Raw genomic sequence first — 115343 nt, 5'->3', positions numbered from 1 at the left:
AGAGCATTTAATGCATTTAATAGGGGCCCGTCTTCATGAAGGAGCAGAATTACAAAGAATAATACCTTCTCAAAATTATGATGGCTTGATTTATATTGAAAACACAACAGCTGCTCAAGGTTTTTTTAGTAAATATTCAAAAGTGAACCCTCTACCCATAGACGAAGATGGTATAAAACATTTAAATCGAACTCAATTTATTATCCCATCTATAAAGGTATTATTTATTTTGGGCATAATTATATATGCGTTTAAAAAAAGAAGGTCCCTAAAAAATCTAGAATAATTATTACTGTAAATACATTAAAATATCCTATAAGTAACTACTTATAGGATATTTATATTACATAAACACCTTCCTCAAATATTGACTTAGGCTGTCTATTATAATTATCATAATGGAAACCCCCAGAAGTAAAAGTCCAGCCTTTTCCCAATTTCTCCATGTTATATTCATAGCTAAAATAGTACCAATGCCTCCTGCACCGATTACTCCTAATATAGCAGAATTTCTGATATTTGATTCCAGTCTATATAGTACAAGACTTATAAATGTGGGCAAAGTATGTGGTAAAATTCCATGCCTATAGGACTGAAAATTGGTCGCCCCTGTTACAAGTATACTATCCTTTATATTTTCCTTAGTATTTTCTAATACCTCACTATACATCTTTGTTAAAACACCCGTTGTATAAATACTCAATGCCATAGCTCCAGCCAATGGTCCCGGTCCTATGCCACGAAAAAATATTATTGCCATTATTAGAGGAGGAAATGTCCTTAATATATTTATAATCCCTTTAAAACATAGGGATATTGCTTTATTCGGTGAAGTATTATATGCAGTCAAATATGAAAATACTAGAGAAAATAATGCCCCAACTATAGTTGCAAAAATGGCTATGAAAAAGCTTTCTCTTACTCCTTCAATAAGCTTAGAAAAATAGCTAATGTCTATTTTAACCATTCTTCCTACAATATCCCTTCCTTGATTTAATCCTAGTGTCAATCTATTGTAGTCTATATCTAGAGATTTAAAAGCCAAATATAACAGCCCTATTAATAGTATGGGCATATAAATTACCTTTCCTATTTGAAAGCTCTTATAGCTTCTCATTGACTTAAATTTAATAGAAGAATTCTTCAAATATTTTCTAATAGATAGACTTAAAAAATCTATTAATAGAATTGTTAAAAACAAAACCGCTATTATAGTAGCCAAATTATCATATCTTAAATGATTTAAATCTCGCCACATAATCTGACCTATCCCCCCAGCACCTACTAAACCTAAAATAGTTGCAGACCTAATATTGGTTTCTAATACAATAAAAAATATGGAAATAGATAATTCCAATATATATGGTAAAACACAATATCTTAATACCTGTATAGAATTTCCTCCTACAGCCTTAATAGAATTTAATTGATTTTCTTTAATAGCCTCTATATATTCCCTAAATAATCTTATGGACATTAAAAATCCAATAATCGTAAGAGCTATAATTCCTGAAAATCTCCCTATGCTAAATACACTGACTAATAAAGCTGCCCATATTAAGCTTGGAATAGTCCTAAAAAAAGAAAATATTCCATTAAATATACTTGCTAGAAATTTATTTGGCGTTATATTATTTGAAATAAAAAGAGAAAATGGCAATGCTAGTACAACTCCCAATATAGATGAAACTATGGCTATTTCAATGGTTTCAATTAACTTCTCAAAGACTTCCATACTATAAGATAGATTTGGTCTTAAAATCCTTCCAACAAGATCTAGCATACTAGGTATACCTTTATATAATCTAATAAAACTAAAGTCCACATTGAACCCTAAAAAAACCAAAAGAATGATAAATCCTAATATGTATAAAATTTTATATTTTATTTTATTATTCATATATTTCTTTGAGGAGTCCATCATCTAAATCACCTGCTCTTCCATCAAATAAAATCTTTCCCTTCTTAAGAGCTATGATTCTATTACAATATCTTTTTGCCAAATTTACATCATGTAAATTAATGAGTATGGTAATATTTTTCTTTTCATTAATAATTTTAAAATAATTCATTATAGTTTGAGAAGTGGATATATCTAAGCTTGCCACAGGTTCATCAGCCAATATTATCTTTGGTCTTTGACAAAGGATTTTAGCAATAGCTACTCTTTGTTTTTGTCCCCCACTTAATTTATCTGCCCTCTCAAATATTTTTTCACTTAATCCAACCTGCTCTAATGCCTTAGTGGCTCTATTATAATCTTCATCACTAAATATGCCGAGAATTGATTTAAAGGAAGACTTATATCCAAGCCTTCCCATCAATACATTGTCTAAAACTGAAGCTCTTTCAATTAGATTATAGTCTTGAAAAACAAAACCTATTTCCCTTCTCATAGCCCTAAGCTTAAGGTTATTAAGTCCTGTCATATCTATATTATCTATATATATCTTTCCCTTTGTAGGTCTAACTAATAGATTTATAGTCTTTAGCATAGTAGATTTACCGCCACCAGATGAACCTATTACCCCTATAAATTCTCCTTGCTCTACTTCTAAGTTTATATTATCTACTGCCAATACCTTTCTATCATATGAAACCGTAATATTCTCCAATTTTAGCATCAGACCAACTCCTAATTGCCTTCTTTTAAATCAACATTCATAGATTCTGCCGTAGTCCTTATAATATCATAATCTGAATCTGTTGCTTCCTCAAATCCATACATATTAAATAGTTCCTTTAAAAGAGCCAATCCTTCATCGGATTTTGTAATATTTAATAAGGCATTTTTAATTTTATCTTGCATTTCCTTATCCATATCCCCTCTTACAGTCACTGATATATTTGGAATATATTCTGTATATCCTAGAACTTCTGTCTCTTCCATAGCATCTGGGAAGTCTTCCTTATATCTATCTCTTGCATCTACAAAAGTAGTAGCCATATCTACATCACCATTTAGAAGTAATTGTAATGCCTTATCATGTCCTCCAGCATATACATATTCTATATCCTTCTCGATATCTATTCCTTCCTTAATTAGATGCGATCCAGGGAATAAATAACCTGATGTAGAAGATGGGTCTACAAATGCTACTTTCTTACCTTTAATATCTAGAAAATCTTTAATTCCACTATCCTTTCTTACTAAGAATTGAGAACGATATTTTGATTCTCCTGATTTATTTAATGCTGTTAATATAACACCTGCTTTACTCTCCTTATTAGCTAGAACATATGCAAATGGAGGAATGAATCCAAAGTCAACTTGACCTGAGCCTAATCCCTCTACTACTCCAACATAATTAGTAGCGGTAAATCCTTCTACTTTAACCCCCAGTTCCTTAGATAGCATTTCCGTTAAAGGCTCTACAGATTCAATTAATTTATCTCCATCTTTCATAGGAACAAAGCCCATTCTAATAACTTCTTCTTTATTTTGCGTACATCCAATTATAGAAGCAGTTAAAGTTAGAATTAATAATAAAACAATTACTCTTTTCATTGTACCCCTCCTAGACTTAATGTATTGATTATAGAATACTACAGTTTTGTAATAATGACAATACACTTTTCAATAATCCTAAATTTCTTCCAATTGTATCAGTACGGTTTTAGGTATAATAATACTCCCTAGAATATTAGATTTTTATTTTTAATCTATATTAAGGGAGCATATAACTGTCTTTTCTAACTCATTTTATTAATTTTAATAAAATCTCAATCTTTAGTCTATTCATAGGATTTTCCAAATCAAAATTTATCAACTCATTGATTTCTTCTATTCTTTTCCTAACTGTATTTATGTGTACAAATAGGCGCCTTGCTGTAAGACTATAATTCATCCTACATTCTAAATAAACCTTTAAGGTTTCTATAAGGTCTTCATGCTCAGGATTTTCAAATAAGATATTTATATCCTTAGTCATTATTTTTAATTCATCTTCCTTTATATCCATCCAAGCAAAGACTCCTAGATCAGAGTATTTTAGATAATCTCTATGAGGATACAATATCTGCCCTATTTTTACAGTCTGTTGGCATCTTAAATAATTTCTCTTTATTTCATATATTGTACTTTCATTATCTGAAATACCAAAAACCATCTTTATATTTTCAAATTTTAATTCTATTCTTCTTTTAAAAGTTCTAGCTGATTTTTCCATTAGTTCTAAATTTTCTTTTTCTGAAATTCTATTATCTACTGGAAGTAAGAAAATACAACTATTATCATCTATCATAGCCATTCTAGCTTCTGTATGGGATATACTACTATTCACAGCTTCCTTAAGCTCATCTTTATAACTAGATAAATGGGCTTCTTTCTTTTCTTGTTCCATTAAAATTAGATAATAAGTTAAGTTTGTATCTAATCCTAAATCACTGGCCTTCTTAGAGATAATTTCATTATCCAATAAACTTTCAGATATAATCTCTGTAATAAACTTTTCAAAACCTATATCCCCAATACTTTGAGCTACTAATATTTGCTCATATAAAGATTGCAGAAGTAAAAATCCTATTCTTAAGGCAAATTGGTCAAAATAATCTATTAGCCCAGTAGCTTCAACTACTACAAAATATGCCTTTATCTTATCTCCAACTGTAATAGGTACAGTAATCCAGCTATAGGGTTTCTCATATTTATCATCATAAAATCTATATCTTATCATTTTAAGATTATCACATAATACTTCCTTTGTAACTTCAAGTTTTGGGTCCCAAAAGTCACCTATATTAATATCCTCAAGAAGCTCTATAAATGTAGGCGAACTATAATATGCCTTTTCACTTGATAAATCATAGAGCATTGAAGGAAATTTCATTTCACCTTCCATTTGTGATAATATTTTATTTATCTTCCTTGATTGATAGCTTAAATTAGAAAAACTAGTTGGATTAATATTTCCTATTCTAAATTGTCTAATATTTTTATTCATTACAAGAACATTAAGCTGATTCATAATGTCCATCCATGAAGGAGCAATTGGAATATTTATTAGAGGTATATTATACTCGTTAAATGCAGCTATTATGTTGTCCGGAATAGTTTTTAGATATCTATTCATCTTAATTCCCATACCTGATATTTCCCTAAATATATCAGTTTTTATATAAGTTTCAAATAATTCTGGATATTGTTTAAATACATGTCCTGAGGATATAACAAACTCCCTGCCCTTTGTCCATTTATATCCATCTGGCGCATCTAATATCGCTATTCCTTGGATCTGATTATCTAATCCTTTATTCCCAGCCAGTATTTGAAAATCTTTAAAAAATTCTGCGTCGAGCATTTCTCTAACTGTCAAACCCATGTCTCCATTACCTCCGTAACTAATATTATATCACAAGAATTTCTTAATATTATAAAAAAGGGATTCATTACAGAGAATCCCTTTTCTTATTTTAATCATTACTTTACTCATTACTATTTAAGCGGACATATATACTTTCTATTCTTTGTCCTTTTATTAAATTCATTCTTTGCTTCCTCTACTAGATTAGGATCATTTAATAAATCATACATTATACCCGAGAAAATTTCTGCCGCATATAACATACCCTTCATGCCCATAGATGAAGCTGATGAGGAAGTTGCTTGCCATGAGTGAGCTGGTACACCTAATGGCCAAGTAGCAGTGAAAAATAAGTTCATAGGCATTAGCCAGGAAACATCTCCACTATCTGAGGAACCAGCTACCACTACATTACCTACTTTATCTTTATCTAGTACTGATTGATGTATATATTCTTTTTCATCACTATCTAATGATATAAATTTCTTAATCTCAGTTTCTACCATATTTGGATCTAGAGTTTCTTGTATTGTTTTTGCAAATTGAATTTCTTCTTCCGTATAAGATGGTGCCCCAATTTCTACCATATTTTTATGAGTTAAATCATATAATACATTATTTAGTAATTTCTCATAGCATCCACCTAATACTTCACACTCAACTGTTGTTTCTGTCATCATTGCTGCACCTTTTGCAATCTTAATAAGTCTTTCTGTTATTTCTTCAACATCTTTCCTATAAGGTGCTCTAACAAAATACCAAGATTCTGCTTCCTTTGGAACAATATTTGGTGCTCCTCCTGCATTTGTTATTGTATAATGAATTCTAGCTGAATCTATAACATGCTCTCTTAAATAGTTCGCACCTACATTCATTAATTCCACAGCATCTAAAGCAGATCTTCCCGCATCTGGAGATTGAGCTGCATGGGCTGATATTCCATGAAATTTAAACTTAATAGAATTATTAGCCAAATATGCCTTATCTATTGCTACATTAGCATTCATTGGATGCCAGCTAAGGGCAATATCACATCCCTCAAAAGCTTCTACTTTAGCCATCTTTACCTTACCAATCAGAGTTTCCTCTTCAGGGCAGCCATAAAACCTAACAGTTCCACTTGTTTTAGTTTCATCTAAATATTTCTTAATTGCAAGTACAGACCCTAAAGCTGCGCTACCTAATAGATTGTGTCCACAGCCATGTCCTGGACCACCTGTTTCTATTGGATTAAACTTTATATCTAAAGACTGGGATAATCCTGGTAATGCATCATATTCTCCTAATACTGCTATTACAGGAGCTCCACTACCATATTCACCGATAAAGGCATTTTCCATTCCTTCTACTTCTTTTATTTCAAACCCATAAGATTTTAATGTACTTCTAAATAAATTTGATGACTCTTTTTCTTTTCCAGAAATCTCAGGATTATTCCATACCTTTAGGCTTAATTCTTTTACTTCTTCACTTACATCCTTTAAATATTTTAACACATCTAATTTATTCAATTTAGACCCTCCCTATAGTTATTTCTATATAAGCTTTTTCTTATACAATGTTGTACCTATAGCCATAGTTCCAAATACTGAACCTAATGTAACTATATAGCTGGGGTTACCTGGTAAAAAGCTAAATACTCCTATTTTTAAAGCAAAAGTTAATCCCAATGCTATCCCTAATGCTATTGGGGCTAATTTTAACTTTTTGAGAGCAAACTGTACAAAGATTGCTCCAAATAATGCTGGTAATAAAAAATTAAATGAATCAACTACATTCTTAGGTAATGATTCTAGAATTGCTGCACCAGCAAATACTCCCAAAGCCAATATTACGATGTTTACAATAACTGATGTAGCCATACCTAATGTGGCTATTATGGTTCCTTCCTTTGTTCCAGGTTCTACACCTGCCACATTCTGTGATACTGCTGCAGATGGAATTCTAAGATTTGAAATATTTCCAGTTACAAATGCCATATATGTTCCCGGCACACCAACTATTGGAAAATATGATATTGGTTCAACTATCCAGTTTATACCTGCCGCAGATGCTATAGCTATGAATGCTGTAATTATTGCACTTATCGGCGGGACAAGCCCATATACTACTGCAAGTACTAATGCTGGCCCAAATGATAATAATACACCTAACCAGCCAGTTATTTTTCCCCATTTGATGATATATGGTAAATATACTCCATCGAATTGATCGCTTTTTTCCATTCTCAAATCCTCCTCTAGACTAGATTAATGCAGCTACTATCATTCCACCAAATAATGCTATGGTTAAAGCCCATTCCTTAAGCCATTTAATATTCTTTTTTTCTGATATTGGGGATAATATTAACATTATGATTCCACCTACTATTGCCGCAACTGTATTTTTATTCATTGCTACTAAATGTCCTGATGCCAATGAACCAAATGAACCTAACATTGCAGCTATGGATATAATGCCTAGCATCCCCTTGTCTCCTTTGGAAAATTTAGTCTGTACTTTTTCCATTTTATCTGCTGTCAATGTAGAAAATATTATCCAACCTATGGAGCCAAGTATCATGGTCCAAACTGCATTTGTGAAAGCTATATTTGTCATTGGATCTATTCCCATCTTAACTCCTACAGCCTCTGTTCCAAAGCCTGCTGCCATCATTTCAAACATTACAGAACCTATAAAAGATAATCTCATCCATGCCATAGGTCCTCCTACTGTTACTAATAGTGATAAAAGTCCTGTTAGAATTACTACAGAAGGTCCTAGTGATGTAATAAAGCTGCTCTTCATTGCACTTTTCATCTGTTCTTCTGTAAGCCCTATTTCCTTTCCTGTACTGTAAGATTTTTTGGCAAATATAATTGCCTGAAATAATGCCAAGGTTATTGCAAGTCCTGCTGCTAACCACATTGGGAAACTGTTTGCAATTTGTAAATAATCCATGCTTACTCCTCCTTAGTTTATTATTTATCTAACTATCTACCTAAATATTATCACTCCAATATATATCAACCAATGCAAAAACTTTTCTTATTTAACGTGGTTTATGAAAATATTTTCATAAATAAAAAATAGTCCATGGAAAGGGGGACTATCCATAGACTATTTTTTATTTAATTCACATCAGTAAATTCTATATCAATTTTTTGTTCAGTATTATTCCTTATAACTGTTAGTTTTGCCTTATCTCCTTGTTTATATTTATAAAGAGCCTTCTTTAATTCATTCATATTTGATGTTTCTACATCATCTATTTTAACTATTATATCTCCATTTATTAAACCAGCCTTAGCAGCAGGAGTATTTGACCCTACTTCTATTAAGATTATACCTTTTTCTGTTCCTAGATTTATTCCTAGTCTATATTGATACTCTTCTACTGAGACTCCTTTTATTCCCATATATATAGTTTTGTACGTTCCATTTTTAACTACTTCTTCAACTATTACCTTTGCTTTATTTATAGGTATGGAGAATCCTAACCCTTCGGCTGATTTTATCTTAGCTGTATTGATACCTATTACTTCACCCTTACTATTTAGAAGAGGTCCTCCACTATTACCTGGATTAATAGATGCATCTGTTTGTATTAAATCCTCTATTACATTGTTTGACTCTACCTGAATAGTTCTACTAAGTCCAGATATTATACCTGATGTTACAGATCTTTGGAATTCCAATCCCAAAGGATTACCTATGGCTACTGCTATTTCACCAACTTCTAGCTTATCAGAATCTCCTAATGTCGCTACTGGAAGTCCTGTTGCTTCTACTTTAACTACAGCAAGGTCTAATGTACTATCATTCCATAACACTTTACCTTCTTTTTTGTCTCCATTTTCAAATAATACATTTATAGATTTTGCATTTCCATCTCCTACAACATGGGAGTTTGTAAGTATATATCCATTACTATCTATTATAACTCCTGACCCTACGCCTTCTACTTCTTGTTGAGAAAAGAAAAATTGCTGTATCTCTACAGAAGTTATACCTACTACTGAACTCATGGCTTTTTTTGCAACAGCAGATACTGCATTTATATCATCGTTAGTCGTAATATTTACTGGAGTTGCAGCATATTGAGTATTTTTTGGACTAGGTAATACCCTTCCATATAAATTTGGCCCTATATAAGAGGAGGATATTCCCCCTACAAGTGAAGCAACTAATGCCAATGCTATATAAGATACTACACTGCCTCTAAAGGATTTCTTTTTTGGCTCCTTTTTTTCTTCAGAGCTTCTATACATATAGATGTCCTCTGGTATTTTATACTTTTCCTCTTCTTCATTTCTTTCAGGTTCTTCCATTCTGAAATCTTTATTTTCATCCATGATATCTACCTCCGTTTTATCAATTAACAATTTTTAAATAACTCTAAGATTGATCTCTTGTTATTTAATCTGCTGATTGCTCTTTGTTAATATTGATTGTCTTTTTTTATTATCTTAATTTTAATCTTATATTATGAAAATAATATGGTAGAATTATGTTTTTGTTGTGGGATTTAGTTTTTATTTCATATATTTGATATAATATCATTGAATAAATGGAATTCTATAATGAGGTGATTTTAATGTCTTATAAAATATATTTAGTAGAAGATGATGAAAATTTAAACTTAGTTCTTACATCTTATTTAAAAAAGGAAGGTTGGGACGTATCCTCATTTTTAAATGGCCTTGATGCAGAAAAAGCCATCTTAACTCCACCTGATTTGTGGATACTTGATATCATGTTACCTGATATTGACGGATATCAATTGATTAAAGAAATAAAATCATCTACACCTAATATTCCTGTTATATTTATATCTGCAAGGGATGCCGATATTGATAGAGTTGTTGGCCTTGAATTAGGCAGTGATGATTATTTAGCCAAACCGTTTTTGCCAAGGGAGCTGGTAATTCGTGTTAGAAACCTTTTAGATAGGTTTAACAACAGCACTTCCACTGTAAATAATCTGCCTCCTTATACTATTAATCATAACAGCAGAACAGTGAAACTCGGAGAGAATATAATTGATCTTACTTCCAAAGAATATGAATTGTTAATATACTTTGCCAAAAATCCTGGTATAGCACTATCTAGAGAACAGATATTAGACCATATATGGGGCAATGATTATTTTGGCTCCGATAGAGTTGTAGATGATTTAGTCAGAAGGCTTAGAAAGAAAATGGAATATTTAGATGTGGAAACTGTCTATGGCTATGGATACAGGGTGAATAAATCATGAAAAACTACCCATTAGCCGTTCAGATTTGGATTGTTATTGCCATTATTACTTTATCTATTTCCATATTAATGGCATTTATGTTACCTTCTAATTTAAGAGATTTCTTTACAAGAGAAATTTATGCCTCTATTCATGCCGCTCAAGATTTAGTATTTAATCAATTTGACAGTAATATATATAGGGATTATATTGGACCAGATTTCTTTGGGAAAAATGAACAGGTACTGGAAAATATACGAACTGTAAAGCATTTTATAATATATGATAATAATAAACCCATTGTAAACTTCTCAGTTCCTGAAGAATTTCTAATAAAAGTTCAAAAACAGGCTTTGCTGCAAAAGGAAATTAGCCAAGAATATAGTGGAAATATAAATAAAGAGAAGGTATTTTATATTATTTCAAAATGTAAAGTATTAGGTCATGATGCCTTTTTAATTTCCTATATGGGTGATTCATATAGAGAAGACTTAGTTAAAACTCTATTTAAAAAGCTTTCAAATATTATGGGTTTAGTATTGTTATTTAGCTGGATTCCAGCCATTTTATTGTCTAGATATTTATCTAAACCATTAGTTAATTTAGAAAAAAAGGTAGGAAAATTGGCAAACAATGAATGGAACGAACCTATAGAATTAAACCGCAAAGATGAAATAGGCAAGCTTGGTTTTTCCATTGAATACCTTAGGAAACAACTTATACGTCAAGATGAAGCAGAACAATCTTTTTTGCAGCATGTATCTCATGAATTGAAAACTCCAGTAATGGTTATCCAATCTTTTACCCAAGCTATTAAAGATGGAATATATCCTAAAGGTACATTGGAAGATTCCATAGATGTAATAGATGATGAAGCTAAGAGACTTGAAAAAAAGATAAAGAATCTATTATACCTAACTAAATTAGATTATTTATCTAATCACGAAATAGAGAAAATTGCATTTTCCCTTGATACATTAATTAAAGATATAGTCGATAAGTTTTCTTGGCATAGATCAGCTATCGATTGGAATCTAGAACTTATTCCCACATCTATAGAAGGAGATTTAGATCAATGGAAAATTGTAATTGAAAACCTATTGGATAATCAAATGCGATATGCAAATAGGGAAATTCTTATTTCCTTAAAGAAAATGGACAATAAAACCATACTTAGAATATGGAATGACGGACCAGCTATTGAAGATAAACTCTTAGATACATTATTTAATAAGTTTAATAAAGGATATAAAGGTGAATTTGGGCTAGGTCTAGCCATAGCATATAAAATCATTGAAGCACATAAATCTAATATATTTGCTGTAAATGAAAAAAAAGGGGTATCTTTTTATATAGAGATTTCTACTTAGGGGGTTTAATAATATGAATAAATTAAATGTAAAGATAGAACATATTTTTCATAGCGGATTTACTGTGGAAACAGAGAATTACCTTTTAGTATTTGATTATTATAAAGGCAATATTTATCTGAAAAATAAAAATACCATAGTCTTCGCTACCCATTGTCATGAAGACCATTTTAATTCAACTATATTAGAATGGAAAAATCTAGACAAGAACATAAACTATGTATTTAGTTCCGATATAGATATTAAAGGCGAAAAAATATATAATATAAAGCCTTATGAGGAACTAGAATTAGAAGGTATTAAAATAAAGACATTTAGCTCTACAGATGCAGGGGTATCATTTCTCATCAATATAGATAATATAAATATATTCCATGCTGGAGACTTAAACTGGTGGTGTTGGGATGATGACACAGAAGAAGAAAAAACATCTATGGAAAAAGCCTTTAAAGAGGAAATATCTAAAATTAAAGATTATTCCATTGATATTGCCTTTTTTCCTGTAGACCCTAGATTGGAAACCGCCTTTAGCTTAGGCGGAGAGTATTTCATTGAAGAAGTTAAACCAAAATATTTTATCCCTATGCACTTTGAGGATAAGTTTAGTACAACAACAGACTTTATCCACAAAATAGGCGATGTAAGTACTAATATTGTGGAAATTACCCATAGGAATCAAATAATATGTATTTAATAAACAAAAACTAAGAAAGAACTTTAAAGTTTTTTCTTAGTTTTTTTAGTTTCTATAATGATTTTACGGTTTCAAGAGGGCTAAGCCTCATCTTTTTTCATCCATTTTTCTTTTATAAACTTTATATCATCAGATATATATCTATGCTCTACATCAGCTACATTAAAATTAACTGTCTTGAAAGCAAATTGAAAAAAATATCCTCCAGCTATGGACATTATGGCAGTTCCTATACCTACTGAACCACCTAAGAAATATCCTACTATTATAGCTAAAATTTCTACCGAATTTTTTACAAACCTTACAGATTTCTTTGTCTTCTTAGTCAATACAACCATAAGTCCATCTCTAGGTCCTGCACCAAATCCTGCGCTAATATAAATATAACAACCATATCCTAATACTAGCATACCTAAAAGCATCATTAATAAACTTAGAAGAAAATTATCAAAAATAGGGATTAATTTATTAAACATTAGAAAATCAACAAAAATGCCAATAGCTATCATATTAAATATAGTGCCCCATCCTATATTTTCTCCTAGAAATATATCTATTATAATTATTATAAGTCCAGCAATTATACTTGCTCTTCCTATTGGCAGATTAAATACATTTCCCAATCCCTGATGAAATACATCCCAAGGAGCAACACCTATATTTGCATTAATAGTCATTACCATCCCTGCCGCACATACAAAATACCCTATAAAAAGTCTGATAAATCCTAAAACTGTTTTTTTCATATAACTAACTCTATTGGACAATGGTCAGAGCCCATTACTTCACAATGAATATATGCCGATTTTATCCTTTCTACAAGAATGTCAGATACAATAAAATAATCGATTCTCCACCCTACATTTCTAGATCTAGCCTGTCTCATATAGGACCACCAAGTATATGAGTCTTCTTTATCTGGATAGAAATGTCTAAATGTATCAACAAATCCAGATTCTAATAATACTGTCATTTTATTTCTTTCCTCATCAGTAAATCCTGCATTTTTTCTATTTGTACTCGGATTTTTCAAATCTATTTCTTTATGGGCAACATTTAAATCACCACATAATATTACAGGTTTTTTAACCTCTAACCCCTTTAAATAAGATTTAAAATCATCTTCCCATTTCATCCTATAATCTAATCTTGCTAACTCTCTTTGGGAATTTGGAGTATAGACGTTTACTAAGTAAAAATCTTCATACTCTAAAGTAATTACTCTACCTTCATTATCATGTTCCTCTATATCTATACCATAGAATACATTTTTGGGCATTATCTTTGTAAATACTGCAGTTCCTGAATATCCTTTCTTCACCGCATAATTCCAATATTGATGATATCCTTCTAAATCTAAGTCAATTTGTCCCTCTTGTAACTTAGTTTCCTGTACGCAAAATATATCTGCATCAACTTCATTGAAAAAGTCTAAAAATCCTTTCCCTACACAGGCACGAAGCCCATTTACATTCCAAGAAATTAACTTCATTACCATTCCCCCTAATAGTTGTTTTAATATTCGTCTAAAAAGGAATATTTATCTCCATCTTCTTGCCATCCTAATATTCCATTCATATTAACATTTTCAGCCGCCCTAAAAATATTAATATCTACATTTGCAAAATTCTTCTTTAATTCTTCAATTAAATCCTTTATCTCATATCTTTTATTACCAATTTTTTTAGCTGCGACCATGCAGGCACAATTTAAAGGCCATATTCCTGAATTTTGAATAAATCTTTGAATATAGATTTCTTCTATTAAATATAAGGGTCTTATTAACTCAAGGCCTTCAAAGTTTTGAGCCTTTAGTTTAGGAAGCATTGTCTTAAAATTACCTGCACATAATATATTTAGCATTGTAGTTTCTATAACATCATTAAAATGATGACCTAAGGCTAGTTTATTGCAGCCTAATTCCTTTGCCTTGCCATATAAGGAACCCCTTCTCATTCTAGCACACATATAACATGGATAATCACCAGCTATTTTATCTGCAACTTGAAATATATCTGCATCATATATATGAACTGGTATATCTAAATATTTACAATTATCCTCTAAAAGTTCCCTTATCTCTGAATGATACCCTGGATCCATGGCTATAAACTCTAATTCAAAATTTCTATTTCCATTTTTATATAATTCTTGAAAGAGCTTTGCCATGAGAAGACTATCTTTGCCTCCTGATATGGCTACTGCTATTTTATCTCCATCTTGTATTAATTCATATTCTTTGATTGCCTTAATGAACTTTGCCCATATATGTTTTCTATATGTTTTTATAATACTTCTTTCTATATCAGCTAATGGTTTTCTCTCATTAAAAGGTACCAGTATTTCACAACCTGTTCCTTTTATACCATTATCCTTTTCATCCATTATTATCACTCCATTAATTTAATTGATTACTCTACTTATATTAAAATCTATTCTTCCAATAATTCATTTTGAATTAAAACCTGATTTTCATCACTTTTCCCTCCAAAATATACGGTTCCCCATACTCCTATTAATATCATCAAAGCACCAATAAAATCATACCAGAAAAAGTCTTCTTTCAATATAAATACTCCAGCTAAAATTGATACTATAGTACTTAGATTGGCAAATACTGCAGATTGGGATACTGGTATCTTAGATATGGTATAATTAACCATGAAAAATGCAATTATTGACGATAATATACCTAAATATAAAATTGGGATTATAGCCTGACTATTTATCAAAGGTGTAAAATAACTTCCTATAGTACCCTTTATCAAATTAATAGTAATTAATATTCCATTAAATGTAATTGCTGCTACCCACATCATTATATATGTTATTTCAATAGGAGTAAAATACATAGATGACTTTTTTGAACCGATATTATAAAAGGATGATGCAATTACTGCAAAAAGTAAAAATATAACACCTAGAAAGTTGCCAGATAAACTTAGACTATCCTTCATCACATTTATAAAAACAACTCCAGCTACAGATAAAATTATAAATCCTAACTGTATAGGTTTAAGTTTTTCATGCAGAAAAAACATACTAAACATAGCAACAAATACGGGTATCAATGATATCATAAGACCAGCTTCTGAGGAAGAAGTCATTTTCATTCCCATGGATTCAAAGAAAAAATATAATACAGGCTCACAAAGAGATGTTAGTAAAACAATCATAATGTTCTTTCCCTTTAAATCTACCCTAATGACTTTAAGCTTCTTTAATAAGGTCATTATCAAAGCTGCTAATAAAAACCTAAAAGCAATAAGTTCAACTGGAGTCATAACCTCTAGCCCTATCTTTGAAAACATAAAAGAAAATCCAAATATAGTAGAATATATAATTGCCGAAATTATAGGCAGGTGTTTTTTATTATTCATAAGCAGCATCCTTTCTTTTAAAAAGTACTATATTACTTCTATTTCTTCCAATAATATAACATATTTTCATATTTATCTGCAACTATAGAAAAACCTAGGATTTCATCAATCCTAGGCCTTATATAAACTATTATTTTAGTTCTTTATTTAACTTGTCCAACAGAACCTTATTTGGGTCACTACTTAAATCCCAAATCATAGCTCCACCTAATCCAGTCGATTTAATATATTGTGCTTTATGATAAATAGACTCCTCATCCTCATATGATATGAAAGTTACCCCGTCATAAAGCCATGGAACCATTGATTCTTCACTATAATATCTTATAACTCCTGGTTTATTTAAGTATTTTGAAACTATATTAGCATAACTAATAGATGAACCTCCTTGATACATCTGATGTAGTCCATTATATGATGAAGTCACCATATTATATTGCTTACCAAAGAAAGGAACTCCCATAACAATTTTTTCTTTAGGAAATCCTCCATTTATCCAAGCTCTAACTGCTGAATCTACACTTGATTTAACATAATTTGGAGAGTTAGCATTCCCATATAAAGGTGAATTAAAATCCGTATATTTATCCCAAACTCCATGCATATCATAGGTCATAATATTTGCAAAATCTATATAATTATGGATATTCCATAATTCAACACTATTAATATATTCTTTTCCTGCTCCACCAGCAATAGATAGTTCATAATATTTTCCATCTTTTCTGCCTTGTATATCTAATTTTTCTCGTATTGCCTTAAGCAAAAGAGTAAAGTTCTGTTTATCTTCTTGTCTACTCTTATTTGTTGAAAGCCCTCCGCCTACTGGATATTCCCAGTCCAAATCTACTCCATCAAATCCATATGTTTTAATAAATTCTACACAATTATTGGCAAACCTAGTTCTAGAATCCTCTGTTAAAGCAGCATCAGAAAATTTACCAGACCATGTCCATCCACCAACAGATATTAATATTTTAAGTTCTGGATTAATCCATTTAAGTTCCTTTAATTTTTGTATATTATAAGGGTCAACATTTAAATCCCTTAAAATTACTTTTAAATCATCACTGATATCTGCAAAACCATAATTAATATGAGTCAACTTAGTAGCATCAATTTTATCAGGTGTAAATCCTGAATATGCTGACCAAGATGTATAATAACCTACAACTTTCTTATCTTTATTCCCTATTGAATTAGCCATTACCTGAGGGGTTAATATACTAAATATCAAAAGACAGATAAGAACTGAAAATATCACCTTTTTTCTACCCATAGAGCCCTTACTCACTAAAAATCCTCTCCTTTTGCATAATAAACCTACTCTGATATATTATAGAGTTTTATTTATTATGTCAACCTGCAGATAATGGTAATCCTAGTGTAGTTTTATTAATTAATTTCATTCTATTAAATAGTTAAATACATCTCATATTGTGATATATTGTCTTTTTGGAAGTTCATACGCTTTACAAAGCCTTCTATATTAGCATTGTTAGGAAAGCTTATAGTTATATTCTTTAAGTTTAAATCTTTAACTGCTTTTAAAATGAAGCTTCTTCCAATTCCTCTTTGACGATACTGTGGACTAACCCAAATAAAGAGGATTTTTCCATTTTTACTTATACTCATAGCCCCTATTAGTTTATTTTCCTCATAAACTCCATAATAGATTAATCCTTCAAGCTTTTTCATATAGTCAAAATCATTTTGCCAGTTAATATGTATATCTCTTATTGCTTCTGATAAATTCAAAATAGTATCGAAGGTTATTTCTTCTATATCTATAGATTCATCTGCTCCCTCATGTAGTTCATCAATGTTTTTATTAGAATAGTACTTTATATCATAGACCTTTTCATAGCCTAATTTACTATAAAATTTAATAGCCCTATCATTACCTACTATAACTTCTAAAAACATCTGTTTACATTTATTACTTACTGCAGCCTTTCTATGTAACTGAAATAGACTTTTACTAATTCCTTTTCCACGATAATCTGGATGAACACAGAGGGACCCACAGCGCATAGTTCTCATTCCTTCATACTCTTTAATACCTCCTAGGATTAATCCTATTGGACTGCCTTCATCTAAAGCTATAAATGAATTCTCCAATTGATTCCCTTCTGGTCCAAAGAAACGTTTTATAAAATCCTCTTTAGAAATCTGAAATTTTACTATATAATCGGAAAAGCCCATTTGAAAAGCATCATATACTTTTTCAAGTTCAACATTGTTACAATACTCATATATAATCATTTTTAATCTCCTTTTTCGATTTTTTTCAATATCATATCTAAGTAATTTTCAACTATACGATGATTCATTCCAACACCCATTACAGAATTTACAAATCCTATACCGTCTATTGAAGATAAAATAATATAGACCATAGATTCAATATCTAAATCCTTTTTAAACTCTCCATTATCAACTCCCTCTTGTAGAATATCGACTAAATCATCATAGAATATCTTATATCTTTCCTTAGGTTTATCTGCCATACTAGGATTCCTAGAAAGTACAGACCAAAATTCAAAGGTAAATCTGGACATTTTTTGAATATCTTCATGAAGAAATCCTGTTAAAGTCCAGTTTATGTAATTGATTATTTTTTCTTTACTTGAATTAATATTTCTCACCTTATTTATTATATTTTTTCTTTGTTGCAATCGCTCTTCAGCAATTTCTAAAAATATATCTTCTTTACTCTTAAAATAATAATATATCCCTCCTTTACTTATACCTGACACTTTCACTATATCATCCATAGATGTTTCTGAATAACCTTTTTCCGCAAATAAATTGAATGAATGTTTAATTATTCTTTTTCTTTTAGTTTCTTTTTTCTTATCTTCAATCTTTGACATATATCCCCCATACAAACCAACTAGTCGGTTTTTTATTTTATTATATGTTATATAATGGTAATATGCAATATTAATCTTTATATAAATGAAGCCACTCAGTGCTTTAATAACAGTCCGTCAATAATGTTATCATTGCACTTATGACCTAGATACTGTATAATTTCTTTTTGTAAAGTATTTTTTTATTTATGGAAAAATTAATATAATATTTTTATTATAGAAAGGAAATATAAAATGAAACTTGGAATAGTAGGCCTACCAAATGTAGGAAAAAGTACGCTTTTTAATGCAATAACCCAAGCTGGTGCAGAATCTGCCAACTATCCTTTTTGTACTATAGAGCCAAATGTAGGAGTAGTGGCAGTACCAGATGATAGACTTGAAAAACTAGCAAAAATATATGAGTCAAAGAAAATTGTACCAACTGCTATTGAATTTTATGATATAGCAGGGCTTGTAAAGGGAGCTAGTAATGGAGAAGGACTGGGAAACAAATTCTTATCCCATATTCGTGAAGTAGAGGCTATAGTTCACGTAGTTAGATGTTTTGAAGATGTAGACGTAGTCCATGTAGATGGAAGTATAGACCCTATTAGAGATATAGAAACTATAAATCTAGAGTTAATGTTCTCCGATATGGAACAATTAGAAAGAAGGCTGGAAAGGTCTAAAAAAGCAGCTAAAGGAGATAAAAGTCTTTCTACAGAAATTGAACTTATTCAAAGAACAATTCAATCCTTGGAAGAAGGAAAATCTGTAAGAACATTAGACTTATCACCTGAAGAAAATGAAATCGTGAAATCTTTCAATCTTCTAAGCTCAAAACCTGTTATCTATGCAGCAAATGTTTCAGAAAATGACTTAGCTGATGGTGGAAATTCAAATCCTTATGTAACTAAAGTAAAAGAATTTGCTTCTACAGAAAATGCAGAAGTAGTCGTAGTTAGTGCACAAATTGAAGCAGAAATTTCATTATTAGATGATGATGAAAAACTAGAATTCTTAAGGGATTTAGGTGTTGATAAATCTGGTCTTGATAAATTAATACAGGCATCCTATAGTTTACTAGGACTTATAAGCTTTTTAACAGCAGGTCCTATGGAGTCTAGAGCTTGGACTATAAAGAAGGGAATTTTAGCTCCTCAAGCAGCAGGTAAAATCCACTCCGATATAGAAAGAGGATTTATAAGAGCAGAGATAATAGCATTTGATGATTTAATGGCTCATGGAGGTAATATGACTTCTGCAAAGGAAAAGGGACTTGTTAGAATTGAAGGAAAAGAATATGTAATGAAAGATGGAGATGTTGTATTATTTAGATTTAATGTATAGAAAAATCCCAAGGTTAATGATCTTGGGATTTATTCAATTACTCCATATAAATAGGCATTAAGTATGTTTTGGGGTGCATCATAATAAAAGCTACTGTTAAAATCTTGAATTTTTTCGCTTATAAAAGAATTGTAAGCTGCAAATAATGCATCAATAACACTTATGTCCTTTTCTTTTGCAATACCAAGTATGAGACGTTTATATACTTTACCTATATCCCAATGACTTGGAATAGAATATTTAGTAGAAGTAATATTATCAAAATCTCCTACTGTAATATTTGATTCTCGGATAAAGTCATCGCTTACACGGTCGATATTATCACTGTGATAAATATCTGCTAATTCATAGATTTTGAAAATAGTAGATTTTCCTAATCTGTTTACAACATCAGCTCTTTTATTTTTGGTCTTTCTACCAATATATTCGATTAAACTACAAGTGAAAAAAAGATCATTTTCTTTTGGATTTTCTCTTCCCATCATTCTGGTAACTCCTCTCCTGATAAAAACTCTAAACATTTTAGTGCATTATCTGTACAGAAATTAATTTGATGTGTTGGATATTTGAATTTAGCCATTACCCAAAATTGTTCTCTTGTAATAATTCCATCAATATAATCAGCTATAAAATTGTATATTTGATCATTGGCCATAGCTCCAATTACAATATCATAATCATGAGGCTTTCCATATCGACAGTCAATAATAAAATCAAGCCATTCTTCTGTCATATCTTTGAATTCCAATATTTTAAGATTTGTGTTCATTCGTACGGTATAAGTGTTTACCAATGGTATATCATATCTTTTAGCCCATCTTTCTGCTTGCTCACGAATAATAGTACAATAAAATCCCTCTCCAAAATCCTTTGTATTTCTTCCTTTGATTATCTTTGGTTTCTTTATAGCAATATAGCTACCATGATAAACTGTCATCTTTCCCATTTTATAAATCTCCTTTATTAGATAAAACTTCCTTTAGTAATTCAATAGCTGATTCTTCAGTATTGTCATTGGTGCCTAATTCACCTCTAAAGGCTTTTGCTAGTATGGATTTTTTAAGTAGTTCTATTTGTTCTTCTAGTTCAGTTAATTCTCCTATTTTTGATTCGAAGGATAGAAGATTGTCTAGGATACGAACCATTTCTTTTTGTTCTTCTAGAGGCGGGAGGGGGATTAGTTGTTCAGGAAACTCACTAATCCTAACAGAAGGTGAATTATCTCCTCTCATCAAACTCGTTAATAAATTTGTAAAAGCATCTGATTTCAAATAGTAGTATAATAATTTAGACTCATATATTGATTTTGTTTTACACACATAAAATCCAGTTGAAGCTATCATATCGTCTTGGTCGTATTCTACTAAAGCAATATTCTTCAAATAAGGTCTAACTAATGAAATTACTACATCGCCCTTTTCTACATGTCTACTCGCTCTACTTGGTGCTTTATTAACTTCTACTATCTTCATTTCTCTAATTTGCTGATTCTTATTATCAATTGAGTCTATATCAATATAGTGAAAGAAATCTTTATCTATAGAGAATGGTTTCTTTGTTTGCATTTCTCGTATTATCTCTTTTATTTGAACCCATCTCCAAGTCTTAGGTAATCTATAGGATTTCTCTGAACATTCATTATCTATTTTTTCTATCAATGTTTCTTTAAACTCTATATCAGAATTCTCTTCTCTCCACTTATCCGTCACTTCCCCCCTAAAGGCCTTTGCAAGAATAGCTGCTTTTCTATTTTCAAATCCTTCTCTTACCCCCTCTATAAGTTCTTTTGCTTTATCTATTTTTGAGAATAAGAATTCTATTTTAGTTACTATTCGTTGTTGTTCAGATAAAGGCGACAGTGGTATAGGGTAATTTTTAACTTCTTTTGGTCTAGCACGAGTTAGCGAACCACCAACACCTGATACATTTGATTGAATAATTTCTCTAAAATAACTACTCCTTAGCATCCACATTAAAAATCTAGAATTAATCTTACCATTTGTATTTATAACAATCCATTCAGATGATGCTAGCTTAGTATACTCCGTATATTCATCAACTATCCATACTCTATTAATTCTTGGGTTTATCTTGCAAAGTAATACTTCATCCTTATAAACTTCTTGTTTATTAGATTTAATTTCACTACCTTTACATATTTCAGGTTGTTGATTATCATAACTTGGAACACTGTATAATTCAAAAGTTGTTTCACCATTATTCATTGGATTGATATTTTTAGGCCTTCTAGAATCAATGCTATAAAGTTTAACCCATATCCAATTCTCAGGAACTTCATAAGGTTGTTCCCCTACTGGAACCAACGCTTCCTTCAATAATCCTTCTATAGTCTTCTCCATTACCTATCACCATCCAAGAGTCTAAGTTCCCTTATAATACTCATTAAAAGGTCTGTGGCTTCTTCTAGTTTTGCTACTGCATCTTCTGCTGATTCTATTGGGTCTGGTAAATCTTCATAGTCTATTAAGGATTCATCTTTTATAAGTCCTAAATCTAAGCTATCTCCCTTTACCTTGATTTCCTCTCTAGTAAATCTACTCCATCTTTCATCATTTACTTTACTTCTATCTTCCGCTGTATATGCATTTATAAAATCGTTGAAATGTTCTTCTGTTAAGGTATTTTTCTTACCAAATGATTTCATATTTGTTCTTAAATCATAGAACCATACTTCCTTTGTATTATCTTTATCTGTAGTTCCTCTAGTGAAGAATAATACATTGGTCTTTACCCCTTGAGCATAGAAGATTCCAGTAGGTAGCCTAAGTATCGTATGAAGATTACATTTATCCATTAAATCCTCCCTTATTCGCTCTCCATCACCATCTTGGAATAATACATTATCAGGTAATACTACAGCTGCTCTAGCATTTCCATCTTTCTTTAATGATCTATAAATGTGTTGCAGGAAATTTAGTTGTTTATTAGATGATATAAATGTTAAATCATCTCTAGTAGGCCTTTCTCCACCTTTTTTAGTGCCAAATGGAGGATTAGTCATTACAACATCAAAGTTCTTCATTTTCTTACCTAGATTTGATAGTGTATCTCCTAAATAAATTTCTCCATCTATATCATGTAACATAGCATTCATTAATGCTAATCTATGAGTTTCTTGTACCAATTCACAGCCTGTAAAGGCTTCTTTCTTTTGAAATCCTTGTGATTTTTCATCTAAATCGAATAAATCATCTGTTTTTCTCTTTATATGCCTATCTGCTGCTATCATGAATCCGAAGGTTCCAGCTGCAGGGTCATTACATCTTTCACCTGGCTGCGGATCTATTAGCTCTACTATTACATTAATAAGTGGTCTTGGAGTAAAGTATTGGCCTGCTCCTGATTTCTTTTCATTAGCGTTTTTCTCTAATAGTCCCTCGTATAAATTGCCCAATCCTTCTTCCTTTGCACTATACCAGTCTAGTTCATCAATGGATTTAATTATCTTATCTAGGTTTTTAGGCTCATCTATATTAGAATTAGCATTAGTATAGATTTCCTTAATCTTTCCAGTTCCATTTGCACCTAGTTCTAAGAGTAATTTTCTGTAGAAATTTTTTAGCTCAATTCCTTCCTTTGCCACAAGCTTATCCCATCTATATTCTTCTGAAATGTTATTTTCAGTTCCTGTTTCTTTTGCCATTTTTAAAAATAATATATAAGTCAACTCTGTAACATATTGATGATAAGTTATTCCATCATCTCTAAGTACATTGCATAAGTTCCATAGCTTATTTACGATTTCTTGATTATTCATTTTTATGCTGTTCCCCTCTCGTCGTACAAATTCTTATTAATAACTTCAATTAATTCTTCTAATTTTCCACCAAATTGTTTATTGATTCTATCGAATCCCCCACTAGTTTCAAATGCTCCTGAATTAAAAGAATCTTTTTCAATTATATATTCCTTTATTAATTGCTTCTCGATTCTATCTAGCCATTGCTTCTGAACCTTATTCCATTTCTGTAAATCTCTAATCTTTTTCATTGCATTTTTTATTCTTTCCTCATGGTCAATCAATACACTGCCTAAAGCCTGCTGTCTTATAAAGCTAATAATATCTGCAGTAATCTCTGCATTAGTCATTTGATTATAGGCAGTATTTAAGTTAATCTCAGAAAAACCGTGTTTATATAACTCTTGTATCAAGGATTTTAATTCAGCCCTAGTAAGTTCTTGTGGTCTTTGACATGCTATTTGCAATGCAGCTATTTTGTTAAGATTATCATTTATAAACCTACCAAATTCTTCTAAATAATCTTCTGGTTTTTTAGATTCACCATAGCCAACAAAAGACTCTATTACTCTGTCCTCATGAGTTGATATAATTACTTTCCTAGGGTTGTATTCATATTCATCTAAGAACTTAAATAATTCCTTGCTCTTTTCTATGATATCAACTATTTTGTTGATATCTCCATATTTTAAATCAGCTATAAACTCATCTGGGGTCTTGCCCTTTGAATAAGATTTAAATTCCTCTAATTTATCATCTTTTAATTTCTTTTTATTTCTATGAAACTTAGCCATAATTTCATCAATATGCTTCTTCTTTTTATCCTGAGAGTCTAATTTTAGCAATTCTTCTATTAGCTCTTCAAATTTTACAGTATTTCTTGCTACTACAGGCTTCATATTAGTTACCTTTTCCAAGCCTTCATACAACTTTACAGCATCATATATATTAAAGTGTGTTTTATTTATTTCATCACACAGCCTTGTAGCTCTGCCTAGCATCTGCTCATATAGTATCCTTGATTTAACCCTTCTTAAGAATACTATATTGCATATCTGAGGAACATCAATGCCCGTAGATAATAAGTCCACTGTAACTGCTATAGCTGGATAATCCTCATTTTTATATTTCTTGATAGCTAGTTCAGAATCTTTAATTGATCCTGTTATTTTCATTACAGCATCATCATCAATATCAATTCCTTTTTCTCCATATATCTCCTTAATCAATCTAACAACAACATCTGCATGATTATCAGTTGCAGCAAATATTAATGTCTTCTCTGGACCTTCTGGAGATATATAATCTAGAATTTCTTCTAATACAACTCTGTTAAAGTTCTCATTTAATACCTTCTTATTGAAATTCTCTATCTCTATATTTAAATCATCTGGAAGCTCTGCACTATTTATAATTTCATTTGTAATAGGATCATATATTGGAACTATGTCCCCCGCCTTATAGTTAATCCCTTCATTACTTAATTCGGTTATAATTCTGTGAGGTGGTTCATGATCAACTAAATATCCATCAATTACTGCTTCTCTATAAGAATATTCAAATACAGGTTTGCCAAATATAGCTGTAGTATGTAAAGCAGGTGTAGCAGTAAGCGCTATCTTAGTAGCATCAAAATATTCTAATACATTTCTATACTTACTTACATAATCATCTTGATTTCTAAATTCTAACTCTACTTCTCCCATTTCTTTATCGAGTAAATAGCCCCTATGGGCTTCATCTACAATTATACAATCATAATCATCTACTTTGGATACCACTTCGGCTGAATACATAATTCTTTTTACCATTCCTTGTACAGTTGCTATATGAAGCTTTGTAGTAAGTTCTGGTGTCTTATCATCAAGACTTTTAATATCATACATGGAATTAAATGTCTGTAAGTCTTCAATTATTGTTTCTTTAAATGTATCTTCAGTTTGATTTCCTAAAGCAGAACGATCAACTAAAAAAAGTATTCTCTTAAACCTACCAGTCTTTATAAGCCTATAAACTAAGCCTACTATAGTTCTAGTTTTACCTGTACCAGTTGCCATGGATAATAATATATAATCTTTTCCATTAGCTATAGCAGCTTCTGTTGCCTTAATAGCATCAATTTGATATTGTCTAAGACTTAACCCCTTACGATCTTTTAAGTACTCAAGAGATTCTTCTTCTAAGCTCTTTGTTGCTCCTTCTATGTCTTTATCTAATAAATCCTTAAGGCCTTTAGGAGTATACCACGATTGTAAGGCTTTTGGATGATTCGTGGATTCCCTAGCATCTAAGAACCATATGCCTGATTTTTCTTCTAATTGTTTTAAATACTTTCTTCCATTTGTAGAAAATAGAAATGGTACCTTGTAATCTCCCCAGGTTCTAATCACATATTCACTATGTTCATCCTTAATATTCTTTGCGTAATCTTTACAATCTTCTATATCTGAAGGAATATCTTTGCTTCCCCTTTTAGCTTCTACTAGACCCACAATTTCCGTTCCAACAAATAGAGCATAATCAGCCCTACCACTTCTCCTAGATCCAACAGCAGATGTAGGCCATTCTGCTATTGCCATATTCTTGTTTTTTTGCGGTCTTGTACCATTAGCATATCTAAGTATCTTGGTATCTGCTTCCCATCCACAACTCGTTAATTGTTCATCAATAAGTTTTCTAGTTTCATCTTCATTTAATTCAATTAGAGAAGCTGCTCTTGCAGATTTTTCTTGTCTTTCTTTAGTACTTTCGTCAGTCTTCTGAATTCTCAGTTGATTAAGTTCTCTTTGTAACTGCTTTAATTTATTTTCATAATCTAGAGTTAATTCTTCACTTTCTTTTCTTAACTGCTCTATATAATTCTTCTCATTACTCTCTGTAGGCATCACAAAATCTCTTGGTTCAAAGCTCCAATCACCATAGGTTTGCATAAACCATGTAGATAGTTTGAAAACCAGACTCGTATTAATCTTTGCATCCTCAACACTACTATAATTTTCATGAGCTGCTTTATTCCTTGATATCCTTAATGTATAAAGTATCTGATCTATCTCACAAGGTAGTAGATCATTTTGTTTTAAAACTCTTATCCTATTTATTTGACTATCATATGTTGGGTATTCTAGATTATCATAAGCAAACATATAATCAACTATTAGTTCTGCAAACATACCTAACTTTATTAAGCTTGTATTTGAATCCTGATAAATGTTCTTTTCAGCTAATTTCCCCAAATTAGCTAACATAGGCCATCTTTGTTCTAGAAATTGAAAATTGCTTTGAAACATTTTTTCACCCCTTAGAAACTGTATTCATATTTATCCCCTATTGCCTTATTTGTATTACATTTATTGTAATCTTATTTAACATAATTTTCAAATATAAAGGATATAACCAACCCATTATGATATAACAATCTTCCATGAAGTTTCTAGTACATTAATTATTTTTTCAACTATATTCCTTAGCTCCTCTTCATTCCCAATTCCTTTTACATTAATATGTCCATTCTTGCTACAGATATTTTTGTATTCATCTAATAATTCAACATATAAAAATCCTCCTACACCACCTTGTGTCAATAGTCTTAGTCTTTCTAATATTATTCTATGCTTGCCCTTTTTAGTATAAGTAAAATTTGTTCCTTCAGAAATTTCATGCTTCTTTAAGCCATAAGAAAGCATAATCTGTTCAATTTGGCTGTAGTTCATATATTTGTCCCTCCCAATGTTATATACTAAGATTATAACATATTAAGAGCATAGTAATTTTTCCTATGATTTTTTATATAATATTTAGGATATAATTATTATAGGTAAATATATTTTATTATTTTTAACTTCATATTGACAAGCTATTTTGCATATAATGTAATGATCTTACCGTTCAAACCCATGTTCCTTACGAGGATTGGCCTATTTTTATGAGGTGAAAACTATTATCTTATGAGATTTAATGTGTAAATATAATGCCTAGGATCATAATTGATCTTAGGCATTATATTTTATAAAGAATATTTATTTAGTTTTATCTTTTAAAATTTCCTTCAAAATAGCACTATTTCATTACCACAATCTTTCTATTATGGTGATAAATTATTTCCACTGGTATTCCATAAGTATTCTTAATAATATCCTCATCTATTACCTTATCTTCATCACCATAAGAAAATATCTTAGTATCCTTTAATATTAAAAACTTATCACAATATCTTGATGCTAAGTTTAAGTCATGGATAGAAATTAGTATGCTAATATCTTTCTTTCTAGATATATCCCTTAATATTTCCATAGTCTTCTTTTGATGCTTCATATCTAAATTACTAGTAGGCTCATCTAGGAGTATTACTCTAGGTTCTTGGGCCATGGCTCTTGCTATCATAACTCTTTGTCTTTCCCCACCAGATAATTGATTTATTCCCTTAAATGCAAATTCTTCCAACTGAAAATCTTCAATTATTCCCAATATAATCTCATTATCATTTGAATTTTTACTATTATAGGGGGATCTGCCCATTTTTATATATTCAAATACGGATATAGGAAATACTAAATCTATATTTTGTGGTACATATGATATATACTTAGCTCGTTCTTTTAAAGATAAACTTTTTAAATTAATATCATCCACTATACAAATACCCTGATTTTTTAATAAATCCAATATACATTTTAATAAAGTAGTCTTTCCCGTACCATTAGGTCCTAAAAGCCCTAGTACTTCTCCACTTTCCACTTCAAAGGATATATCTTGGATTATTTTTTTATTATCATATGAGAAGTCTATATTTTCTACCTTTAAACCCATTAGTAACTCCTCCTATTTAAAACTACTTGATGCAAAAATATCGGTACTCCTAAAAAGGATATTACTATTCCTACTGGTACAATTACAGGAGATAATATTAATCTACCTATTGTATCAGCTATAATTATTAGCATGGCTCCTACTATGGCTGATCCTGGTAATAAATATTTATAGTTATTACCTATAATGGCTCTAGTTATATGTGGTGCTGCTAACCCTATAAATCCAATAACACCTGTGAAACTTATTATAGCTGCTGTACATAGGGCAGATAATATGCTTCCTATGATTCTCAAAACTCCCGGATTTATTCCCATGGTTTTTGCTAATTCATCTTCCATAATTGCCATAATTGTAAATTTATCATTTAATAACATTAATATCACTAAACATGAAATCACAAAGACACCTACAATTTTTACATGTGCCCACTCTGCTCCATTTAAAGTTCCAAAGGTCCAATTTATAACTTTAGCTAATTTATCATCATCTGCAATAAACTGTATAGTTGTTGAACATGCTTGAAATAAATAATTTAATGCAATTCCTGTTAATATTATGGACTGTGAGCTCATGGACATTTTCCTTGCCGTTAAAAATATTATCATTGTACATACCATAGCAGCTATGAATGCATTTGTTACAATACCTAGCTGAGAGCTTCCAAATAATCCAAAGCCAAATACTATAGCTATGGAAGCCCCAAATCCTGCTGCACTGGATATACCTGTAGTAAAGGGACTAACAAGTGGATTCCTTGTTATTCCCTGCATTATTACACCTGATATAGATAGACCTATTCCAGCTAATAGCCCTAGTACTGTTCTAGGCAATCTAAGATTCAATATAACCTTTTCTGTAGTGCTTAGATTGGAAGATTTTAAAATCCCCTTTAGTATTGTTTTCCAAACATCCATAATAGATGAATCTGTTATTCCTAAAGAAGTACATATTACAGATATTATTAATAATCCTATAAATGCTGATACTAGAAATATTACCTTCCTAGATTCTTTCTTCTGATAATTTTCTAGTATTTCATTTTTCTTGTCTATCATTTAAGATCATTAACTCCGTAGAAGTGACCATCTATATTCTTAAATCCTTGAAAATCTTCCATCCAAGCTCTAAATACTTCATCTGGATTTAATTCTGGTAGAAGGTCTGGATACATCCATTTAGCTATATACATTGTACCTACTAGTTTAGATGCTCCACCATGACTAAATTGAGTCATGAAGAATACTTCTTCATTTTTAACTGCATTTATATCATCCCAACTAGGTCTTGAAATTATTTCATTATAAGTATTTACAAAATCATCCTTTGTTGGTGGTTCATATAAACCAGTTCCTTTTATAGCTTTATCTGGAGTTATTAATTTTATAATAACATCTGGATTTCTTTTTATTACTTCTTCTGGATCTATTTCAGATTTTTTTATATTCTCAAAATCACTTGCGAATATATTATTCGCTCCGCCAAATGCTGCCATATCAAAGAAATAATCTCCTGGCAATGTAGAATTTAATGGAGATGTTGTTTCTAGATACAAGGTCTTCTTATGTTCTTCTGCTACATTTGCTTTAATATATTCTAATTTATCGTTAAAATAGTCATAGAATTCTTTTGCCTTATCCTCTGTACCAAACATCTTTCCTATGTTTTCTACTTGATTTTTAAAATCAGAAGTATCATACCCTGAAATTACGAAAACTTTAATACCAAATGGAGCAAGTTTTTCTTCAGCCTCTTCATATGTACCATTAGATGGTAATATAAGAACTTGAGGATTTAATTCGATTATTTTTTCATAGTTTAATTCGCTTGGCCCTTTTCCTATTACATTATCAGGATCAAACTGAGCCCAGTACTCTCTATCTTGAGCAGTACTTGTATCTACTGATATAACCCTATCAATTGCCCCAGATGCTCTTATTAACTCAGAGCCATATCTATTTGCTACAACTGCTGTTTCAACTGGATATGGTAAAGTAACTTCTCTACCTACATTATCAATTAATGTAATTTCTTGTACCTCATCTTCTTGTCCTTCAACTACTTTTGATTCCTCTTCCTTAATTATTTCTTTTCCCTTACATGCTGTTAAGCCTAAGGTTAAAGCTAATAATAAGGCTAATAACATAGTTAACTTCTTATTCATCATTCTCTCTCCTCTGAAAGTATTATCGAACTTTATTACTAAATCCCAATAAAAAAACTATTATCATCATATTCCGTAATTTTTCCTAAAGAAATATGAAAACAATAGTAAGTAACTGTTTTCAATTACCTATTTTCGACGGAAATAGGAATAAATTCAAATATTAAGCAGGTTTTCTGACTTATGCGTAACATGTGTTTAGCCTTCTCACATTAGCAATGGCATAATTAAACACACTATCATTTACAGCGACCGGATCGTTTAAGATTTTCACTTAATTCCCTTTTAACGATATAACATCGCACTTAATATCTTATTCAATTAAGATTAATTATACCACCCTTATAATCCTATATCAAACCTTAAATTAAACTCTATTTCCATCTATATAAGCAAAAATATTCTTACTGTTAAATGGTAAAAACCTAACTATAATACTAAATCATAGCTTACCAATATTTACTGACTTATACTTTTAAAACCATAATCATTATAAACCAATATATAGTTTATAAACATAATCTCTAATTTTAAGTTTCTTAAAATAATTTCATAAAATATATTTTTCTGCTGCAGTTCATTGCAAATACTTAAATAATCAAATTAATATATAGAAACTCAATTTGATTATTTTAAATTTATAATGCTTTTTATTTAAAATAATTAAGCTAATCTTATTCTTTTATTATAATATTAGCCTTTAAACCTACTCATCAGATATATGAGTCATCGTTGAAAGGACAATATTATTTGATATAATATATAAAAATAGTAAAAATTATTTTCTTAGAAACCTGTACTTTAAGTTAAATAAGTACACTGAATTTAACAAATGAATTTAGAATAAAATTGTATTTTATAATGCAAAATATAATAAATCTGATTGGATTGGTGACAGAATGACTAGTATCCTTAAAGGTATGCAAGAAACTGTAATTAAATATGCTGAGGTTTTATCAAAGGTTCTTAGAGTAGATGTTGAAATTGTAGATAAACATCTCTTAAGAATAGCAGGAACTGGAATGTTTGCTGATAATATAAATGAATATATTAGTGAAGAAGGATATGTATATAATCAGGTAATGAAAACTGGAAAATACCAGATGATAATGGATCCCGGAAAACATTCTATATGTAAATACTGCCATAAACAGGGAAAATGTGAGGAAACCTTTGAAGTTAGTATGCCTATAAAAATTGATGAAAAAGTAATTGGTGTAATAGGCTTAGTATGCTTTAGCAAAGAACAGCGAGACCATATTATTGATAATCTCTCCATATTTACAGCCTTTTTAGAACAAATTTCTGATCTGATGTCTTCCAAGGCAAGGGAAGAATTAGAAAAACATCAAATGTTAAATCTAATAGAGTTATTAAAAAATGTAATAGATAAGGTAGAGCAAGGAGTTCTCATCGTTGATCAAAATATAAATATAGTAAGGACAAATAATACAGCAGTTAAGATGCTTGAATTAGAAAGTCTAAACTCTAAGATAAAAATAAGAAAAACTGAAAACCAAATTCTCAATCTCAATGAATATGAAATAGTTATAAATAATAAATTATATACAATAATTGGTGAAGATTATAAAATAGTAAAAAATGAAAATGATTATGATCAGATCTTTATCTTTACTGACTTAGATTCTCTTTCTAATCTTGGAGCATCAATTAATATTACAAAAGAAAACTTAGGGCTTGACAATATAATAGGAGATTCCTCTGAAATAAAGTTTTTAAAATCAAAGGTAAAAAAAGTGGCTACATCAAACTCTACGGTTTTGATTACCGGTGAAAGCGGTACTGGAAAAGAATTATTTGCTAGAGCTATCCATATGGAAAGTGAAAGATGTGAAAATGCTTTTGTAGCTATTAACTGTGCAGCCATTCCAGATGCCCTTCTTGAAAGTGAATTATTTGGTTATGTTAAAGGGGCCTTTACTGGTGCCGATCCTAAAGGAAAAATAGGTAAAATAGAATTTGCAAATAATGGAACTTTATTCTTAGATGAAATCGGAGACATGCCATTATATCTACAATCAAAATTACTTCGAGTTTTAGAACAAAGGGAAATTGTACGTCTTGGATCAAATAGCCCTATGGCTGTAGATGTAAGAATTATTGCAGCGACAAATAAAAATTTGGAAAAGCTTATTGAAGATGGTATGTTTAGAGAGGATTTATTCTATAGACTAAATGTAATCCCCTTTACAATACCACCATTAAGACATAGAAAAGAAGATATTAGGATAATGACAGATTATTTCACTATAAAATACTCAAAGCTTTTTAAAAAAGGTAAAGTTGAATTTACTAATGGTGTATTTGATATTTTCTATAAATACAAATGGCCTGGAAATGTTAGGGAGTTGGAAAATGTAGTTGAGTATATAATGAATATGGTAGAAAAAAATGGAATAGTAAATGCAGAATTATTACCTAAAAAATTATTGCTGGAAGAGGAGTTAGATACTGCATCATTATCTCTAGAAGCAATGGAAAAAGAATATATTAAAAAAGCCCTAAAACTTTATGGCAATACTCCAGATGGTAAACAAGAGGCTGCATCCCAATTGGGAATAGGTATTGCAACCTTATATAGAAAAATAAAGAAATATAATTTATGACTATTATCAAAATGATAATTGACTATCATTTTGATAATGCTCTAATTTACAATCTTAGGCGGATAAACAGGCTAAAATATTTAAAGCTATTATCAAAATGATAATAGCTTTAAATATTTTTTTCAAAAAATAGATGATAAAATACTAAATAAAATTTAACTAATGTGTGAATTTAAAGGTTTATAGACCACCCAATTAAAATTTTGGAAACATTGGCATGGTCCTTGCATTTAATTTAAGTAACAACTAATTAAATCGAAAAAAATATAATCTCCTATATATTTAAACTATAAAACTAATAAATCAAGTTAGAAAATTAACTTTGGAGATTTCCTGTTCCATTAGTTGTTCAATATATTTCAAAGGAGGCAAATATGATTAAGGACTTAATAAAATCATATCTGGCAGAAGAAGTCAGAAACCTATCTAAACCTAAAGTAAGCGTTGATTATATATTAGAGGAGGTTGTTGAAAAAGTAAGGGCATTTCATAAAAGCTTTGACGAGTATTCCATAACACCATTACATAGGTTAGATAACTTGGCAAAGCATGTTGGAGTTAAAAATATTTTCTTAAAAGATGAATCCTATAGATTTGGACTTAATGCTTTTAAAGTATTAGGAGGATCTTATGCTATAGGAAGTTATCTAGCTAATAAATTAGGACTTGATATATCAGAAGTATCTTTTGATTTATTAAAATCTAAGGAAATAAAGGAAAAATTAGGGGATATAACATTTGTTACTGCTACAGATGGTAATCATGGTAGAGGTGTTGCATGGGCTGCAAATCAATTAGGACAAAAATCCGTAGTTTATATGCCAAAGGGATCCTCAAAAACAAGACTTGAAAATATTAGAAAAGAAGGCTCTGATGCTAGTATTATTGATGGAAATTACGATGAAGCTGTAAGATTTGCAGATGAAATGGCAAAAAAATATGGCTGGGTAGTAATCCAAGATACTGCTTGGGAAGGTTATGAAGATATACCACTTTGGATAATGCAAGGTTATGGAACTTTAATATCAGAAGCTATAGAACAACTTAAAGAAATTGACATAGAAAAACCAACTCATGTATTTGTTCAAGCAGGAGTAGGATCATTTGCAGGCTCTGTGCAAGGCTATTTAGCAGCAAAATATGGAGAAAATAGACCTATAACTGTAGTAGTAGAACCAAATGAAGCATCTTGCTTATATAACTCAGCAAAATTAGGAAAAATTGAAGCAGTCACAGGAGATATGTCAACTATTATGGCAGGACTTGCTTGTGGAGAACCTAATACTATTTCTTGGGAAATTTTAAGGGATTATTCCGATGCATATTTATCCTGTCCAGATTATGTTTCAGCTAGAGGTATGAGAATATTAGCATCTCCATTAAAGGGAGACCCTCAAATTGTATCAGGAGAATCAGGAGCAGTAGGAATTGGTGTAGTTTCCTTAATTATGGAAAGAGAAGAATACAAGGATTTAAGAGAAAAATTAGGACTTAATGGAAACTCTACAATACTTTTAATAAGCACTGAGGGAGATACAGATCCTCAAAAATACAAAGAAATAGTATGGGATGGAGATTATACATCACTTTAAAAATCACTTTTAAAATATAGGAGGAGATCAAATGAATTTTAGTAACATTAAATTAACAGCAGCTAAATATGAGAAAGATATGACTAAGTTTTTAAGAGACTTAGTAGCTATTCCTGGAGAAAGCTGTAATGAAGAAAAAGTAATAAACCGTATTGCGGAAGAAATGAAAAAACTAGGATTCAACAAAGTAGAAATCGACCCTATGGGTAATGTATTAGGATATATGGGCAATGGAGAAAAATTAATTGCTTATGATGCTCATATAGACACAGTAGGTATTGGAGAATTATCAAATTGGACTTTCGATCCATATGAAGGATATGAAACAGATACCGAAATAGGTGGTCGTGGAACGTCTGATCAACTCGGAGGCATTGTATCTGCTGTATATGGTGCAAGAATAATGAAAGATTTAGATCTATTAAGTGATAAATATACTGTATTAGTAACAGGTACAGTACAAGAAGAAGATTGTGATGGCTTATGCTGGCAATATATCATCAATGAAGATAAAGTAAAACCTGAGTTCGTAGTCATTACTGAACCTACAGACGGAAATATATACAGAGGACAAAGAGGTCGTATGGAAATCCGTGTTGAGGTTAAAGGAGTATCTTGTCATGGTTCTGCTCCAGAACGTGGTGAAAATGCTATTTATAAAATGTCAGATATACTTCAGGAAGTAAGAGAACTCAATGATAAATTACATTATGATCCTTTCTTAGGAAAAGGTACTTTAGCAGTTTCAGAAATCTTCTTCACATCTCCATCACGTTGTGCAGTATCTGATATGTGTGCAATTTCTATAGACCGTCGTTTAACTGACGGAGAAACATATGAAATGGCATTAGAAGAAATTCGCCAATTACCATTTGTAAAGAAATACAATGCTGAAGTTACTATGTATAAATATGATCGTCCTAGCTTCACTGGACTTGTATATCCTACAGATTGTTATTTCCCTACTTGGGTAATTCCAGAAGATCATGCTGCTACTAAAGCATTAGTAGAATCCTTTGAGGGAATGTATGGAACTCCTGTTGTAGATAAATGGACATTCTCAACAAACGGAGTTTCAATAATGGGTCGATATGGAATACCTTGTATAGGATTCGGACCTGGAAAAGAAGCAGAGGCTCACGCTCCTAATGAAAAGACTTGGAAGGCTGATTTAGTTAAATGTGCTGCTGTATATGCAGGAATACCTACTCTATACTGTAAATAATAAAATCAATAAAAATCAATTGTGAAGGGGAATATATAGATGAAAAATAAAAATGAGAGAAAAGAATTAAAAATGCCTCATACCTTTATTATTCTTTTCGTATTCATAGTTGCTATGTCCCTACTTAGTTATGTTGTACCAGCAGGAGAATATGAAAGAATTCAAATGGATGGCAGAGATGTTGTTAATCCAGATTCATTTGCTATTCTAGAAAAAACACCTGTTACATTAATGGGACTTTTAAGTGCTGTACCAAGAGGATTCGTAGAATCTGGAGATATTATAATACTTACACTTTGTGTTGGTGCAGCAGTAGCGGTACTTCAAGCCATAGGTGTAATTCCTGTAGCTATTGAAAAGTTAGCAAATAAATTCTCCAATAAAAGCATTTTGATAATTCCACTTCTAATGTTTATATTTTCATTAAGTGATGCTTTTATAGGAGTTAATGAAATGACTCTTGTATATGTACCTATTATACTTCCATTAATGATTAGGTTAGGTTTTGACTCTATGACTGCCTGTGCAATTGCTTTATGCGGATCAGCCGCAGGTTTTTCAGCAGCACTTACTAATCCATTTACTATTGCAATTGGACAAAAAATAAGTGGACTTCCTCTTTATTCCGGATGGCAATTTAGAGTAATAACTTATGCAGTTACTTTAGTAATTGGTGTTATCTATACAATCAAATATGCTAAAAAAGTTCAAAATAATATAACAAAAAGTTATGTATATGAAGAGGATATTGAAAAAAGAGAATTATACGGAAACAAATCCGATGGTAAACAATTAGAATTTACCACTAAACAAAAATATGCGGGAATTTCAGCAATCATACTTTTAATCGTAACATTAGTTGGAGTAATCGCTTTTAAATGGGATATGTTTGAAATGAGTGGTATGTTTATTACAATCGGTGTAGTTTCTGGTCTTATAGGCGGATTTTCAGGAAATGAAGTATGTGATAATTTATTAAAAGGTTGCGGGGATATGCTAATGGGAGGAATTATTATAGGTATTGCAAGAGGTATCTCAGTAGTTATGAGACAAGCCAATATAAGCGATACTATAGTGCATTTCTTTGCAAATATGCTAGGTAACATCCCTGGAATATTCGTAGCCATAGGTATATTATTTGTAGTAACTATAATGAATTTCCTTATACCATCTGGTTCAGGCAAGGCTGTAATTCTCTTCCCAATTCTTGCTCCTTTGGCAGATGTTGTAGGGGTTACAAGACAAACAGCTGTTTTAGCTTATCAGTTTGGTGATGGTTTTTCAAATATTGTATATCCATCATCTGGATACTTTATGGCATGTATTGCAAATGCCGGAGTTCCTTGGAAAAAATGGGTAAAGTTTTTCATGCCCCTACTTATTATTTGGACCATAGAAGCAGCAATATTTCTTATAATAGCACAAACTATTGGTTTTGGTCCTTTCTAAATTAAATCCTTATTCACTGCTTTATATTATATAAATATAATTTTAATCCCATCTCTAAAATATTAGAGATGGGATTGATTTTATTTCATCATAAATCATTATACATATATCTAAACAAGCCCAAGTAAATATACACTTGAATTTATCTATGTTACTTTAGATTATATTTAACTATTATAGATGGATCTAATACTCTAAAAGTAAATGATTCCATAACAAAGAATCTTACAGTTTCATTGTTATGGGTTTGATATCCTATTGAGAAATCTCTACCAATTGTAAGCTCTAGGTCATCATGATTATATGGTAATAAATATGCTCCATCAATTACATGATTAAATACAATCTTTCCTCCAATTAATTTTTCAATTCTCTCATCTAATGGATATGCTGTTTCTTTAGCTATAATTCTTTTATATGCTTCTTCATTTACTACTAATGTAAAAGGTCCTTCTACATAGGACTTTCTCAATTCAACTAATCCCTTAGCTATTGCCTCCATTATGGCTGTAGGTTCTTTCCCTAATGATATTTCTTGAAGTTCAACTGAATTTTTTATTCCCTTAATTGAATTACTTTCTAATCCATTATATATAGCGTTTTCTTCAAACAGAGCAATGCCTTTCATAGCTTTCTCTAAGGGTTCATAGTCAATATCCTTAGCTCCCCTTGAAATATTGTCTAATTCCCATCTTTTCATTTCAAATTCAACCCTTAGCTCTGTTAAAGGAAGAACCTTATATCTGCCATAAGAAACGCCTTCTGCCTCTTCAATATTAGTTAATCTTCCTTCTGTAACTACATTATAGTCTAATCCCTTTGGTCCAACTACTTTTACTACTTTTCTAGCTGACAAATAAGATTTTAATACTTCTTTTGCCTTTTCATCTATTTCATTCCAAGCTTCATTAGATATAGGTGCTAATTCTCTATATAACATCAATATCACCCTCCTATTTTAAATCTCCAATATTTAGATTTGGTTCACCTTTAAATGCTTCCGTGACCTGTTCCTCTAAATGTGAAATAGGCCCTTCTGTAAATAAGTATGTTTTAAGTTCTTCATCCCATTTATCCATATTTCTTCTCAACCATTCTAAAATCATACAAGCATGCTCAATCTCTTCATCTCTATTGTGAGCCATTATGTTTTTTAATTCTTGGTCGTTTGAAGCAACTACCCTCTGATTATACCAATCTACAGCCTCAACCTCTTCCTTTAGACTGTTTAAAGCTCTAGATATATTTAAAGCTTTCTCGTCTAATTTTTCTACAGGTTCATGATACTGAGTCATACTATTACCTCCTATTATTTTATTGTACTATTTTAAAATTACCCTATTAAAAATCTTATTAAACAATTATAGTATAATTTATATCTAATTATAATTCATATAAATATGTATAATAATAGAATTAAGATATAACAAATAGCCTGCATAGATATTATATGCTATACAGGCTTATTTATTAGAAATCTAGTGCAATTGTTGTTCAAGTCTATCTTTTACTTCCTGAGGAGTTAATCCTTTTGCATTTACTATTGGTTCCTTAGTTTCTGTATCACTGATTCCTAACATATCCGTATTATATCCTGCTGTTACAATAGCATCAAAACTACTTAACTTTGGAATATTATTATCTATGGATTCGCTTAATACTTCTATTGAATAACCTTCACTGGTTAAGTAATCTGCTACATTTGTCAATCCTTTTTCTATACCAATTTTCTTCATAGATTTATCACCTCTAAGCTATTTTATACAGAATAACAATATAATATACACTGTATATTTATAGCTCATTTTTTGTTCTTATAGAAATTTTTAACTCTTATAATAATAAGTTTTTGTGAAAAAGTATATATACTATAATTATATTGGAGGGAAAGAAATGACATTAAAGGTCTATTTTGGTGAAATAAGCGCAGCACCTAATTTATCTCAACTAATTTTAAACTCTGGCTCAGACAATTTAGGTGAAGGAAATTCTTCTTTGGCTGCTTCTAGTCCTATGGTTAGTGGCATGGGTTCCTTACTCCTCTTTGGCCTTAATCCTGGTTCGATTATTTCCAAAAAGGAGTTTTTATTTATGCAGCTTGACTAAATCTATCTAACTCTTCTACAACATTTTTTATCCATTTTTTAGAATGAAATCGTCTAGCTTCAAAGAATATTTTTACTACCTCCTCTAAGGAGATTACAAAAAATACTATTTCTAATGATAACTTAAAATACATTGCAGCCATAAATCCTGCTGGAATTGCAAAGAACCATATAGTTCCCAGCTGAACTAACATAGAATAAATAGTATCTCCTCCTCCTCTAAATACACCTACAATCATAAGTACATTGAAAAATCTAAGGGGTGCAAAGCATGCCATAATTTTAAGTACTGTAATTGTAATATCTAATGTGTCCTTATTAATCTTAAATAATCCTACAACTGCAGGAGATGCAATCCACAATGACATACCCGTTATCAGTCCTACAACTGGAGCAAGTATACTTAACTTTATGGCATAATCAATTGCAAGTTTCTCTTTACCTGCCCCTATCTGATTTCCTATCATAATTGCAGCTGCATTAGCAAGTCCTACAGAAAATACCATAAACAGATTATTAATAGTACTTGCTATTTGCATACTAGCAACTTCACGAATGCCTATTTTGCCATATATTATTGAATATACAGATAGTCCTATGGACCATACTAATTCATTAATTATTACTGAAGAAGATGTTTTAAAATACATCTTAACAAACTCACCATCAAATCCCATAATATCCTTTATTTTTCCAGAAACAATAGAATTAGATTTATATGCGCAAATAATTATAAATACCATCTCTACTAATCTAGCTATAGTTGTAGCTAAAGCCGCTCCTGCTACTCCCATTGCAGGAGATCCAAAATGACCGAATATAAAAGCATAATTTAAAAAACCATTTGTTAACACACCTATTAAACTTCCGAACATTGGTAAATTTGCTATTCCTATACATCTTAATACTGTTGAATAAACTTGAGTAATACTAGTAAGTACAAAGGTTGCTGAAATAATTCTTATATACTGAACTCCTAGGTTTATTACTTCAGTATCTTTGGTAAATATTTTTATTATTTCTCTAGGAAATAATAATACTGGAATAAAAAATAGAACTGAAACTATAAGACTTAAAATCATGTCTAGCCCTAGCATTTTCTTTATATTTAAAATATCTTTTTTACCCCAAAATTGGGACATAAATATACCCGCCCCTGCATTAACTCCTGATAAACACAACATAAATACAAAAAAATATTGATTAACTAAACCAACAGCTGCAATTGAACTCTCTCCTAGTCGACCTATCATTAGATTGTCAACCATATTTAATGATGAACTAATTAGATTCTGTAAAGTTATTGGTATAACTAATGTAAGAATTGCAAGAAAAAATTCCTTGTCTTTAAATGTCCTTTTCATTTACGTCACCCTCCTATTTTTAACACAAAAAAGCAAATGGGTATTAAGCCGCCCATCTGCTTATATATTAGAATTATATATTTAATTAAATTCACAAAAACAAATTATACAACAATATTGCATAATGGTCAATATCTTTTAATTGTTATTCTTGAATTATTTTCTATCCTAGTGGAAATATATTATATATAACAGCTCTTATTATTACAGAAAGTGGGTAATATACATGGAAAAAAGATTTCTTGCCCCATCAGAGGTTGCAAGAGCTACAATTGCCTCTGCTGAAACAAAGGCAAGTTTATCTGTAACTCGATTGATAATTCTTGGGATAATGGCTGGAATCTATATTGGCTTTGGAGCCTTTGGTGATATTGTCATTATGCAAACTTTAGGTAATATAGATGTAGGATTAATGAAGTTTTTAGGCAGTTCCATTTTTCCTGTTGGTTTAATGTTAGTTGTTTTTTCTGGTGCTGAACTTTTTACTGGTAATAATTTAATGACAATGGCTCTAATGGATAGAAAAATATCTATGAAAGGATTATTAAAGAATTGGTCTTTAGTATATTTAGGAAATTTTATAGGTTCTTTAATTTTAGCTTATCTTATATATAAATCCCAATTAATAAATAAGGATATCCTAAATATTATATTTGGTATCGGCAATTCTAAGACTTCTATAAGCTTTCAAGTTGCATTTATAAGGGGAGTCTTATGTAATATATTAGTTTGCCTTGCTGTATGGACAGCTGCAGCAGCACAGGATATAATCTCTAGAATATTTACTATATGGTTTCCAATAATGTTATTTGTCTTGTCTGGATATGAGCATAGTGTAGCAAATATGTTTTTCTTACCTTTAGCAAAATACTCTGGGCTTAATATTACTTGGAATAATATATGGTTTTCAAACTTAATTCCTGTAACCTTAGGTAATATAGTAGGTGGCGGATTAGTCTTACCTACTGCTTATTATATTGCTTATATTCTTCCTGCTAAAAATAAATAATGTATAAAAACCAAAGTGGACTTACTAAAGTCCACTTTGGTTTTATTTTGTACATAGTTTATTTACTTATAATTATTCTCTCTTGCTATTGCTTCATCCTTAATTTCTTCTTTCATTCCACTTAGAGATTGTTCTCTCCTTTTATTTTTTTCCATTAATGCTTTTTTTGTTTTTTCATCATCTGTTTTTGCAATCATTTCTTCTGCTAGATTATAATTTTTAATTGTATTATCAATATTAAATTGTATCTTTTCAACATTATCTCTTCTATCATCTGGTTTTGGTTTATCATTCATAATTTACATCTCCTTATTTTCATTAATTTGTTTTTTGTTTAAGATATAGTATAGTCTTTTATTTATCTATAAGCTGCTTTTGTCCCATCTCAACTAATTTCTTAGTCATCATTCCACCTACTGTACCAGCTGTAAATATATTCTCCACTGGATTTAGATTAGAGAGATTATCTGATAAGCCTATTTCTTTAGCCATCTCTATTTTCATCTCTTCCAAAGCCTTTGCATCATTAGGATTTAGTGAATTTTTTGCCAAAATACTCACCTCTACATCAAAGTTTTATTCTTTATTATTTTGGATATTTTAATGATTTTAAATACTAGGTAATTTAATGAAAGTGTTTTGCTGAGTTTTATTATATTAATTAAACTTATTTTGAATATCAATAATAAGTTACAATACAATAATTTAAATAACTATATCTACATTACTTACAAAAATTTAAAAATAAAATAAAAAAATACATTCTACATATTCCGAATAAAAACACTAAAACATTTATAACATTTTTTAAAAAATGGAATTAAAACTAAGTATGAACTATTGATTTAACTAAAGTTACTACAAATATTTGTAGCACAAATAGTTAAATTTTAAATTTTAAAAGAAAAATATCCTAAAATTCTCTATTACTAGTTGCAAATGATATAAATAGAATTTATACTTAGTCTTTCTGCAGATTTTATTAGAAATTACACAAGGAAATGTAGTTTACCTAAAATAACTAATCCACAAAACATTAAATATTCTGCGGATTAGTTATTTTATATAAATAAGGGCCTTTAATTAAATCCCATTTATTTTACATAGGGTTTTATATATAAATTCTTATGAGCATTAAACTTTTTAGCTTGAATCTTCCACCCTTTATTAGCAATTAATATATATAACCAACTAGGTATTATTCCTTTTGACAGTAAATTCTCTGCCTCTAAAGGTATATCTTCATTATTAGATATTGTATCTGCGGTTATATCTAAAGCTTTGACTATATTCCTAGCCATGCCGCCTAAATTCTTAATTGACATACCATTTATTGCAGCTCCACCTCCTATAGTAAGACCACCAAGCCATTGAAATCCAGCTTTATTTGCGAAAACCTCACATATCTTAAGAGCTGTATTGCTCTGAAATGATTCTGGAAACCCACTATTTACAATAGAAATAAAACTTTGCTTTTTAGAATTTACCATTCCCTTTCTGTTTTCACCTATAAGTTCAAAGGCTTTAATTAAAGGGGATGGTAAATTATCTACATATAAAGGAGCTGAGACTATGACTATATCAGCATCATTTACTTTAGAAAATAGACCTTCTACGTCATCCTTTAGAACAGAGACTATATGCTCCTTCTCAGAAGTAAATCCTTTATTATGCAGCCCTTCAAGCAGATAATCACCTAGGGATTCAGAAGTACTGTTTTTAATTTTAGGGCTTCCAATTAATAATAAGGCTTTTTTCTTATTTAACATATTCTATCCCCTTTCTATTACTTAATTTCTCTTTTAACTCATACTTAATCAGTTCCTCTGATTTATTATGTACTGTTCCTCCGCTGAAAGAATTATACCAATTTAAAGAGTTTCTTTTAATAAGATTATTAAATACTTCTTCCATATCATTGTCTTCCTCTAACATCATGCCTAATACTACTATCTCTGGATATGCTTTATATCTCTCCTTATGATGTACTTCTCCATTAATCTTTTTAAAAAAGGGAAGTAATAATGGAATTATTCTATCTAGAGCCTTTTTAAGTTCAGATGAATATCCTCCATAGATTACAGGAGTAAGATATACTACTAAATCCATATTAATAATAGTTTCTGTAAGCACTCGTCCATAGTCATCTATTACACAAATTCCAGGTGTCTTTATCCAACAGCCAAAACACCCCATGCATTCTTTTATATTCTTTTGGTAAAGTACAATTGATTCCACTTCATAACCCTGTTCAATAATTACCTCTTCAGTAAGCCTATTCATTCTTTCCATACTTTGATCTTCTTTTAATGCGCCGTTAAGTATTAATGCTCTCACTTATACATACCTCCCTTATTTATTATTTAAATCCTTTAAAAACTTTTTATACCAATTGACCATAAACTTTAAATGATCTATTCCAAAGTAAAGTGTTGAGATTTCAAAATACCCTGCTTTATTCCTAATCTCAACCTCAAGATTTTTAAGTTCCTCTAACTTTTTATTAATATCTTCAATTAATTGTTCTATAAGTTTTGAAGCTTTTTCCTTTGGAAGCTTCTCATAAAAAAATATTTTAGCAAGAATATCTTCATAAGATCTCATGAAATCTATAGGTTCTTCTAGCCATTTAATAAATGCCTCGTTTCCAGCTTCATTGATACAATATACTTTCTTATATTTCCCATCTTCTATAACCTTTGTAGAGTTTATTAAACCATCCTTTTCTAATTTATTTAATGCAGGATAAATGCTCCCAAAACTTGCATTAGCAAAATTTGATGTACTTTGAATCATAATTTGTTTTATATCATACCCTGTGAGATTTCTATAAGTTAAAAAACCTAGAATTATAAATTTTATCATTAATGTCATCCTTCCTTAATTTTAATATATCGTATTGATATATATCATATAGATATGTATAATGGAAGTCAATATAAAATATTAAATTTATAAAGTCGTTGTATATAAATATTTTTTGAAAAGCTAAGATTGTTTATAGTGGAAATTTTAATCGTCCTCTTCAATCAGGGAAATAATATCTAAATACAAAAAATAAAAATGCCAAATATATTTAGCATTTTCTTATAATAAAATAATATTAAAATTGATTTATAACCTTGACCGATTAAGTAAACTATTCCATTCTACCCATTTCATTTTCATATTAATGAAAAGAGAACTCAAAATATATTACCTTTGATTTTTCATCACAATAAACAATTATGAATATTAATCAGTTATCAACATTTTGCATATTCTTCTTTTCATTAATCTTCTATATATTCCAATATGTCTCCTGGCTGACAATCTAAAGCCTTGCATATTGCATCTAATGTAGTTAATCTTATGGCTTTAGCCTTTCCGTTTTTAAGAATAGAAATATTAGCCATAGTTATACCTACCTTTTCTGATAACTCTGTAACACTCATTTTCCTCTTTGCCAACATTACATCAATATTAATCATAATAGTCATATTATCACCCTATATTGTAAAATCATTTTCATTTTTTATTTCAACCACCTTCATAAGTAATGCCCTGAGTACAGCTGCAAATACAGCAATTATAAATGAGATAAATATAATTATTAACCCTATAACCAGCAATGCTGGAGGAAGTGCATTTTCTACATTAAGATATATAACCCCTATAATATAAATAATTATCACAAATATTGCAGAGAATGTAATTATCTTTAAAGACTTACAGGCATCTTTAGTAAAAGCATTTTCTTTCTTAATAAGATTTAATAGATTAAATGTTTGAAAAATCCCTATATAAAAAGGAATACATGTAAGATAAATTCCAAAAAGCATAGGATATCTTAAATAGGCAACCTCAGGGTATATTTCAACAGTAACTTTGGCTATATATGGCAGCCAAAAAACACTAAGTAATAAAATTATTGCCCCAATTAGTGTAACAGATATTTTTAAAGCATTAATCATCCATTTCTCCATAATTATCACATCCTAACTATATTATATTTATTAATATAACATGATTATTATTATAATCCAATATATATTTATTGTAACACAATAAATGTATAAAAAAATAAAAATGCCAAATATATTTAGCATTTTTATTAATTTTTATTATATTAAAATAATATTAAAGATAAGCAACCTCATAGTTTAATTAAATATATTTAAATTCTACCACTTAAATTCTAGAAATTCTCTAAAAATATATTTAAATTTGAACTTGTTTATCTGTAAAGCTGATCTATAATCTCAGTTAATTAAGTAGACTATTCCATTCTGCCCCATTTCATTTCTACACCATCTTTGTCATATTTCTTTCTCTTGCCAGAAATACTTTCAATATCAATACGTATTACACAAGTAACCCTTAGAGAATTTTCAATAGCTGCATCAAAATATGCCATATTCCAAGGACAATACTTCTCAGATAAAAGTCTTAATCCTAATATTTTTTCATCATTATCCTCAACAATATTAGCATTACCAAAAACTACTGTTGACTCAAATTCTGTAGTAAACTTCCCGCTAGCTTTCTTTCCAAGGGTTTTTGGATCCTTCATTGCTTCTTCTAACTCTCCAGCAGGACCTGGTGCTGGAACATTTACATCACCAACAAAAGACATACATACCTTAGGATTTCTCTTTATATTTTCTATTTTACTGCCTTGTTGTGCTGAATGGATATATATCATATTCTCATATCTAACAAAAGAAATTGGAATGCCATAAGGATTTCCATCTTCATCTATAGTAGATAAGGTTCCGAATTCAGCCTTATCTATAATAGAATAAGCAAACTTATCATCCATTTTCCTATCTTTTCTTCTCATTTCCTTCATAAAGTCTCCTCCTCTTTTTATAATCTATTTCCAGTCTGGAGACGGCCCTTCCAATACCTTCCACTCAGTATTTGAAAATACTTTCTTAGCACTTTCAATACTTTGACCTCTCCCACCATATTCTGTCTTATCTTTTAAATCTCTTGGATTAGTACCTACCTCAGACCATGCTATATTGGCTCCTGCATTAGCTGTTAACATGGAATGTCCTGAACAATTTAATCTATTTTTTCTACCAGCCGCTAATCTATATATGGCTACATATAAAGCTCCTTTGACTTCACTTATCATACCTTCTTGTGCAAGCATAGTTCCCGGAACAGCTATTCTCTTTCCAGCACCACTAAATACTGGATCTATATCTATGCTTAGTAACGTACTATCTGCTAGTTCCTCTGGAGTGTGCTCTGGACCAATTGGTTCAACACAAGTGCATAATTCTAATCCAGATTTCTTAATATTATCTATGGTTTTCAATCTTTCTTCAACACTTATATTAGTTACTATACCTTCTCTTAATCTTATTGCATGATAAACTCCATTAACACCTTCCTTTTTTAGCTGTTCTGCTTGTTTTAATGTCATATCTGCAGTATTAGCTAATAATGGTAAATCCTTGCTTATAACATTCCTAACTTCTGAAACTACCTCTAATAATTTTTCAAATTCATAATTTGCTGTTGTTAGTAATAAAATAAGATTGGCTCCATCATATTCATATATTTTAGCATATTCAATAATATCTTCTAAAGGTGTCTCCATCTTTTGTGTTCTTAACTTATTGCAAACAGCAAAAGAACAAAATTGACAATTCATTGGACAGGGATTCGCATCTAATCCTATTTGGGAATGGATTTCTGCTATTCCACCTGATGCTTCCATAGACATCTTACGTCCCGCCCATTGGATATAGTATGATTCTTTTGAAAAACAGTCTACTGAATATAACTTAATAATTTCTTCTCTAGTTAACTTATTCCCTGCCAAGGCCTTTTCTACAATTTCATAAATTTCCATATTTAACAATTCCATTAGAACCTCCTCGATTATGCCTTATTTGTATTTTATCCCATTTCTAGCTTATCATAAAGCATATCTAGTGTTCAATCTGGCTTCCCTATTTAGTGTATAGAAAATTTTAATATAGATTTTGTTTATATTCGTAAGCCCAATATATACCATCTTTGTTAAACCATCTCATCACTTATAGAATTAGATGACTCTTCTTTCACGAAAATTGATATAAGTTATTAAGAACAAATTCAAGATAATAATTTAATATCGGATAATAGTAAATATTAGAAATATTTTACTCTCCATTTTTTATAAATTCTAATACTTTTTCTGCATGTCCCTTTGCCTTTATATTTCTGAATTCCTTTATTAATTCTCCCTCTTTATTGAATATAAAAGTTGACCTTTCAACTCCCATATATTCCTTTCCATACATCTTTTTAAGTTTCATTACTTCAAATAAATTATGGACCTTTTCATCTTCGTCACTAAGAAGTAAAAATCCTAGACCATGCTTGTCCCTAAACTTAGTATGAGATTTTAAACTATCTCTACTTATTCCAATTATAACAGTATCTTGTTCTTCAAATTCATCATGTAGGTCCATAAATTCTAATGCTTCTGTAGTACAACCTGCTGTATTATCCTTTGGATAAAAATATAATACTATATTTTTTCCTTTAAATTTCTTTAATGAAATATCATCACCATCTGTTTCCTTCAATATAAAATCGTAATTTAGCATAATAAACCTCCTATTATTTATCTCAATTATAGTATATTCATACAAATTATCTTCATTTAAATAAATAACCTTTAAGAAAATCTCTCCTAAAGGTTATTTATTTAATATTTAATTATTGATTTATTCCAATACTATATTTTCATCTATATAGTCACTATCAGAATCATCGGCATCATTACCAGATAAGATATTATATAGTCTTGCCATAGTAGCCTCTTTATAAGGGTTGACAAAAATTCCTCCTATACCAAAGAAAAGGGAACCCAATATATACCAACCCCAGAAAGATAAATCCAGTATAAATATATCCATTTTATGTCCATCTGTCATATCCATACTTCTTCTTATAGCCCTATTAGCTGGTAAATTAGGTTCTTCAGATAGAATATATGGTACCATTATATATTCATAATGTTTTATTATTCCTGGAATTATCAATAATAACGACCACAAGAAAGTATATAATCCCCTTACAAATTGTGTTGTTATAATTCCAAAATACTCCTCAGAATTAAAGACCGAAAATAAATCTTTTACATCTGCTTCATCCTTAAACCCTCTTAGAAAAAATCGAACTTTACCTACTCTAAGGGCATAGACTATGGTTATTGTAACTATTATGGAAACAATAATTAATGTTATTGCAAGTCCAACTGATATGTAAAATATAGGCGATATCCCCAATTTATCAGCTATAAAATTTAATACAACATTATTAGGCTCTAAAGGAATTTTTCTTGTCATAATATCAAATCTACGACTATCATAATCCCTATTGTTAGAAACTTTAAAACTAATACCACCACTAATTATGATTACAATAAGACATACTACAAATGCTTTCCAATAATGTTTTCTCAAAAATTCCTTTGCATAATTCTTGATCTCTACTCTTGACCACATACAATCACCCCTTAAGTTATAATAACTAACATTACTACAACTCATTTCAGCTCATATCCCATCCCCTTCCACCAGTTTATTTATATCTACCCCTTATTCTATTATAATATCAGACAATCTTTCATTATGATATAAATTTGATATATTATAAATTATCAACATAGTCCTTTGCTTCCTTTAGTCCCATATCAGTAGCTTCTCTTAACCTTTTTATTGCCTTAATTCTCTCATTTTTCCTGATGAGTTCAATTAGTTCACTTTTAAGTTCATCAGATACATATTCTGATGATAGCTCGTCTAATCCAAGATGTTCTATAATTTTATCTAATTTTAATTCTAACTGTTTTTGCTTACGTCTTAGCTCATTAATGTTCATATTAAAAAGAGCAAACAAAATAACTATTAACATCATAGGCATATAATCCATACTTCAACCTCCTTCAGTGAATAATATATATTATTGCATCTTAGCTATATTTAACTATACTATATCTTATGGAAAGGTTTCTTTATAGAATTTTTTATTCTAAATCTTTTATATTTCAAACCAATCCCCATAGGCAAAGATAGTAATAAAAGAATAGCTAAAACCTATCTTTGTAGCCTGATTATATCATAGCAAGTAGTATTCATAAACAACAAAAAAGGATGATTGACATCATCCCCATAAAATATTCTTAACCTTTTAGTCTTTAAAATTTCCTATACTTTTATTTTATCTTAAACAAACTCATAATAACTATTACATTGTTGTACCCATAGGCTCTTTACTTTCTTCATTATTTTCAATAATAGCCACAATTGCATACTCCAATGCTTTAGCAATAGTCTCTACTGGCATAGATGGAATACCATCTTTCTGTAATACAGCTTGCTCTGTGGAATAAGGCACATGGATAAAGCCTGCACGTATATTAGTATTTTTTTTATTTGTCATATACAATACATTATACATTATGCTATTGCATACATAGGTACCTGCTGTATAAGAAATATTAGCTGGTATGCCATGTTCTCTTATATTCTTTACAATTGCCTTTACTGGAATGGTTGAAAAATAAGCAGTTTCTCCATCCTGTTGCAACATTTGATCTACAGGTTGATCACCATCATTATCTGGGATTCTTGCTTCTGCAAGATTAATAGCAACCTTTTCTACTGTAATACTAGAACGTCCGCCTGCTTGCCCTACATTGAGAACAACATCTGGCTTATATTCTTCTATGGCCTTTTCTACAACTAAAGCACTCCTCGCAAATACAGTGGGAATCTCAAGTTTTATAATATCACAATTAGCTATCCTATCTGGAATAAGCTTCACAGCTTCATAAGCAGGATTTATTTTCTCTCCTCCAAAAGGATCAAAACCAGTTACTAATATTTTCATACAATTTGCCTCCCTTAAATCAATATATTTGTGGTTCCGGTACTATAATTCTTCCCTGTTGCATAATTTTTCTATTGTCAGCATAAATATCAGGTTTTAAACTGACCAAATCAAAATGGCCACTTGCCTCATGGATTCCTCCAAGTCCTATATTCCTTCCAAAGCCTATATGAAATGTTCCATAGGAAGATTCATCTTCTATATAACAATTCCCCTCACATTTAGCATAAGAATTTAATCCTATACCAAGCTCTGAGGCAACATACATATGTTCATCTTCATATTCTTCAAGATATTTTTTCAGTACATTGCCACTTAAATTTTTTTGAATTTCCTTAATCCGTCCTTGGGAAATTGTTATCTTTATTGGTTCCTTAGGCCGTCCAATATAACCAAGAGAACCATCCACTATCATTGTTCCTTCAGTCTTAGTTTCAACTATAGGTATATAAACTTCAAAGCTTGCTGATGAATACCCTTTTCCATCTTTGACTACACCATTGAAAAATCCCGGTGTGCGATTTTGCTTATATACCTTAAGATTAGTCCCAATTTTAGTTATTATTTGAAGCATAGATGAATTATGAATATATTTCATAATTACCTTTGCCATCATCTTGCTTTTCTTAGTATCCATCCTTATAAAATCATAGGATAACATGGACTTCTGATTTCTTACAAAAAGAGGTAGCGAGAGAAACTTACTTCCCTTTTCAATTGCTCTTTTAACTGCACGTGTTGTGACTAATGAGTAGTCTGTAGCGCCGATAATAGCAGTATAGTCATCGAATACCCTTTCATTTTCATCAAAAAATATACCAACTTTTATTCCTGCTTTTTCCACAATCATTATATCTACAAAAGCTTTTTTCTCTAGACATATTTTTTTGAGTATAGAAGACTCTAGCATGTATTTTTCGCTAGTAACAATCAATAACCTATCTCGCCTTTTAATCTTCATCCAATCATGTATTATAATCTGGGCTCCATGCTCCAAACGCTCTAAGTAATTCCTCATACTACCCCTCTATCCATATTCTTCTTATTTTAATATAATCATATATACAATTTGAAAAGCAATCATAATTAATGCCGGTATTATCTGATTTTTAATAACTCCCATTCTATCCTTCATATCAAGCATTGCGACTGGAACGATATTAAAGTTTGCCGCCATAGGTGTACATAATGTTCCACAATATCCTGCTGTAAGTGCAATCATACCTACTACAACTGGATTAGCCCCATATGCTAATACAAAAGGAGCACCAATTCCTACAGTCATAACAGTAATAGCTGCAAAAGCATTTCCCATGATCATAGTAAATAACATCATACCAAGTGCGTATACAATAATACCAATATTAACATTTCCCTTTGGAATAATATTTCCAACTAAAAGAGCAATTACATCCCCAACTCCTGCTGCAGTAAATATTGCACCAAGACTAGCTAAAAGCATTGGTAACATACTAAGAGGTCCAACAGTAGATAATAAACGTTCTGAATCCATTAAAAAAACTTTTGGCTTATTACTTGGAGAGAAAATCATCAACAATACAATAGATACAAGGATTCCAACTCCTACACCAACTAATGCACCCATAGTTGTAAAGATAGCAAAGATAATTGCAAATATACCAATTGCCAATGCAGGAATAAATATTTTCATTCCAATTTTATCAAAAGCAACTTTTGCTTCTTCATAAGTAGGAGTATTTTGATGTCCGATTTTAACTTTATGCAAGATTGATGGAATTGTCATAATGATAATTAATATTCCATTAACAATTGCTGGTATCCATCTTCCAAATGCCAGTACAATACCTAATGAACACCAAAAAATAGCTGTTCCCATTCTACAAGGATTTTTTTCATCCATTGCATTTTTAATTCCTGTATAAAGTGTAATTAAACCAATAACAATATAAATAACTTCTAAAAGTTTAGCTCCTAACAATACTTCTTTGTCCATAAAAAATGTCATACTATTCCCTCCTTTCTACTTTTCATCATAATATTTTTTATAAAGTTTCTTATCTTTTAAATAATAGTAAACAATTGCTACTAAAACAGCAACAATAGCTACTGGAATTTCTACCTTAACTAAATCAATTAATTCTACATTATAACCAAGTGAAGCTAAAGTTGATTGAACTAAAAGACCGCCTGCTCCGCCTACAAATAATACTTGACAGAAAAACCATGCAATGTTTTCCATTCCTGAAGCCATTCCCTTTATTTCTTCTAAATGCCTTTCATCTATGCTTCTACCTGAAGCTTCTACTGAACCTGTTGCCATAGGCATAATAATAGGTCTTACAAATCCTGCAACTCCACCAAAACTTACATTAAATGCAGCAAAGATACCTCTCATAATGCCATAAATACCAATAACCTTACCTGGAGATGCTCCCTTTACCTTACCAATAAGTTTTGCAGCTGCTTCTTTTAATCCATTTCTTTCTAGGGTTCCCGTTACAAGCATGATTAATATAAATATCGCCATACTTCGATTAGAAACAAAGGAATTCCCAAGAGTTTCAAGCAGTCCTACAACTCCAAGATTTCCTACAAATGCTGTCACTATTGCAGCACATAGGATAATTAAAATGGAATCTTTCTTAAGTGCAAATCCAACGATGACAATAAGGATTCCTAATAATTTAATTAGCTCCATACTTCTTCATCTCCTTTATAAATAATTATTTATTTCAAGCTATATTATACAATTATTGGTCTATGCCTAATATAGCTTATTGAAACCTTGTTTTCTGTTATCTCGCATTTACTCTCAAATAAACAGGTACAGTTCATAAGCATTTTAATCACTGCTTCATCATGGGTTACATGTGCCTTTGCACAAAGTTTTAAATATTCTCCTTGAGCTGTCTCATCTGCAACCTCACTTGTATAAGATGAAGTTGTTATCCAAGGGAAACGTATTGATGGATATCTGTGTGAAGGATCAAATTCAAATGATATCCAATAATTAATCATATCATTATAATAATCAGCTGGAAATAATTTTGGCATCCAACCATGAGCATATTTCTCAAACTTTGAAATCCATTCTTTATTCCACATTGTAATTTCATCATCTTCTGCAATTGCATCTGCAATTACTTCTTCCATCTTTTTATTTACTAAATAATTACCCTTATATTCATCATTTTTTACTGTCCAGAAATATCCATATAATAAAGAGCGAGGCAGCCAAAATCCTTTATAAGAAGGAGAAGTATATCCAGAAAATTGCTGCTCCCATTCATGACTTGGAACTCCATGATTATCGACGATTATATCTGGCAAACATTTCTCCCATAGTCTTGTAAGGCCTATAGCTTCAGTATGAATTGTATCTGGCTTAAAATGTTCATGGTAAAATTCTTTACCTATTGCATTGAATCTAGCAACATGTAATTTCCAGTTTGGATTATCTCTTTGAAGCTTATAGTGTATATCCGTTCCATCAACATTCTCCATTGGTACAATAAAAAGATTCATTTTATCTGGAAGGGACTTATATCTCTCTTCCGTTAATAATTTCTTTAAAAGTATAAAAGCTGCATTTGTACTGGATACTTCATTTGCATGATGTCTAGAATTAATAATTTCAGAAGGAAAATTTGTAATACGTTTTGTTCTAGAAATATATCCTTCTTCTTTTGGAAGGATCTCAATTACATAAATATCTCTTCCTAAATAAGATGTAGCTATGGGATATACTTTAATTCCAGGTACACGCTTTAATTGTTCCATAATACATAAATACTGTTCATATCCTATTAAAGTATCTTCCATTAAGTCGATATCCAAAATGCTTAAATTCTTTTCTGGTTGTTTTTGCTCTATAACTGAAGAAGTATAGCAATTTTTTTCCGTGTTTATTTTCAAAATATCTATACCACTAAATCCTTTACTTGCTTTAATCAATTTTTCTTCTAAAAGATATATATAACTTTCAACTAGCTTTTCTTCTTTAATATTTGTATTCAAAAATGCAGTAATTTTACCATCCTTATAACTTAATTTCTGCATGTACAGCTCTACCTCTTCCCTTTTAAGCTGACATTTTATGTCCTTATTATCTGACTTTATACAAGGAACTCTTTCTAACTGATCATATAAAGTTACTTTAAACGTAGGTTTACCTGCACTTTTCTTTATAATTGGTAAAATAAGTCCTGGTGCATCTAGTAAAACACCTGCATTTTGCATACCGTAATTTTTGAAATAATCTGTTCCTACAAAATACATATCTTCATGTAGAGAATCAAGTGAAGAAATCAAATCCTCTCTGCAAGATAAAGGATAATCTGGCTCACTTGCATTTACTTCTAAGCATAATTGAGAAAAAAACGGTTGTGTATCTATACTAATATTGCCTTTTGTTTTCATTTCAATGAATTTCTTACAATCTGGCAATACTTCACTCTGATATATATCCCAAATATTTTCAACATCTGTTGATATCCCTTCCTTAAGAACTTCAATTCCATTTACAACAACCTTTATATATCCTGTTGAAGGATGCACCTTTCCCATCTCCGGATAATTATCTAAATAAGGTCTTTCTGAACATATGGCTTTATAGCTTGAAGTAAATACTGTATCACAATTAGCATCGAAAACTTTCACTTCATAAGTTATATCCTGTTCTCCCTTATATTGCACAAAATTAATCATATCTCTATTAATTTCAAGTTTTTCTGCAATTATATCATCAATTGGATATAATTCCTGTAAATAGCGAATTGGAATATCAAACCATTTGTTAGGATTATCTGCTCCTACATTATGATAGGACGGAGTAGCCCCATCTTCATCTAACCACTTTGTTTCTCCTTGTGGAAGAAATGATTTAAAAGCAATCTCAATTTTTTGTATTTTTTTACCTTCTAATTGTGGAAGTATTATTTCTTCTATCCATGAAAACCCTTGTTTATATGCACATATTATTTGCATCTCATCTAATTTAATTTGTCTCTTTCCAAGTTCTTTTTTTATTTCCTCCATTAAATGGTTTCTGACATCTATTTCTTCACTAAGGGCACCATAAATTTCAACATTATCTCCTGGTTTTAATTTATGATAAATTTTTTCTTTTAAAACACTTTTATAAACATCTACTTCCCATGGAATATCATAGGTTTTTTCATATATTTTTTTTACTGCTTTATGATTTTTAAATTGCACATTGGGAAAAATTGGTTCAATTTCATCTAATATATCTTGAATATTTGGTGACATATAGGCATTAACATTACCTTCTAATTCTTTTTCATATGCCTTTAAATATGATAATTGACCATCTAAATTTTTCATCACAAAACTATCTGTCATATCCTGAAGCTGATCTATCCAAGTCCTGCCCTTAGGCAATAAAGGAAAAGATTCACATATATAAGCAGAAAATCTTTCAAGCTCTTCCCCTTGCCCATATATTCGGAAAATTTTTCTTCCTTCTTTTTCTATGAATTCCATTCCACATTCACTATCTTCTTCAAAAACCAATAAATTTCCATTCCAATTTTCCTGTACAATAATTGGACCTTCATAAGCAGTAGTTTCCATTCCAAATCGAAAAGCAAAATTACATGCAGATATTAAAATAGAAAGGCTGCATTCCTCTGGAATAGATATTTTAAAATTCAACTTATCTGACAATTGATCAAAGTTTTGGTCTTCTAAAATCATTCCCTTAGAAAATAAGGCTTCTAATCCTTTCTTTTTTCTCCAATCAAATTCTAAAATTGGTTTTGCTTTTTTGCTAGCTGAAACGTAGTCATCCGGCCATTTTTCAGATACTTGAGTATATTTTTTTTGTAAATCCGATAATTTGTTTGGAATCTTGATTCCATCTTCATTTGATGTAACTGGAAACTTTGCTGAAGTAGAGTAAAACCCATTTATCAAGCTCATTTCAATAGCATTTTTCTTTTGTTCCCAGCTTAAATTTTCTGTTAACAAAATTTTATTCATTATAGAATACCCCCAAAGATTTTAAATTATAAAAAGATTGTAAAAATTAAATCTATTTTATTTATTGCAATACTTAAAAATATATAGTACTGCGTTCCGTATTACGTTTCTTAATATTATAGTTATGTTTTTTATTTATGTCAAGTTCACCTATATCAATAGATACTTGAATTTAACTCTAATTTGCAATCGTTGCAAAAATCTGACTTATATGATATTATTTGTTTCGAAACCAATTTTTGTAATTAGAGGGGTATGAAAATATGGAAATTAACCCGAAACCTAGTGTAAAAGAAAGAATTATAGATGCAGCTTGGAAATTGTTTTTAGAGCAAGGATATAAACATACTACTGTTAATCAAATCATCAAAACTTCCCAGACCTCTCGAGGTGCATTTTATCATCATTTTCACGGTAAAGAAGAGGTATTATTCTGCATTGCCTATTATTTTGATGCTGATTATGTAGATTGGTTCAATACAGTCGACCCAAATTTAAAAGCATTAGATAAATTATTAGAATTTAATTTATTTGTAATGAAAAATCTAGAAGATTCTCCATATAGACCGCTTTTAGCTACCTTATATGGACTACAAGTTATGACACAAGGTACACGTCATATTATTAATCCAGAACGAGAATATTATAAAATAATTTCATCAATCATGAAGGAAGGTATAGATAATGGTGAAATTAAAACTTCTCTTTCTTATTTAGAATTAACAGAATGGTATGCTATTGTTGAACGGGGGCTTACATACGACTGGTGCTTAAATCAAGGACGTTATTCACTTGTTCAATATGGACAGCGTATGATTGAGTCTTTCATAAATATTATAAAAGCTTGAACTATCCCTGCCTACAAATGCGGGGAATTCTTTTTTAAAGTAAGTTTAATAGTTTCTTTTTAACCTAATATTTATTCTTTTAGAGCGTTTAAATGCATTTCTATAGCTAATGGATCTCAACTATAGATAAGTTTAATTAAATATATTTAAATTTGAACTTGTTTATCTATATATCTAATGAATAATATTAATCTCTTAGCAAATTCATTGATACTTTCTTGTATATACTTTTCATTTATCTTTCTACTATAATCATTCTAATATTCATAATAATATATTTTAATCTTAATTAATATTCATAAATCTATCCAGCTTTCTTAATCCCAAAATCAATTTCAAAATATAGTTGACACGGAAACAATAATATTATATTATATATTGTATCCTAGGAAATAATATAAGGAGGTCCTACCTTGAACTATTTGGATCAATTATTATTAAATTTCAAAAGTTTAACAGAAAACATAGATTATCTAGGTGCTCCTGAGCATAATCGTGGAATATTTAAAAAATATAGTCTATCACAAGTACACTGTATAGATTGTATTGGTAATCTACAAGATACAAATGTTACTAAAATCTCAGAAGAATTAAATATGACTAAGGGTGCCATCAGTAAAATAACCAAGAAATTACTTTCTGAAAGTCTCATAAAACAGTATAAAAAATCAGATAACAAAAAAGAGATTTTCTTTGAACTTACAGATAAGGGATGGGAAGTATATCATGCTCATAGAAAACTTCATGATATATCTGAGAAAGAATATATGAATATATTCAAAAAATTTAATGATAATGAAATAGAAATAATTATCAGCTTTTTAAAAGAAATGAATAATCATTTTAAGGAGCAAATAGAGGAGATAGGTAAAAATGAAAATTGATTTAAGTATAAGTATTGAAAAAGAATTCTTTAATGAACTTTTAGAGAAGTCTTTTAAAGCTAAGAGAGATATTATTGGACATATTGGAACCCATTTTGATGTAATGGATAAAAAATTCTCTCTAGAAAACACTATTCGAAATGGCAGATTATTCGACATTAGAAATATTAGAGATAAAGAGATTGACACTACAGACATAGACTTAAATAAGATAAAAGAAAATGATTTTGTTATATTCTATACTGGTTATCTTGAAGAAGAATCTTATGGAACAGAGAGGTATTTTACAGATTATCCTGTTCTATCAAAAAGCTTAATAAATAAACTTATTTCTAAAAAAGTTAGCCTTATAGGCATAGATACAGCTAGTATTGTAAGACCTAATGTTCATATTGAAACAGATCAGCATTGTGCCGATAATGGAATCTTTGTAATTGAAAACCTTAATAATTTAGGACTGCTTTTAGGTAATGTCCAAGATAAAGGTTTTAAAGTATATACATTTCCAATTAGTATAGAAAATATAAGTGGACTGCCCTGCAGAGTAATTGCTGAAATATAGACTACCTATAACTTATAAAAGTTTATATTTTAATAGAATAAGGATAGCTAAGCTATCCTTATTCTATTAAAATATCACCCAACCCAGAAAACATTAAAATCCACAACTATACTTTTAGGTATCTAAATATCTGTTGTTATACCATTATTAGTTTATGAGTTTTAATATATTGCCACTTATACTGCTCTTTTAATTTTGTTAAAAAAGAATATTTTCCTATTAAATTAAAAGCCTGTCTACCTTCATTCTATTAATTTGTAAGAACATAATCCATTCGCTGGCATCCTATGGCAGAAGCAACTGGACTACATTTCGCTCTCAACAAATAAAATATATTCTTATCTTTAATATCACTTAATGTTTCAAAATTTGCTTGCCCTTTACTTATAACAAGGTCTGCCTTGCTAAATTCACTCTTAAATGTACTTGAACAATCTTTTAAAATCGTTCCTTGTGCAGAATGACCATTGTCAATGACTTTTACTAAATCTACAACACCTGTACTTATTGCATCATCCATAGTAGCATCATTAACTATTGGACCCCCTTTCACCACATAAGTAATTTTCTCAGTTGGAAGTCTCTCTAATAGAAACTTATCAAATATGATTTCGCCAGAATTATCAGCAATATACATAATATTATTTGCTTTTTTCACTGCTTCTTTCAAAGCTGCTGATCCAGTACCAAAAATATCATGTTTGATACTATCCTCAACGGATTTAACAATATCTGAAGGTTCTAGATTTAATCCAACTGAAAAATCTATAATATTTCCTGCAATAGCCAATCTACAAGCCATATCGAAGGGGTCTTCCGCCTTCTCTAACCATTTTTCCTCAATAATTCTGTTACAAATCTCTTTAGCAATTTCATTATACTGTTCTTTCAATCTTTTATATGGATCATTTATATAAGTAATATTCTTAGCATGTTGATGCATCCTAAAAGCCATTTCAGGTGCTGTTTCATTAAAATTCATTTCTCCTAATTCTCTTAAAGATTTTTTTATTATTTCTTCTTGCACTGATACATTACTTGTTGCTTCTTCAGCTATTTCCACTGCTTGTCTAGCAAGACAGTGAATACATTCATGTGCTATTTTCATATATTCGTCTCCTCAATAATCTAGAATCTTATGTTATTAAATATTATATTTATAATTATACCATTTAATTTTATTATTTTAAAACTTCATTTGCTTGCAACATAATTTACTATAATTGGTATAATACGAAATTTACTATTTTATATTTTTAAGCTCATTTTCTAAATAATTAAGTATTGATTCCTTGTTTTCTGGCTCACCATGCCCTATCATATAGATATGAAAATCAAAGCCTTTAATTAATTCTATATAGTTTTTTAATTTATACTTATTATATTTCCCTCCATTATCATAGTAATCTTCACAATCTGCATCACCAACAAAAATAGTCTTTTCTTCAGGTATATAAATCAATACTGAATCTACTGCCATCGAATACTTATCTCTCCTTATATATCCAAGTATAGGTCTATCAGTTTCTTCATCAGCCGGTAAATAATAAATTCTATCAGATACCCTTTTTAATCCCATTATCTACTCGCCCAATAAATTCAGTTATCTCATAATATGTAGAATAAACCTATATCTGTCCATTATCTCCATATATTTAATATTGTTTGACTTCTAAATTATATTGAATAACATAGTTGTATATTACTTTACAAATCGTTAATTATCATTTAAGTAATCTATAATAAAGACCTTTCCAAATCTAAAACGTTTAAATCTTCTATAAAAAACACCTTAATTTTATTATTCTTTTTTATTAAAAAGACATATAATAAATCATTTTTTTGTTCAGATCCTAATGATACTTTCTGTTTCATAAACATCTTATAAAGATAATCAGAGTCAAAATCAACTCTATATTTTCTTTCAACATTTAGAATATCTTCTATTTCAACAACTCTTTTTATTGAATCAAGGCCTATCTTATCTTGATTAAAATTATTATCATTAATATACTTATATAAATTACTCAAATTATCTGATTCAAATAATATAAATTTTTGTTGTTCTCCATGCCATTGCTGCTTATTCTTCTTTATTGCCGTTAATTTATATTCTGGAGCAATATCTATCTCCCATTCCTCTGCTAGTTCGGCTTTTACGTTTCTTCTTTGTATATATGGATGAATTGTTTTAATGTAGATAAGAACTAAGACGAGTAAAATAAATAAAAGAATAAGTCTATATTTCTTTTTCATAAAAACCTCCTCGCCATTATATACCCTCAAAGATAATAGTTACCCATTGGAATCATATATTCTATAATATGAATTTTTACATTTCCAATAATATAATTCATACTTTTTTTCATCTGCTCATTAATTCGTTAATTTTATAACAATTTTTCTACATATATAATGTTTAAAGTCATTATACTATGCCGTAACTTCTCATCAATTAAAGTAATTCACCATTTTCGTTATAAAATGAATCACAGAATCTCATAACACCACAAACCTTATCTACATTACTTCTGTTCAGGAAAAGAATCTTTAAATACTCATTTTCAGGGTTATCTTCTGATAAAATAATATGGTATTTCAACGCAGGCTCAAATCCAAATTGTAAATAATAATCTCCCCCTGTTAATGCAACCCATTCATAGCCTAATGCTTTCGCCTGATCTAGCCCATTCTTTATAAGCTGCTTCCCAATTCCCTTACTTTGATATACAGGTGTCACTGCTAATGGTCCTAAAGATAATCCCTTCTTATTTCCAATCTGTGCTTCAGACAGTAAAATATATCCTGTAATTTTACCGTCTAACACAGCTACTTGGCATAATTCTTTTATAAAACCTTTATCATATGTAACTTTCTCCACAAACTCCCACTCATTAAAGATTTCATCTTTACCTTCACGATAAAAAGCTGATTTTACTATTGCTTTCATTTCTTGTAAATCATTCTTTGTCGCTTTTCTAATCTCTATCATTGTTATTCCCCTTATTTAGTATTATAAAAACAATTCTTAACACACTCTATATAGATAGTGTAACATATTAAACTCTCAAATTATAATATCTTTATCATAAATAAATTACTTTAAGAATTATATTACTTTTTCATCTTCTATTATAGGAAATGGTTACTTATACATTGTAATAGTAGACAATCAACTTTTTCTCAATTAAATCTATTAAGTTTGGTTTTCGAGTTATTTGTGATACGGTTCACCTCTCATTATTCGCCAACCTCTATATATCTGTTCCAACAGTATAAGCCTCATTAGCTGATGGGGAAATGTCATTTTTGAAAACGATAGCTTAAAATCACTTCTGTTTATTACATTTTTCGATAATCCTAAAGATCCTCCTATTATAAATGTAATATCATTAGTACCATTTATCATTAATTCTTTCATTTTTATTGATAAATCCTCTGAGGATAATTGTTTTCCTTCTATGACTAAAGATATAACAAAAGAATTTTGAGGAATTTTTCCTAATATTTTAACTCCCTCTTTATTTTTCACCATTTCCATTTCCTTTTCAGACAAACTTTCAGGTGCTTTTTCATCGTCAATTTCAACTATATCTAATAAACAATATCTTGATAATCTCTTAGTAAATTCTTTGATACCTTCCTGTATATATTTTTCCTTTATCTTTCCTACTGCAACAATCCTAATATTCATAACAGTATCCTTTCAATCTAATGTATTTTATTCCTTTTTTATTCTAGCACAAATATCCTATTTTTAATATTTCAATAAAATACATTTTTTATGATATCTTCTACGGATTACTTATAATAACTTGAATATATAAAATAGCTAAATCTTTAAGTGAATAAAACTTTTATTTATAGAACTTTTATTATTTTTTATGTTAATATGTTTAATTATGCAATGCTTCTTTCTAATAAAAAATAGGTGTACAGCTAGCTGTACACCTATTTTTTATTCATTCTTTATTGGTTCTAAATTACTCTATCATATTGTCTCTGAAAAATACTATCATGCCATAGTTTGCAAGGATCTCCATGAATTGGTCATGGGTCGAACCTTCTAAGGCCTTCATCATATTATTCTCTTTATATCTTCTTTCATTTTTCTCAATCTCTTCTTCGAATACAGATATGGCTTCACTTCTAGTTTCTAAATTTTTAAGTAAATCTATGTATCTATCATATTCCCTAGATAATTCATCAATTACAAACTGGTCTAACTCCGGATAACGTTTTACATACTCTTTTAATACTTTTTCTTTATCTTTAATTTTAAACATAAATAGCACCTCTCCCTATTAAAGTGTTACTCTATTACTACCCAAAATTAAACTAATTATTCAACTCTAAAACCAATTTCTTACTTCTTCTAGTAATTTAAAATTAGTTAAATCATAATGCAAGGGAGTTACAGTTACATATCCTTGATGCAAATAATATCTATCTGTATCCTCTTTTATTTCAGATTCCCTTCTGCCCTTTAATTTCAATACCTTTTCTCCTTTTTCATTCTGATCCATAAAATAATAGTCGTAAATAATTCCCCCTATTTTACAAACCTTTATTCCTAATATATTCTCTTCATCTTTATACGGTACATTTATGTTTAAAACTATATTCGACTTACTTAATTTAATCTTAGAATCTTCCAATATCTTTCTTGCATATTTTGCAGCAATATCAAATCTTGCATTTCCATCTACTACTTCTGCAGACACTGCTATGGAAGGTATCTTATAGATATTGGCTTCTATGGCAGCAGATACTGTTCCTGAATAGAGTATATCCATACCTGAGTTTAGCCCCATATTGGTACCAGAAAAAACCATATCCACTGGTCCATCAGTTAAAACTTCTAAACCAGCCCTCACACAATCAGCTGGTGTCCCAGATATACTATATGCCTTAGATTTAAGCCCTTCCAACTCTACTTCCTTGACTACTAAAGGTTGAAATAATGTAATGGCATGACTCTGGGCTGACCTTTGAATCTCTGGAGCCACTATAATCACTTCATGGTCTTTTTCCAATTCTTTTGCTAATGTATATATTCCCTCTGCCATTATTCCATCGTCATTTGTTAATAAAATTCTCACTGTACTCCTCCTTTAATCTTCTAGAATTTTGTAAATGTGATCTCCTTCTCTATTTCTTCTCCACCCCTATTTATTGTTAAAATTACCTTATCTCCAATCCTATACTTATATAATATCTTTCTCAACTGAGTCATACTTTCGATACTTTGATTATCTACTTTAGTTATTACATCAGTATGCCTTAAATCCACATTTGCTGCTGGGGAATTAGGGAGTACTTTTACAATTACAACTCCTCCATTTACACTTAATTTAACTCCTGTTTCTCTTTCATATCTATCTACTTCTATACCCTGAAAACCAATATATACATTGCTAAAACTCCCTTTGCTGATTACTTCTTCTGCAATTGATTTAACAAGATTTATGGGTATAGCAAATCCTAAACCCTCTCCAGTTTGAATTTTTGCAGTATTTAATCCAATTACTTCTCCTCTATTGTTCAAAAGAGGGCCTCCACTATTTCCAGGATTTATAGAAGCATCAGTTTGTATTAAATCTTCTATTATATTATATTGGTCTACTCTAATAGAACGATGTAAACCTGAAATTATACCAGAGGTTACAGACCTTTGAAAATCAAGACCCAATGGATTACCTATGGCAATAGCCAATTGCCCAACTTCTAATGAATCCGAATCTCCTAAATCTGCTACTTGAAGATTCTTGGCATCTACTTTTACTATTGCCAGATCAAGGGCGGCATCATACCATAAAACCTTACCAGGCATTTTTTCCATATTCTCAACAAGTACAGTTATACTTTTTGCTTTTCCATCTCCTATTACATGGGAATTAGTTAAGATATACCCATTTGAATCTATTATTACTCCTGAACCTACTCCCTCTGTATCCCTTGCCCAAAAGAATTCCCTAACTTCTTGAATCGTAGTTATACCTACTACAGAACCTATAGTCTTTTTAGCCACAGCAGTTACTGTAGAAATATCCTCAGTTGGAGTAATATTTATTTTATTAATATTTCCTGTCTCTTGCCTCGCAAAAATATCTGGCATAGGTAATATTTTTCCATACAAGTAAGTAGGTGCAATATAAATACTTAAAACTCCTCCTATAATGGCTCCAACTAATGCTGCTATAAAATATGAAAAAAGCCCTCTTTTTCTTGGCGGTCTGTTGTAGCTATAGTAATTATAGTCACTCATCTTAATCCCTCCATATCATAGATTATAAACTTTTGTTGCCTTATCTCTATAGGTTAAATCTAATTTAATATCCTTATTTGCATCTATTCCTTGATTCAATAATAAATTCCTAACAGTTTTATAAGCAAGATCTGGTGTATTATTATCTCGGCTTAAATGTCCCAATAATACTATTTCTTCTTTCCCCCTTATGATTTCTCCTAAAGTTGCGCCTGCATCATCATTAGATAAATGTCCACTGCTGCTAAGTATTCTCTGTTTCAATGGCCATGGATAGCTGCCATTCTTTAGCATATCTATATCATGGTTTGATTCCAATAAATAAAGATTAGAATCTTTCATCTTAGATTTCATACTATCATTTACCTTTCCTGTATCTGTTATGATACTAATCTTAATTTCATTATAAAAAAATATGTATCCTACTGGTTCTAAAGCATCATGAAATATATTAACTGGATAAACTCCGATGTCCTTAATATCAAAATGCTCCTCAGATGTAAAGACTTTTATATTTTTTTCCTGTATCTTACCAATTGTCTTTTCCATGCCCATCCATGTATTTCCATTGGCATATATAGGTAAGTCGTATCTTCTCGAAAAAACCCCTACTCCTCTTACATGGTCGATATGTTCATGAGTCACTAATATTCCATCTAAAGCACATGGACTTACTCCTATGGAGGATAATAATTCTTCTATCCTCTTTCCAGAAAAACCTGCATCTATTAATATTCTCGTATTTTCAGTTTCAATATATTGACAGTTCCCAGAGCTTCCGCTAGACAAGGAACAAAATTTAACTCCCATAATAGTTTCCCCTTTTTTTATTCTAATTGTTAATCCATGTTCTCATAAATTATTCTTTTCAAACGTGAATTTAATCTCAATAATTTTCAATAAAACCCTTTCTTATATTATAATCTATATGTATAAAAAAAAGAAGAATTAGAAATTCTTCTTTTCTAGTTATCTATTATTATCTTATATCCATCATCAAATAATACTCGCCATGCTGGTGAAGTATTTCCTTTTCTTGGGTCCTGCGCCTCTTGAACATATTTCTGTTTCACAGGGTCAAAATAATAACATAGAGAAATATCTTTTATGGTTTTCCCATATACTTCTTCCGTACTTAGTAGACTAAGGAGGGCCTTTGGAGCAGTACTAATATATATAGGTGTTTCGCCTTCACTTAATGCTCTCAGCCATTTTCTTTCTAGTTTTCTAACTCCTCTGCTATCTACTTCAACAATAGTATTTGCATTTTCTAGGTACTTATCCTTATATAGTTTTGAAAATTCCAGATAATAAACATTTCCTTCATTTTTTATATATGATAAAAGCATATCTGAAGTATCATAATTTCTTTCCTCAAGAAATTTAACTGCAATATCCTTAGCTTTTTCATTATCTAAATCCTTATATTTATTTTCTTGTTTGTTATTTTCATAACTTAATATTTTTTTTCTTATAATTAATATATACTCATCATTATATATAATTCCTGTCTTTCCTTTATCCTGAGATTGGATTTTACCTTTGCCATGAAAGTAATTCTTATTTACTTCATATGAATCTAACATTTCATACTCTACTGTTAAAATATTTAAGCTTGGGATTTCCCTAGGTATTTCTGTATCTATAGAAATATTTTTGTTATTCAAAAGCTTAGTTACATCCTCAATAAATCCTTCCTTAGTAGTGGTCTCTACTTGCTTTTGACTTGAAAGCAAAACAGCTACCAATAATATATTGGTTACTAAAAACGCAACTATTAAGATGGTTTTCGCCTTTGACCAATCCATTTATAATTCACCATCCGATACTCCTTATTTTTTTTCATATACCAAAGATCCATCATAGACATCAAAGGCATAAAGCCCATCATTCATTTTTATAACCCATACTCCTATTAATTCATCTTCCATATCCTTTAGACATGGATCAAAATATGATAAATTAATATCTTGTATGAAGGATGATGATAAAATTTCTTCTATATCTGGTCTTTCTTCATCTTCTTTTAAAGTGATATTATTTTCCTCTAAATATTTTTGAATTATAAAATCATAATTCATATCTAATATATCGTTAGAAGTCAACATCGTTTCTCCAGCTGGAATATTGTCCACTGATTTATTCATATCTTTTCTAATAAAATGTTTATAAGATCTTATATGGTCGTTAAATACTTCTATTTGTACAAAGTCGGATATTCCATTACCTAAAATTACAGGAATACCTCTAACTCTATATCTAAATGTTAGATTATAGCCTAGACTCTCATCGTCTGCCTCAATATCTTCTACCTTAGATAAATACATTCCTTTTGTCGCTCCTACATTTTTAGATATGAATCCAGCCGCAGTACTTAAACTTTGGTATAAATTCCTCTTCTTCACTACTTGCACTAGAGGATGAAAATACTCTAAGGTACCATTAACATTTAATTTTAGAACCCTTTTATTGTATATATACATAGTTGAACCATTATTCTCAACTATTTCTGTTATATAATCAATATTCTTATTTAAGAACTTCTCTGCTAATTCTATTTTCTCTTCTTCATCTAAATTTCTTACTTCATTTTCTACATAAACTTCTGGTAGGGTATTTTTCATTTTATAAGATATATACATATCGTAATTAATTTTCATTGCTTCTTTTATCGAAAGATAATAGTTATAATTCCCAGCCTCTTCTATTGTGAGAATTTTCTCTTTAAGATTGGTTGTGTTAATAGATTTATCATATATAGCTATATGCTTTTTTCCATCAGAAAAGACAAAAAAAGGATCCTCTCTACCTAAATAGATATATATGCCGCTTACATTAGGTATTGTATCTACAATAAGATTAGGATCTTTGACATCTAAGGCTTTAGCCAATATATAAGTATTTATTTTATCAGGAAAGTAAAAATTTATGGATCTTTTTCCATTATAGGTTAAAAACTCATCATCTGGTAAGTCTGCAATTTTAATGTCCTTTGACCCCAATATACCATTTAAGATTACTCTGGAGTTTGTCCATAGCCCATATTTAGAATCATCATAAAGAATAGTATGATTTTTCTCACCAAAATTTAACAAGTATTTATTAGGTAGTATCATATCTGATAATAAATATGATGAGTTATAGATTTCATCATCTTTGTTAAATATATTAAACATTTCATTGGGCAATTCAATCCATAATCTCTTAGTAAATAGCAAACTAATACATACCAACGATATCAATAGAAAAGTTTTAATCCTTTCTTTCACATTAACCATCTCCAATATCATAGGTAAGTATTATTTCAATATATCTTCTATTATATTTGTAAGCTTTACTTCTTTTGCATTAGTTCCTGTTTCTGGAACCTTTACATATATAATTTTCTCCACAGACGGGACCCCATCTACTCCAAAATCAATAATTACTTTATTAATACCTGTTACTAAATCAAGTTGTTTATCAAAAAAACCCATATTACCTGCTTTTACAGTTTCATCTAATACTTCTATATAATCATCTTTACCAGGTAATTTAAGCAGATTGAAACTTTTTCTTGTAAGATCTGTAGTACCATATAATTTAATTCCAATAGAAGTTCCCGAAGGAGCTTTGCCATTTATAAAAATAACCTTATCCTCTGTAGAATAAGCATTTTTTTCAGGATTTATCACTTGATATTTAGAAATATCAACTTTTTTTTCTTCCTTAGGCAATTGCTTAGTCTCAGTTGTCTGCTGCTCTGCTTTAGGTGTTTTTTCTACCTTAGGTGTTTCTGCCTTAGGTGCTTGCTCAACTTTAGGTGTTTGCTCTGGCTTAGTTACATGTTCAGTTTTAATTGTTTGCTCAGTTTTAGTTGTAGTAGTTAATGCCGTTGCATTTACTGCTGATGCCGAGTGACCAATTGAACTAACAGCAATTATACTAGTGCCGATAAACAAACTAGCCAATGTTTTTTTCCACATTTCATATCCTCCTTTACACATTACTTTAACTGTATTATATATTAGATATATTACAAAACTGTTACAACATAGTTAAAATTGAATTACACTTTATCAAAAGGTATCTTTATATCAACTGTAGTACCTTCATTAAAATTGCTCTTAAGTATAATTTCACCACCATGAGCCTCTATTATTTGCTTTGCAATAGAAAGCCCTAATCCAGTGCCTCCCGACTCTCTACTTCTTCCTTTTTCTACTCTATAAAATCTTTCAAAGATCCTGTTTTGATCCTCTTCTGGAATACCTATACCATTATCTTTTACTTCTATACTTATAAATTCACCTAGACGTCTTGAAGAAACCTCAATTCTTCCACCATCTTCTGTGTATTTGACAGCATTAGAAATTATATTTAGTATAACCTGTTCTAACCCATCTTTATCTATTACAATATTTGGCAAATCATTTTCTATATTTACAGCAACTTCATGTTTCTTTTCTTTAAAAGAAAATTCTAGTTTCAATAATATTTCATTTAAAAGCTCTTTTACACAGATACTTTGCTTTTTCCAAGCAGTTTTCTGATAATCCAAATTTGAAAGCTGTAATAAATCTTTTACAAGTCTAGTCATTCTATCACATTCATCGTCGATTACAGATAAAAATCTCTTTCCCATTTCATCATCTATACTATTATCCATTAAGGTTTCTGTATAACTCTTTATAGTTGTAATAGGTGTCTTTAATTCATGGGATACATTAGCTACAAATTCCTTTCTCATATTATCTAGTTTATGCTCATTCGTCATATCTTGAAACACTATAATAAGTCCACCAATATTATTTTTTTCATTTTTAAATGGAGCATATTTTACCTTATAAACATGACTATCCGTCTCTAGAGTTCGAGCACCATCTAGAGTAGTTTCATCATCATAATTAATACCTTCAAGATTTATAAGCTTTAAAGAAATCATCTCTCTAAAAGTGCTTCCTGATTCTAAAATCTTACCTTGACCTGATTGTAATATATCTATAGCAATTGGATTTGCATGTATTATATTTCCATTAATATCTACTGCTATAACCCCTTCTGCCATGTAATTAAATATTGTATCTAATTTGGACCTCTCTAAATCCATTTCCTGTATTGTATCTTTTAATTTTAATGTTAGATGATTGAACATACTGGCTAACTGACCAATTTCATCATCTGATTTTACCTCAACAAACTGTTTAAAATTTCCCATAGCCATTTCTTCTGCCTTATTAGTTACATCTCTAATAGGCTCAGTGATACTTGATGCTATTAGATATCCTAAGAATACAGTAATGACCAATGCCATAACAGTCGCATTCGCTATTATCTTTTTTGATTCATTAACTGTTACATATACATTCTGCAAATCAGATACCATATATATTACTCCCTTAACCTTACCTACTCCCGTTAGAACTGGGTAGGCCATATGATTCTCTTTAATTTCTTTTGCAACTTTGCTTGCCTTTTCTCCCCGATAAAAAGCATCTACTATTAAAGTCGGATCAAGTCTAGAGTACAAAGCATTTTGTCCAATTACTTCCTTATATTCTTTTGATGATGATGCTATTATAGTTGGAAGGTCTTCATCATATATTACATATAATATCTCATTGTTACCTCTCCAGTCATTTAATGTCTGTTGTATTTCTGATTGCACACTAAGCCAATCATCTTCTGCCAGATATGAAGATGACTCTATTATAGTTTGTATATCTTGTTCCATAGAACTAGTAATATTTGCTGTTTGCTGCGTCTCTAATCTTCCAATGATAAATATACCTACTATGACCATGGCAATAAATACTAGTAAAAAATAAACTACGATAAATCTCCATTTTATACTAGCAAACATAGTTAAGCCCTCCTGAAGTAATAGCCTACACCTCGTTTTGTTAAGATATATTTAAAATCTCCACTATTATCCTCTATTTTTTCTCTTAATCTTCTGACTGTAACATCTACAGTTCTAATATCTCCATAATACTCATATCCCCAAACTTCTTCTAATAATTGTTCTCTTGAAAACACTTGATTAGAACTAGAAGCTAAGAATTTTAGTAGCTCGTATTCCCTAAGAGTAAGATCTATAATATCTTCACCCTTTTTAACTTCATATTTATTTAAATCTATTGTTAACTCTTCCGAAATAATCATGTCATTTAAATCATTTGCATTAGATGCATTAGAAAAATCTACTCTTCTTAAATTAGCCTTTACTCTTGCAATTAATTCCCTCATACTAAATGGCTTAGTGATATAATCGTCAGCACCAAGCTCTAAACCTAGTACCTTATCCACTTCCTCTTCTTTTGCAGTAAGCATTATAACTGGGAATTTATATTTAGTCCTGATTTCTCTTAAAACCTGAAATCCATCTTTCTTTGGCATCATAATATCTAAAATGGCCAAATCTGGAATAAACTCATCAACAGCTTGTACCCCTTCTTCGCCATCATAAGCAGTTTGTACACTATAGCCTTCCTTTTCTAGGTTGAATTTTATTATGTCCGCGATTGCTTTTTCATCATCAACCACTAGTATCTTATTATACATATTGAATCACTCCAATTAATTATTCCCACATACTTAGATTATCTAACAAAGAGGATTTATTGTCAAATATTTATTGCATTTTGGTTATCTTTTACAATATTTATCTTGAATTTATTATGACTTTGCTATATAATAATAGCACTAGAAGGGGAGTAGCTTAAAAACAGTTAGTCGTCAATACGGAATTTCCCGGCTAACTACCTAGTATTTTTTAGGAAGCAAGACCTTTGGTTAAATTAAATAATTTAACCAAAGGTCTTTTTTGTTTTATTTTACTTCTAGGTGGTATACTATTTATAAGATTTGGAAGGAAGGGGATAATTTTGAAAGAATGGTATAGTGAAAGTAAAGAAGAAATATTATCAGAATTAAATACCAACATTAATTCCGGCTTAACAAAAGATGAAGTAACCCTCAGATTGGAGAAATACGGTCCTAATGATTTGAAAGAAGAAGATAAGAAAAGTTTTCTTTCCAAAATTATAGCACAATTTTCAGATTTTCTTATTCTGATTTTAATAGGTGCTGCTATCATCTCTTTTGCTGTTGGTAAATCAAAGGATGCTATAGTTATAATAGCTATAGTCATTGTCAATGCTTTTCTAGGAATATATCAAGAAGGAAAGGCTGAAAAAGCATTAGATGCGCTTAAAAAAATGTCCTCCCCTAATGCTAAGGTTATTAGAAATGGTGTTACTGAATTGGTTCCTGCAAATTCTTTGGTTCCAGGAGATATTGTGGTTCTAGATGCTGGGGATATAATACCTGCTGATTTAAGGCTTATAGAAAGTTCTAATTTGAAAATTGAAGAAGCTTCATTAACTGGTGAATCTGTACCTGTTGAAAAGGATAGTAATGTTACTTTTCAAGGTGAAATATCCTTAGGCGACAGAAAAAATATGGCTTATATGAGTACTGCTGTTACTTATGGTAGAGGAAAAGGTATAGTTATAGGTACTGGCCATGACACTGAAATTGGAAAAATAGCTACAATGATTCAATCCTTTGAAGACGAAGTAACTCCTTTACAAAAACAATTAAATCAACTTGGTAAGGTATTAGGTTTCACTACTATAATTATTTGTATTGCTGTATTTATTATGGGAATGCTTCAAGGTAGAGAAGCTTTAGAAATGTTTATGGTAGCTATAAGTTTAGCAGTAGCAGCTATTCCTGAGGGGCTGCCAGCTATTGTAACTATTGTTTTAGCCATAGGTATGAATCGAATGGTTAAACGCCATGCAATCGTTAAAAAACTTTTAGCAGTTGAAACTTTAGGCTCTACTACAATTATTTGTTCTGACAAGACTGGTACATTAACTCAAAACGAAATGACTGTCGTTAAAGTTTTTACAGATGGAAAGATAATAGATGTAACTGGAGGAGGATATGAGCCAGTAGGAGAATTTAAACTGGAAGGAGATAATATAGATATAGAAAATATAGGTGATTTACAGACTCTCCTTTCAATATCTGCATTGGCTAATGATGCTAATTTAGATAAATCATCTGAAGGATACAAGGTTATTGGTGACCCTACAGAAGGAGCTTTAATCACATTAGCTGGAAAAGCTAATATTGGGAAAGATTCTATAAATAGAACTTTTCCTAGAATAGAAGAAATTCCTTTTGATTCAGATAGAAAAATGATGACAACTTTCCATAAAGATTATATACCTAATAAGGTCGTTTCCTTTACTAAAGGCGCTCCAGATATAATTATCAACAGATGTACTCGTATTAGTGAGGATGGCAAAATCATAGATTTTGATGATAATCTAAAAAAAGAAGTATTGAAAGTAAATAGTCTTTTCTCTAAGGATGCTTTAAGAGTATTGGCCTTTGCATATAAAGAATATAATACATTACCTGATAATATATCTCCTGAGTCTAACGAAATAGATATGATATTTGTAGGACTAGTTGGTATGATAGACCCTGCAAGACCAGAAGCTAAGGATGCTATAGCTAAATGTAAAGAAGCAGGTATACAAACCGTTATGATAACTGGAGATTATAAGGAAACTGCCTTTGCCATAGCAAAGGAACTTGGAATGGCTGATTCCATAGATGAAGCTATGATGGGAGAAGAATTAAATAAAATCTCAGATGAAGAATTGAAAGAAGTTGTAAAAGATGTAAAAGTCTATGCTAGAGTTTCACCAGAACATAAAGTAAGAATAGTAAGTGCACTAAAAGCTAACGGTGAAATAACTGCTATGACTGGTGATGGAGTAAATGACGCCTTAGCCCTAAAAAGAGCTGATATTGGTGTATCCATGGGAATTACTGGCACAGATGTGGCTAAAAATACAGCCGAATTAATTTTAACTGACGACAACTTTGCATCTATTGTATCAGCAGTAGAAGAAGGTAGAATAATTTATAGCAATATTAAGAAATTTGTTTTCTTCTTGCTATCTTGTAATATAGGAGAAATATTTTTAGTATTTATCAGTATATTGTTAAATCTACCAGTACCTTTATTACCAATACAATTATTGTGGTTAAATTTAGTTACTGATAGTTTTCCTGCATTAGCTTTAGGCGTTGAAAAAGGCGATCCTGATATTATGAAAATTTCTCCTAGGAATCCTAATGAGCCTATTCTCACTAAGAATATGTTTGTAAGAATAGTATTTCAAAGCTTAGCAGTAGGTATAGCATCTTTACTTGCCTATAGATGGGGACTTGTTACCTATGCAGATAATATAGATAAGGCGAGAACAATAGTCTTTACATCTTTAATAACAGCAGAATTGTTACGTGCTTACTCCAGCAGATCTCAAAGATATACTTTATTTAAAATAGGATTCTTCTCAAATAAAACTTTAGTATATGGAACTACATTTTCATTTATTCTGCTGCTTGGAGTTCTATATATACCATTTATGCAACCAATATTTAATACATTTTCTCTTGGGTTAAAGGATTGGGCAGCAATATTGGAATATGCTTTCATTCCTCTAATAGTTGGAGAAATAAGTAAAATATTTATTAAAAAATAAAAACATTAATGACTAACATATTATAAAGCTTTAGTTAACAATAATTCAAACTTATTACTCTAAATAAGTTTCATAAAAGACTTCCTAATATAATAATTTTTCAATGGAAGTCTTTTATACTTTTTGGCACATTTTATTTTTTTGTAGCATAGAATAGACCAAGGAAGGTGGTAATGGTGAAGAAAATAATAAATACAAAACTTTGCCCTATTCTAAGTGCAAAAATAATGTCTCAATCAATGGAAAATGTGCCTGTAATCGTACAATTTAACGATAGTGGATCAAATCTTAAAAAGAATATTAATAATTTATCTAATAAAGTCAAATCCAATTTACCTTTAATAGATGGATTTGCTGGACTTATGTCTACAGAAACCATATATCGAATTGTAAGTAGTCCTGAGATAGAATACATTAGCTTTGACTCAAAAATATATACTTTATTAGATATTGCAAGCCCAGCTATGGATGCATATTTTCCACATGATAAAGGATATGAGGGTGAAGGCATCACTGTAGCTGTAATAGATACGGGAGTAGCTCCTCATTATGATTTAACAAAACCCCATAATAGAATAATTGGATTTAAAGATATAGTTAATAATAAGGAAAATCCATATGATGATAATGGACACGGAACTCATGTTGCTGGCATTATTGCAGGAAATGGGTTTTCTTCTAATGGAAAATATACAGGAATAGCTCCAAAGGCGAGTATATTAGGTATTAAAGCATTAGATGAAAATGGCGGTGGAAGCACTTCTGATATAATTGCTGCCATATCATATATAGTGGAAACCAAAGACAAATATAATACAAAAGTAATAAATCTTTCTTTAGGAACTCCTGCAAATAATACTTGTGACAAGGATCCTTTATGTAAAGCTGTAGATAAAGCAATAAAAGCTGGACTAATAGTCATTACTGCTGCAGGAAACAGTGGTCCCGAAGAGGGCACTATTCTTTCACCAGGAATTAATAGAAATGCAATAACAGTTGGAGCTGTTGATGATAAAAGGACAATAGATACATCTGATGATACCATTGCTCCTTTCTCTAGCAGAGGTCCAACTATAGAAGGATTAATGAAACCTGATATTGTAGCACCTGGAGTAAATATAAAATCTTTATCTAACACTAAATTAGATAGCTATTCTTCATTAAGTGGTACATCTATGGCTACACCATTAGTTTCAGGATCTGTTGCTCTTTTATTAAATAAACATGGTAATCTTTCACCACAAGAAATAAAAGATAAAATTACTTCTTCTTGTATAGATTTAAATGAGTCAAAGGCAAATCAAGGAGCTGGTATGTTAAATCTAAAAAGTTTATTTGTAGATAATTTTAGAGACATAGAAAAAAATATCCCTCTAAATCCTATGGACTCCAAGGGAGATTTCTTTGAAAGCATTATTATGATATTAATTATATTGTTTTTACTAGACTCTAGAATTTAAGACATTTCTTGCCTTATATTTAATACATTTATATTGTATTTTGTTATTTAACTATGTATTTCAAAAATTAATAGAGGAAGCTAATGCTTCCTCTATTTTAAATAACTACTTGGATTATAGTTTTTTCCATTTTTCAATACTTCAAAATGAAGATGTGAACCTGTAGACCTTCCTGTGCTACCAACATTTGCTATATGTTGACCTTTATACACCTTATCTCCAGTCTTTACTAATATCTTACTGCAATGACCATATCTAGTTTTAAAACCGTTTCCATGATCAATTTCAACTAAATTACCAAATGCACCTCTATATCCTGCATATACTACCTTGCCTCCATCTGCTGCTTTTATAGGAGTACCTGTTTTTGCTGCAATATCAAGTCCATTGTGCATTCTTCCATTTCTCATACCATATCTAGAAGATACGCTTCCTCTAGTAGGCATTGCAAAGGCACCCGTAGCAACAGTTCTTGGAACTTCTTTAGTCCCTTTAACTATTAGCTCATTAACCGGATTTTGAACTATATCTTCTTTTAAAATCTCTTTTTCTACTACAACACCATTATGTTTTATTTCATTTGCTAGTATCTTTTTCTCTCCATCAACACCTGCTACCTTAGTTTTCTTCTCATTTTTATACATATTATCATTATATTCAATTTCTGTTTCATAGTTTATTCTCTCTGTATATTCTACTTCTTCCATAGTAGATACTGTAATAACAGGCCTTGATACAACTAATTTTACCTCATCACCTATTTGTATTCTTTCAGGTGTTTTATCTGGATTGGCTGTTATTAAATCATCAACTGATAAATTATAAATTTTTGCTATTGTCCAAAAACTTTCTCCTACTTCTACAGTATGAGTTTTTATCTCCTCTGAACCTGTTAATAAATGATTATACAAATCTTCTGCATTACCAATTCTATATAATGGTATTTCTTTTTTAGCTATTTCAATGTCTTCAATTAACTTCATTTCTTTTATATCCGTACCTTCTTCAACACCATTTACATAAGGCTCTTTTATTCTATCAATTACATCTTCAATTTCTTTTTTTGTTTTCAATGCCCCTATTTCTACATCGTTAACCTTTAGTACATATCCATATACTAGAAAACTCATCTTTGATTTAATTTCTTTTTTTAGTTCTTTATTAGAAGTTATGGCATCATCCTTTGCCCTTACTTCTTCAAATCTAATCCCTTTATCCAATACTATATCTATATCATATGTATCTGCTAATTCTGTTTCCAAAGCATTAAGTATTTCTGTAACTTCTTCCTGTTGTCTTACAATACCTATCTTATCATTGCCAAGATAAATATCAAATGCTCTCATTCTAATTTGATAAGCTTTATATCCTGTAATACTCAATGCTATTATTGATATAATCATTAACCCAGCTAATGACATTTTCATATTTATGTTTTTTAAATTTATATTTTTAAATTCGATTTCTCTACAATAGTTGACAATTTTATCTATACGGTTTTTTAAATTCATCAATTTTCCCCTTAAATTGGGTTTTTCCATATCCCTGCCTCCTAATCTAAAATTATTTAAACCATAATTGTAATCATTCTGTAACAATTATATCATAGATTAATTTTTTTTCAACATTATAGCATGTCTATTTAACCTTATTATAATCTATTTACCATAATTTATACATTTACCAGTATTATAGATATTTCAACATATTTATGCATTTGTTATTAGATAAAAAAAACATAGTCGAAATTATTACAAAATCTTAACATCTCATCTTATTCTGAGTATAACAGTATTTATATTAAATTTAAGGCAATACTTTTAATATCCTTTATCTTTAACAAAAATGGATAAAACAAATATAAAAAATAGGAGGGCATGATGAGTATATTTAATAAAAATAATTATATAGATTCATCTTCACCTTTTGCTTTATCTAAATTCTCGGATCTAGTTTTCAAATATCTATCTGAAGAATATACTAATAACAAAGATTTAATTATACTCTGTATAGGAACAGATAGATCTACAGGTGATTCTCTTGGTCCCCTAGTTGGACATAAATTATTACCTATAATGAAAAACTACAAAGATGTGAATCTAATAGGCACTTTAGAAAAACCTATACATGCTCAAAATCTTGAGGAAACCATTAGTAGAATAGACAAAGATTATAACAGCCCCTTCGTTGTTGCCATAGATTCTTCTCTTGGTAAACATGACCGAATAGGGTATTTATCAATTAAAAATTCTCCATTAAATCCTGGTGCAGGCGTAAACAAAGTATTACCTTCAGTCGGAGACATAGCCATTACTGGAATTGTAAATATTAGTGGAATGATGGAATTTATGGTATTACAAAATACTAGATTATCTTTAGTAATGAATATGGCGGATATTATATCTAAGAGCATTTATTTATCTCTCTCTAGATTATATAGTGAAAAAAACAAATCATATATATTAGAAAGGTAGCCAATTGGCTACCTTTCTAATATATATGATTAAATAATTTTTTCCTTAGACTCACCTATTAAAGCCCTATCTATGGCTTGTATTTCCTCTACTGATAGGGGATAAATAGATTTACCAAATTTAATTGGCTTCGCATAACTTGTGGTATGTTCCCTCCCATAAATACTGGTGAGTACAAAACCATTTTGGAACTTGTCCAATAGGGCAATGGAAAAGCTTAGGTCAGAACCCATATCACCAAAGGCATTATACCTTACAAATCCAACTTTCTGAATGGCAAAGGCTAACTTAGTTTCAATACTTTCTATCTCCTTATCTATATTATTCATATTCTCACGGACATTTTTAAGCTCTTCATTAGTTTTTATTAAAAGTTGTTCAATATTTACACCTTTAACGCCTCTGACAAGCTCATTATATTTATCTTTTGTCCTTGATATTCTTATTTCAGCTATTAAATATAATAATATTAATATAAAAAATGCTGCCATAAGCCCTATCATAATTTCTATATTGTATAATGCCACAAGTTCTCGTAGCTGAACCATATAATTTCCCCTCTCTTATACTTCCTTTGCAATTTCCTTTAATGCCTTAACGGCAAACTCTATTTCTTCATGGGTATTTTCATATCCGAAACTAAATCTGACTACACCTTGTTCAAAAGTTCCAATAGTCTTATGAGCCAATGGAGCACAGTGAAGCCCTGGTCTTACTGCAATATCATATTTATCATCTAAAGTATAACTTACCTCTGATGAATCTGCATCTTTTATATTTAAAGCAACTACTGGCGCATGAAGTCCCTTCTCTAAAGGCCCATATAGTATAACTCCATCTACTTTTCCTGCTTCTTCAATAAAATGCATTGTAAGCTCTTCTTCTTTTTTTCTAATATTATCTATTCCCTTTTCAAATATATATTTAATACCAGAACCAAGTCCTATTATACCAGGTGCATTTGGTGTACCAGATTCAAATTTATCTGGAACTAAATCTGGCTGCTCAAGTGAATGAGAAATACTACCAGTACCTCCTTGGAAAATTTCACTTAATTCTACACCTTCTCTAATATAAAGTCCACCAGTACCTTGAGGTCCTAGCAAACTTTTATGTCCAGGAAAGGCAAGAAGGTCTATATTCATTTTCTCAACATCTATATCATATACACCAGCTGACTGAGCACCATCTACTAAATATATTATTCCATGTTTCTTTGCAATCTGACCAATAGTCTCTATATCCATTATACTTCCTGTTAGGTTAGATATATGAGTGGTTACAATCATCTTAGTTTCAGGTCTAATACTGTCTTCAATATCTTTTGGATTTACTATTCCTCTAGAGTCTGCTTTTACTATAGTGTTCTTTATTCCTAATCTACTTAAAAAAGTAATAGGTCTCAAAACAGAATTATGTTCCATAGATGTTGTAATTACATGATCTCCTTGTTTTAAAACTCCCTTAATAGCTGTATTTAAACTTTCTGTACAATTAAAGGTAAATATTACATTCATTGGGTTTTTTATATTGAACAATTTACTAATCTGAGATCTTGTATCAAATATTCCTCTGCTAGCTTGTAATGCTTTTTTGTGACCGGATCTTCCAGGGTTGGCTCCATATTCTATCATAGCCTCCATTATAGTATCATAAACTATCTTTGGCTTTGGATAAGATGTTGCAGCATTATCAAAATATACCATAAAATCACTCCTATTTTAAAAATAATTCTACATTAACCTTCATTATAAACTTTAACAAAATCAAATTTCTCCACATCAAATAAGCCCATATCTGTAAGCTTTAATTTTGGTATTACAGGCAATGCCATAAATGCTAAGGTCATAAAAGGATCTATATTTTTATTTACATTCAATCTATTATAAGATAAATCTATCATTTCCTTTAGAATAAAATTAGTCTCTTCAATAGGCTTAGATGTCATTATACCACCAATTTCTAAAGGTAAGCTTTTTAGTACTTCTTCATTAGATACAATTGTAAGTCCTCCACCAATTTTCTCTAATTCTTTTATTGCAGCTAAAATATCCTTATCGTTATCCCCTATAACTATCATATTATGTGAATCATGACCAATTGTTGACCCTATAGCTCCATTTTTTAATTTAAAATTTTCAATAAGTCCAACACCTATATTTCCAGTAGCAAAATGTCTTTCAACTACTATAATTTTCAAAATATCATCATTGGAAAATTTAAAATATCCATTATCTATATCCACTTCTTTTATTGTTCTTTCAGTAACTAAGCTATCATCCATTACACTTATTATATTAGCTTTATTAGTTTTCATAGGAATTTGAATATCTTCCGTATTTACATCTTTTATCTTTACAGATTTAGTCATACTTTCGGGTAAATAAAACTTAGAATCAAATAAAACCATATTATTTTCCGAAACTAAATTCCCATTCTTAAATACCTTTAATATATTAAAATCATTTAAATTATCTATTACTACTAAATCAGCTATATATCCAGGTGCTATAGCTCCCTTACCCCTTAATCCATAACATTCCGATGGATTTAAAGTAGCCATTCTAATGGCATCAATTGGATTAATTCCAAGGCTTATTGCTAATTTAATATTAAAGTCTATACTACCTTCATAAATTAAATCTTCAGGATGTCTGTCATCAGTACAAAATAAAAATCGTCTCAAATTATCTTTGTTTACTGCTTTGATTATATTTCTTAAATCTTTTGCTGCTGAGCCTTCTCTTACAAGGACATACATACCTAGTCTAATACGATTCATTACTTCCTCTATTGTAGAGCATTCATGTTCTGTCTTTATGCCTGCAGCAACATAAGCATTTAAATCATTGTCCTTAATCATAGGCCCATGACCATCTACTATTTTATTTTTAAATAAAGCCAACTTATCTAATACATTCTCATTTGCAGATATAACTCCAGGATAATTCATCATTTCTCCCAGACCTATTACAGTTTCTTCATTTAATAACTCCTTTAAATCCTCCGCCTGTAATATTGAACCTGAATTTTCAAAATCCGTTGCAGGCACGCAACTAGGCAGCATTATGCAAACATCTAATGGGGTATTTTTACTATCATCAATTATATATCTTATACCTTCTATTCCTTTAACATTTGCTATCTCGTGGGGATCAGCTATTATTGTAGTTACACCCCTAGATAATATTACCCTAGCAAATTGTGATGGAGAAGACATAGATGATTCTATATGAACATGACTATCTATAAATCCAGGGGATAAATATTTACCTTTTAAATCTATTTCCTTCTCACCATGATATTCTCCTATTCCCACTATCCTACCACTATCAATGGCCACGTCTCCCTCAATTATCTCACCAGTAAAAACATTTATTATATTTGCATTTTTGAGTACTAACTGTGAATCTTCTATACCCTTTGCCTTAACTATAAGACTCTTAAGTTCCTCCTTAAACATGCCATCCCCCCCAAAGTTTTTAATAATGAAGATTATTTTATATTTATACTACTATTATAATACAATATTTCTATGAGTAAATAAAGAGAAAGAGAAGGGTTTCCTTCTCTTATCCTAATCTTTTATATACTATGCCTAATAAATTCTCTTTTAATTTTTTCCCTTCATTTAAAATACTATCTACCTTAGTTGAAATCTCTTTTTTAAATTCCTCATCTTTAATACTGCCTAAGTTAATAGTTACATTAAACAACGCACCTTCTAAACCAGAATATGCTAGTAATGTACCTACCCCAACGTCTGTAATAGCGTTAACATTACCATAATTAGCAAAAACTTCTTGTAGCTCTAATATTCTTAAACATTTTTCCGCACATCTTAAAGGAACTTCCAGAGCTACCTTATATCCTTCTTGAATTGCTTTTGTTCTTGCCATCTTTTCTTCATCTGTTCCTTTTGGAAGTTTAAAAGCTTCCATTACCTTATCGAAGGCTTTTGTATCTTCATCTACAATACCAGTTAAATCTTCAGTAAGCTTTTCAACTTCTTTTGAGTTCTTAGATATCTCTGATTTGATTTCTTCTGAAAGTTCTTCATATGCCTTTTTCCCAACAGTTAAATTATTGACCATATTAGTCAATGCTCCTCCAAGACTTCCCACTAAAGCAGCTACACTTCCACCTCCTGGAGTAGGCTCCCCACTAGCTGTAGCAGCTATGTATTCCTTTAGGCTTTTATTTATAAACATATATACATACACCTCCTAGTTGTATTTTACTATATATTGTAAAAAAAGGGAACAATGAATGTTCCCTTTTAACAATCTTCTATCTATTATAAATTTATATCATATATTATTTCTTTGTTTAATAAAAGTAGTATCATAATCTTTTACTATAGCAGCAGCTTGAGGTGCTAATATTAAAAGACCTATTAAGTTAGGAATAACCATTAAACCATTAAACATATCTGCCATATTCCATACTACTTCTACTTTCAGGAATGAACCTAGAATAATAAAACCAAGTACTGCTATTCTATAAAATTTTACAGCTTTAGCACCAAATAAATATTTAATATTTGCTTCTCCAAAGAAATACCATCCTATTATAGTAGTAAATGCAAAGAAGAATAAACTAATTGCTATGAAATTTAGTCCAAATTTTCCAAGACCTATTTCAAATGCTGTTTGAGTCATTTCTATACCTGTAAGTCCTAGTTCATTAGCTCCTGTAATTATGTTAATTAATGCAGTAACAGTACAAATAACCAATGTATCTATTATAACTCCAACCATAGCAACCATACCTTGCTGTGCAGGATGGTCTACCTTTGCAACTGCATGGGCATGTGGTGTTGAACCCATACCCGCTTCGTTGGAAAACAGTCCTCTTGCGATACCATATCTAGCTGCTTGCTTCATTGTAACACCTAAAGCCCCACCAACTGCTGCCTGAGTAGTAAATGCACCTGCAAATATACTCTTAAATGCTGGTCCTATAGCTGAAGGATTTTTAAATACTATTACAAAGCTACCAATAATATATAATAGAGCCATAAATGGTACTACTAATTCTGCGAAGCTAGCAATTCTACTCATCCCGCCTATTAATATAAGAGCCGCAAATATAGCTGTCATAACTCCTATAACAGCTTTGTTAATTCCAAACGCAGCATTAACAGCTGTTGATATTGAATTTGATTGTACCATATTACCAACAAATCCTAATGCTATTATTATTGTAACAGCAAAGAACCCTGCTAAAAATTTGCTTTTTACACCCTTAGATAAATAGTATGCAGGACCTCCCGTAACCTCATCACCAGATCTATCTGCATATTTTTGTGCAAGTACTGCTTCTCCAAAGTTTGTAGCCATACCAAGTATTGCAGATACCCACATCCAGAAAATAGCTCCTGGGCCTCCAGCTGCTATTGCTGTTGCTACACCTGCTAAATTACCTGTACCCACCTGTGCTGCTACTGCAGTAGCCAAAGCTTGAAAAGATGTCATTCCATCTGCATCAGCTTTTTTATCTTTTTTAAAGATTCCACCAAAAGCTTGTTTAAACCCTGGACCTACTTTGCTAATTTGTGGGATTCCTAGTCTAAAAGTATAATAAATTCCTGTGAATAATAGAGCATATACTAGGAACTTATCCCATAAAAAGCCGTTTACTACATTAACAAATGACTGCATTAAACCTTCCTCCTTTATAGTATAATAAATTTTTATGACACACTTTTTAATATATCATTATTTTATAGCTTTGTAAACTTGTTTCGTTAATTTTTTTACAATGCCATAATATATTCCATCCATTTATCTTATATTACCTATATTCCACAAAAGTGATTCACTTTGTAAGTAAATTATCAATAACTATTTCTTCCATTAATATAATCCTATGTTCGAGGCTCTAAATATATTTTTTAAATATGACTTTTCATATTTAATTCAATGAATCATTTGAACTCTTACTTTTCAAATTTAGTATTCAAAAATTTTTTAAATAAAAAATCAACCTAGAATTAGGTTGATTCAGATTATATGTATATAGTCCCTTTTATGACTATATTAGCATTTCCACCGACTTTAATTATTGATTTTCTATTTTCTTCTTCAATTTTACAATATATTGTGCTTGGTCTATTTATAGATTCACCTTGATAAGATATTATATTATTATTTTGAATTAGATTATTCTTTTTTAAAAAATAGATTAATGCACCATTAGATGTTCCAGTTGCAGATTCTTCATCAATTCCAACTAAAGGTGCAAAGTTTCTCGTATATACAAATCTAGAATTTATCTCTGGTAGATAAAAGGCATGAACCCCTATTACATCTAAATCTTTAGAAACATTTGCTAATTCCCTCATATCAATATCCAAGCAATCTAATACTTCTTTTTTATTTATAGGCAATATAATATCTGGAAGCCCTGTAGATATTATTTCTGGATATATTATATTATCCCAAACTCCTACATCTTCCATATTTATCCTCATGGATTTAAGTAAAGGAGATATATTATTAATTACACTTATTTCTTTTGGAGTAGTTTGTTCCATAAGTACTTTGTCTACATTATTATCTTTAAATACTATGTCAACTGCTAATCTACCTGCTTTTGTGTCTTGATAAACTATTTTTATTCCATTATCAATGGATTTTATATATCCAAGTTTAGTTAAAGTATAAAATGTAGCGATAGTAGCATGTCCACATAAATCTACCTCACAAACTGGAGTAAAGAACCTTACTGTAAATAAATCATCGTATTTTGAAGTAACAAATGCTGTTTCAGATAGACTCATTTCCTTGGCAATATTTTGCATTATATCTTCTGTTAAATTTTCAGCATCTAATACTACTCCTGCTGGATTCCCCCCAAAAGCCTTATTAGAGAAAGCATCTACTTGATATATATTTATTTCCATAAATAATTCTCCTTTCAAAATTTAAGATTTTTTAATATCCCATTTAATATCCCATTAATGAAAGAATTTCAGTCTTTAGTGATTCTCTTTCTATTACCTATAATGCTTATTTTGTTAGAATATCTATAATCCGCTCTAAATCCTCATATCCATAATATTCTATTTCAATTTTACCTTTTTTATTTCCTTGTACTAAATTAACCTTTGTACCTAATGTTCTCATTAAACTTTCTTCTACTTCTACTGTATGCGAATCTTTTAAATTTTTATTATCAGCATTCTTAGGTGTTGAAGATTTCTTATTAGTCATTTCTTCTACTTGTCTAACATTGAGATTATCTTTCACTATCTTTTCAGCAACTATTAATTGTTGTTGTTTATCTTTAATACCTAATAAAGCTTTACCATGTCCAGATGTTAATTTCCCTTTAGATATATAATCTATAATTTTTTCTTCCAGATTTAAAAGTCTAACAGTATTTGCTATATGGGACCTAGATTTTCCCATTTCATTTGCTAGTTCTTCCTGCTTTAGATTATAATCCTTCATCAACTTTTTATATGCTAAGGCTTCCTCTATGGGGTTTAAATCTTCTCTTTGCAAATTTTCAATTAAAGCAATTTTCGCTGACATTTCCGTATCTATATCCTTTAATATACAAGGGATTTCATTTAACCCAGCATCTTTACATGCCCTAAATCGTCTTTCACCTGCAATTATTTCATATTTATCTTTTATTTTTCTAACTATAATCGGTTGTATTAGTCCATGTGTTTTTATAGAATTAGTTAAATCTGATAGTGCATCCTCGTGGAATTCTTGCCTCGGCTGGTTTTTATTAGGTATAATTAGATCTATATCTATGTTTTCAATAGACTCCTTTGCTATATTATCATCTTCAATGCTTATTTCCTCAGATATTAAAGCAGATAGACCCTTACCCAACCCTCTTTTTTTCACACTCATATCATCACTCCTCAGATAATTCTAGAAACTCTTCGGCCAACTCCATATAAGCCTCTGCTCCTTTTGATTTAGAATCGTAGTCCATAATAGATAATCCATAGCTTGGAGCTTCAGCTAATCTAACATTTCTAGGAATAAGACTTACATAAACCTTTCCCTTAAAAAAACTCTTTACTTCATCTACTACCTGTATGGATAAGTTTGTCCTACCATCAAACATACTAAGAACAACTCCCTCTATTTCCAAATTAGGATTTAGACCTTTTTTTACAAGTTTTATTGTTTCAAATAATTGACTTACGCCTTCTAATGCATAATACTCACATTGGATAGGAATGATTACACTATTAGAGGCAACTAATCCTATTACAGAAAGTATGCCTAATGATGGAGGGCAATCTATGAAAATATAATCATATTTATCCTTGATGCTTTTCAATTTATCTATTAGTATATTTTCCCAACTTCCCTCTCTGGCTAATTCTATTTCTAAACCTGCCAATTCGTTATTTGAGCCAATTATGCTTACTCCTTCTGCTGAAGTTTCAATAATAGCATCATTTAAATCCACATTATTTACTAAGACATCATAAATAATAGGATGTCCACCATTTTTCTCTACTCCTAACCCTGATGTTGAATTCCCCTGGGGATCAATATCAATTACAAGAATCTTTTTCCCTAGCTTTCCTAAACCTGCACTTAAATTTATGGTGGTTGTAGTCTTTCCAACACCACCTTTTTGATTAAATATGGATATAACCTTACCCAAAAAACCACCACCTAATATTTATCTTGTTACCTATATAATATCAGATTATTTTAATATTTGAAAGAAATCTTTAATGTTCCACGTGAAACATTTGAAATTTATAGATAAAAATAGATCAGTCAAAAAAATCTCTCCACTTTTAAATTTAATAGCACTACGCTATAAAATATAAATGATCTACATTTTATAAAAAGTGTATCTCTTTAGTTACAATATATTTTCATCTTTTAATTCTTTTATTGCCTTTTTTACAGCAATTTTAATCATAAAGTATAGAATTATTGCTGGTATACCTATATATAGGCAATAAAAATAAAATGGTAGATAAAGTTGCAGATAAAATTTCCATTATCTAAACTCCTCCTTAAAATTTAAATTAGCTTCATATAAAGCTACACATATAACTCTAAACATCCGTTTCTAAGAACTATTTATTTCCTATTCTTCCATTAGCCTTATATCATCCATAGTCAAATCATTTGGAATTAAAATGTAAGATATAGCAAAAAATAAAATTACTATTGATAACATAAAAGAAACTGTCAACAACAATCCTTGCTTCCATGTTTCCAATGTAGCTTCATGGTATGAAATATCAAACTTTTTATCTAAAATATATCTATAAATAAAAGTAGATAATATGACTCCAATAGAAAGTAAAATATTTTTTATTTTTAATTTAATTCTTAATTTATCACTTATTTCATATACATTATTTTTTATTTTTATTCGATTTGGATTTCTATTATAACCAGCAACTCCACCAAACATTAATTGCTTCTTTAATGAATTTTTCATAAATTCTCCTTTCTAAGATAGTTGGCTAACCTCTCTTATCTAATTAATTCCTTTAATGTATTGGATCTATAACGCTTATTTATACTTAAGTATTCTCCAAATCAATACTAATAAAAGCCCTATTACACCGCCAATATTTTTTGCTATTGACTTACCTTCTTTCTTCATTATAAATGTTTTGACTAATAATCCTATTTCAATGAATAAAATTGAGGAAATTATTGTAATTTTACTAAAAAATGGTGAAAATCCCTTGTTTGAAATTAAAACAATTTATGAAGAATGAATTTTAATTTCATAATTAATTTAGAAATTAATGCTAATTATTCATAACATATAAAACTCCACTCAAGATTACACCTACCACTAAAAAAATCCAATTCTTAGATATTAAATAATAAGTACATCCTAGGCATACCCAAATTAAACTAGGTGCTATATTTCTATCCCCACTTCTATTTTTCGCCATCTTATCTCCCCCAAAATAACAAACTATAATAAAATTATCCTTACTTTACATTGTTTTGCAGCTGATGCATTTTATATAAATGATGTAAAAAGCCTTAACCAATCCATACTGAGCCAAAAATCTCCCCCACATACGATATCTGGTGATGTTCCGTACTCATCAACATAGATTCCCATATTCCAACAGTTTCACCGAAATTAAAAATGATGCACTACTAAGTATAAAAATAATAAAATCAATATATTTTTTCTTATATTGACCTTCATTCAATTTATATTAGCACAGACTATGTAAATTATCTAACATAAATATTTATTATCAAATTAATATTACGACTGTTGTGCTACTTTTTATGAAAATACGGCATAATGTAATCCTAAGATAATCCTCATGATGCGAGATTTACAATTCTTTATCAGTAAAGGTTAATATGACTACCTGCACTATTACACGAATCAAAATAGTCTTGAAGAGAGTAGTTTCTCATACTTCTAACACTATCATAAACCATAAGAGCAACAGGGATTTCTTTATTAATTTCTATTTTATGGAATTCCTGTAAAAAGTCTTTATTATATGCCATTGTTTCTACATCAAGTATGATTTCATCTGTTTTATATAAAGTTCTTCCACCGGCATTTATATTGAAATAACTCCGCAACCAATAATGCTCCAAATTTTCGCCGCCTTCAAGCCTATAAGCATTTACATTTAAAGTTATTGCTTCTTTTGGTGCATGAAAAGAAATAATGTGTGAGTTCCCTTCCATTCCGAAAGACTGCAATATATATTTTTCACTTTCTGATAATTCGTAGGGTAGAATCCCTTCCTTCGTCAAGAGTTTAGGTGAATCTGTCCTGTTTCAACAAGCAACTAAAGCCATTACAATAGTAAATATTAATATTAGTGAAGAAAGTTTTTTACTTTTCATAACAACTACCTCCTAGTATATAAATAATCTTTATTTCACATTTATCTACTGATTGCCCATATAATATAAAGATTACGAATCAGATTTATCATTTTTTATTGTATTGTATATTCCATATAATAAAATTCGTCTTTACCACTAAATGTATCTTTTATATATTTATCTTTAATCGCAAATCCTACATCTAGATAACATTTTATTGCCCTTTTATTGAAGGATCTTACTTCAAGTGTCATTGGATATTGAGGATATCTTTTCCTAGACTCTTCTATTAATAGCTTCATTATATCTTTGCCGTAACCTTTGCCACAAAAAGTGGGCTTCAATCCTATACCAATAATACTTTTACTACAATTATTTGTAATCCTTCCATACGCAATTAACTCATCATTATAAACTATTCCTATAAACTCATCTTCCCTTTTTTCTTTTATTGATAAATCCCACCCATTTTTAACTACCGTATTGTAGTCTAAAAAATTATAAATAGCATATTCTTTTTCATATTTCCAATTACAAATTTCTATTGCATACTCCTCAGTTAATTCTCTTATAATATAATTTCTCATAGATTAATTCCCTCTTTATAAATAATTTCTATATGAACATAATAAAATCATTTAAAATATTATTTTATATTTCAATAACATGCCTCCATATTGTTTGCGTTATATTCTACTAGCATCATTATATTAAGCCGAATTTTCCCATCAATAATTACTCCTTAGTATCGCTAAACCCCTGAATACCATTTTAAGAAAATTAATTATATTTATTAAGAAATATTTTACGTCATCATCCTATCCATCATTTGTTTTTTTCACACTAGCTTTTTCATACAATTAACAAACAACAATATTATTTTTTATGTAAACAAAAACAATCTACAAATATCCGTTAGCTTGCATAAGTTCTTTATATTAGTAATAATCTGAAAGGTAATACCTTGCCTTTGTTATCAAGCCGATTAAGCTCATATCCGTAGGCAGAACTAATTATCTTATTATTTTCATTTACTGCGACTATAGCCTTATAACTCTTTTCTAAAATTTCTCTATGCTTTTCTATACTTTGGAGATTTGACCATCAATCAAAAAATCCTTATCCTATTTCTAAACATCTTGAATCTGGAGAGTACATTTTATACTGAATCATATTTTTAACTCTTATACATTATTTCCTAAGATAATAACAAATCATTAATGTTCCACGTGAAACATTAATCATTATATTTCCCTTCTTGTAAAAATGGAGCATACATCATAATTGCATGATTCTCTGTTATATATTCATCTTCTATTAAGTTTCCTTCAAAGTCATATCTTTTTCTATATAGCATATTATGTCTAGTATATCCTCCCCAAAATTCAGGCTGTATCTTATGATCTTTCTCATAAACTTCATATGTATATATTGGTTTTGATATACTTCTCCATTCTCCATATAAATATTCTTGTCCTACTTCTACATATATCTGATAGGGTTCATCTGTTTCATTTCTTATTATCAAATCTCTATAATTATAAACACAAGTTGCACCGCTTCCAAATGGCTGAGTTCTATTAGAATCTGGGAAAACATCATAGCTGTGTCTATATCTCTCTACAACTGTTAATGGTGTATGTATTGTCATCCAGTATATAAGATTTGATAATTGACACAATCCACCACCTACTCCAGGCTTAAATTTACCTAAAAATAATATCATACCATCCTCATAACCTTTTCTTTTCGTAGGTTTACCTATTAATTTCCAATAGGAAAATGTCTCTCCTGGATTTATTATTATTTTATTTAATTTTTCAGTTGCAATTCTTAGGTTAATAATTTTATTATATTGCAAATACATATCTACATCTTTTAATTCCCTTATTAATGGAGTCTTATGTGTGAATTGTATATATGGTAATAATGTATTGGATTTTCTATTTGAAAATTTTAATCCTCCAAATATCCAATAAAGATATCTTTTAAAGGTATAATAACTTCTACCAGCTATTAATCTGAATCTCGACCTTTTAATAGGTTTCAAATCCATTTAATTCACCCATTTCTCTTATTATATTTTTTAACAACTAAGTTTAATAAAAAAATTTATGAAATATAATCTATCATTGCTACAAGAAAGAAATAAATAATATATGATTTTGCAAATATTATTATAATTTTTATTTATTTTTGTTACCTATCCCTTTTAATATGGATTATATCTATATTTATCTTATCATATAATTTAATTTATTTGGTAACTTAAACCTAAATTATAATGATAATGTAAAAATATGAAATCGTTAATAAAAACTATGGTTGTTAATTATCTTTTATTTATGGGTATATATTAATTAAATATAAAGTAGGGGAAGTGATTTTATGACTAATATAAAAATATTTTCAGACTTTGCATGTCCATTTTGCTATATAGGATTCTCCATTGCTAATAAATTGATGCAAGAATTTCCTAATGTGAATATTGAATGGATTCCTTATGAATTAGATCCTGACTTATCCTTAAAAGGAAAGGATTTAACTAATTATATTCCACAAAACCAAATAGACATGAGCTTTAAAAGAATTGAAAGATTAGGCTCAGAATATGGGCTAATATATAATAACAAAACTAGAAAATTTAACACTCATAGACTACATCAGGCTGCTCTTTATGCCAATGAAAAGAATAAGTATTACGAATTTGCCAAAGAAGCATTTAAAACTATATTTAAATATGGTAAAAATATTGGGGACCCTTTGATGATTAATGAAATAGGGTTAATAACAGGACTGGATATATTAGAAATGAATGACTATATTGACAATGGTAATTTTAATGAAATAATGAAAGAATCTAAAAATCTAGTATCCCTTTATGATATAGATAGCATACCTACATTTATTGTAGATAATAATAAAAAAGTAACCCTGTTGAAGGATTACAATAAATTTAAAAAAGATTTATTAGAATAATTATATTGCTTATTTTAATAATTATAGCCTATTGTCTTAATTACAATTAGAGCTTAATCCTATATATACAGATTCTTTTATATTTTTATTCTTCTAACAACTATTAAAGTATAATTGACTGCTTAATTTATTTATGGGAGATAAGGCTAAATTCAAAAATAGACTATGTTTTAAAATATTGTTGAAATTTCATGCCTTTTGAATACAAATTTACAAGATAATCTCCCTTAATTAGTTTTTTATGAAAACTAGAATATAAATTTTCACTCTTATATCATAAAATATGAACTGCATTAATTTATCTAAACTAACTTTCCCATGGAATAATTTTTAAATCTGGCCATTTCTTTAACCAGCTTGACACTTTGTCTTCATAAATCTGTTTATTTATTTGTGATTTATTTGCCCGTACAATTTTTCCAAACAAATCATTTAATCCAAATGGAGCATATACCTTCAATTTATTATCTTTTCCTCTTCTAACTCCAATTGATGTAGCAGTTGTAGGCCATGTATTTAAAGCAGATTCAAGAGACTTATATGGTTCAATATTATATCCAAAATGATTTTTATACCATAGATGAACTCTTGCTTGATTCTTTACATCCACTTCGATTTTTAAATCCGAACAAAGTTCTTTTACTTTTAAAATAATTCTATTTTCAGACTCAAAATCTAAATTATCATCAAAATAGACAAAATCTATATCTTTTATTCCATATTCTAAAGGATTATCAGAAAGATAATTCCAAACTGTTTGTGTAATGCAGCCAGCACCTATATAGTAATCATCATAGTAATCATCTATATCTAACAATCTTGCTCGTTCAATGGCTATATTAATAATTTCGTTTGACATAATAATACTTTCTAATACTTCTAATTGTAAATGGATATCTAAATTATAGCCATTTAGTAACTCATGTTTCATCTAATAACCTCCTTTAAATCCTGTATTTTGTTATATTTCTTTAAGATATATTATTTTCATAATCATAGGATGCATTGGATTAAAATATAAAATCTTTAATCTTTACAAATTCTTTGCCGTGTTCAAACAACTGTAACTTCTTAACCAAATACATATAATCCACTAATATATTTAATTACAGTAGTATTAAATACAATCATCAACTTGTTTAATTTCCTGTATACATCATTCATATATTGAATATAGGAAACTCCTTCTTTATACATTCCTCTTTTAATATGCTTGTATTCTAATAAATACTTTTAAATACTTTGTAAGTTAAGCATAACTTTTTTGACTATCTATTATAATCATAGCAATATAAACCTGTTCATCAAATATACTTATTTTAAAAAAGACTTTAGATTTCCTTTGGCAAATCTAAAGTCTTTGATCTCTATTATTAATTAGTCTAACTGTGGTCTAATATGAGTATTTTTTCTAAATATGAATATAGCTGCTCTTATTGTAATATCCATAGTTTATGAATGATATCTATTACTACATTCTATTCTTCAGCATCTTCCAATTCCATATATTTTAGAAAATCCTTTAAATCCTTATCCATAAAATTAATTTCCCATAATCCTCCACTTATGGCTTTTGTAAAATCATCATCTACATTAATCTTCCAATTTTCCCCGTCCTTTTGTAAGGATATCTTAATATCAGAAGTTATTTGTTTATCTTCTGCATTTTTAACTGCCTCAATATAGGGATTATCGGCATCTAAATAGTTTAACATATCAAACTTAATCTTATTTAAATCACGATTTGAAATCTTAGCTTGGATAATTGCCATATTCTCATCTTCTTGAATATCTTCTATCTCGTAAGACATATATTTGGTTACATACTGAATATATTTCTTATCTTCTTCATCCACATTATCTCCAAATAAAATATTATCCGTATATACTATAGGCCCTTTTCTGAATTCAGGATAAATAACATAACTATTAAAAGTCTTAGTATCAGCTTCTTTCAATGCTGCTAAAGCCGTTTCCAAAGTTTCTTGAGGAGTTAATATTTTAAGAATTTCATCTGAGACTGAATCTACATTATTTTCTACGTCATTTGAACACGCAGATAAGAAAATAGAAATTACTATACTAAATAGTACTAGAGAAAACACAATAGTTTTTTTCAATAATTCTTCACTCCTTTTAAATTATATTTTCTATTTATATAATCCAATTTAATATTATAACATAATCTACTAAAAATATCATTTTAAAAATACTCTATATTATATAATTCCATGAAATGGATTTAAAGGGTTTATAAGCCAATTTCAGAGTTTTAATATTCAAGCATACCCATTGTATTATTTTTTATTTTAAACGCAATTAAATCGCAAAATACAGCCTCAGTTTTAGAGGTTTATTTTTAAGAAATTATTTTTTAGGGCATAATATTATAACTAGATAATTGGGAGGATAGATTATGAAAAAAAATATTATAATAATTTTTCTATTATCTTTATTAATTGGATTATTTAATATCTCTATTTTGGAAAAAAGAAACATCAATAAACATGAATTTAATAATCAACTTATTTTCAATAATATTCAGATGGCAGATGAAAAACAAGAAGAAAAGTTATATAAAAATCTTTTTATTACTCTAATTCATCCTCATGTAGAAAATGCAATAAATGAATATTATGATGAATATTTTATAGAAGCTCTTAGAGTTGAACCTTGGTATTACAATTTCCTAAGTATAGAAAATATGCCAAATTCCAATTACTCATATATAATACAATTAGAGATAAGTCCATTTATTGGACCTCATTTAACAGTGGGAGTAGATCACATTACCTTGAAAATGAATCTTAATGGAGTAATTATAGAAAAATTTGAACATATTGAAAGCCATCAACTTCCACAGCATTATCAATATATTTTGAAAAAAGAATATCCACCTATTAATCTGAAATCTCTTTAACAAAATAATGTTCCGTATGGAACATTATTTTTTCTATCTATTAAATTCTATAATATGTACTTACCTATATGAATATATATATTTTATACAGGTATTTATAATTCAAAATAGGGAGAATGTAAATGAAAAGAATAATAAAAAGTCTCAATAATTTAATTAATATTACAATTGTAATTATAATATTGATGTCAATGGCAATATACACCATGTACCCAACAACTACATATACTTTTTCAAATAATAGAGCTGCCATTGTATCAAAAGGACCAAAAGAAGAAAAAATCTTGGCTCTAAGTTTCGATGATGGCCCCCATCCCCAATATACTCTTGAAATTCTTGATATATTGAAACAATATAATGTTAAAGCAACATTTTTCGTCTTAGGGAAACATGCGGAAACTTATCCTGATATTATAAATAGACAGATAGCTGAAGGTCATGAAATCGGAAATCATTCCTACTCTCATGTAAATATGAAGAAAGTATCAAATGCAGTAATCAAGGAAGAATTTGAAAAAACTCAAAATATAATTTATTCAATAAGTAATGTAAAGCCTAAAGTCTTTAGACCTCCTTATGGTAATTATACTGATGATGTTATTAAAATAATCAGTAGTGATAATTCATCTGTAGTTCTATGGACTTTCTATCAAGATTCAAAGGACTGGAGCAATCCTGGAGTAGATGTAATAGTGGATACCACCTTATCAAAGGCTCAAAATGGAGATATTATACTATTCCATGATTATGTATATAAAAAAGAAAGCCACACTGTAGAAGCTTTAAAAATAATCTTGCCAAAATTAATTGATGAAGGATATAGATTCGTTACTATGTCCGAATTAATTAGAATCTCTCAAGAAAGGAATGTATTAAACAATTTTAATTAACAATTAGAAATATTTAAAGCCAGGTTATTCCTGGCTTTATTTTGGTATCTTAACAACTACTTCTACATGGTCACCTTTATCTACTTCTTTATATTCTGCCTTTATACCAGTATCCTTAATGGCGGAAAATGCCTTTTTTATGGTATTCAAATAAATCCTAATATTTATTAAGCTTTTAATATTTTGTTTTACTTCATTATCTTCTCTCTTAGTCAAATCATCTAATATATCATTAACTAAAGCTTCTGTTTTATTTACATTTAATTCATTATTTATTACCTTTTCTAATATTTTTCTTTTTAAATCATCATCGGCTAACTTTAATAATGCTCTTCCATGTCTTTCTGTAAGATTATTCTCTAGTAAATCTCTCTTTATATCCTCTGGTAATTTTAAAAGTCTCAATTTATTAGCAACAGTAGATTGGTTTTTACCCATCTTTTCAGCTATCTCCTGTTGAGTAAATCCATGATCTTCTATTAAATTATTATATCCTTCCGCCTCTTCAATAAAATTTAAGTCTTCCCTTTGTAAATTTTCCATCAATGCAATTAAAGCAGATTCCTTATCTCTGTAATCCACTATAATAGCTGGTATCTCTTGAAGTTCAGCCAATTCTGAAGCCCTAAGTCGTCTTTCTCCAGCTATTAACTCATATGAATCTTCATTAATTTGTCTAACACTAATAGGTTGAATAACCCCATAAGCTTTTATAGACTGACTCAATTCTTCTAGAGCTCTCTGATTAAAATCCTTCCTAGGCTGATATGGATTTGGTTTAATAATAGATATAGGAATATATTTAATTTCTGGTTGAAAATTTTTCACATGCATCCCTCTTCTCAATTGACTTTATTATATATTTCTATATAGATTAGAATATTTCCTTCTTTATTGCCCAAATTTTTTCTTACAAATTCCCTTATATTATAAAGGATTTTTCTTTGGTTTTCCTCCTGCTCTAGGATATTTTGTAGAAGTTTCTTGAATTTTGTTTATAATTATCAAAGAATGTATTATATCAGAATTAGGAATCTTAACTATTTCCTTCTTTAAAATCTTTCCGCCTAAGAGTTTTATCCCTTTTTCAGCTTCTTCCAATTCTTCATCTACATCTGGCCCCTTCATAGCTATAAAATACCCTCCTACTTTTACAAAAGGCAAAGAGTATTCGGATAATGTATTTAAAGAGGCAACAGCCCTAGATATGCAAATATCATATTGTTCTCTATATTTAGGTACCCTACCAAATTCTTCCGCTCTACCATGTATAGCTTCTATATCTTTTAATCCTAAGGCATTAATAACTTCATTTAGAAAGATAATCCTTTTATTTAAACTGTCTAATAGGGTAACTTTAAGTTCCTCATTAAAAATCTTAAGAGGTATGCCTGGAAAGCCTCCTCCTGTACCTATATCTATTATTTTCTTCTTTCCATCAAATAATTTTGTAATAATTGGTGTTAAACTATCTAAAAAATGTTTTTCATCAATTTCCCGATCATCAGTTATGGCAGTAATATTTATTTTTTCATTCCATTCTTTTAATAAATTTTTATAGATAATAAAAGAATTCCTTTGTTCTTCAGTTAGTTCAATATTTAAATCCCCTATTCCATCTAACAAAGTATCCACATTACTCATCCCTATCTCTCTTCTCCTCCCTTCTTTTATGTTCTAAATAAATTAATAATACATTTATATCTGAAGGTGAAACCCCTGATATTCTGGAAGCTTGTCCTACAGAATCAGGTTTTATATTATTTAATTTCTGTTTTGATTCATTACTTAGTCCTTTTATTTCATTATAATCAATATCTTGACTTAATTTTTTATTCTCTAATTTTTTAAATTGCTCTATTTGAATCATTTGTTTCTTTATATAACCTTCATATTTAATCTGTGTTTCTACTTGAAGTCTAATTTCTCTCAATAAATTAGGTCTATCTGAATCAAGATCTAATAAAATATCATATCCCAATTCAGGTCTTTTTATTAAATCATAAATAGTTGTAGGATTATTTATTGGAGTACTATTTAAGCTTTCTATTATTCTATTATTTTCTGTTGTTGGATTTACTTGAACCTTTTTAAGTCTTTCAAGTTCTTTTATTATGGCTTCTTTCTTTGCAAGGGTCTTTGTGTATCTCTCCTCTGTTACTAATCCTATCTTATACCCACGCTCTGTAAGCCTTAAATCCGCATTATCTTGTCTTAAGGTAAGTCTGTACTCAGCTCTTGAAGTCATCATTCTATATGGCTCTTCTGTGCCTTTAGTGACTAAATCATCAATTAGGACTCCTATATATGCTTCTGACCTATCAAGTATAAAAGGTTCCTCACCCTTTATGTTCAATACTGCATTTATTCCTGCAATTAAACCTTGAGAAGCAGCTTCTTCATATCCTGATGATCCATTTATTTGACCTGCAAAGAAAAGATTATTTATCTCTTTATGCTCCAATGTTCTTTTCAATATTGTAGGATCTATTGAATCATATTCAATAGCATATGCAGATCTCATAAATTTTACATTTTCAAGCCCTATAATTTCTTTATACATTTCTAATTGCACTTCTTCTGGTAATGTGGAGCTAACCCCTTGTACATACATTTCTTTAGTAGATAGCCCTTCCGGCTCTATAAATACTTGATGTTTATTTTTATCAGAAAATCTTACAATTTTATCTTCAATAGATGGACAATATCTAGGTCCTATTCCATCAATATCACCTGCATACATAGGAGAACGATAAAGATTGTTCCTTATGATTTCATGCATCTTCTCAGTGGTATATGTTAAATAACATGGAACCTGATTTTTATCATAAACCTTATCCATATTCAAGAATGAAAAAGGTATAACCTCTTTATCTCCAGGTTGAATTTCCATCTTAGAATAATCTATACTATCTCTATGCACTCTGGCTGGAGTACCAGTTTTAAGTCGTCTTAATTTAAATCCTTTTTCCTTCAATGCATCTGATAATATTATGGAAGGAAACATTCCATCAGGTCCAGATTCATAATTAACTTCTCCCATGAAAATCCTTCCCCTTAAATAGGTGCCTGTAGCTAAAACAACAGCTTTACAATTATAAATGGCTCCTGTCCTAGTTATAACTCCCTTTACCTTATTGTCTTCCAACAATATATCTATTATTTCTCCTTGTCTTAGAGTCAAATTTGGTTCATCTTCTAATACCTTTTTCATTTCAGTATGATACATTTTCTTATCCGCTTGAACTCTTAAAGAGTGAACAGCTGGTCCCTTAGAAGTATTTAACATCCTAGACTGTATAAAGGATTTATCTATATTTAAAGCCATTTCTCCTCCAAGTGCATCTATCTCCCTTACTAAATGTCCCTTTCCTGTACCACCTATGTTAGGATTACAAGATAAAGCCACTATGGAGTCTAAACTCATTGTCATTATCATAGTATTCATGCCCATCCTACTACTTGCTAAAGCTGCCTCAACACCTGCATGTCCAGCACCTATTACTATGACATCATATTCTCCTGCAAAATAATGTCTTACTTCTTTCATAAATTTCACCTTTCTAATAATACAGTAAATAATTAATAACTAATATAATCAGGTACCAATATTTGCCCACCAGAGTACTTGTTCAGTAGTCCTTTAGGGTTTATTTACCCAGTAAATAGCTTAAATTTCAAAATTCTTACTAAAACTATTCACTTTTACTATTAACTCTTCACTGGTTCTTTATTTACCTATACAAAATTCAGAAAATATTTTATCCAATATATCTTCTCCAATAGTATCACCAGAGATTTCACCTAAATTCTCCCAGCAATTCCTTAAATCCACCTCTATACAATCTATCGGCACATTTCTTTTTATATCTTCTATTGCCTGGGATATATTTTCTAAAGCCTTTACTAATTGGTTTTTATGTCTTACATTAGTAACTACAGTATCTGAAAAAACTTCTACTTTGCCACTATAAAACATATTCTTTATATTATTTTCCAACAACTCTACACCTATACCAGATGTAATAGATGTAGTTATTACTTCTTTCCCATCTAAAAGAGAACTTAAATATACCTTATCATATTTAGTAGGTAAATCTGTTTTATTTAAAAGAATTATACTCTTTTTATTTTTTATTAACTTTATTATTTCATAATCCTCATCAGATAATTCCCTTGAAGCATCAAACACTGCAATAATTAAATCGGCATTTTCTACAGTTTCCTTAGCTTTATTAACTCCTATTTTCTCAACTAAATCATCAGTATTTCTTATTCCAGCAGTATCTACTATTTTAAGTGGTATTCCATCAATATTTACATATTCCTCTATAATATCCCTTGTTGTACCTGGTATATCCGTTACTATAGCTCTATTTTCCCTAAGTACAGCATTTAATAATGATGATTTTCCCACGTTTGGCTTTCCTAATATTACAGTATTTAAACCATCTCTAAGAATTTTACCTCTATCTGCAGTAGATAAAAGCTTTTCTATTTCCTCTTTTACTCTCTTTCCGTCCTCTTCCAAATCTTCATATGTGATTTCTTCTATATCTTCATCAGGAAAATCTATAGAAACTTCAACATGAGCAATCATTCCTAACAATATATCTCGTATTTCTTTTATTTTTCTAGATAAAGAACCCTCTAATTGGTCTAGAGATGCTTCAAAACTCTTATCAGTCTTAGCCCTAATCATATCTATAATAGCTTCAGCCTGAGATAAGTCTAACCTTCCATTTAAAAATGCTCTTTTAGTAAACTCACCAGGTTCAGCAAGTCTAGCACCATTAGCTAATATAAGCTCTAAGACCTTTTTTACAGAAATAATACCACCATGGCAATAGACCTCTACCATATCTTCTCTTGTATAGGTATGAGGACCTTTCATATAGGATATTAGGACTTCATCAATTATTTGATTATTTTTCCTATCTACTATATGACCATATACTAATTTCCTATTATAATCATCACTTAATTTTTCAACTTTACTACCATTAAATATTGCATTTCCAATATTTAAAGCACTTTTCCCACTAATTCTTACTATACCAATACCTGCTTCTCCAACAGCAGTAGAAATAGCAGCAATAGTCATAATATCACCTCTTTTGCATCTATCCATAAAGGCTAAAATAAATTATACATTTATTTAACTCTAATATATCATTAATACTGAAACAATAAAACAATTTTTAAATCTAATATCTATTATTCCAAAATCATTCATTTATATAAAATTTTGTAATTTTTCCTATATCATAAGAGAAACCCAGTATTATAACTGGGTTTTAACTTTATTTAGATTGAATAACTACCCTTCTATAAGGTTCATCACCTTCACTATAAGTAGTAATCCCTGGAATATTTTGTAATGCAGAATGTATAATCCTTCTTTCATAAGGATTCATAGGTTCTAATTTTATAGGTCTTTTAACATACTTAGCTTTCTCGGCCATTTTATTTGCCAATCTTATTAGGGTTTCTTCTCTCTTAGCCCTATATCCCTCTATATCTATTATAACCTTAGTATAATTATCTTTATTTCTATTTATAAATAAAGACAATAAATATTGAATGGAATCCAGTGTATTACCTCTTTTGCCTATTAAGATACCCATATCAGTAGAGCTTATGTCCTTTATATCTACATTCAGGTTGTCTCCCTCTTTTTTTATTACATTAACTGCATTTATATTCATTGAGTTTAATAATTTAGATAAAAAACTATCAGCCATTTCAATAGGGTCATAGACAACTGAAACTCTAACCTTTGCATCTCTTCCGCCAATTAGACCAAATAACCCCTTACTTGGCTCATCTATTACTTCTATTTCTACATCATCTCTAATTGTGTTTAACTCTATTAAAGCCTCTTTTATTGCCTCATCAATGGTTTTTGATACCTTAATAACGGACCTCATGACTTTAATTCTCCTCCTTAATCTTACCTAAAGACTTATTGGAAATTATCTGTTGTATAATTGAGAAAGTATTACTTATTACCCAGTATAATGCAAGTCCTGCAGCAAACCCCCTTGCTGCCATAAATATCATTATAGGGAGGAACATATTCATCATTTTTTGCGTAGCCTGTGCTTGAGGATCTGTAGTTGCCGCAGACATAGTTAAACTTTGGAAATAAGTTGTTGCTGCAGCTAATAATGGTAAACCCCACAAATAAGGATCTGGATTGTTTAAATCTTTAATCCAGAAAAATGCTTTACTCATAGCCTCATAAACCCCAGGATCTCTAAAAGCAAATGTTGTAGGATTACCCATTACTTTAAAAAATGCAATAATGATAGGAAATTGTACTAAAAGAATTAAACATCCTGAAGCTGGATTATATTTGTGTTCTTTATATAGTTCTGCCATTTTCGTCTGCATTGTTTGTGGATCATTTTTATATTTAGTTTGAATTTCTTTCATTTTTGGTTGAAGCTCATTCATCTTCTTAGAAGATTTACTTTGATGTAAACTAATAGGTAAAAGTATAAGTTTAAATATTATAGTCGTTATAATTATAGCCATTGCATAAAAAGAAAAGTTTGCTGGCTCTGTACCAATCTGGGATACCATATCGTAGACGAATTTCAATAGCCTACCTAAAATATTGCCTAAAAAAGCAGTCATTTATAAACCTCCTATCATTTAAGCGGATCATATCCTCCTTTACTAAATGGATGACATCTTAATATTCTCTTTATAGTTAAATAAGTCCCTTTTAAAAAACCATATTTACTATAAGCTTGTATAGAATACTCTGAGCAAGTTGGATAAAATCTACAATTCTTCCTAGTTAAAATGTATTTCGATATAATATTCTGATAAATTTTAATTAAAAAAATAGCCAATCTAGCCATTATTATCACTTTGGCTTATTAACATACCTGCTAATTTTAGAATATGAAGCATTGCACTTTCTAATTCTTTATAGGAAATATCTACCACATTTTTTTTGGGTATAAAAATTAAATCATAATTACCTTTTATCTTATCAAAATTTAATCTATAAATTTCTTTCATTCTTCTTCTTATTTTATTCCTAACTACAGAGTTCCCTATTTTCTTCGTAATAGAATAACCTACCCTAGTATTTCCAACACTATTTTTTCTCATATAAAGAACTAAATTTCTATTCCAATAATTTTTTCCACTACTATAGACTTTCCTAAACTCTATATTACTTCTCAATCTATAAACCTTATTCATTGCATTTGCTCCCTTTAATTCAAATAAATGGCCTTTAACAATAAATATCCGATAAAAACAAATGGTCGTTATAAAAAGGCCACCTGAGTAGCGGCCTTATGCAGTTAATTTTTTTCTTCCTCTTCTTCTTCTTGCTTTTATAATTTCTCTACCTGATCTGGTTTTCATTCTTTTTCTAAATCCATGCTCTTTACTTCTTTGTCTCTTTTTCGGTTGATAAGTTCTTTTCATTTGAAAAACACCTCCTTCGATAATATACCTTCAGAAATATATAAACAATTAAATAATATAGAGTTTTCCATAAGAAAACACAAATACTACTAATGATTATATTTATTTGAAGTAAATATGTCAAGAAATTTCAACAAAACTAAAATTCATAATAAAGTTATTAACAATATGTTCAACTTGTGGATAATTTTATTGAATATATTCCTAAATTTTGATATTATAAAATAGCATGTGGATATTATTTAAAACTTATCAATATCTATAAGTTATGCACATTTTGTGGATAGTATGTGTATAACTTTTATAAATATCCACTTATTTTATTAAAATTCACTAATTATCTTGTTTTTTATCAACAGTTTTATTTTTTTCACCCTGTTGATAAGTTAATATTTATATCTAATATTTTTTTAATAACATTTTATCAATATATTATCCACAGCGAATTTTTATAAATTTAATTTGTTTATATCTATTTGTTTTTATTTTTTTGTTGATAACTCTGTTTATAACTTTTATAAATAAGTTTATTTTTTTTTCTATTGGTAATAATTTTAATGAATAGGAGGTAAAAAAATGGCTTCAAGTTTAGATAATATTTGGAATGAAGTATTAAATCTAATTAAAGTCGAATTAACTGAAGTTAGTTTTAATACTTGGTTAAAAACTATAGAACCTATTAGTATTTCTCCTGGTAAAGTAATATTAGCAGCACCTAATGAATTTACAAAAGGAATTTTAGTAGGCAGATATCTAAATTTAATAAAAAATGCTTTTTCCCATGTAACTGAAGAAGAATTTGATATTCAATTTATCATACCTGGAGAAGAATATTCTCTAAATATGGGACAACCCGTAGTACAAGATGTAGGCGATAACAATCAACGAGCACAATTAAATCCAAAATATACCTTTGATACATTTGTAATAGGTAATAGTAATCGTTTTGCCCATGCTGCTTCCTTAGCTGTAGCAGAAGCACCAGCTCAAGCATATAACCCTTTATTCTTATATGGTGGAGTAGGTCTTGGAAAAACACATTTAATGCATGCAATTGGACATTATACCCTTAGTCAAAATCCCAATTCAAAAGTGGTATATGTCACTTCGGAAAAATTTACAAATGAACTTATTAATTCCATAAGAGAATATAGAAATGAAGAATTTAGAAATAAATATAGAAATATAGATGTTCTTTTAATAGACGATATACAATTTATTGCTGGCAAAGAAGGAACTCAAGAAGAATTTTTCCATACATTTAATGCTCTTCATGAGGCTAATAAACAAATAATTATATCAAGTGATAGACCACCTAAGGAGATTCCTACATTAGAAGACAGGCTTAGATCTAGATTTGAATGGGGACTTATAGCTGATATTCAACCACCAGATTTGGAAACTAGAATTGCTATACTTAGGAAAAAGGCTAATGTTGAAAATATTAAAGTTAGTGATGATGTAATGCTCTACATAGCTTCTAAAATTCAATCAAATATCAGAGAACTGGAAGGAGCACTAATTAGAGTAGTAGCCTATTCTTCTCTGACAAATAGCGAAGTCACTGAAGAATTAGCTGAAGAAGCTTTAAAAGATATACTATCAAGTAACAAGTCCATAGAAATTACTGTGGATTTAATAAAAGAAATAATATCAAAGAATTTTAAAGTTAAAATTGATGATTTCAACTCTAAAAAAAGAACTAGAGCAATAGCTTACCCTAGACAAATTGCTATGTATCTTACAAGAGAGTTAACAGATCTATCTTTACCAAAAATAGGAGAAGAATTTGGAGGAAGAGATCATACTACTGTCATACATGCATATGACAAAATCAGTACCGATATAAATGAAAACTCTGAACTAAAAAGAAAAATTGATGAAATAGTAAAAGAATTAAAAGGATAGTTTTTATAATCTATGTGGATAGTTTTATGATTATAAAATAGTTATCCACATGTTATTAAATTAAATAAGTATTCGAGATTTCCATATATCAACAATTATCCACATAATCACAGCCCCTACTACTATTACTACTATATATTTTATATTCTTTCTATATCTCGGAAAAAAAGGAGGATTAAAATGAAAATAAAAATAAATCAAAGAGATTTAAGTAAACATATAAGTATTGCACAAAAAGGTATATCCACAAGAACAACCTTACAAATATTAGATGGCATATTATTAGAAGCATATAATGATAAATTAAAACTTACTGGTACAGACTTAGAAATGAGTATAGAAACATATGTGGATTGTGAAATAGAAAAAGAGGGTTCTATTGTAGTTAATTCTAAAATATTTGGTGATATAATTAAAAAACTTCCTAATGCTCCAATTTATATAGATGTGGATAACAATAATATAAACATTAAATGTGAAAATTCGGAGTTTAATATACTCGGAAATTCAGCTAAAGAATATCCAGATTTACCTATAGTTTTAGAGCATACTACATTTCAATTGCCAAATGATTTATTTAAATCAGCCATAAGACAAACAGTATTTGCCACCACTCAAGATGAAACAAGACCTTCTCTAACAGGAGTATTACTTGAAATTGTGGATAACAATATTTCTTTTGTCGCTCTAGATGGATATAGATTAGCTTTAAGAAAGCTACCTATAAAATCAGATGTTGAAATTAAAATAATAATACCTGGTAGAGCATTAAATGAATTAAATAAAATCATAGAAGATAATGATAATAATATAGAGATTGCAACTGCATCAGGACATATAGTATTTAACATAGGAGATACAATAGTATATTCTAGATTACTAGAAGGACAATTCTTTAATTATAAGGAAATTATAAGAAAAGATCATAAAACATCTACAATAGTTAATAAAAAGGCATTTCAAGATAGTTTGGAAAGAGCATCATTACTGGCAAAGGAAGAAAAGGCTAATCTAGTAAAGTTAAGTATAATGGACGGACAAATACTAATAAGATCCAATTCTGAAATAGGAAATGTAAATGAAATAATTATGACAGAGATTAATGGAGAAAATATAAATATTGCATTTAATTCAAGATATATATTAGAAGGTATAAAGGTAATTGATTCAGAAGATATACAATTAAATTTCATGGGTAGTTTAAATCCATGTATTATAAACCCATTACAAGATGAGAATTATACTTATTTAGTATTGCCAGTTCGACTTGCTCAAGATGATTTTTAGGGGAGAGATAAAACTATGAAAGAAATATCCATAGATACTGATTATATTAAATTAGACCAGTTTTTAAAACTTGCTGGCATTGTACAGACTGGCGGTCAAGCAAAAATTATAATTAGTGAAGGTGATATAAAGGTAAATAATGAAATAACTATTCAAAGAGGAAAGAAAATAAGGAAAAATGATATTGTTGAAATAAAAGACTACGGCTCTTTTATTGTAGTATAATATTATTTACCTTAAGGAGTGTTTGTTTTGCATGTAAAAAATATTAGACTTATAAACTTTAGAAACTACTTTAGTCTAAATATAGAATTAAATAAAAAAACAAATATATTTATTGGAAAAAATGCTCAAGGAAAAACTAATTTACTCGAAGCTATATATATATGTGCAACAGGAAGGTCATTTCGAACAAATAGAGATAAGGAAATAATAAATTTTAATAAAAATGAAGCTTATATTGGAACACAGATGAATATAGCAAATTATGAAAAATTTATTGAAGTTAAATTGGAAAGAGAAAAAACAAAGAGAATTAGGGTAAATAAAACAGAATTAAAAAATTATAGAGAGCTCTATAGTGGATTAAATATAGTTACTTTTTCTCCTGAGGACTTAAAATTAGTAAAGGGAGGTCCAGGAGAAAGAAGAAACTTTTTAGATATGGAGATTTCCCAAATAAAACCTGTGTATAATTTTAATATAAATAGATATAGTAAGATTCTTTTTCAAAGAAACAATCTATTAAGGTCTGCTAAATTTCAGTCAAATATAAAAAATCTTCTAGAAATATTTGATTTACAACTTGCAAAAATAGGTACAGATATAATTTTAGAAAGAGATAGATATATAAAGGAACTTTCTAAAATATCTAATAGTACTCATAATAAAATAACTCTATGTAATGAAAAACTAGAATTAAACTATTTATCTAATATTGAAATATTAGATAATAGAATAGATATGGAAAAAAAATACTTAGATAAGCTTAAAAGATATGTTGAAAAAGATATAGAAACAACATCTACACAGCTAGGTCCCCATAGGGATGATATATCTATGACAATAAATAATAAGGATATTAAAACATATGGTTCTCAAGGACAACAAAGGACCGTAGTATTATCTATAAAATTAGCAGAAGTTGAATTGATAAAAAAACAAAGAGGAATTTATCCAATTTTACTTTTAGACGATGTTTTTTCGGAACTAGATGAAGAAAGACGTAAATATTTAATTAAATCTTTCCAGGATATGCAGACATTAATAACTGTAACTGATGCTATAGATTTAAAAGAAATGGAAACAGTAGAAAAATCAATATTTTATATAGAAAATGGGAAATTAAAATAGATGGGAGTCATGGGATGATTATTCATATAGGTGATAACAATTATATATTTGAAAAAAATATAATTGCTATATTGGACAAAAAAGCTGCTGAAGGTACAAAGATAACAAGAGAATTTATAAATAGATTAATAGAGGACAATTGCTTAATTGGAACCTTAGATCTAAATACAAAATCCTATATAGTTGTATCAGATAATAACAATACAATGGTTTACACATCTAATATATCCTCAAAGGCATTAGCAAATAGAAATACTTATGAATAGATAATTTGATTGGAGGGAATTTAATGGCCAATGAAAAAAATGAGATGAATGGCAATAATAGACATTATACGGCCACAGATATACAGGTCCTTACAGGATTAGAGCCAGTAAGGAAAAGGCCAGGTATGTATATAGGCAGTACGGGACCAAAGGGACTTCATCACTTAGTGTATGAGGTAGTAGACAATAGTATAGACGAAGCTTTAGCAGGAATTTGTGACACTATTAGGGTCACTATTTTTGATGATAATTCAGTTAAGGTATCAGATAATGGTAGTGGTATACCTGTTGAAAAGCATCCACAGACAGGAAAGTCTACTGTAGAAACGGTTTTAACCATATTACATGCAGGTGGTAAGTTTAATAATGGAGCATATAAAGTATCAGGTGGACTTCATGGTGTTGGGGTTTCTGTAGTAAATGCATTATCTGAATGGTTAGTAGCTAAAGTAAGAAGAAATGGCAACGAATATATGCAAAAATTTGAAAGAGGCATAGCTAAAACAGAACTTGAGACTATAGGAAACTCAGATGAAACAGGTACAACCATTCATTTTAAACCAGATAAAGAGATATTTGAAAGTGTAATATTTAGTTTTGAAACCCTAGAACATAGATTTAGGGAAATGGCATTTCTAAATAAAGGAATTAAAATTATATTGGAAGATGAAAGAGAAGGAAAAACAAAAGAATTTCATTATGAAGGTGGAATAAAATCTTTCGTAGAATATATAAACAAAAATAAAACTCCTATACAAAAAGATGTAGTATATTTTGAAGGAGAAAAAGATGGAACAACAGTTGAGTTAGCTCTTCAATATACTGATGGATATTCAGAAAATATATTTACATTTGCAAACAATATAAATACTCCAGAAGGCGGAACCCATTTATCAGGACTTAGAACAGCTTTAACTAGAGTTATGAATGATTATGGTAGAAAATATAATATTATAAAGGAAAAAGAGGATAATCTAAGCGGAGACGATGTCAGAGAAGGTTTAACAGGGATATTGTCAGTAAAATTAATGGATCCTCAATTTGAAGGTCAAACTAAGAGTAAACTAGGAAACAGTGAAACAAGAGGTATAGTAGAAACTTTAATATATGATTATCTAAATATATATTTAGAAGAAAACCCTAAGGAAGCAAAAATAATATTAGATAAATCCATATCTTCTCAGAGAGCAAGAGAAGCTGCTAGAAAGGCAAGAGATTTAACTAGAAGAAAAAGTGTATTAGAGAATACCACATTACCCGGGAAATTAGCAGATTGTCAAGATGCGGGTATGGACACTGAAATATATATAGTAGAAGGAAACTCAGCTGGTGGTAGTGCGAAACAAGGAAGAGATAAGAGATTTCAAGCTATATTACCGCTGAGAGGAAAAATATTAAATGTAGAGAAAGCTAGATTAGATAGGATTTTAGGTTCAGAAGAAATAAAAATTATGATTACAGCTTTTGGAACAGGTATTGGTGAAGATTTTAATATAGAAAAATTAAGATATGGTAAAATAATATTGATGACGGATGCCGATGTAGATGGTGCACATATTAGAACATTGCTTTTAACATTTTTCTATAGATATATGAAAGAATTAATAGATGATGGGCATGTATATATTGCACAGCCGCCACTTTATAAGGTAAGCAAAGGTAAACAAGAACACTATGTATATGGAGATGAAGAATTAGATACTTTATTAGATGAACTAGGAAGAACCAATTACTCTATTCAAAGATATAAAGGTCTTGGAGAAATGAATCCAGAGCAACTTTGGAGCACTACTATGGACCCAGAAACAAGAACACTTTTAAAAGTAACTTTAGAGGATGCTGTTTCAGCTGATGAGGTATTCACAACTTTAATGGGTGACAAAGTACAACCAAGAAGAGAATTTATTGAAACAAATGCTAGATTTGTAAAAAACTTAGATATATAGGAGGTCGAGTATGGATAAAGAATTTGATAATATAGTGGAGATAAATATTGAACATGAAATGAAGAAATCCTACTTAGACTATTCCATGAGTGTAATTATGAGCCGTGCTTTACCAGATGTACGTGATGGATTAAAGCCAGTTCATAGAAGAATAATCTATGCCATGGATGAGCTTGGTATGGGACCAGATAAGCAATATAGAAAATCAGCTAGAGTTGTTGGGGATGTACTAGGTAAGTACCATCCTCATGGAGATACTTCGGTTTATGATGCAATGGTAAGACTTGCTCAGGATTTTAATATTAGATATCCATTAGTAGATGGTCATGGAAACTTTGGATCTATTGATGGAGATAGTGCAGCAGCTATGCGTTATACTGAAGCAAGAATGACAAAACTTGCAATGGAAATGCTTAGAGATATAGGGAAAGATACCATAGACTATAGACCAAACTTTGATGAAACATTAAAAGAACCTATAGTTTTGCCAAGTAGGATTCCTAATTTATTAGTCAATGGTTCTTCAGGTATAGCAGTAGGAATGGCGACAAATATACCACCTCATAATCTAAAAGAGGTAATAGATGGTATTGTAATGCTTATAGATAATCCGGAATCAACTATAGATGATCTAATGACAGTAATTAAAGGTCCAGATTTCCCAACAGCGGCACATATAATGGGCAAAGAGGGGATAAAATCTGCTTTTAGAACAGGGCGAGGAAAAATAACAGTAAGAGCAGTTACTGAAATAGAAGAAACAAATAAGGGAAGACATAGGATTATAGTAACAGAAATACCATATCAAGTTAATAAAGCTAATTTAATTGAAAAAATAGCTGAATATGTTCGAGATAAAAAGTTAGAAGGTATATCTGATCTAAGGGATGAATCAGATAGAGAAGGTATGAGAATAGTTATAGAAATAAAAAGAGATGCAAATCCAAATATAGTATTAAATAACTTATATAAACATACCCAACTTCAAACTACTTTCGGAGTAATAATGTTAGCTTTAGTAAATAATGAGCCTAAGATTCTTGATTTAAAAGAAATGTTGACTCATTATATAGCCCATCAGAAAAATATAATAACTAGAAGAACTCAATTTGATTTAAATAAAGCTGAAGATAGAGCTCATATTGTAGAGGGGTTAAAAATAGCATTAGATAATATAAATGAAGTAATACGTATAATAAGGTCTTCTAAGACTGAAGCCATAGCTAAAGAAACTTTAATGGATAAGTTTGGTCTATCAGATAAACAATCTCAGGCAATTTTAGATATGAGATTAAGACGTCTTACAGGACTTGAAAGAGAAAAATTAGAAGAAGAATATGAAGCATTGATAAAGGAAATTAATAGATTCAAAGAAATATTAGCTAATGAAAGATTGATATATGAAATAATTAAAGAAGAGATATTAGAGATAAAAGAAAAATATGGAGATCCAAGAAGGACTAGAATAATGCCTTCTGCTGATGAAATAGATATAGAAGATATGATTGAAGAAGAAGATGTTGTAATTACATTAACTCATTTTGGATATATAAAAAGGACTCCAGAATATACCTATAAAACTCAAAGAAGAGGCGGAAAAGGAATAATAGCTTTAACAACTAGAGAAGAAGATTTTGTAGAAGATCTATACATTACTTCAACTCATGATACTATATTATTCTTTACAAATAAAGGTAAGGTATTTTCTCTAAAGGCATATGAAATTCCAGAAGGTAGTAGACAGGCAAAGGGAACAGCAATAATAAACCTATTGAATTTAACAGGTGATGAAAAGGTAAATGCTATAGTACCTATAGATAAGAATACTATAGAAAGTAATCTTGTTTTTATTACCAAAGAAGGTATTATTAAAAAGACTAGTTTAAATAATTTCGAAAATATTAGAAAAAATGGTATTATAGCCATTGGTCTTAGAGATAGTGATGAATTAATAGGTGTTAGAAAAACTGATGGAAATAGAGAAATGATTGTAATAACTAAGAAAGGTATGTCCATTAGATTTGATGAAAATGATGTAAGAGAAATGGGAAGAAATGCCATGGGTGTAAAGGCTATTAGTCTAAAAGGTGATGACAAAGTTGTAGCTATGGAATTAGTTGAAGAAGGAAAGAAATTATTAGTTATCTCTGAATATGGTTTTGGAAAAAGAACTTCATTAGATGAGTATAAAACTCAAAATAGAGGTGGAAAAGGATTAATAACTTATCATATAAGAGAAAAAACTGGTGATATAGTTTCAGCTAAGGTTGTTGACGATAATGATGAATTACTAATGATTTCATTTACTGGTACAATTATTAGACTTATAGCAAAGGATATTTCTGTTATGGGTAGGAGTACACAGGGAGTTACTCTTATGAAGATGAAAGATGATAAAATAGTTGCTGTAGCAAAATATGTAGAAGAAGAATAGTATGCTAAATTAGTTTAAACCTTTACTTTATTCAATTATTAAAAAGATATGAATAAAGTAAAGGTTTTCTTTTTAAGTAAAGATTTAGAAACATAGGTATTTAGCTTTACATTAAAGTAGTTTTATTATAAAATTAAGACATATTGTATGTAGATAGAGGGGGGTTTATGATGTCTTTAAATATAGAAGTACAATTTGATGAAAAAGAAAACAAATGGATATTTTTACCCAATGGTGAAATAGATATTTATACTTCTCCTAAGTTTAAGGAAGAGGTATTGAAAAGTTTTAACAGTAAAGAAACAGATATTATAATAGATGGAAAAGATTTAAAATATGTAGATAGTACTGGATTAGGAGCATTGATATCTATCTTAAAAAAGCTTAAAGATAGTAATTTTAAGATTTATCTATCAAATGTTAAGCCAAATATAAGAAAGATATTTGATATTACAGAATTAGATAAGCTATTTATTATAAGAGGTGAGGTAAATGAATAAAGATATAATAAATCTGACGATACCTAGAAAGCCAGATTATATTAGTTTAGTTAGACTTACTACCTCAGGAATAGGATATAGCATGGGATTAAATGTAGATGATATTGAAGATATTAAAGTATCTATAGGAGAGGCTTGTATAAATTCTTTTATGTTAAATGATAAAGAAGATATATCATTAGTATTTGAAATAGATGAAGAAAAGTTATCAGTAAGGGTGACAAATGTTACTAAAAACATACCAGAAGATTTAGAAGAAAGAAAAGAGAGAGAATTGGGTCTGCTAATTATAAAGTCATTGATGGATGAAGTTATATTTAATGAAGATGGAATAGAAATGGTTAAATATATAGAGGATGATGCTCAATGACTAATAAAAAGGGGCAAGATAAAGAGGTCAAGGAATTAAAAGATAAGTCGGAGATTAAAAACCTATTCAAATCTTATAGTAAAACTAAAGACAAGGCTACTCGTGATAAGTTAATTGAAAAGCATATATATATAGCAGAAATTTTATCTAAAAAATATGCAAATAGAGGTATAGAATATGATGATATATATCAAGTAGCTTGTATTGGGCTTATATATGCTATAGATAGATATGATATAGATAAGGGATATGAGTTCTCCAGTTTTGCAACGCCAACGATAATAGGGGAAATAAAAAAATACTTTAGAGATAAAGGATGGACCATAAGAGTACCAAGAAGAATACAAGAATTATCTAAAAAGATAAATAATGCTAGAGTATTTTTGTCTCAACAATTACAAAGGTCCCCTACAATTGAGGATATAGCAAGTTATCTTAAATGTTCTGAAGAAGAAATACTAGAAGCTATGGAGGCTAGTAAAGTATATACACCTCAATCTTTAGATGTAACTTTTGATTCAAATAATGAAGATAAAGATGTTAATTTAGCAGATTTAATAGGAGAAGAAGATCATTATTTCAGTAGAATTGAAGATAATGATTTTTTAGTAAAAACTATGGAAAAGTTAAATGATGTTGAAAAACAAATACTAATAGGAAGGTATTTCAATAAAAAAACTCAAGCTGCCATAGCAAAAACACTAGATATATCTCAAATGACAGTATCTAGAATAGAGAAAAAGGTTTTAGAGAAGTTAAGGAAGGAACTAGAAAGAACAATGACGTAGCGTTGCATAATTTATCATATATATAGCATAATACTATATAGAATAATCATAATCTGTCTAATTTGTATGACAAAACAATTTATAAATCAACAAAAAACAACTTTTTTAAAAAAAGGTATTGACTTTAATCAATAATGAGAGTATTATAGTAAAGGTCGGCTGTGACACTGAATTAAACAAGTCAAATAAAGATTTGAAAAAAGTTCAAAAAAACAGTTGACAACTCTTGGAAAAGAGA

At 29.7% G+C, this 115343-nt stretch carries 114 protein-coding genes and 1 riboswitch (1 of these 115 running past the window's edge); of the genes, 30 read left to right on the top strand and 84 right to left on the bottom strand.

Going from position 1 to position 115343, the window contains the following annotated elements; all coding sequences use genetic code 11:
* Positions 1–286 carry the end of an erythromycin esterase family protein gene (locus ABWP20_RS06215; RefSeq protein ID WP_353094800.1) on the top strand. It extends 1199 nt beyond the left edge of the window, so 286 of the gene's 1485 nt are visible here — the last part of the coding sequence; the start codon falls outside the window, past its left edge; the stop codon is at positions 284–286.
* Positions 287–343: 57 nt separating this feature from the next.
* On the opposite strand, the gene phnE is transcribed toward ABWP20_RS06215, so the two are convergent.
* The 8 genes from phnE to htrA (ABWP20_RS06175) form a co-directional block, all read right to left on the bottom strand.
* Positions 344–1900, bottom strand: coding sequence for a phosphonate ABC transporter, permease protein PhnE (phnE, locus tag ABWP20_RS06210; protein WP_353094808.1), 1557 nt, complete (start codon positions 1898–1900; stop codon positions 344–346).
* Positions 1893–2624: a phosphonate ABC transporter ATP-binding protein gene (phnC, locus tag ABWP20_RS06205; RefSeq protein ID WP_353094798.1), complete on the bottom strand. Its 732-nt coding sequence runs from the start codon at positions 2622–2624 to the stop codon at positions 1893–1895. The genes phnE and phnC overlap by 8 nt, the downstream gene beginning before the upstream one ends.
* An 11-nt stretch (positions 2625–2635) precedes the next feature.
* Positions 2636–3508 (bottom strand): phosphate/phosphite/phosphonate ABC transporter substrate-binding protein, encoded by an 873-nt coding sequence (locus ABWP20_RS06200; protein WP_353094796.1) that lies wholly within the window; start codon positions 3506–3508, stop codon positions 2636–2638.
* A 190-nt stretch (positions 3509–3698) separates the two neighbouring features.
* Entirely contained in the window at positions 3699–5321 is a 1623-nt protein-coding gene (locus ABWP20_RS06195; RefSeq protein ID WP_353094794.1) for a PucR family transcriptional regulator, read from the bottom strand.
* Between the two features lie 113 nt (positions 5322–5434).
* Entirely contained in the window at positions 5435–6814 is a 1380-nt protein-coding gene (locus ABWP20_RS06190; protein WP_353094793.1) for an amidohydrolase, read from the bottom strand.
* A 24-nt stretch (positions 6815–6838) separates the two neighbouring features.
* Positions 6839–7528, bottom strand: a complete 690-nt coding sequence (locus tag ABWP20_RS06185) for a hypothetical protein (protein ID WP_353094791.1) — start codon at positions 7526–7528, stop codon at positions 6839–6841.
* A gap of 19 nt (positions 7529–7547) precedes the next feature.
* A complete protein-coding gene (locus ABWP20_RS06180; RefSeq protein WP_353094789.1) occupies positions 7548–8243 on the bottom strand; it encodes a DUF5058 family protein in 696 nt (231 codons plus the stop codon).
* A gap of 170 nt (positions 8244–8413) precedes the next feature.
* Positions 8414–9637 carry a serine protease HtrA gene (gene htrA, locus ABWP20_RS06175; protein WP_353094787.1) on the bottom strand — a complete coding sequence of 408 codons (1224 nt, stop codon included), beginning with the start codon at positions 9635–9637 and terminating at the stop codon, positions 8414–8416.
* A gap of 242 nt (positions 9638–9879) precedes the next feature.
* Here htrA (ABWP20_RS06175) and ABWP20_RS06170 point away from each other — a divergent pair, with 242 nt between their 5' ends.
* Genes ABWP20_RS06170 through ABWP20_RS06160 form a run of 3 tightly spaced genes read left to right on the top strand, consistent with a single transcriptional unit; the run spans position 9880 to position 12585 of the window.
* Positions 9880–10542, top strand: a complete 663-nt coding sequence (locus ABWP20_RS06170) for a response regulator transcription factor (protein WP_353094785.1) — start codon at positions 9880–9882, stop codon at positions 10540–10542.
* Positions 10539–11891: a sensor histidine kinase gene (locus tag ABWP20_RS06165; protein WP_353094783.1), complete on the top strand. Its 1353-nt coding sequence runs from the start codon at positions 10539–10541 to the stop codon at positions 11889–11891. The genes ABWP20_RS06170 and ABWP20_RS06165 overlap by 4 nt, the downstream gene beginning before the upstream one ends.
* 13 nt (positions 11892–11904) lie before the next feature.
* Positions 11905–12585 carry an MBL fold metallo-hydrolase gene (locus ABWP20_RS06160; protein WP_353094781.1) on the top strand — a complete coding sequence of 227 codons (681 nt, stop codon included), beginning with the start codon at positions 11905–11907 and terminating at the stop codon, positions 12583–12585.
* Between the two features lie 80 nt (positions 12586–12665).
* On the opposite strand, the gene ABWP20_RS06155 is transcribed toward ABWP20_RS06160, so the two are convergent.
* From ABWP20_RS06155 to ABWP20_RS06125, 7 genes are all read right to left on the bottom strand, one after another.
* Complete coding sequence (locus ABWP20_RS06155) at positions 12666–13331, bottom strand: YczE/YyaS/YitT family protein (RefSeq protein WP_353094779.1); 666 nt, start codon at positions 13329–13331, stop codon at positions 12666–12668.
* Positions 13328–14077, bottom strand: a complete 750-nt coding sequence (locus ABWP20_RS06150; RefSeq protein ID WP_353094777.1) for an exodeoxyribonuclease III — start codon at positions 14075–14077, stop codon at positions 13328–13330. Before ABWP20_RS06150 ends, ABWP20_RS06155 begins: the two co-directional genes overlap by 4 nt.
* A gap of 23 nt (positions 14078–14100) precedes the next feature.
* Positions 14101–14970 carry a tRNA 2-thiocytidine biosynthesis TtcA family protein gene (locus tag ABWP20_RS06145; protein WP_353094775.1) on the bottom strand — a complete coding sequence of 290 codons (870 nt, stop codon included), beginning with the start codon at positions 14968–14970 and terminating at the stop codon, positions 14101–14103.
* A gap of 47 nt (positions 14971–15017) precedes the next feature.
* A complete protein-coding gene (locus ABWP20_RS06140; protein WP_353094773.1) occupies positions 15018–15965 on the bottom strand; it encodes a DMT family transporter in 948 nt (315 codons plus the stop codon).
* A gap of 130 nt (positions 15966–16095) precedes the next feature.
* Positions 16096–17259: a glycoside hydrolase family 18 protein gene (locus tag ABWP20_RS06135; protein WP_353094771.1), complete on the bottom strand. Its 1164-nt coding sequence runs from the start codon at positions 17257–17259 to the stop codon at positions 16096–16098.
* A 119-nt stretch (positions 17260–17378) separates the two neighbouring features.
* Positions 17379–18230: a GNAT family N-acetyltransferase gene (locus tag ABWP20_RS06130; protein WP_353094769.1), complete on the bottom strand. Its 852-nt coding sequence runs from the start codon at positions 18228–18230 to the stop codon at positions 17379–17381.
* Between the two features lie 2 nt (positions 18231–18232).
* Positions 18233–18841 (bottom strand): TetR/AcrR family transcriptional regulator, encoded by a 609-nt coding sequence (locus tag ABWP20_RS06125; protein WP_353094767.1) that lies wholly within the window; start codon positions 18839–18841, stop codon positions 18233–18235.
* A gap of 234 nt (positions 18842–19075) precedes the next feature.
* Between ABWP20_RS06125 and ychF the strand changes: the two genes are divergently transcribed.
* Positions 19076–20173, top strand: coding sequence for a redox-regulated ATPase YchF (ychF, locus tag ABWP20_RS06120; RefSeq protein WP_353094765.1), 1098 nt, complete (start codon positions 19076–19078; stop codon positions 20171–20173).
* A 29-nt stretch (positions 20174–20202) separates the two neighbouring features.
* Here the strand turns inward: ychF and ABWP20_RS06115 are convergent, their stop codons facing one another.
* From ABWP20_RS06115 to ABWP20_RS06075, 9 genes are all read right to left on the bottom strand, one after another.
* The gene (locus tag ABWP20_RS06115) at positions 20203–20658 is read right to left on the bottom strand and encodes a hypothetical protein (RefSeq protein WP_353094763.1); all 456 of its coding nucleotides are present in this window, start codon (positions 20656–20658) and stop codon (positions 20203–20205) included.
* Positions 20655–21119 carry a DUF3990 domain-containing protein gene (locus ABWP20_RS06110; RefSeq protein ID WP_353094761.1) on the bottom strand — a complete coding sequence of 155 codons (465 nt, stop codon included), beginning with the start codon at positions 21117–21119 and terminating at the stop codon, positions 20655–20657. The genes ABWP20_RS06115 and ABWP20_RS06110 overlap by 4 nt, the downstream gene beginning before the upstream one ends.
* 1 nt (position 21120) lies before the next feature.
* Positions 21121–22533, bottom strand: coding sequence for a restriction endonuclease subunit S (locus tag ABWP20_RS06105; protein WP_353094759.1), 1413 nt, complete (start codon positions 22531–22533; stop codon positions 21121–21123).
* Entirely contained in the window at positions 22533–23951 is a 1419-nt protein-coding gene (locus ABWP20_RS06100; RefSeq protein ID WP_353094757.1) for a class I SAM-dependent DNA methyltransferase, read from the bottom strand. Before ABWP20_RS06100 ends, ABWP20_RS06105 begins: the two co-directional genes overlap by 1 nt.
* 2 nt (positions 23952–23953) lie before the next feature.
* A complete protein-coding gene (gene hsdR / locus ABWP20_RS06095) occupies positions 23954–27220 on the bottom strand; it encodes a type I restriction-modification system endonuclease (RefSeq protein ID WP_353094755.1) in 3267 nt (1088 codons plus the stop codon).
* 114 nt (positions 27221–27334) lie between these two features.
* A complete protein-coding gene (locus ABWP20_RS06090) occupies positions 27335–27643 on the bottom strand; it encodes a hypothetical protein (protein WP_353094753.1) in 309 nt (102 codons plus the stop codon).
* Positions 27644–27989: 346 nt separating this feature from the next.
* Positions 27990–28739 carry an ABC transporter ATP-binding protein gene (locus ABWP20_RS06085; RefSeq protein WP_353094751.1) on the bottom strand — a complete coding sequence of 250 codons (750 nt, stop codon included), beginning with the start codon at positions 28737–28739 and terminating at the stop codon, positions 27990–27992.
* Positions 28739–29797: a FecCD family ABC transporter permease gene (locus ABWP20_RS06080; protein ID WP_353094749.1), complete on the bottom strand. Its 1059-nt coding sequence runs from the start codon at positions 29795–29797 to the stop codon at positions 28739–28741. The genes ABWP20_RS06085 and ABWP20_RS06080 overlap by 1 nt, the downstream gene beginning before the upstream one ends.
* Positions 29794–30903, bottom strand: coding sequence for an ABC transporter substrate-binding protein (locus ABWP20_RS06075; protein WP_353094747.1), 1110 nt, complete (start codon positions 30901–30903; stop codon positions 29794–29796). Before ABWP20_RS06075 ends, ABWP20_RS06080 begins: the two co-directional genes overlap by 4 nt.
* 149 nt (positions 30904–31052) lie before the next feature.
* Positions 31053–31227: riboswitch (cobalamin riboswitch) on the bottom strand.
* A 575-nt stretch (positions 31228–31802) separates the two neighbouring features.
* Here ABWP20_RS06075 and ABWP20_RS06070 point away from each other — a divergent pair.
* The 4 genes from ABWP20_RS06070 (at position 31803) to ABWP20_RS06055 (ending at position 37796) form a co-directional block, all read left to right on the top strand.
* The gene (locus ABWP20_RS06070; protein ID WP_353094745.1) at positions 31803–33530 is read left to right on the top strand and encodes a sigma-54-dependent Fis family transcriptional regulator; all 1728 of its coding nucleotides are present in this window, start codon (positions 31803–31805) and stop codon (positions 33528–33530) included.
* 374 nt (positions 33531–33904) lie between these two features.
* The gene (dpaL, locus tag ABWP20_RS06065) at positions 33905–35122 is read left to right on the top strand and encodes a diaminopropionate ammonia-lyase (protein ID WP_353094743.1); all 1218 of its coding nucleotides are present in this window, start codon (positions 33905–33907) and stop codon (positions 35120–35122) included.
* A gap of 31 nt (positions 35123–35153) precedes the next feature.
* On the top strand, positions 35154–36347 hold the full coding sequence (locus ABWP20_RS06060; RefSeq protein ID WP_353094741.1) for a YgeY family selenium metabolism-linked hydrolase: 1194 nt from the start codon (positions 35154–35156) through the stop codon (positions 36345–36347).
* 39 nt (positions 36348–36386) lie between these two features.
* Complete coding sequence (locus ABWP20_RS06055; RefSeq protein ID WP_353094739.1) at positions 36387–37796, top strand: YfcC family protein; 1410 nt, start codon at positions 36387–36389, stop codon at positions 37794–37796.
* A 151-nt stretch (positions 37797–37947) separates the two neighbouring features.
* Here ABWP20_RS06055 and ABWP20_RS06050 read toward each other — a convergent pair whose 3' ends face one another.
* The 3 genes from ABWP20_RS06050 to ABWP20_RS06040 form a co-directional block, all read right to left on the bottom strand.
* On the bottom strand, positions 37948–38736 hold the full coding sequence (locus ABWP20_RS06050) for a family 1 encapsulin nanocompartment shell protein (RefSeq protein WP_353094737.1): 789 nt from the start codon (positions 38734–38736) through the stop codon (positions 37948–37950).
* Positions 38737–38749: 13 nt separating this feature from the next.
* A complete protein-coding gene (locus tag ABWP20_RS06045) occupies positions 38750–39091 on the bottom strand; it encodes an encapsulin-associated ferritin-like protein (protein ID WP_353094735.1) in 342 nt (113 codons plus the stop codon).
* Positions 39092–39274: 183 nt separating this feature from the next.
* Entirely contained in the window at positions 39275–39532 is a 258-nt protein-coding gene (locus ABWP20_RS06040; protein WP_353094733.1) for a YkuS family protein, read from the bottom strand.
* A gap of 157 nt (positions 39533–39689) precedes the next feature.
* On the opposite strand from ABWP20_RS06040, the gene ABWP20_RS06035 reads away from it, so the two are divergent.
* Positions 39690–39902, top strand: coding sequence for a hypothetical protein (locus ABWP20_RS06035; RefSeq protein WP_353094731.1), 213 nt, complete (start codon positions 39690–39692; stop codon positions 39900–39902).
* Here ABWP20_RS06035 and ABWP20_RS06030 read toward each other — a convergent pair.
* On the bottom strand, positions 39886–41265 hold the full coding sequence (locus tag ABWP20_RS06030; protein WP_353094729.1) for an MATE family efflux transporter: 1380 nt from the start codon (positions 41263–41265) through the stop codon (positions 39886–39888). The two genes, ABWP20_RS06035 and ABWP20_RS06030, sit on opposite strands and share 17 nt — an antisense overlap.
* A gap of 226 nt (positions 41266–41491) precedes the next feature.
* On the opposite strand from ABWP20_RS06030, the gene ABWP20_RS06025 reads away from it, so the two are divergent.
* Entirely contained in the window at positions 41492–42274 is a 783-nt protein-coding gene (locus ABWP20_RS06025; protein ID WP_353094727.1) for a formate/nitrite transporter family protein, read from the top strand.
* 62 nt (positions 42275–42336) lie between these two features.
* Here the strand turns inward: ABWP20_RS06025 and tlp are convergent, their stop codons facing one another.
* From tlp to ABWP20_RS05940, 17 genes are all read right to left on the bottom strand, one after another.
* Entirely contained in the window at positions 42337–42570 is a 234-nt protein-coding gene (gene tlp / locus ABWP20_RS06020) for a small acid-soluble spore protein Tlp (protein WP_353094725.1), read from the bottom strand.
* A gap of 58 nt (positions 42571–42628) precedes the next feature.
* The gene (locus ABWP20_RS06015) at positions 42629–42826 is read right to left on the bottom strand and encodes an alpha/beta-type small acid-soluble spore protein (RefSeq protein ID WP_353094723.1); all 198 of its coding nucleotides are present in this window, start codon (positions 42824–42826) and stop codon (positions 42629–42631) included.
* 542 nt (positions 42827–43368) lie between these two features.
* Complete coding sequence (locus ABWP20_RS06010) at positions 43369–44043, bottom strand: NAD(P)H-dependent oxidoreductase (protein ID WP_353094721.1); 675 nt, start codon at positions 44041–44043, stop codon at positions 43369–43371.
* Positions 44033–44611 carry a flavodoxin family protein gene (locus ABWP20_RS06005; RefSeq protein WP_353094720.1) on the bottom strand — a complete coding sequence of 193 codons (579 nt, stop codon included), beginning with the start codon at positions 44609–44611 and terminating at the stop codon, positions 44033–44035. Before ABWP20_RS06005 ends, ABWP20_RS06010 begins: the two co-directional genes overlap by 11 nt.
* Positions 44612–44626: 15 nt before the next feature.
* Positions 44627–45139 (bottom strand): PadR family transcriptional regulator, encoded by a 513-nt coding sequence (locus ABWP20_RS06000; protein ID WP_353094718.1) that lies wholly within the window; start codon positions 45137–45139, stop codon positions 44627–44629.
* A 407-nt stretch (positions 45140–45546) separates the two neighbouring features.
* A complete protein-coding gene (locus tag ABWP20_RS05995) occupies positions 45547–45753 on the bottom strand; it encodes a helix-turn-helix domain-containing protein (protein ID WP_353094716.1) in 207 nt (68 codons plus the stop codon).
* A 9-nt stretch (positions 45754–45762) separates the two neighbouring features.
* Positions 45763–46239 (bottom strand): DUF2975 domain-containing protein, encoded by a 477-nt coding sequence (locus ABWP20_RS05990; protein WP_353094714.1) that lies wholly within the window; start codon positions 46237–46239, stop codon positions 45763–45765.
* 293 nt (positions 46240–46532) lie between these two features.
* Positions 46533–47105, bottom strand: coding sequence for a pyridoxamine 5'-phosphate oxidase family protein (locus ABWP20_RS05985; protein WP_353094712.1), 573 nt, complete (start codon positions 47103–47105; stop codon positions 46533–46535).
* Between the two features lie 24 nt (positions 47106–47129).
* A complete protein-coding gene (locus ABWP20_RS05980; protein ID WP_353094710.1) occupies positions 47130–48137 on the bottom strand; it encodes a radical SAM protein in 1008 nt (335 codons plus the stop codon).
* Between the two features lie 277 nt (positions 48138–48414).
* Entirely contained in the window at positions 48415–48864 is a 450-nt protein-coding gene (locus ABWP20_RS05975) for a peroxiredoxin (protein ID WP_353094708.1), read from the bottom strand.
* A 120-nt stretch (positions 48865–48984) separates the two neighbouring features.
* Positions 48985–49767 (bottom strand): DUF975 family protein, encoded by a 783-nt coding sequence (locus ABWP20_RS05970; protein WP_353094706.1) that lies wholly within the window; start codon positions 49765–49767, stop codon positions 48985–48987.
* 145 nt (positions 49768–49912) lie between these two features.
* The gene (locus ABWP20_RS05965; protein WP_353094704.1) at positions 49913–50194 is read right to left on the bottom strand and encodes a ribosomal protein L7/L12; all 282 of its coding nucleotides are present in this window, start codon (positions 50192–50194) and stop codon (positions 49913–49915) included.
* A 315-nt stretch (positions 50195–50509) separates the two neighbouring features.
* Complete coding sequence (pcp, locus tag ABWP20_RS05960; protein WP_353094702.1) at positions 50510–51154, bottom strand: pyroglutamyl-peptidase I; 645 nt, start codon at positions 51152–51154, stop codon at positions 50510–50512.
* Between the two features lie 19 nt (positions 51155–51173).
* Positions 51174–52172 carry a 2,5-dihydroxypyridine 5,6-dioxygenase NicX family protein gene (locus tag ABWP20_RS05955; RefSeq protein WP_353094700.1) on the bottom strand — a complete coding sequence of 333 codons (999 nt, stop codon included), beginning with the start codon at positions 52170–52172 and terminating at the stop codon, positions 51174–51176.
* 24 nt (positions 52173–52196) lie between these two features.
* A complete protein-coding gene (locus tag ABWP20_RS05950; RefSeq protein ID WP_353094698.1) occupies positions 52197–53141 on the bottom strand; it encodes a DUF979 domain-containing protein in 945 nt (314 codons plus the stop codon).
* 15 nt (positions 53142–53156) lie between these two features.
* Positions 53157–53834, bottom strand: coding sequence for a 5-oxoproline transporter, DUF969 family subunit (locus tag ABWP20_RS05945; protein ID WP_353094696.1), 678 nt, complete (start codon positions 53832–53834; stop codon positions 53157–53159).
* 44 nt (positions 53835–53878) lie between these two features.
* On the bottom strand, positions 53879–57139 hold the full coding sequence (locus ABWP20_RS05940; protein WP_353094694.1) for a M14 family metallopeptidase: 3261 nt from the start codon (positions 57137–57139) through the stop codon (positions 53879–53881).
* Positions 57140–57402: 263 nt separating this feature from the next.
* On the opposite strand from ABWP20_RS05940, the gene ABWP20_RS05935 reads away from it, so the two are divergent.
* The 3 genes from ABWP20_RS05935 to ABWP20_RS05925 all read left to right on the top strand — a co-directional run bounded on the left by ABWP20_RS05935 (position 57403) and on the right by ABWP20_RS05925 (position 59433).
* Positions 57403–57987 (top strand): TetR/AcrR family transcriptional regulator, encoded by a 585-nt coding sequence (locus ABWP20_RS05935; protein WP_353094692.1) that lies wholly within the window; start codon positions 57403–57405, stop codon positions 57985–57987.
* 413 nt (positions 57988–58400) lie between these two features.
* Positions 58401–58871, top strand: coding sequence for a MarR family transcriptional regulator (locus tag ABWP20_RS05930; protein ID WP_353094690.1), 471 nt, complete (start codon positions 58401–58403; stop codon positions 58869–58871).
* Positions 58861–59433, top strand: coding sequence for a cyclase family protein (locus ABWP20_RS05925; protein WP_353094688.1), 573 nt, complete (start codon positions 58861–58863; stop codon positions 59431–59433). Before ABWP20_RS05930 ends, ABWP20_RS05925 begins: the two co-directional genes overlap by 11 nt.
* A gap of 250 nt (positions 59434–59683) precedes the next feature.
* Here ABWP20_RS05925 and ABWP20_RS05920 read toward each other — a convergent pair whose 3' ends face one another.
* The 14 genes from ABWP20_RS05920 to yycF all read right to left on the bottom strand — a co-directional run bounded on the left by ABWP20_RS05920 (position 59684) and on the right by yycF (position 72244).
* Entirely contained in the window at positions 59684–60541 is an 858-nt protein-coding gene (locus tag ABWP20_RS05920) for a damage-control phosphatase ARMT1 family protein (protein WP_353094686.1), read from the bottom strand.
* Between the two features lie 135 nt (positions 60542–60676).
* Positions 60677–61012: a hypothetical protein gene (locus tag ABWP20_RS05915; RefSeq protein WP_353094684.1), complete on the bottom strand. Its 336-nt coding sequence runs from the start codon at positions 61010–61012 to the stop codon at positions 60677–60679.
* 158 nt (positions 61013–61170) lie between these two features.
* A complete protein-coding gene (locus ABWP20_RS05910; RefSeq protein ID WP_353094683.1) occupies positions 61171–61689 on the bottom strand; it encodes a hypothetical protein in 519 nt (172 codons plus the stop codon).
* A gap of 199 nt (positions 61690–61888) precedes the next feature.
* On the bottom strand, positions 61889–62425 hold the full coding sequence (locus ABWP20_RS05905; protein ID WP_353094681.1) for a GNAT family N-acetyltransferase: 537 nt from the start codon (positions 62423–62425) through the stop codon (positions 61889–61891).
* Positions 62426–62647: 222 nt separating this feature from the next.
* Positions 62648–63127 (bottom strand): 23S rRNA (pseudouridine(1915)-N(3))-methyltransferase RlmH, encoded by a 480-nt coding sequence (gene rlmH, locus ABWP20_RS05900; RefSeq protein WP_353094679.1) that lies wholly within the window; start codon positions 63125–63127, stop codon positions 62648–62650.
* A gap of 289 nt (positions 63128–63416) precedes the next feature.
* A complete protein-coding gene (locus tag ABWP20_RS05895) occupies positions 63417–63719 on the bottom strand; it encodes a hypothetical protein (RefSeq protein ID WP_353094677.1) in 303 nt (100 codons plus the stop codon).
* A gap of 66 nt (positions 63720–63785) precedes the next feature.
* A complete protein-coding gene (gene surE, locus ABWP20_RS05890; protein WP_353094675.1) occupies positions 63786–64535 on the bottom strand; it encodes a 5'/3'-nucleotidase SurE in 750 nt (249 codons plus the stop codon).
* 20 nt (positions 64536–64555) lie between these two features.
* Positions 64556–65701: a serine protease HtrA gene (gene htrA, locus ABWP20_RS05885; RefSeq protein ID WP_353094674.1), complete on the bottom strand. Its 1146-nt coding sequence runs from the start codon at positions 65699–65701 to the stop codon at positions 64556–64558.
* Positions 65702–65716: 15 nt separating this feature from the next.
* On the bottom strand, positions 65717–66511 hold the full coding sequence (locus ABWP20_RS05880; protein WP_353094672.1) for an MBL fold metallo-hydrolase: 795 nt from the start codon (positions 66509–66511) through the stop codon (positions 65717–65719).
* 155 nt (positions 66512–66666) lie between these two features.
* Positions 66667–67509: a two-component system regulatory protein YycI gene (locus ABWP20_RS05875; RefSeq protein WP_353094670.1), complete on the bottom strand. Its 843-nt coding sequence runs from the start codon at positions 67507–67509 to the stop codon at positions 66667–66669.
* Positions 67510–67533: 24 nt separating this feature from the next.
* Positions 67534–68970 (bottom strand): hypothetical protein, encoded by a 1437-nt coding sequence (locus tag ABWP20_RS05870; RefSeq protein WP_353094668.1) that lies wholly within the window; start codon positions 68968–68970, stop codon positions 67534–67536.
* Between the two features lie 30 nt (positions 68971–69000).
* Positions 69001–69666, bottom strand: coding sequence for a hypothetical protein (locus ABWP20_RS05865; protein WP_353094666.1), 666 nt, complete (start codon positions 69664–69666; stop codon positions 69001–69003).
* A gap of 83 nt (positions 69667–69749) precedes the next feature.
* The gene (locus ABWP20_RS05860) at positions 69750–71543 is read right to left on the bottom strand and encodes a sensor histidine kinase (RefSeq protein WP_353094664.1); all 1794 of its coding nucleotides are present in this window, start codon (positions 71541–71543) and stop codon (positions 69750–69752) included.
* A 2-nt stretch (positions 71544–71545) separates the two neighbouring features.
* The gene (gene yycF / locus ABWP20_RS05855) at positions 71546–72244 is read right to left on the bottom strand and encodes a response regulator YycF (RefSeq protein WP_353094662.1); all 699 of its coding nucleotides are present in this window, start codon (positions 72242–72244) and stop codon (positions 71546–71548) included.
* A 320-nt stretch (positions 72245–72564) separates the two neighbouring features.
* Here yycF and ABWP20_RS05850 point away from each other — a divergent pair, with 320 nt between their 5' ends.
* Positions 72565–75252, top strand: coding sequence for a calcium-transporting P-type ATPase, PMR1-type (locus ABWP20_RS05850; protein ID WP_353094806.1), 2688 nt, complete (start codon positions 72565–72567; stop codon positions 75250–75252).
* A gap of 173 nt (positions 75253–75425) precedes the next feature.
* Complete coding sequence (locus tag ABWP20_RS05845) at positions 75426–76712, top strand: S8 family peptidase (protein WP_353094660.1); 1287 nt, start codon at positions 75426–75428, stop codon at positions 76710–76712.
* A 92-nt stretch (positions 76713–76804) separates the two neighbouring features.
* Here ABWP20_RS05845 and ABWP20_RS05840 read toward each other — a convergent pair whose 3' ends face one another.
* Entirely contained in the window at positions 76805–78253 is a 1449-nt protein-coding gene (locus tag ABWP20_RS05840; protein ID WP_353094658.1) for a peptidoglycan DD-metalloendopeptidase family protein, read from the bottom strand.
* Between the two features lie 339 nt (positions 78254–78592).
* Between ABWP20_RS05840 and yyaC the strand changes: the two genes are divergently transcribed.
* Positions 78593–79186 (top strand): spore protease YyaC, encoded by a 594-nt coding sequence (yyaC, locus tag ABWP20_RS05835; RefSeq protein WP_353094656.1) that lies wholly within the window; start codon positions 78593–78595, stop codon positions 79184–79186.
* A gap of 29 nt (positions 79187–79215) precedes the next feature.
* Here the strand turns inward: yyaC and ABWP20_RS05830 are convergent, their stop codons facing one another.
* The 13 genes from ABWP20_RS05830 to ABWP20_RS05770 all read right to left on the bottom strand — a co-directional run bounded on the left by ABWP20_RS05830 (position 79216) and on the right by ABWP20_RS05770 (position 92068).
* Entirely contained in the window at positions 79216–79734 is a 519-nt protein-coding gene (locus tag ABWP20_RS05830; RefSeq protein ID WP_353094654.1) for a DUF4446 family protein, read from the bottom strand.
* A gap of 15 nt (positions 79735–79749) precedes the next feature.
* Complete coding sequence (locus ABWP20_RS05825) at positions 79750–80892, bottom strand: aminotransferase class V-fold PLP-dependent enzyme (protein ID WP_353094652.1); 1143 nt, start codon at positions 80890–80892, stop codon at positions 79750–79752.
* A gap of 32 nt (positions 80893–80924) precedes the next feature.
* Positions 80925–82649, bottom strand: a complete 1725-nt coding sequence (gene ade, locus ABWP20_RS05820; RefSeq protein WP_353094650.1) for an adenine deaminase — start codon at positions 82647–82649, stop codon at positions 80925–80927.
* Between the two features lie 109 nt (positions 82650–82758).
* Entirely contained in the window at positions 82759–83397 is a 639-nt protein-coding gene (locus tag ABWP20_RS05815) for a cyclodeaminase/cyclohydrolase family protein (RefSeq protein ID WP_353094649.1), read from the bottom strand.
* Between the two features lie 99 nt (positions 83398–83496).
* On the bottom strand, positions 83497–84849 hold the full coding sequence (locus ABWP20_RS05810; RefSeq protein ID WP_353094647.1) for an alanine/glycine:cation symporter family protein: 1353 nt from the start codon (positions 84847–84849) through the stop codon (positions 83497–83499).
* A gap of 347 nt (positions 84850–85196) precedes the next feature.
* Positions 85197–86093 carry a PhzF family phenazine biosynthesis protein gene (locus tag ABWP20_RS05805; RefSeq protein WP_353094645.1) on the bottom strand — a complete coding sequence of 299 codons (897 nt, stop codon included), beginning with the start codon at positions 86091–86093 and terminating at the stop codon, positions 85197–85199.
* A gap of 106 nt (positions 86094–86199) precedes the next feature.
* Positions 86200–87060 (bottom strand): ParB/RepB/Spo0J family partition protein, encoded by an 861-nt coding sequence (locus ABWP20_RS05800; RefSeq protein ID WP_353094643.1) that lies wholly within the window; start codon positions 87058–87060, stop codon positions 86200–86202.
* 4 nt (positions 87061–87064) lie between these two features.
* Positions 87065–87832: a ParA family protein gene (locus ABWP20_RS05795; RefSeq protein WP_353094641.1), complete on the bottom strand. Its 768-nt coding sequence runs from the start codon at positions 87830–87832 to the stop codon at positions 87065–87067.
* 438 nt (positions 87833–88270) lie between these two features.
* On the bottom strand, positions 88271–88630 hold the full coding sequence (locus tag ABWP20_RS05790) for a hypothetical protein (RefSeq protein ID WP_353094639.1): 360 nt from the start codon (positions 88628–88630) through the stop codon (positions 88271–88273).
* Between the two features lie 319 nt (positions 88631–88949).
* The gene (locus ABWP20_RS05785; protein WP_353094637.1) at positions 88950–89099 is read right to left on the bottom strand and encodes a hypothetical protein; all 150 of its coding nucleotides are present in this window, start codon (positions 89097–89099) and stop codon (positions 88950–88952) included.
* Between the two features lie 415 nt (positions 89100–89514).
* Positions 89515–89868, bottom strand: coding sequence for a hypothetical protein (locus ABWP20_RS05780; protein ID WP_353094635.1), 354 nt, complete (start codon positions 89866–89868; stop codon positions 89515–89517).
* A 257-nt stretch (positions 89869–90125) separates the two neighbouring features.
* Entirely contained in the window at positions 90126–90599 is a 474-nt protein-coding gene (locus ABWP20_RS05775; RefSeq protein WP_353094633.1) for a GNAT family N-acetyltransferase, read from the bottom strand.
* 650 nt (positions 90600–91249) lie between these two features.
* A complete protein-coding gene (locus tag ABWP20_RS05770) occupies positions 91250–92068 on the bottom strand; it encodes a VanW family protein (protein WP_353094631.1) in 819 nt (272 codons plus the stop codon).
* Positions 92069–92400: 332 nt separating this feature from the next.
* Between ABWP20_RS05770 and ABWP20_RS05765 the strand changes: the two genes are divergently transcribed.
* Entirely contained in the window at positions 92401–92991 is a 591-nt protein-coding gene (locus ABWP20_RS05765; RefSeq protein WP_353094629.1) for a DsbA family oxidoreductase, read from the top strand.
* 307 nt (positions 92992–93298) lie between these two features.
* On the opposite strand, the gene ABWP20_RS05760 is transcribed toward ABWP20_RS05765, so the two are convergent.
* Entirely contained in the window at positions 93299–93922 is a 624-nt protein-coding gene (locus tag ABWP20_RS05760; RefSeq protein WP_353094627.1) for a nucleotidyltransferase family protein, read from the bottom strand.
* Positions 93923–94469: 547 nt separating this feature from the next.
* On the bottom strand, positions 94470–95111 hold the full coding sequence (locus ABWP20_RS05755) for a hypothetical protein (RefSeq protein ID WP_353094625.1): 642 nt from the start codon (positions 95109–95111) through the stop codon (positions 94470–94472).
* A gap of 296 nt (positions 95112–95407) precedes the next feature.
* On the opposite strand from ABWP20_RS05755, the gene ABWP20_RS05750 reads away from it, so the two are divergent.
* Both ABWP20_RS05750 and ABWP20_RS05745 read left to right on the top strand, forming a co-directional pair.
* Entirely contained in the window at positions 95408–95911 is a 504-nt protein-coding gene (locus ABWP20_RS05750) for a DUF3888 domain-containing protein (RefSeq protein WP_353094623.1), read from the top strand.
* Positions 95912–96033: 122 nt separating this feature from the next.
* The gene (locus ABWP20_RS05745) at positions 96034–96801 is read left to right on the top strand and encodes a polysaccharide deacetylase family protein (RefSeq protein ID WP_353094621.1); all 768 of its coding nucleotides are present in this window, start codon (positions 96034–96036) and stop codon (positions 96799–96801) included.
* A gap of 36 nt (positions 96802–96837) precedes the next feature.
* Here the strand turns inward: ABWP20_RS05745 and noc are convergent, their stop codons facing one another.
* The 9 genes from noc to rpmH form a co-directional block, all read right to left on the bottom strand.
* Positions 96838–97629 (bottom strand): nucleoid occlusion protein, encoded by a 792-nt coding sequence (gene noc, locus ABWP20_RS05740; protein WP_353094619.1) that lies wholly within the window; start codon positions 97627–97629, stop codon positions 96838–96840.
* Between the two features lie 99 nt (positions 97630–97728).
* A complete protein-coding gene (gene rsmG, locus ABWP20_RS05735) occupies positions 97729–98445 on the bottom strand; it encodes a 16S rRNA (guanine(527)-N(7))-methyltransferase RsmG (RefSeq protein ID WP_353094617.1) in 717 nt (238 codons plus the stop codon).
* Positions 98438–100351, bottom strand: a complete 1914-nt coding sequence (gene mnmG, locus ABWP20_RS05730) for a tRNA uridine-5-carboxymethylaminomethyl(34) synthesis enzyme MnmG (RefSeq protein ID WP_353094615.1) — start codon at positions 100349–100351, stop codon at positions 98438–98440. The genes rsmG and mnmG overlap by 8 nt, the downstream gene beginning before the upstream one ends.
* Positions 100352–100531: 180 nt before the next feature.
* Entirely contained in the window at positions 100532–101932 is a 1401-nt protein-coding gene (gene mnmE / locus ABWP20_RS05725; protein ID WP_503012514.1) for a tRNA uridine-5-carboxymethylaminomethyl(34) synthesis GTPase MnmE, read from the bottom strand.
* A gap of 172 nt (positions 101933–102104) precedes the next feature.
* Positions 102105–102731, bottom strand: coding sequence for an RNA-binding cell elongation regulator Jag/EloR (jag, locus tag ABWP20_RS05720; RefSeq protein WP_353094612.1), 627 nt, complete (start codon positions 102729–102731; stop codon positions 102105–102107).
* Positions 102732–102735: 4 nt separating this feature from the next.
* A complete protein-coding gene (locus ABWP20_RS05715) occupies positions 102736–103443 on the bottom strand; it encodes a YidC/Oxa1 family membrane protein insertase (RefSeq protein ID WP_353094610.1) in 708 nt (235 codons plus the stop codon).
* 14 nt (positions 103444–103457) lie between these two features.
* The gene (gene yidD, locus ABWP20_RS05710; RefSeq protein WP_353094608.1) at positions 103458–103673 is read right to left on the bottom strand and encodes a membrane protein insertion efficiency factor YidD; all 216 of its coding nucleotides are present in this window, start codon (positions 103671–103673) and stop codon (positions 103458–103460) included.
* Positions 103666–104022, bottom strand: a complete 357-nt coding sequence (gene rnpA / locus ABWP20_RS05705; RefSeq protein ID WP_353094607.1) for a ribonuclease P protein component — start codon at positions 104020–104022, stop codon at positions 103666–103668. Before rnpA ends, yidD begins: the two co-directional genes overlap by 8 nt.
* A 96-nt stretch (positions 104023–104118) precedes the next feature.
* Entirely contained in the window at positions 104119–104253 is a 135-nt protein-coding gene (gene rpmH, locus ABWP20_RS05700; RefSeq protein ID WP_313756651.1) for a 50S ribosomal protein L34, read from the bottom strand.
* Positions 104254–104829: 576 nt separating this feature from the next.
* On the opposite strand from rpmH, the gene dnaA reads away from it, so the two are divergent.
* From dnaA to ABWP20_RS05650, 10 genes are all read left to right on the top strand, one after another.
* The gene (dnaA, locus tag ABWP20_RS05695; RefSeq protein ID WP_353094605.1) at positions 104830–106161 is read left to right on the top strand and encodes a chromosomal replication initiator protein DnaA; all 1332 of its coding nucleotides are present in this window, start codon (positions 104830–104832) and stop codon (positions 106159–106161) included.
* 180 nt (positions 106162–106341) lie between these two features.
* Positions 106342–107448, top strand: coding sequence for a DNA polymerase III subunit beta (gene dnaN / locus ABWP20_RS05690; protein WP_353094603.1), 1107 nt, complete (start codon positions 106342–106344; stop codon positions 107446–107448).
* A gap of 15 nt (positions 107449–107463) precedes the next feature.
* Positions 107464–107673, top strand: a complete 210-nt coding sequence (locus tag ABWP20_RS05685) for an RNA-binding S4 domain-containing protein (protein ID WP_353094601.1) — start codon at positions 107464–107466, stop codon at positions 107671–107673.
* Positions 107674–107691: 18 nt separating this feature from the next.
* Positions 107692–108801 (top strand): DNA replication/repair protein RecF, encoded by a 1110-nt coding sequence (recF, locus tag ABWP20_RS05680; protein WP_353094599.1) that lies wholly within the window; start codon positions 107692–107694, stop codon positions 108799–108801.
* A gap of 14 nt (positions 108802–108815) precedes the next feature.
* Entirely contained in the window at positions 108816–109067 is a 252-nt protein-coding gene (gene remB / locus ABWP20_RS05675) for an extracellular matrix regulator RemB (RefSeq protein WP_353094597.1), read from the top strand.
* Between the two features lie 23 nt (positions 109068–109090).
* On the top strand, positions 109091–111013 hold the full coding sequence (gyrB, locus tag ABWP20_RS05670; protein WP_353094595.1) for a DNA topoisomerase (ATP-hydrolyzing) subunit B: 1923 nt from the start codon (positions 109091–109093) through the stop codon (positions 111011–111013).
* A gap of 10 nt (positions 111014–111023) precedes the next feature.
* Complete coding sequence (gyrA, locus tag ABWP20_RS05665) at positions 111024–113447, top strand: DNA gyrase subunit A (protein ID WP_353094593.1); 2424 nt, start codon at positions 111024–111026, stop codon at positions 113445–113447.
* 170 nt (positions 113448–113617) lie between these two features.
* Positions 113618–113947: an STAS domain-containing protein gene (locus tag ABWP20_RS05660; RefSeq protein ID WP_353094591.1), complete on the top strand. Its 330-nt coding sequence runs from the start codon at positions 113618–113620 to the stop codon at positions 113945–113947.
* Positions 113940–114317 (top strand): ATP-binding protein, encoded by a 378-nt coding sequence (locus tag ABWP20_RS05655; RefSeq protein WP_353094589.1) that lies wholly within the window; start codon positions 113940–113942, stop codon positions 114315–114317. Before ABWP20_RS05660 ends, ABWP20_RS05655 begins: the two co-directional genes overlap by 8 nt.
* Complete coding sequence (locus ABWP20_RS05650; RefSeq protein ID WP_353094587.1) at positions 114314–115105, top strand: SigB/SigF/SigG family RNA polymerase sigma factor; 792 nt, start codon at positions 114314–114316, stop codon at positions 115103–115105. Before ABWP20_RS05655 ends, ABWP20_RS05650 begins: the two co-directional genes overlap by 4 nt.
* Positions 115106–115343: the final 238 nt, after the last annotated feature.

The organism is Tissierella praeacuta (genome assembly GCF_040396155.1).
Lineage (GTDB): Bacteria > Bacillota > Clostridia > Tissierellales > Tissierellaceae > Tissierella > Tissierella praeacuta_A.
This window is presented reverse-complemented; position numbering and strand designations above follow the sequence as displayed.

Coding starts and splice junctions, on each gene's coding strand:
- ABWP20_RS05955 (WP_353094700.1), bottom strand. CDS start 52,172: ATGAGGAATTACTTAGAGCGTTTGGAGCATGGAGCCCAGATTATAATA.
- ABWP20_RS05845 (WP_353094660.1), top strand. CDS start 75,426: ATGGTGAAGAAAATAATAAATACAAAACTTTGCCCTATTCTAAGTGCA.
- hsdR (WP_353094755.1), bottom strand. CDS start 27,220: ATGTTTCAAAGCAATTTTCAATTTCTAGAACAAAGATGGCCTATGTTA.
- ABWP20_RS05860 (WP_353094664.1), bottom strand. CDS start 71,543: ATGTTTGCTAGTATAAAATGGAGATTTATCGTAGTTTATTTTTTACTA.
- ABWP20_RS05790 (WP_353094639.1), bottom strand. CDS start 88,630: ATGAAAAATTCATTAAAGAAGCAATTAATGTTTGGTGGAGTTGCTGGT.
- ABWP20_RS05805 (WP_353094645.1), bottom strand. CDS start 86,093: ATGGAAATAAATATATATCAAGTAGATGCTTTCTCTAATAAGGCTTTT.
- jag (WP_353094612.1), bottom strand. CDS start 102,731: ATGAGGTCCGTTATTAAGGTATCAAAAACCATTGATGAGGCAATAAAA.
- ABWP20_RS05715 (WP_353094610.1), bottom strand. CDS start 103,443: ATGACTGCTTTTTTAGGCAATATTTTAGGTAGGCTATTGAAATTCGTC.
- ABWP20_RS05915 (WP_353094684.1), bottom strand. CDS start 61,012: ATGGGATTAAAAAGGGTATCTGATAGAATTTATTATTTACCGGCTGAT.
- ABWP20_RS06160 (WP_353094781.1), top strand. CDS start 11,905: ATGAATAAATTAAATGTAAAGATAGAACATATTTTTCATAGCGGATTT.
- ABWP20_RS05990 (WP_353094714.1), bottom strand. CDS start 46,239: ATGGAGAAATGGATGATTAATGCTTTAAAAATATCTGTTACACTAATT.
- ABWP20_RS05865 (WP_353094666.1), bottom strand. CDS start 69,666: ATGTGGAAAAAAACATTGGCTAGTTTGTTTATCGGCACTAGTATAATT.
- ABWP20_RS06150 (WP_353094777.1), bottom strand. CDS start 14,077: ATGAAGTTAATTTCTTGGAATGTAAATGGGCTTCGTGCCTGTGTAGGG.
- ABWP20_RS06105 (WP_353094759.1), bottom strand. CDS start 22,533: ATGGAGAAGACTATAGAAGGATTATTGAAGGAAGCGTTGGTTCCAGTA.
- ABWP20_RS06050 (WP_353094737.1), bottom strand. CDS start 38,736: ATGTTATATAGAGAATTAGCACCTATATCTAATGAAGCTTGGAATGAA.
- ABWP20_RS06170 (WP_353094785.1), top strand. CDS start 9,880: ATGTCTTATAAAATATATTTAGTAGAAGATGATGAAAATTTAAACTTA.
- tlp (WP_353094725.1), bottom strand. CDS start 42,570: ATGAATGATAAACCAAAACCAGATGATAGAAGAGATAATGTTGAAAAG.
- ABWP20_RS05800 (WP_353094643.1), bottom strand. CDS start 87,060: ATGAGTGTGAAAAAAAGAGGGTTGGGTAAGGGTCTATCTGCTTTAATA.
- ABWP20_RS06100 (WP_353094757.1), bottom strand. CDS start 23,951: ATGAATAATCAAGAAATCGTAAATAAGCTATGGAACTTATGCAATGTA.
- ABWP20_RS05905 (WP_353094681.1), bottom strand. CDS start 62,425: ATGATAGAGATTAGAAAAGCGACAAAGAATGATTTACAAGAAATGAAA.
- gyrA (WP_353094593.1), top strand. CDS start 111,024: ATGGATAAAGAATTTGATAATATAGTGGAGATAAATATTGAACATGAA.
- dnaN (WP_353094603.1), top strand. CDS start 106,342: ATGAAAATAAAAATAAATCAAAGAGATTTAAGTAAACATATAAGTATT.
- ABWP20_RS06110 (WP_353094761.1), bottom strand. CDS start 21,119: ATGGGAAAGATGACAGTTTATCATGGTAGCTATATTGCTATAAAGAAA.
- ABWP20_RS06045 (WP_353094735.1), bottom strand. CDS start 39,091: ATGACTCAGTATCATGAACCTGTAGAAAAATTAGACGAGAAAGCTTTA.
- rlmH (WP_353094679.1), bottom strand. CDS start 63,127: ATGAATATTAGGATTGTTGCAGTAGGAAAGATAAAGGAAAAATATATA.
- ABWP20_RS05895 (WP_353094677.1), bottom strand. CDS start 63,719: ATGTTTAAAATTAAAGATAAAGAAAAAGTATTAAAAGAGTATGTAAAA.
- ABWP20_RS05655 (WP_353094589.1), top strand. CDS start 113,940: ATGAATAAAGATATAATAAATCTGACGATACCTAGAAAGCCAGATTAT.
- ABWP20_RS05810 (WP_353094647.1), bottom strand. CDS start 84,849: ATGCAGTCATTTGTTAATGTAGTAAACGGCTTTTTATGGGATAAGTTC.
- ABWP20_RS05775 (WP_353094633.1), bottom strand. CDS start 90,599: ATGAGAAATTATATTATAAGAGAATTAACTGAGGAGTATGCAATAGAA.
- ABWP20_RS06155 (WP_353094779.1), bottom strand. CDS start 13,331: ATGAAAAAAACAGTTTTAGGATTTATCAGACTTTTTATAGGGTATTTT.
- ABWP20_RS05940 (WP_353094694.1), bottom strand. CDS start 57,139: ATGAATAAAATTTTGTTAACAGAAAATTTAAGCTGGGAACAAAAGAAA.
- ABWP20_RS05840 (WP_353094658.1), bottom strand. CDS start 78,253: ATGGAAAAACCCAATTTAAGGGGAAAATTGATGAATTTAAAAAACCGT.
- ABWP20_RS06125 (WP_353094767.1), bottom strand. CDS start 18,841: ATGTCAAAGATTGAAGATAAGAAAAAAGAAACTAAAAGAAAAAGAATA.
- ABWP20_RS05685 (WP_353094601.1), top strand. CDS start 107,464: ATGAAAGAAATATCCATAGATACTGATTATATTAAATTAGACCAGTTT.
- yidD (WP_353094608.1), bottom strand. CDS start 103,673: ATGGCTAGATTGGCTATTTTTTTAATTAAAATTTATCAGAATATTATA.
- ABWP20_RS06165 (WP_353094783.1), top strand. CDS start 10,539: ATGAAAAACTACCCATTAGCCGTTCAGATTTGGATTGTTATTGCCATT.
- ABWP20_RS05825 (WP_353094652.1), bottom strand. CDS start 80,892: ATGGTATATTTTGATAATGCTGCAACATCTTATCCAAAGCCAAAGATA.
- yycF (WP_353094662.1), bottom strand. CDS start 72,244: ATGTATAATAAGATACTAGTGGTTGATGATGAAAAAGCAATCGCGGAC.
- phnC (WP_353094798.1), bottom strand. CDS start 2,624: ATGCTAAAATTGGAGAATATTACGGTTTCATATGATAGAAAGGTATTG.
- ABWP20_RS06140 (WP_353094773.1), bottom strand. CDS start 15,965: ATGAATAATAAAAAACACCTGCCTATAATTTCGGCAATTATATATTCT.
- ABWP20_RS06185 (WP_353094791.1), bottom strand. CDS start 7,528: ATGGAAAAAAGCGATCAATTCGATGGAGTATATTTACCATATATCATC.
- rnpA (WP_353094607.1), bottom strand. CDS start 104,022: ATGAATAAGGTTTATAGATTGAGAAGTAATATAGAGTTTAGGAAAGTC.
- rpmH (WP_313756651.1), bottom strand. CDS start 104,253: ATGAAAAGAACTTATCAACCGAAAAAGAGACAAAGAAGTAAAGAGCAT.
- ABWP20_RS06195 (WP_353094794.1), bottom strand. CDS start 5,321: ATGGGTTTGACAGTTAGAGAAATGCTCGACGCAGAATTTTTTAAAGAT.
- remB (WP_353094597.1), top strand. CDS start 108,816: ATGATTATTCATATAGGTGATAACAATTATATATTTGAAAAAAATATA.
- ychF (WP_353094765.1), top strand. CDS start 19,076: ATGAAACTTGGAATAGTAGGCCTACCAAATGTAGGAAAAAGTACGCTT.
- ABWP20_RS05965 (WP_353094704.1), bottom strand. CDS start 50,194: ATGGATTATATGCCTATGATGTTAATAGTTATTTTGTTTGCTCTTTTT.
- ABWP20_RS05830 (WP_353094654.1), bottom strand. CDS start 79,734: ATGGTTCAGCTACGAGAACTTGTGGCATTATACAATATAGAAATTATG.
- htrA (WP_353094674.1), bottom strand. CDS start 65,701: ATGAGTGACTATAATTACTATAGCTACAACAGACCGCCAAGAAAAAGA.
- ABWP20_RS05760 (WP_353094627.1), bottom strand. CDS start 93,922: ATGAAACATGAGTTACTAAATGGCTATAATTTAGATATCCATTTACAA.
- ABWP20_RS05985 (WP_353094712.1), bottom strand. CDS start 47,105: ATGAAGGAAATGAGAAGAAAAGATAGGAAAATGGATGATAAGTTTGCT.
- ABWP20_RS06085 (WP_353094751.1), bottom strand. CDS start 28,739: ATGGGTTTAAAGGTAGAAAATATAGACTTCTCATATGATAATAAAAAA.
- ABWP20_RS05875 (WP_353094670.1), bottom strand. CDS start 67,509: ATGGATTGGTCAAAGGCGAAAACCATCTTAATAGTTGCGTTTTTAGTA.
- ABWP20_RS05975 (WP_353094708.1), bottom strand. CDS start 48,864: ATGCTAAATTACGATTTTATATTGAAGGAAACAGATGGTGATGATATT.
- dpaL (WP_353094743.1), top strand. CDS start 33,905: ATGATTAAGGACTTAATAAAATCATATCTGGCAGAAGAAGTCAGAAAC.
- ABWP20_RS06090 (WP_353094753.1), bottom strand. CDS start 27,643: ATGAACTACAGCCAAATTGAACAGATTATGCTTTCTTATGGCTTAAAG.
- ABWP20_RS05660 (WP_353094591.1), top strand. CDS start 113,618: ATGTCTTTAAATATAGAAGTACAATTTGATGAAAAAGAAAACAAATGG.
- ABWP20_RS06200 (WP_353094796.1), bottom strand. CDS start 3,508: ATGAAAAGAGTAATTGTTTTATTATTAATTCTAACTTTAACTGCTTCT.
- dnaA (WP_353094605.1), top strand. CDS start 104,830: ATGGCTTCAAGTTTAGATAATATTTGGAATGAAGTATTAAATCTAATT.
- pcp (WP_353094702.1), bottom strand. CDS start 51,154: ATGAAAATATTAGTAACTGGTTTTGATCCTTTTGGAGGAGAGAAAATA.
- ABWP20_RS05910 (WP_353094683.1), bottom strand. CDS start 61,689: ATGAAAAAGAAATATAGACTTATTCTTTTATTTATTTTACTCGTCTTA.
- mnmE (WP_503012514.1), bottom strand. CDS start 101,932: ATGGATAGATGCAAAAGAGGTGATATTATGACTATTGCTGCTATTTCT.
- gyrB (WP_353094595.1), top strand. CDS start 109,091: ATGGCCAATGAAAAAAATGAGATGAATGGCAATAATAGACATTATACG.
- ABWP20_RS06010 (WP_353094721.1), bottom strand. CDS start 44,043: ATGTTAAATAAGAAAAAAGCCTTATTATTAATTGGAAGCCCTAAAATT.
- phnE (WP_353094808.1), bottom strand. CDS start 1,900: ATGAATAATAAAATAAAATATAAAATTTTATACATATTAGGATTTATC.
- ABWP20_RS05650 (WP_353094587.1), top strand. CDS start 114,314: ATGACTAATAAAAAGGGGCAAGATAAAGAGGTCAAGGAATTAAAAGAT.
- ABWP20_RS05935 (WP_353094692.1), top strand. CDS start 57,403: ATGGAAATTAACCCGAAACCTAGTGTAAAAGAAAGAATTATAGATGCA.
- ABWP20_RS06035 (WP_353094731.1), top strand. CDS start 39,690: ATGACATTAAAGGTCTATTTTGGTGAAATAAGCGCAGCACCTAATTTA.
- ABWP20_RS06030 (WP_353094729.1), bottom strand. CDS start 41,265: ATGAAAAGGACATTTAAAGACAAGGAATTTTTTCTTGCAATTCTTACA.
- ABWP20_RS06040 (WP_353094733.1), bottom strand. CDS start 39,532: ATGAAGAAAATTGGTATAGAAAAAGGATTGACAAATGTAGCAGATTAC.
- ABWP20_RS06145 (WP_353094775.1), bottom strand. CDS start 14,970: ATGGATGAAAAGGATAATGGTATAAAAGGAACAGGTTGTGAAATACTG.
- ABWP20_RS05880 (WP_353094672.1), bottom strand. CDS start 66,511: ATGGGAGTTAAATTTTGTTCCTTGTCTAGCGGAAGCTCTGGGAACTGT.
- ABWP20_RS05750 (WP_353094623.1), top strand. CDS start 95,408: ATGAAAAAAAATATTATAATAATTTTTCTATTATCTTTATTAATTGGA.
- ABWP20_RS05765 (WP_353094629.1), top strand. CDS start 92,401: ATGACTAATATAAAAATATTTTCAGACTTTGCATGTCCATTTTGCTAT.
- ABWP20_RS06060 (WP_353094741.1), top strand. CDS start 35,154: ATGAATTTTAGTAACATTAAATTAACAGCAGCTAAATATGAGAAAGAT.
- ABWP20_RS05950 (WP_353094698.1), bottom strand. CDS start 53,141: ATGACATTTTTTATGGACAAAGAAGTATTGTTAGGAGCTAAACTTTTA.
- yyaC (WP_353094656.1), top strand. CDS start 78,593: ATGAGTATATTTAATAAAAATAATTATATAGATTCATCTTCACCTTTT.
- ABWP20_RS06075 (WP_353094747.1), bottom strand. CDS start 30,903: ATGAATAAGAAGTTAACTATGTTATTAGCCTTATTATTAGCTTTAACC.
- mnmG (WP_353094615.1), bottom strand. CDS start 100,351: ATGAAAGAAGTAAGACATTATTTTGCAGGAGAATATGATGTCATAGTA.
- ABWP20_RS05970 (WP_353094706.1), bottom strand. CDS start 49,767: ATGTGGTCAAGAGTAGAGATCAAGAATTATGCAAAGGAATTTTTGAGA.
- ABWP20_RS06055 (WP_353094739.1), top strand. CDS start 36,387: ATGAAAAATAAAAATGAGAGAAAAGAATTAAAAATGCCTCATACCTTT.
- htrA (WP_353094787.1), bottom strand. CDS start 9,637: ATGGATGAAAATAAAGATTTCAGAATGGAAGAACCTGAAAGAAATGAA.
- ABWP20_RS05785 (WP_353094637.1), bottom strand. CDS start 89,099: ATGGCGAAAAATAGAAGTGGGGATAGAAATATAGCACCTAGTTTAATT.
- ABWP20_RS05815 (WP_353094649.1), bottom strand. CDS start 83,397: ATGTTTATAAATAAAAGCCTAAAGGAATACATAGCTGCTACAGCTAGT.
- ABWP20_RS05920 (WP_353094686.1), bottom strand. CDS start 60,541: ATGAAAATAGCACATGAATGTATTCACTGTCTTGCTAGACAAGCAGTG.
- ABWP20_RS06070 (WP_353094745.1), top strand. CDS start 31,803: ATGACTAGTATCCTTAAAGGTATGCAAGAAACTGTAATTAAATATGCT.
- ade (WP_353094650.1), bottom strand. CDS start 82,649: ATGTTTAAGGAGGAACTTAAGAGTCTTATAGTTAAGGCAAAGGGTATA.
- ABWP20_RS05995 (WP_353094716.1), bottom strand. CDS start 45,753: ATGACTATTATGATTAATATTGATGTAATGTTGGCAAAGAGGAAAATG.
- ABWP20_RS06130 (WP_353094769.1), bottom strand. CDS start 18,230: ATGATTATATATGAGTATTGTAACAATGTTGAACTTGAAAAAGTATAT.
- ABWP20_RS06180 (WP_353094789.1), bottom strand. CDS start 8,243: ATGGATTATTTACAAATTGCAAACAGTTTCCCAATGTGGTTAGCAGCA.
- ABWP20_RS06025 (WP_353094727.1), top strand. CDS start 41,492: ATGGAAAAAAGATTTCTTGCCCCATCAGAGGTTGCAAGAGCTACAATT.
- ABWP20_RS05980 (WP_353094710.1), bottom strand. CDS start 48,137: ATGGAATTGTTAAATATGGAAATTTATGAAATTGTAGAAAAGGCCTTG.
- ABWP20_RS06000 (WP_353094718.1), bottom strand. CDS start 45,139: ATGATAAAATTTATAATTCTAGGTTTTTTAACTTATAGAAATCTCACA.
- rsmG (WP_353094617.1), bottom strand. CDS start 98,445: ATGAGTAATGTGGATACTTTGTTAGATGGAATAGGGGATTTAAATATT.
- ABWP20_RS06115 (WP_353094763.1), bottom strand. CDS start 20,658: ATGATGGGAAGAGAAAATCCAAAAGAAAATGATCTTTTTTTCACTTGT.
- ABWP20_RS05925 (WP_353094688.1), top strand. CDS start 58,861: ATGAAAATTGATTTAAGTATAAGTATTGAAAAAGAATTCTTTAATGAA.
- ABWP20_RS06080 (WP_353094749.1), bottom strand. CDS start 29,797: ATGATAGACAAGAAAAATGAAATACTAGAAAATTATCAGAAGAAAGAA.
- ABWP20_RS05945 (WP_353094696.1), bottom strand. CDS start 53,834: ATGGAGCTAATTAAATTATTAGGAATCCTTATTGTCATCGTTGGATTT.
- ABWP20_RS05780 (WP_353094635.1), bottom strand. CDS start 89,868: ATGGAAGGGAACTCACACATTATTTCTTTTCATGCACCAAAAGAAGCA.
- ABWP20_RS05745 (WP_353094621.1), top strand. CDS start 96,034: ATGAAAAGAATAATAAAAAGTCTCAATAATTTAATTAATATTACAATT.
- ABWP20_RS05770 (WP_353094631.1), bottom strand. CDS start 92,068: ATGGATTTGAAACCTATTAAAAGGTCGAGATTCAGATTAATAGCTGGT.